The organism is Nonomuraea sp. NPDC049709 (assembly GCF_040674815.1).
GTDB lineage: Bacteria > Actinomycetota > Actinomycetes > Streptosporangiales > Streptosporangiaceae > Nonomuraea.
Genome location: NZ_JBFANM010000027.1, coordinates 1 through 96,534 on the forward strand (window position 1 = coordinate 1; position 96,534 = coordinate 96,534).

The 96,534-nt window shown below is 72.5% G+C and carries 82 protein-coding genes and 2 pseudogenes; 52 read left to right on the forward strand and 32 right to left on the reverse strand.

Annotation, left to right across the window (positions count from 1 at the left end; translation table 11 throughout):
* Positions 1–61: 61 nt before the first annotated feature.
* The 3 genes from AB0J69_RS26525 to AB0J69_RS26535 all read right to left on the reverse strand — a co-directional run bounded on the left by AB0J69_RS26525 (position 62) and on the right by AB0J69_RS26535 (position 1,839).
* Positions 62–379 carry a DUF3817 domain-containing protein gene (locus AB0J69_RS26525; protein ID WP_364122396.1) on the reverse strand — a complete coding sequence of 106 codons (318 nt, stop codon included), beginning with the start codon at positions 377–379 and terminating at the stop codon, positions 62–64.
* A gap of 38 nt (positions 380–417) precedes the next feature.
* On the reverse strand, positions 418–984 hold the full coding sequence (locus AB0J69_RS26530) for a histidine phosphatase family protein (RefSeq protein WP_364122398.1): 567 nt from the start codon (positions 982–984) through the stop codon (positions 418–420).
* A 117-nt stretch (positions 985–1,101) separates the two neighbouring features.
* On the reverse strand, positions 1,102–1,839 hold the full coding sequence (locus AB0J69_RS26535; RefSeq protein WP_364122400.1) for an enoyl-CoA hydratase/isomerase family protein: 738 nt from the start codon (positions 1,837–1,839) through the stop codon (positions 1,102–1,104).
* 97 nt (positions 1,840–1,936) lie between these two features.
* Between AB0J69_RS26535 and AB0J69_RS26540 the strand changes: the two genes are divergently transcribed.
* The 3 genes from AB0J69_RS26540 (at position 1,937) to sigJ (ending at position 5,975) form a co-directional block, all read left to right on the forward strand.
* Positions 1,937–3,517 (forward strand): AMP-binding protein, encoded by a 1,581-nt coding sequence (locus tag AB0J69_RS26540; protein WP_364122401.1) that lies wholly within the window; start codon positions 1,937–1,939, stop codon positions 3,515–3,517.
* 57 nt (positions 3,518–3,574) lie between these two features.
* Positions 3,575–4,963: an amino acid permease gene (locus tag AB0J69_RS26545; RefSeq protein WP_364122402.1), complete on the forward strand. Its 1,389-nt coding sequence runs from the start codon at positions 3,575–3,577 to the stop codon at positions 4,961–4,963.
* A 124-nt stretch (positions 4,964–5,087) separates the two neighbouring features.
* On the forward strand, positions 5,088–5,975 hold the full coding sequence (sigJ, locus tag AB0J69_RS26550; RefSeq protein WP_364122404.1) for an RNA polymerase sigma factor SigJ: 888 nt from the start codon (positions 5,088–5,090) through the stop codon (positions 5,973–5,975).
* 9 nt (positions 5,976–5,984) lie between these two features.
* On the opposite strand, the gene AB0J69_RS26555 is transcribed toward sigJ, so the two are convergent.
* Entirely contained in the window at positions 5,985–6,563 is a 579-nt protein-coding gene (locus tag AB0J69_RS26555; protein WP_364122406.1) for an XRE family transcriptional regulator, read from the reverse strand.
* A 95-nt stretch (positions 6,564–6,658) separates the two neighbouring features.
* Between AB0J69_RS26555 and AB0J69_RS26560 the strand changes: the two genes are divergently transcribed.
* The gene (locus AB0J69_RS26560; RefSeq protein ID WP_364122408.1) at positions 6,659–8,239 is read left to right on the forward strand and encodes a bifunctional NAD(P)/FAD-dependent oxidoreductase/class I SAM-dependent methyltransferase; all 1,581 of its coding nucleotides are present in this window, start codon (positions 6,659–6,661) and stop codon (positions 8,237–8,239) included.
* A 14-nt stretch (positions 8,240–8,253) separates the two neighbouring features.
* Here AB0J69_RS26560 and manA read toward each other — a convergent pair whose 3' ends face one another.
* On the reverse strand, positions 8,254–9,459 hold the full coding sequence (gene manA / locus AB0J69_RS26565; protein WP_364122410.1) for a mannose-6-phosphate isomerase, class I: 1,206 nt from the start codon (positions 9,457–9,459) through the stop codon (positions 8,254–8,256).
* Positions 9,460–9,608: 149 nt separating this feature from the next.
* On the opposite strand from manA, the gene AB0J69_RS26570 reads away from it, so the two are divergent.
* Both AB0J69_RS26570 and AB0J69_RS26575 read left to right on the forward strand, forming a co-directional pair.
* The gene (locus AB0J69_RS26570) at positions 9,609–10,235 is read left to right on the forward strand and encodes a helix-turn-helix domain-containing protein (RefSeq protein WP_364122412.1); all 627 of its coding nucleotides are present in this window, start codon (positions 9,609–9,611) and stop codon (positions 10,233–10,235) included.
* A 17-nt stretch (positions 10,236–10,252) separates the two neighbouring features.
* Positions 10,253–11,152, forward strand: a complete 900-nt coding sequence (locus AB0J69_RS26575) for an ABC transporter ATP-binding protein (protein ID WP_364122414.1) — start codon at positions 10,253–10,255, stop codon at positions 11,150–11,152.
* Between the two features lie 26 nt (positions 11,153–11,178).
* Here AB0J69_RS26575 and AB0J69_RS26580 read toward each other — a convergent pair whose 3' ends face one another.
* From AB0J69_RS26580 to AB0J69_RS26615, 8 genes are all read right to left on the reverse strand, one after another.
* Positions 11,179–12,402 carry a cytochrome P450 gene (locus tag AB0J69_RS26580; RefSeq protein WP_364122416.1) on the reverse strand — a complete coding sequence of 408 codons (1,224 nt, stop codon included), beginning with the start codon at positions 12,400–12,402 and terminating at the stop codon, positions 11,179–11,181.
* 3 nt (positions 12,403–12,405) lie between these two features.
* Positions 12,406–13,530, reverse strand: a complete 1,125-nt coding sequence (locus AB0J69_RS26585; protein ID WP_364122418.1) for an FAD-binding oxidoreductase — start codon at positions 13,528–13,530, stop codon at positions 12,406–12,408.
* Positions 13,531–13,538: 8 nt separating this feature from the next.
* On the reverse strand, positions 13,539–14,465 hold the full coding sequence (locus AB0J69_RS26590; protein ID WP_364122420.1) for a hypothetical protein: 927 nt from the start codon (positions 14,463–14,465) through the stop codon (positions 13,539–13,541).
* Between the two features lie 71 nt (positions 14,466–14,536).
* Positions 14,537–15,520, reverse strand: coding sequence for a hypothetical protein (locus AB0J69_RS26595; RefSeq protein ID WP_364122422.1), 984 nt, complete (start codon positions 15,518–15,520; stop codon positions 14,537–14,539).
* Between the two features lie 69 nt (positions 15,521–15,589).
* On the reverse strand, positions 15,590–17,014 hold the full coding sequence (locus AB0J69_RS26600) for an RICIN domain-containing protein (protein WP_364122424.1): 1,425 nt from the start codon (positions 17,012–17,014) through the stop codon (positions 15,590–15,592).
* A 26-nt stretch (positions 17,015–17,040) separates the two neighbouring features.
* Positions 17,041–17,862 carry a carbohydrate ABC transporter permease gene (locus AB0J69_RS26605; protein WP_364122426.1) on the reverse strand — a complete coding sequence of 274 codons (822 nt, stop codon included), beginning with the start codon at positions 17,860–17,862 and terminating at the stop codon, positions 17,041–17,043.
* On the reverse strand, positions 17,859–18,857 hold the full coding sequence (locus AB0J69_RS26610; RefSeq protein WP_364122428.1) for a sugar ABC transporter permease: 999 nt from the start codon (positions 18,855–18,857) through the stop codon (positions 17,859–17,861). Before AB0J69_RS26610 ends, AB0J69_RS26605 begins: the two co-directional genes overlap by 4 nt.
* A complete protein-coding gene (locus tag AB0J69_RS26615) occupies positions 18,854–20,143 on the reverse strand; it encodes an extracellular solute-binding protein (RefSeq protein WP_364122430.1) in 1,290 nt (429 codons plus the stop codon). Before AB0J69_RS26615 ends, AB0J69_RS26610 begins: the two co-directional genes overlap by 4 nt.
* A 234-nt stretch (positions 20,144–20,377) precedes the next feature.
* Between AB0J69_RS26615 and AB0J69_RS26620 the strand changes: the two genes are divergently transcribed.
* Together AB0J69_RS26620 and AB0J69_RS26625 are read left to right on the forward strand one after the other, a co-directional pair.
* Positions 20,378–21,412 (forward strand): LacI family DNA-binding transcriptional regulator, encoded by a 1,035-nt coding sequence (locus AB0J69_RS26620; RefSeq protein ID WP_364122432.1) that lies wholly within the window; start codon positions 20,378–20,380, stop codon positions 21,410–21,412.
* A complete protein-coding gene (locus AB0J69_RS26625) occupies positions 21,409–22,404 on the forward strand; it encodes a hydroxyacid dehydrogenase (protein ID WP_364122434.1) in 996 nt (331 codons plus the stop codon). Before AB0J69_RS26620 ends, AB0J69_RS26625 begins: the two co-directional genes overlap by 4 nt.
* A gap of 27 nt (positions 22,405–22,431) precedes the next feature.
* On the opposite strand, the gene AB0J69_RS26630 is transcribed toward AB0J69_RS26625, so the two are convergent.
* A complete protein-coding gene (locus AB0J69_RS26630; protein WP_364122436.1) occupies positions 22,432–23,868 on the reverse strand; it encodes an MFS transporter in 1,437 nt (478 codons plus the stop codon).
* 135 nt (positions 23,869–24,003) lie between these two features.
* Between AB0J69_RS26630 and AB0J69_RS26635 the strand changes: the two genes are divergently transcribed.
* A complete protein-coding gene (locus AB0J69_RS26635; RefSeq protein ID WP_364122438.1) occupies positions 24,004–24,462 on the forward strand; it encodes a MarR family transcriptional regulator in 459 nt (152 codons plus the stop codon).
* Here AB0J69_RS26635 and AB0J69_RS26640 read toward each other — a convergent pair.
* Positions 24,457–24,699: a hypothetical protein gene (locus tag AB0J69_RS26640; RefSeq protein ID WP_364122440.1), complete on the reverse strand. Its 243-nt coding sequence runs from the start codon at positions 24,697–24,699 to the stop codon at positions 24,457–24,459. The two genes, AB0J69_RS26635 and AB0J69_RS26640, sit on opposite strands and share 6 nt — an antisense overlap.
* 43 nt (positions 24,700–24,742) lie before the next feature.
* Positions 24,743–25,864, reverse strand: a complete 1,122-nt coding sequence (locus AB0J69_RS26645) for a hypothetical protein (RefSeq protein WP_364122442.1) — start codon at positions 25,862–25,864, stop codon at positions 24,743–24,745.
* 332 nt (positions 25,865–26,196) lie between these two features.
* On the opposite strand from AB0J69_RS26645, the gene AB0J69_RS26650 reads away from it, so the two are divergent.
* The 5 genes from AB0J69_RS26650 (at position 26,197) to AB0J69_RS26670 (ending at position 32,214) form a co-directional block, all read left to right on the forward strand.
* A complete protein-coding gene (locus tag AB0J69_RS26650; protein WP_364122444.1) occupies positions 26,197–27,468 on the forward strand; it encodes a cytochrome P450 in 1,272 nt (423 codons plus the stop codon).
* Between the two features lie 89 nt (positions 27,469–27,557).
* On the forward strand, positions 27,558–28,979 hold the full coding sequence (locus tag AB0J69_RS26655) for an aldehyde dehydrogenase family protein (protein WP_364122446.1): 1,422 nt from the start codon (positions 27,558–27,560) through the stop codon (positions 28,977–28,979).
* Positions 28,980–28,995: 16 nt separating this feature from the next.
* Positions 28,996–30,069, forward strand: a complete 1,074-nt coding sequence (locus AB0J69_RS26660) for a Zn-dependent alcohol dehydrogenase (protein WP_364122448.1) — start codon at positions 28,996–28,998, stop codon at positions 30,067–30,069.
* Position 30,070: 1 nt separating this feature from the next.
* Complete coding sequence (locus AB0J69_RS26665) at positions 30,071–31,549, forward strand: MFS transporter (protein WP_364122450.1); 1,479 nt, start codon at positions 30,071–30,073, stop codon at positions 31,547–31,549.
* The gene (locus tag AB0J69_RS26670) at positions 31,546–32,214 is read left to right on the forward strand and encodes a PHP domain-containing protein (RefSeq protein WP_364122452.1); all 669 of its coding nucleotides are present in this window, start codon (positions 31,546–31,548) and stop codon (positions 32,212–32,214) included. The genes AB0J69_RS26665 and AB0J69_RS26670 overlap by 4 nt, the downstream gene beginning before the upstream one ends.
* A gap of 224 nt (positions 32,215–32,438) precedes the next feature.
* On the opposite strand, the gene AB0J69_RS26675 is transcribed toward AB0J69_RS26670, so the two are convergent.
* Together AB0J69_RS26675 and AB0J69_RS26680 are read right to left on the reverse strand one after the other, a co-directional pair.
* A complete protein-coding gene (locus tag AB0J69_RS26675; protein WP_364122454.1) occupies positions 32,439–35,780 on the reverse strand; it encodes a SpoIIE family protein phosphatase in 3,342 nt (1,113 codons plus the stop codon).
* A gap of 74 nt (positions 35,781–35,854) precedes the next feature.
* On the reverse strand, positions 35,855–36,268 hold the full coding sequence (locus AB0J69_RS26680; protein WP_364122456.1) for an STAS domain-containing protein: 414 nt from the start codon (positions 36,266–36,268) through the stop codon (positions 35,855–35,857).
* An 82-nt stretch (positions 36,269–36,350) separates the two neighbouring features.
* On the opposite strand from AB0J69_RS26680, the gene AB0J69_RS26685 reads away from it, so the two are divergent.
* The 8 genes from AB0J69_RS26685 to AB0J69_RS26720 all read left to right on the forward strand — a co-directional run bounded on the left by AB0J69_RS26685 (position 36,351) and on the right by AB0J69_RS26720 (position 50,896).
* Positions 36,351–37,238, forward strand: coding sequence for an SseB family protein (locus AB0J69_RS26685; RefSeq protein WP_364122458.1), 888 nt, complete (start codon positions 36,351–36,353; stop codon positions 37,236–37,238).
* A complete protein-coding gene (locus AB0J69_RS26690; protein ID WP_364122460.1) occupies positions 37,235–37,642 on the forward strand; it encodes a hypothetical protein in 408 nt (135 codons plus the stop codon). Before AB0J69_RS26685 ends, AB0J69_RS26690 begins: the two co-directional genes overlap by 4 nt.
* A gap of 89 nt (positions 37,643–37,731) precedes the next feature.
* Positions 37,732–38,136 (forward strand): YbaB/EbfC family nucleoid-associated protein, encoded by a 405-nt coding sequence (locus AB0J69_RS26695; protein ID WP_364122462.1) that lies wholly within the window; start codon positions 37,732–37,734, stop codon positions 38,134–38,136.
* Complete coding sequence (locus AB0J69_RS26700; protein WP_364122464.1) at positions 38,133–38,474, forward strand: hypothetical protein; 342 nt, start codon at positions 38,133–38,135, stop codon at positions 38,472–38,474. Before AB0J69_RS26695 ends, AB0J69_RS26700 begins: the two co-directional genes overlap by 4 nt.
* Before the next feature lie 11 nt (positions 38,475–38,485).
* Positions 38,486–49,408: a helix-turn-helix transcriptional regulator gene (locus AB0J69_RS26705; RefSeq protein WP_364122642.1), complete on the forward strand. Its 10,923-nt coding sequence runs from the start codon at positions 38,486–38,488 to the stop codon at positions 49,406–49,408.
* A 130-nt stretch (positions 49,409–49,538) separates the two neighbouring features.
* The gene (locus tag AB0J69_RS26710; protein ID WP_364122466.1) at positions 49,539–50,063 is read left to right on the forward strand and encodes a hypothetical protein; all 525 of its coding nucleotides are present in this window, start codon (positions 49,539–49,541) and stop codon (positions 50,061–50,063) included.
* The gene (locus AB0J69_RS26715; RefSeq protein ID WP_364122468.1) at positions 50,056–50,592 is read left to right on the forward strand and encodes a hypothetical protein; all 537 of its coding nucleotides are present in this window, start codon (positions 50,056–50,058) and stop codon (positions 50,590–50,592) included. Before AB0J69_RS26710 ends, AB0J69_RS26715 begins: the two co-directional genes overlap by 8 nt.
* Before the next feature lie 94 nt (positions 50,593–50,686).
* Positions 50,687–50,896, forward strand: a complete 210-nt coding sequence (locus AB0J69_RS26720) for a hypothetical protein (protein WP_364122470.1) — start codon at positions 50,687–50,689, stop codon at positions 50,894–50,896.
* A 186-nt stretch (positions 50,897–51,082) separates the two neighbouring features.
* On the opposite strand, the gene AB0J69_RS26725 is transcribed toward AB0J69_RS26720, so the two are convergent.
* Positions 51,083–52,126, reverse strand: coding sequence for a hypothetical protein (locus AB0J69_RS26725; protein ID WP_364122472.1), 1,044 nt, complete (start codon positions 52,124–52,126; stop codon positions 51,083–51,085).
* Positions 52,127–52,248: 122 nt separating this feature from the next.
* On the opposite strand from AB0J69_RS26725, the gene AB0J69_RS26730 reads away from it, so the two are divergent.
* The 4 genes from AB0J69_RS26730 (at position 52,249) to AB0J69_RS26745 (ending at position 56,397) form a co-directional block, all read left to right on the forward strand.
* Positions 52,249–53,310 (forward strand): ABC transporter substrate-binding protein, encoded by a 1,062-nt coding sequence (locus AB0J69_RS26730; RefSeq protein ID WP_364122474.1) that lies wholly within the window; start codon positions 52,249–52,251, stop codon positions 53,308–53,310.
* Positions 53,311–53,350: 40 nt separating this feature from the next.
* A complete protein-coding gene (locus tag AB0J69_RS26735) occupies positions 53,351–54,175 on the forward strand; it encodes an ABC transporter permease (protein ID WP_364122476.1) in 825 nt (274 codons plus the stop codon).
* The gene (locus AB0J69_RS26740; RefSeq protein ID WP_364122478.1) at positions 54,151–54,861 is read left to right on the forward strand and encodes an ABC transporter ATP-binding protein; all 711 of its coding nucleotides are present in this window, start codon (positions 54,151–54,153) and stop codon (positions 54,859–54,861) included. Before AB0J69_RS26735 ends, AB0J69_RS26740 begins: the two co-directional genes overlap by 25 nt.
* Positions 54,862–55,068: 207 nt before the next feature.
* Positions 55,069–56,397 carry a lanthionine synthetase LanC family protein gene (locus AB0J69_RS26745; protein WP_364122480.1) on the forward strand — a complete coding sequence of 443 codons (1,329 nt, stop codon included), beginning with the start codon at positions 55,069–55,071 and terminating at the stop codon, positions 56,395–56,397.
* A gap of 22 nt (positions 56,398–56,419) precedes the next feature.
* On the opposite strand, the gene AB0J69_RS26750 is transcribed toward AB0J69_RS26745, so the two are convergent.
* Entirely contained in the window at positions 56,420–58,333 is a 1,914-nt protein-coding gene (locus AB0J69_RS26750; RefSeq protein ID WP_364122482.1) for an Ig domain-containing protein, read from the reverse strand.
* A 316-nt stretch (positions 58,334–58,649) separates the two neighbouring features.
* Between AB0J69_RS26750 and AB0J69_RS26755 the strand changes: the two genes are divergently transcribed.
* The 5 genes from AB0J69_RS26755 (at position 58,650) to AB0J69_RS26775 (ending at position 64,736) form a co-directional block, all read left to right on the forward strand.
* Positions 58,650–60,542 (forward strand): beta-L-arabinofuranosidase domain-containing protein, encoded by a 1,893-nt coding sequence (locus AB0J69_RS26755; RefSeq protein WP_364122484.1) that lies wholly within the window; start codon positions 58,650–58,652, stop codon positions 60,540–60,542.
* Between the two features lie 12 nt (positions 60,543–60,554).
* Positions 60,555–61,925, forward strand: a complete 1,371-nt coding sequence (locus AB0J69_RS26760) for a sugar ABC transporter substrate-binding protein (protein WP_364122486.1) — start codon at positions 60,555–60,557, stop codon at positions 61,923–61,925.
* Between the two features lies 1 nt (position 61,926).
* Positions 61,927–62,826, forward strand: coding sequence for a sugar ABC transporter permease (locus AB0J69_RS26765; protein WP_364122488.1), 900 nt, complete (start codon positions 61,927–61,929; stop codon positions 62,824–62,826).
* Positions 62,823–63,728: a carbohydrate ABC transporter permease gene (locus AB0J69_RS26770; protein WP_364122490.1), complete on the forward strand. Its 906-nt coding sequence runs from the start codon at positions 62,823–62,825 to the stop codon at positions 63,726–63,728. Before AB0J69_RS26765 ends, AB0J69_RS26770 begins: the two co-directional genes overlap by 4 nt.
* 192 nt (positions 63,729–63,920) lie before the next feature.
* A complete protein-coding gene (locus AB0J69_RS26775; protein WP_364122492.1) occupies positions 63,921–64,736 on the forward strand; it encodes a hypothetical protein in 816 nt (271 codons plus the stop codon).
* A gap of 87 nt (positions 64,737–64,823) precedes the next feature.
* Here the strand turns inward: AB0J69_RS26775 and AB0J69_RS26780 are convergent, their stop codons facing one another.
* The 3 genes from AB0J69_RS26780 to AB0J69_RS26790 form a co-directional block, all read right to left on the reverse strand.
* Positions 64,824–65,282, reverse strand: a complete 459-nt coding sequence (locus AB0J69_RS26780; RefSeq protein ID WP_364122494.1) for an ATP-binding protein — start codon at positions 65,280–65,282, stop codon at positions 64,824–64,826.
* A 103-nt stretch (positions 65,283–65,385) separates the two neighbouring features.
* Positions 65,386–65,790 (reverse strand): hypothetical protein, encoded by a 405-nt coding sequence (locus AB0J69_RS26785; RefSeq protein WP_364122496.1) that lies wholly within the window; start codon positions 65,788–65,790, stop codon positions 65,386–65,388.
* A gap of 203 nt (positions 65,791–65,993) precedes the next feature.
* A complete protein-coding gene (locus AB0J69_RS26790; RefSeq protein WP_364122498.1) occupies positions 65,994–66,536 on the reverse strand; it encodes an XRE family transcriptional regulator in 543 nt (180 codons plus the stop codon).
* Positions 66,537–66,644: 108 nt separating this feature from the next.
* On the opposite strand from AB0J69_RS26790, the gene AB0J69_RS26795 reads away from it, so the two are divergent.
* Positions 66,645–67,883 carry a benzoate/H(+) symporter BenE family transporter gene (locus AB0J69_RS26795; RefSeq protein ID WP_364122500.1) on the forward strand — a complete coding sequence of 413 codons (1,239 nt, stop codon included), beginning with the start codon at positions 66,645–66,647 and terminating at the stop codon, positions 67,881–67,883.
* A 222-nt stretch (positions 67,884–68,105) separates the two neighbouring features.
* On the opposite strand, the gene AB0J69_RS26800 is transcribed toward AB0J69_RS26795, so the two are convergent.
* Positions 68,106–69,158 carry a LacI family DNA-binding transcriptional regulator gene (locus tag AB0J69_RS26800; RefSeq protein WP_364122502.1) on the reverse strand — a complete coding sequence of 351 codons (1,053 nt, stop codon included), beginning with the start codon at positions 69,156–69,158 and terminating at the stop codon, positions 68,106–68,108.
* A 415-nt stretch (positions 69,159–69,573) separates the two neighbouring features.
* On the opposite strand from AB0J69_RS26800, the gene AB0J69_RS26805 reads away from it, so the two are divergent.
* The 6 genes and pseudogenes from AB0J69_RS26805 to AB0J69_RS26830 all read left to right on the forward strand — a co-directional run bounded on the left by AB0J69_RS26805 (position 69,574) and on the right by AB0J69_RS26830 (position 73,529).
* Positions 69,574–70,086, forward strand: coding sequence for a flavin reductase family protein (locus AB0J69_RS26805; protein ID WP_364122504.1), 513 nt, complete (start codon positions 69,574–69,576; stop codon positions 70,084–70,086).
* A gap of 17 nt (positions 70,087–70,103) precedes the next feature.
* A pseudogene (locus AB0J69_RS26810) lies at positions 70,104–71,104 on the forward strand (glutathione S-transferase C-terminal domain-containing protein).
* 52 nt (positions 71,105–71,156) lie between these two features.
* Positions 71,157–71,324 (forward strand): annotated as a pseudogene (locus AB0J69_RS26815) (hypothetical protein); the annotation flags it as partial.
* Positions 71,325–71,348: 24 nt separating this feature from the next.
* Positions 71,349–71,612 carry an ABC transporter ATP-binding protein gene (locus tag AB0J69_RS26820; RefSeq protein ID WP_364122634.1) on the forward strand — a complete coding sequence of 88 codons (264 nt, stop codon included), beginning with the start codon at positions 71,349–71,351 and terminating at the stop codon, positions 71,610–71,612.
* Positions 71,613–71,748: 136 nt separating this feature from the next.
* Positions 71,749–72,456 (forward strand): ThuA domain-containing protein, encoded by a 708-nt coding sequence (locus AB0J69_RS26825; RefSeq protein WP_364122506.1) that lies wholly within the window; start codon positions 71,749–71,751, stop codon positions 72,454–72,456.
* Positions 72,441–73,529 (forward strand): Gfo/Idh/MocA family oxidoreductase, encoded by a 1,089-nt coding sequence (locus AB0J69_RS26830; protein WP_364122508.1) that lies wholly within the window; start codon positions 72,441–72,443, stop codon positions 73,527–73,529. The genes AB0J69_RS26825 and AB0J69_RS26830 overlap by 16 nt, the downstream gene beginning before the upstream one ends.
* Positions 73,530–73,575: 46 nt before the next feature.
* On the opposite strand, the gene AB0J69_RS26835 is transcribed toward AB0J69_RS26830, so the two are convergent.
* Positions 73,576–74,178 carry a TetR/AcrR family transcriptional regulator gene (locus tag AB0J69_RS26835; RefSeq protein WP_364122510.1) on the reverse strand — a complete coding sequence of 201 codons (603 nt, stop codon included), beginning with the start codon at positions 74,176–74,178 and terminating at the stop codon, positions 73,576–73,578.
* Positions 74,179–74,267: 89 nt separating this feature from the next.
* On the opposite strand from AB0J69_RS26835, the gene AB0J69_RS26840 reads away from it, so the two are divergent.
* The 3 genes from AB0J69_RS26840 to AB0J69_RS26850 all read left to right on the forward strand — a co-directional run bounded on the left by AB0J69_RS26840 (position 74,268) and on the right by AB0J69_RS26850 (position 77,546).
* Complete coding sequence (locus tag AB0J69_RS26840; protein WP_364122512.1) at positions 74,268–75,023, forward strand: glucose 1-dehydrogenase; 756 nt, start codon at positions 74,268–74,270, stop codon at positions 75,021–75,023.
* A 53-nt stretch (positions 75,024–75,076) separates the two neighbouring features.
* Positions 75,077–76,270: a winged helix DNA-binding domain-containing protein gene (locus tag AB0J69_RS26845; RefSeq protein WP_364122514.1), complete on the forward strand. Its 1,194-nt coding sequence runs from the start codon at positions 75,077–75,079 to the stop codon at positions 76,268–76,270.
* A gap of 82 nt (positions 76,271–76,352) precedes the next feature.
* Positions 76,353–77,546: a cytochrome P450 gene (locus tag AB0J69_RS26850; protein ID WP_364122516.1), complete on the forward strand. Its 1,194-nt coding sequence runs from the start codon at positions 76,353–76,355 to the stop codon at positions 77,544–77,546.
* Between the two features lie 8 nt (positions 77,547–77,554).
* Here AB0J69_RS26850 and AB0J69_RS26855 read toward each other — a convergent pair whose 3' ends face one another.
* The 3 genes from AB0J69_RS26855 to AB0J69_RS26865 are packed head-to-tail and all read right to left on the reverse strand — an operon-like array spanning position 77,555 to position 80,612.
* Positions 77,555–78,373: a carbohydrate ABC transporter permease gene (locus AB0J69_RS26855; protein ID WP_364122518.1), complete on the reverse strand. Its 819-nt coding sequence runs from the start codon at positions 78,371–78,373 to the stop codon at positions 77,555–77,557.
* Positions 78,373–79,311, reverse strand: a complete 939-nt coding sequence (locus AB0J69_RS26860; protein ID WP_364122520.1) for a sugar ABC transporter permease — start codon at positions 79,309–79,311, stop codon at positions 78,373–78,375. The genes AB0J69_RS26855 and AB0J69_RS26860 overlap by 1 nt, the downstream gene beginning before the upstream one ends.
* A 2-nt stretch (positions 79,312–79,313) precedes the next feature.
* Positions 79,314–80,612, reverse strand: a complete 1,299-nt coding sequence (locus AB0J69_RS26865; protein WP_364122522.1) for an ABC transporter substrate-binding protein — start codon at positions 80,610–80,612, stop codon at positions 79,314–79,316.
* 117 nt (positions 80,613–80,729) lie between these two features.
* On the opposite strand from AB0J69_RS26865, the gene AB0J69_RS26870 reads away from it, so the two are divergent.
* Together AB0J69_RS26870 and AB0J69_RS26875 are read left to right on the forward strand one after the other, a co-directional pair.
* On the forward strand, positions 80,730–81,668 hold the full coding sequence (locus AB0J69_RS26870; protein ID WP_364122524.1) for a carbohydrate kinase family protein: 939 nt from the start codon (positions 80,730–80,732) through the stop codon (positions 81,666–81,668).
* Positions 81,665–82,933, forward strand: coding sequence for an alpha-glucosidase/alpha-galactosidase (locus AB0J69_RS26875; RefSeq protein ID WP_364122526.1), 1,269 nt, complete (start codon positions 81,665–81,667; stop codon positions 82,931–82,933). The genes AB0J69_RS26870 and AB0J69_RS26875 overlap by 4 nt, the downstream gene beginning before the upstream one ends.
* A gap of 54 nt (positions 82,934–82,987) precedes the next feature.
* On the opposite strand, the gene AB0J69_RS26880 is transcribed toward AB0J69_RS26875, so the two are convergent.
* Both AB0J69_RS26880 and AB0J69_RS26885 read right to left on the reverse strand, forming a co-directional pair.
* Positions 82,988–83,767: a DeoR/GlpR family DNA-binding transcription regulator gene (locus tag AB0J69_RS26880; RefSeq protein WP_364122528.1), complete on the reverse strand. Its 780-nt coding sequence runs from the start codon at positions 83,765–83,767 to the stop codon at positions 82,988–82,990.
* A gap of 8 nt (positions 83,768–83,775) precedes the next feature.
* Complete coding sequence (locus AB0J69_RS26885; RefSeq protein ID WP_364122530.1) at positions 83,776–85,074, reverse strand: alpha-glucosidase/alpha-galactosidase; 1,299 nt, start codon at positions 85,072–85,074, stop codon at positions 83,776–83,778.
* A 497-nt stretch (positions 85,075–85,571) separates the two neighbouring features.
* Between AB0J69_RS26885 and AB0J69_RS26890 the strand changes: the two genes are divergently transcribed.
* The 6 genes from AB0J69_RS26890 (at position 85,572) to AB0J69_RS26915 (ending at position 91,835) form a co-directional block, all read left to right on the forward strand.
* Complete coding sequence (locus AB0J69_RS26890) at positions 85,572–85,892, forward strand: RNHCP domain-containing protein (RefSeq protein ID WP_364122636.1); 321 nt, start codon at positions 85,572–85,574, stop codon at positions 85,890–85,892.
* Positions 85,893–85,982: 90 nt separating this feature from the next.
* Entirely contained in the window at positions 85,983–86,597 is a 615-nt protein-coding gene (locus AB0J69_RS26895) for a hypothetical protein (protein ID WP_364122532.1), read from the forward strand.
* Between the two features lie 398 nt (positions 86,598–86,995).
* The gene (locus tag AB0J69_RS26900; protein ID WP_364122534.1) at positions 86,996–87,457 is read left to right on the forward strand and encodes a helix-turn-helix domain-containing protein; all 462 of its coding nucleotides are present in this window, start codon (positions 86,996–86,998) and stop codon (positions 87,455–87,457) included.
* A gap of 196 nt (positions 87,458–87,653) precedes the next feature.
* On the forward strand, positions 87,654–89,900 hold the full coding sequence (locus tag AB0J69_RS26905) for a LuxR C-terminal-related transcriptional regulator (RefSeq protein ID WP_364122536.1): 2,247 nt from the start codon (positions 87,654–87,656) through the stop codon (positions 89,898–89,900).
* 113 nt (positions 89,901–90,013) lie between these two features.
* Positions 90,014–90,280, forward strand: coding sequence for a hypothetical protein (locus AB0J69_RS26910; protein ID WP_364122538.1), 267 nt, complete (start codon positions 90,014–90,016; stop codon positions 90,278–90,280).
* 31 nt (positions 90,281–90,311) lie between these two features.
* Positions 90,312–91,835: a nitrilase-related carbon-nitrogen hydrolase gene (locus AB0J69_RS26915; RefSeq protein ID WP_364122540.1), complete on the forward strand. Its 1,524-nt coding sequence runs from the start codon at positions 90,312–90,314 to the stop codon at positions 91,833–91,835.
* A gap of 104 nt (positions 91,836–91,939) precedes the next feature.
* Here the strand turns inward: AB0J69_RS26915 and AB0J69_RS26920 are convergent, their stop codons facing one another.
* Complete coding sequence (locus AB0J69_RS26920) at positions 91,940–92,365, reverse strand: hypothetical protein (RefSeq protein ID WP_364122542.1); 426 nt, start codon at positions 92,363–92,365, stop codon at positions 91,940–91,942.
* A 262-nt stretch (positions 92,366–92,627) separates the two neighbouring features.
* On the opposite strand from AB0J69_RS26920, the gene AB0J69_RS26925 reads away from it, so the two are divergent.
* Positions 92,628–93,500 (forward strand): aldo/keto reductase, encoded by an 873-nt coding sequence (locus AB0J69_RS26925; protein ID WP_364122544.1) that lies wholly within the window; start codon positions 92,628–92,630, stop codon positions 93,498–93,500.
* Between the two features lie 78 nt (positions 93,501–93,578).
* Here AB0J69_RS26925 and AB0J69_RS26930 read toward each other — a convergent pair whose 3' ends face one another.
* Positions 93,579–94,892, reverse strand: coding sequence for a serine/threonine-protein kinase (locus tag AB0J69_RS26930; RefSeq protein WP_364122545.1), 1,314 nt, complete (start codon positions 94,890–94,892; stop codon positions 93,579–93,581).
* Positions 94,893–95,048: 156 nt separating this feature from the next.
* Here AB0J69_RS26930 and AB0J69_RS26935 point away from each other — a divergent pair, with 156 nt between their 5' ends.
* Both AB0J69_RS26935 and AB0J69_RS26940 read left to right on the forward strand, forming a co-directional pair.
* Entirely contained in the window at positions 95,049–95,471 is a 423-nt protein-coding gene (locus tag AB0J69_RS26935) for a helix-turn-helix domain-containing protein (protein ID WP_364122547.1), read from the forward strand.
* A gap of 402 nt (positions 95,472–95,873) precedes the next feature.
* The gene (locus AB0J69_RS26940) at positions 95,874–96,437 is read left to right on the forward strand and encodes an NAD(P)H-dependent oxidoreductase (protein ID WP_364122549.1); all 564 of its coding nucleotides are present in this window, start codon (positions 95,874–95,876) and stop codon (positions 96,435–96,437) included.
* Positions 96,438–96,534: the final 97 nt, after the last annotated feature.

The window sequence follows — 96,534 nt, forward strand, 5'->3', positions numbered from 1 at the left end:
CAGGGCCCGGCGAGCAGGGCCCGGCGAGCAGGGCCAGGCGAGCAGGGCCAGGCGAGCAGGGTCAGGCGAGCTGCCCGGCCGCCGTGCGCGCCGCCATCCGGCGTTCGAACCACAGCGAGGTGAACGGCGGCACCGCGCACGCCAGGCCGAGCACCACCGCGCCCCGGCTCCAGCCCGCCTCCCGCGCGGAGAGCAACACCCCGGCCACGTAGAGCACGAACAGCGCCCCGTGGATCGGGCCGAACACCTTCACCCCGAGCTCGCCGGTGGCGACCACGTACTTGAAGAACATCCCGACCAGCAGACCCGCCCACGAGCAAGCCTCGGCCACCGCCACGACCCGGAACCAGCGCAGCACGCTCCACCCTTTCCTCGACACCGCGCGTTACTCTACAGCCTGTAGAGGACAGGGGTGTGTCACGCTTGCCGGCCGGGGCCCGTCCAGCCGTCCGGCAGGTGGTAGGTCCAGCCCGGCCGCCAGTCGAACGGCGCGTCGACCAGGTCGCCGAGCGGCACGCCGTGCAGGAGGTGCTGGAGGGCCCAGCGGTTGGCCGAATGCGCGATCAGCAGCACCTTCCCGCCGTCCCACGTGACCGCGAGCTCGGTGAGGAAGTCGCTCGTCTGGTTCACCACGTCCTGGTAGCTCTGACCGCCGGGCCAGGGCTCGCCGATGTGCCGGCCACGGCGCTTCTCCAGGAGGCTCACGGGCATGCCGTCGAGCTCGCCGTAGTGACACTCGCGCAGCCGCCGGTCCCGCAGGAGAGGGATCCCCGAGCCGCCGAAGGCGATCTCCGCGGTCTGTACGGCGCGGCGCAGGTCGGAGCTGAAGACGGCGGCCAGCCCGTCGTGGCGACGGCGCTCGCCGAGCTCCGCGGCCAGCGCGCGGCCCCGCTCCGACAACTCGCCGGGCAGCCAGCCGCTCGCGATGCCCGACTCGTTGTGGTCGCTGATCGAGTGCGTCTCGTAAACGATCTCCACTGCCATCGGCTCTCCTGGGTCGTCGGATCCCCCGGCCCGGTCGCGTCTCCCGGTCGGCGGGGAACGCGGGCGGGACGTCCGCCGGATCCGGCCCGGGTGGGGGCGAAGCGGGGTAAGACGGGTTCAGGGGCGGCGCAGGGAGGCGAGGTAGCCGCGCAGGGTCGCGAACGTGCGCTCGGAGCTCCAGATCTCCTGCACCAGCGGATCGTCCGAGGCCCGCGCGGCGTCGATGCGCTCGCGGGCGGGCCGGTGGAGCTGGTGCTTGGCGAGGGCGTACACGTCGGGCGGCGCGGCGCGGAGTCCTTCCGCGTGCCGCAGCGCCGCGGCGAGCAGCAGGCCGGGCTCGGCGACCTCGTGCACCAGGCCGATCGAGCGGGCCTGGTCGGGAGCCAGCCGCCCGGCCCCGAGCACCAGCGCGTCCAGCGCCGGGCCGACGGCGTGGCGCATGATCTCCAGCGGCACCGTGGGGAAGGGCACGCCCGCGGCCAGTTCGGTGAGGCCGATGGTGCCGCCCGACATCAGCCGCAGGTCGCAGGCCGCCGCCAGCACGCACCCGCCCGCCAGGGCGTGCCCGTTCACGGCGGCGACGACCGGCTTCGGATGCTCGAACACGGCCAGCGCCGCGACGCTCAGCGCCGGCAGGAACTCCTCGACATAGCGCGGCCCGCCCTCGAAGATCCGCTTCAGGTCCACGCCGGCCGAGAACGACCGCCCGCTGCCGGTCAGCACGACGGCGCGGGCGTCGGCGACGGCGGCCAGGGTCTCGGGGACGGCGGTGAGGAGCTCCAGGTCCAGCGCGTTCACCGGCCCGTGGTTCAGGGTCAGGACGGCGATGCCGTCGTGGTCGGCCGTCTCGATCATCCGGCAAGCCTTCCGTACGCGCCTCTGGCTCGAACGCCCTGTCACGCACCAATATGGCCTGAAGGTGATCCACCACGATAGGGGTGATGAACCGCACATGAGTGCGAACCACGTACACCAGCTGCCCGGCCTGTCGTACGAGCCCCTGACGCCCACGAGCTTCCTCGCCCGGTCGGCGGCCGTGTTCGGGCCCCGGCTCGCGGTCGTGGACGGCGGGCTGTCGCTCACGTACGCCGAGCTGTGGGAGCGGGCGCGGCGGCTGGCCGGCGCGCTGGCCGCGGCCGGGGTGCGGCCGGGGGACCGGGTCGCGGTGCTGGCCGCCAACGGGCACCTGCTGCTGGAGGCCACCTTCGGCGTGCCGGCGGCCGGCGCGGTGCTGGTGCCGATGAACATCCGCCTGTCCGCCCGCGAGCTGGCCTACATCCTCGGCCACGCCGAGGTGTCGGTGCTGCTGCACGACGACGACCTGGCGGAGCTCGCCCAGGAGGCGGCGCGCGGGAGCGGGGCCGCGCCGCGGCTGGTGCCCGCCACCGGGTACGAGGCGCTGGTGGCCGCCGCCGAGCCGCTGCTGGTGCCGGTGGCGGACGAGCTGTCGCCGCTGTCGATCAACTACACGAGCGGCACGACGGGACGCCCCAAGGGCGTCGTCTACCACCACCGGGGCGCCTACCTCCAGGCGCTGGCCATGGCGCTGCACACCAGGCTGGAGACCGCGAGCAGCTACCTGTGGACGCTGCCGATGTTCCACTGCCACGGGTGGTGCTTCCCCTGGGCGGTGACGCTGGCCGGCGCCCGGCACGTCTGCCTGCCCAGGGTGGAGCCCGGCGAGGCGTGGCGGCTGATCCGCGCCCACCGCGTCACCCACCTGTGCGGCGCGCCGACCGTGCTGACGTCGTTGCTGGCCCATCGCGACGCCCCCACCGCCGCCCTCGACCCGCGGCTGCTCGCCTGCGTGGGCGGCGCGCCGCCGAGCCCCGCGCTGCTGGGCCGGGCACTGCAGGCCGGGATCGACGTGATCCACCTGTACGGGCTCACCGAGACCTACGGCCCCGCCGTGATCTGCCAGCCCCAGCCCGAGTGGCGCGGCCTGGACGTCGAGGAGTCGGCCGCCCTGACCGCCCGCCAGGGTGTGGGCAACGTGATCGCCCAGCGGATCCGGGTCGTCGCCGAGGACGGCGGCGACGTGCCGGCCGACGCCGCCACGGTCGGCGAGATCGCGGTACGCGGCAACGACGTGATGGTGGGTTACCACCGCGACCCGGCCGCCACGGAGAAGGCCGCCCCCGACGGCTGGTTCCGCACCGGCGACCTGGGGGTGGTCCACCCGGACGGCTACGTGCAGGTCGTCGACCGCGCCAAGGACGTGATCATCTCCGGCGGCGAGAACATCGCCTCGGTCGAGGTGGAGAACGCGCTGGTCAGCCATCCGGCCGTGGCGGAGGCCGCGGTCGTCGCCCGGCCGCACCCGCACTGGGGCGAGGAGCCCGTCGCGTACGTCAGCCTGGCCGCCGGCTCGGCCGCCACCGAGGCCGAGCTCATCGAGCACGTACGCGCCCGCCTGGCGCACTTCAAGGCACCCAAGGCGGTGTTCTTCGGGGAGCTGCCGAAGACCTCGACCGGGAAGATCCAGAAGAACGTGCTCCGGGAAAGGGCCGCCTCACCTGGGCATCCGGGTTAGGAGGCGGCCAGGAGGGAAGGTCGCACCCACGGAGTAGACATCGGCAGTGGGGGCGTCATGGTCACTTCGCGAGGCGTGTTCAGGCGCAAGCCGGTGGAGCAGATCGCCACCGAGCACGAGGGCGAGCTGTCCAGGTCGCTCGGGCTGTGGCAGCTCACCGCCATCGGGGTGGGCGGCATCATCGGGGCGGGCATCTTCGCCCTGGCGGGCGCGGTCGCCAACGAGACCGCCGGGCCGGCGGTGCTCGTGTCGTTCCTCATCGCCGGGGTGGCCAGCGCCGCCGCGGCGCTGTCGTACGCCGAGTTCGCCGGCCTGATCCCGAAGGCCGGATCCGCCTACACCTACGGCTACGCGGTCCTGGGCGAGATCGTCGGCTGGTTCATCGGCTGGGACCTGCTGCTGGAGTACACCGCGATCGTCGCGGTGGTGGCCATCGGCATCTCCGGCTATTTCGGCTTCCTCGTCCAGCAACTCGGCCTGACGCTGCCCGAGTGGATGCTCGGCGCGCCCGGCACGGGTGAGGGGCGCGTGGTCGACCTGTTCGCGGTGGTGCTCTGCCTGCTCATCGCCTACCTGCTGAACCTCGGCATCCGGGCCGCCGCCAGGTTCGAGACGTTCGTGGTGGCCATCAAGGTCGCGGTCGTGCTGCTGGTGATCGTGGTCGGCTTCTTCCACATCAACACCGCCAACTACACGCCGTTCTTCCCGTTCGGGCTCGGCGGGGCGATCACGGGCGCGGCCACGGTGTTCTTCGCGGTGTTCGGCTACGACGCGATGAGCACCGCGGCGGAGGAGTCGCGGGACGCGCAGCGGCACATGCCCAGGGCGATCATCTACTCGCTGGTCATCTCCATGATCCTGTACGTGCTGGCCACGCTCGTCCTCACCGGCATGCAGAACTACCGGGAGATCGACCCGGAGAGCGGTTTCTCCTCGGCCTTCGCCTCGGTGGGGCTGTCGGGGCTGGCGACGGTCATCGCGGTGGGGGCCATCGTGGGGATCCTCACCGTCATGTTCACGTTCATGCTGGGCGTCACCCGGGTCTGGTTCTCCATGAGCCGTGACGGGCTGCTGCCGGCGTGGTTCGCCAAGCTGCACCCGGTGCGGCGGGTGCCCTCGCGGGTCACCTGGATCGTGGGCGCCGCGTCGGCGCTGATCGCCGGGTTCCTGCCCATCCGGGAGGCGGCCGAGCTGACGAACATCGGGATCCTGCTGGCGTTCGTGGTCGTGTGCGTGGCGGTGATCGTGCTGCGGTACCAGCAGCCCGACCTGCCCCGCTCGTTCCGCACGCCCTGGATGCCGGTCGTCCCGGCCGTCGGGGTGGTCTTCTCGATCTGGCTGATCACCTTCCTCGACCCGGTGACGTGGCTGCGCTTCGCCGTCTGGTTCCTGATCGGGCTGGTCGTCTACTTCGCCTACTCCAAGCGGCACTCCGTGCTGGAGTGAACGGCCCCTCGTTCCGGCCCGTCACATCGGCCCGTCACATCGGCCCGTCACATCGGCCCGTCACATCGGCCCGCCCGGATACGTCAGTGCAGTGAAGGACTGCGACAATCAGGGTTGGGACACGATGAACGAACACGATTTCCTGGCCGGCCGCTTCGAGGAGCACCGGGGCCACCTGAAGGCGGTGGCCTACCGGATGCTGGGCTCGCTCAGCGAGGCCGAGGACGCGGTACAGGAGGCGTGGCTGCGGCTCAGCCGGGCCGACGCCGACGGCGTGGACAACCTGGGCGGCTGGCTCACCACGGTCGTCGGCCGGGTGTGCCTCGACATGCTGCGCACCCGCACCTCCCGCCGCGAGGAGCCGCTGGCCACACACCTGCCCGACCCGGTGGTCACCCGTGAAGGCGCCGCCGACCCGGAGCAGGCGGCGCTGGTGGCCGACTCGGTGGGGCTGGCGCTGCTGGTGGTGCTGGAGTCGCTCACGCCGACCGAGCGGCTGGCGTTCGTGCTGCACGACATGTTCGCGGTGCCGTTCGAGGAGATCGCGCCGCTCGTGGGCCGCTCACCGGCCGCTGCCAGGCAGCTCGCCAGCCGGGCCCGGCGGCGGGTACGCGGTGCGGCGCCGGTGCCCGACCCCGACCTGTCCCGGCAGCGGAAGGTCGTCGAGGCGTTCATCGCGGCCGCGCACCAGGGCGACTTCGGCGCTCTGGTGGCCGTGCTCGACCCCGACGTGGTGCTGCGCGCCGACCAGGGCGCGGTGCTCGCGGGCGGCTGGACCGAGATCCGCGGCGCGGCGAACGTGGCCGGCCAGGCGCTGGCCTTCCGCAGCCAGTCGCCGTCCACCGGTCATCACGCGCTGGTCAACGGTATGGCCGGGGTGATCAACACGGTGAACGGCAAGCCGTCGGCGGTCATGAGCTTCACGATCTCCAACGGGCTCATCGTGGCCATCGACATCCTGGCCGATCCGGAGCGCCTGGCCCGGCTCGACCTGACCGACCTCACCGGCTGAGGCGCCGGGTCACTTGGCGGCGGGGCGGGCGCGTACGTGCATGCGCTCGCCCTGCGGCCCGAACAGCGCCAGCACCTCGCTGGGCTCGTCGTCCGGGTTGATGAACGCGTGCGGCGTCCGCGTGTCGAACTCGGCCACCTCGCTCGCCTCCAGGATCACCTCGTGCTTGCCGAGCAGCAGGCGCAGCCGGCCCGACAGTACGTACAGCCATTCGTAGCCCTCGTGGACCTGCTGCTCCGGCTCGTAGCCCGGCCAGTGCGGCGGGTAGATCTGCTTGAACGCCTGCATGCCGCCGGGCCGGCGGCTCAGCGGGACGTAGGTCATGCCGAAGCGCTTGGTCGGCCGCATGTGCACGCGCGGGTCGCCGGTCACGGGGGCGTCGATCAGCTCGTCGAGCTGGACCTGGTGGGCCCTGGCCAGCAGGAGCAGCAGCTCCAGGGTGGGCTTGCGCCCGCCCGACTCCAGCCGCGACAGGGTGCTGACCGAGATGCCGGTGCTCTTGGAGAGCTGCGCCAGCGTCGTGCCCCGCTCCTGCCGCAGCGCCCGCAGCCGCGGGCCCACCGATTGCAGCACGTCATCGAGTTCCATGCGTCCTAGATTGCCATTTCGGCAAGGAAATTTGTCAAATTGTCGGGCTGTCGCCGACAGTGACGCGGTACCTGACGAAGGATGGGAGCCGCGACATGGACGCGACATACGACGTGGTGGTGATCGGTGGCGGGGCCGCCGGGCTGAGCGGGGCGCTCACGCTGGGCCGGGCACGGCGCAAGGTGCTGGTGGTGGACTCGGGGCAGCCGCGCAACGCCCCGGCGGAGGGTGTCCACGTCTACCTGGGGCGCGAGGGCGTGCCGCCGCAGGAGCTGCTGGCCACCGGCCGCGCGGAGGTGGCCGCGTACGGCGGGCAGATCGTGACGGGCACCGTCACGGAGGTGGAGCGGCTCGCCGACGGGCGCTTCCGCGTCGTCCTGGCGGACGGCTCCGCGACCGAGGCGGACCGGCTGCTGGTGACCACCGGCCTGGTCGACGAGCTGCCGCCGGTGCGGGGGCTGGCCGAGCGGTGGGGCCGGGAGGTGCTGCACTGCCCGTACTGCCACGGCTGGGAGGTACGCGACCAGGCCATCGGCATCCTGGCCACCGGCGCGATCGCCGCGCACCAGGCCCTGATGTGGCGCCAGTGGAGCGACGACGTGACGCTCTTCCTGCACACCGCGCCCGAACCCGCGGAGGAGACGCGCAGGCAGCTCGCCGCCAGAGGTGTGAAACTGGTCACGGGCGAGGTGACCGAGCTCGTGCTGGACGGCGACCGGCTCACCGGCGTGCGGCTGGCCGACGGCCGGGAGGTCCCCTGCCAGGCCGTCGCCGTGGCCGCCCGCCTGACCGCCCGGACCGAGATGCTCAAGGGCATCGGCCTGGAGCCGGCCGATCAGGAGATGGGCGGCGAGGTCATCGGCACCCACATCCCCGTCGACCCCATGGGGAAGACCGGAGTGCCGGGCGTGTGGGCGGCGGGCAACGTGACCAACCCGTTCGACCAGGTCATCGGCTCGGCGGCGGCGGGCGTGCGGGCCGGCGCCGCCATCAACCTCGACCTGATCATGCAGGAGGCCGCGGCGGCCGCGGGGGCCGCCGCTGCGGCCGACGGGCCGGTCTCCGAGGAGGACTTCTGGGACGCCCGCTACGGGCAGCGCGAGCGCATGTTCAGCGGCGACCCCAACGCCGTGCTCGTCCGCGAGGTCTCCGACCTGCCGCCGGGGCGGGCGCTGGACCTGGGCTGCGGTGAGGGCGGCGACGCGGTGTGGCTGGCCGCCCGGGGCTGGCGGGTGACCGGCGCCGACATCTCCGGCGTCGCCCTCGGCCGGGCCGCCCGGCTCGCCGAGGAGGCGGGCGTGGCGGACCGGATCGACTGGCAGCGGCACGACCTCGGCGTGTCCTTCCCCGAGGGCTCCTACGACCTCGTCTCCGCCTGCTTCCTGCACTCTCCGGGGGCCATGCCGCGCGAGAAGATCCTGCGCACCGCCGCGTCGGCCGTCGCGCCGGGCGGGGTGCTGCTGGTCGCGGGGCACGCGGGCTGGCCGTCGTGGGAGCACGACCCCATGCCCGGCGTGCACTTCCCGACGCCGCAGGAGGTGTTCGACTCGCTGGAGCCGGCGGAGGGGGAGTGGGAGGTGCTGCGCAGCGAGGAGCACGAGCGCGCCCAGAACGCCCCCGACGGGCGGCCGGGCACCCGCACGGACAACGTGCTCATGATCCGGCGCCTGCGGTAGAGCCTCGAAGAGATCTACATTGTAAAGGCGCCCGGCCGGGCACAATAAGTGGTGCCCTTCCCGAAGAACGGCGTCGAGGCGACGGCCGCGGGGATGAACGCGGACTGCCCCGGTCGCAGCGTCAGGTCGTCCCCGAGGTGCGCCTCGCCGTCGACGCAGAGCACGATCTGCGGCACGCCGCCGGGCAGCGAGCGCGGGCCCTCCCCGGTCAGCTCGTGGCGGGTGAGGGCGAACTCGGGGGCGGGCGGCCGGTAGTCGTACGTGCCGGAGCCGTCCGCGACCGGCTCGACCAGGAACGGGTCGGACGGCGCGAAGTCCACGACGCGCATGAGCTCGGGCACGTCCACGTGCTTGGAGGTGAGCCCGCAGCGCAGCACGTTGTCGGAGTTGGCCATGATCTCGACGCCGATGCCGCCGAGGTAGGCGTGCGGGACGCCGGCGCCGAGGTAGAGAGCCTGGCCGGGGCGCAGGTTGACGTGGTGCAGCAGGAGGGCGGCCACCAGGCCGGGGTCGCCCGGGTAGGCGCGGGCGATGGCGCCGTAGACGGCGAGGTCGTCGTCGGAGGTGGTGAGCAGGGCCCGCTCCACCTCCTCGCGCAGGGGCCGCGCGGCGTCGTCGAGCATCGCGGCGAACACCGTGCGGACGGCGTGCGCGGGCTCCTCCGTCCTGAGCGTGCCGATCCAGGGCCGCAGGCCGGCCAGCGCGAGCCGGTCGAGCAGGTCCGCGGTGGCGGCGGGCGCGCGGAAGCCGCAGAGCCCGTGGAAGGGGGTGATAGCGCAGACCATCTCGGGCTTGTGGGAGGCGTCCTTGTACGTGCGGGCGAAGTCGTCCAGCGGGATCCCACGGGCCGTCTCGTCGGCGTATCCCGCCTCCGCCTGCTCGGTCGTGGGATGCACCTGGAGGGAGAGCGGGCGCTCGATGGCCAGGACCTTGAACAGGTAGGGGAGCTGGGGGCCGAACCGGGCGGCGACGGGCTCGCCGAGGGTGGAGGCGGGGTCACGGGCGATGAGCTCGTTCAGCGGGATGCCGCCGGCGGTCGAGGGGGCGCCGGGGTGGGCGCCCATCCAGAGTTCGGCCTGCGGCTCCCCGGTCGGCTCCGTGCCGAACAGCCGGGGCAGTGCGGTGACCGAGCCCCAGTCGTAGGGGCGGATGGTGGTGGCCAGGCGCATGGGCGCGGCGGCCGCCGGCCGGGTGGCCGGTGACAGGTCGGGCTGTGGCACGGCGTTGGCTCCAATCGTCGTCCCTGGAGCGTAGAACGCGGCGGGCGCGTGCGCGCAGCCGGGGCGTCAGGTTGGACATGGCGCTATACGCAGGTATAGTCTGCTTTTCGCACGGATAGTTAGCTATACGGTTGAACAGGAGGGGTGAAGTGACGACGACCGTACCGGATCCCGAGGACCTGACGGCTCGTGCCCGGATCCGGGACGCGGCGCTGCGGCACTTCGGCGAGCACGGTTTCGAGCGGGCCACGATCCGCGGGATCGCGGAGACCGCGGGCGTGTCGCTGGGCCTGGTGCGCCATCATTTCGGCTCCAAGCAGGCGTTGCGCGAGGCGTGCGACGAACACCTGATGAAGACGATGCACGGGTTGCACGAGGCGGCCGCGACCCGGTCGATGGGCGGCGGCCTCAACCCGGTCACCGCCATGGGGCCCTACCGGCGTTACCTGGCGCGGGCGCTGGCGGAGGGGTGGGCGGCGCCGTTCTTCGACGAGATGGTGCGGATCGGCGAGCAGTGGCTGACCGAGACGGACAAGAGCCGGCCGGATCCCCCCGACGTCGACGCGCGGTCGCGCGCCGCGGTGTTCGCCGCGATGGCGCTGTCGCCGTCGGTCCTGGCGCAGCACATCGAGCGGAGTCTGGGCACGGGGCTGGACACCCCGGAGGGCCAGGACAAGCTGCTGCGGGTGCTGCTGGACGTCTACTCCCACCCCGTGCTGAGCCTGGAGGAGGCCGCCGAGGCCCGGGCCGCCCTCGACCGGGGGCGACGCTCATGAACTGGAGGAGCACCACCATGATCGACGCCATCACCGTCTCCGGGCTGACGAAGTCGTTCGGGCGGACCAGGGCGCTGGACGGGCTCGACCTCACCGTGCGCGCGGGCGAGGTGCACGGCTTCCTCGGCCCGAACGGCGCCGGCAAGAGCACCACCGTCCGGGTCCTGCTGGGCCTGGTGCGGGCCGACGCGGGCAGCGCGCGGCTGCTGGGCGGCGACCCGTGGGCGCAGGCGAGCGAGCTGCACGGCCGCCTGGCCTACGTTCCCGGCGACGTGACGCTGTGGCCCGACCTGTCCGGCGGCGAGGCCATCGACCTGCTCGGACGGCTGCGCGGCGGCCTGGACCGGCGGCGCAGGGCCGAGCTGCTGGAGCGGTTCGACCTGGACCCGCGCAAGAAGGGGCGGGCCTACTCCAAGGGCAACCGGCAGAAGGTGGCGCTGGTCGCGGCGCTGGCCTCCGACGTGGAGCTGCTGATCCTGGACGAGCCGACCTCCGGCCTCGACCCGCTGATGGAGGAGGTGTTCAGGGACTGCGTCAGGGAGGAGCGGCGCCGCGGCGACCGTACGGTGCTGCTGTCGAGCCACATCCTGGCCGAGGTCGAGGCCCTGTGCGACCGGGTGACGATCATCCGTGACGGCCGGACGGTGGAGACGGGCACGCTGGCCGAGCTGCGGCACCTGACGCGCACCTCGATCGAGGCCGAGCTCGCCGCACCCGTGCCCGCCGCCCGGCTGGCGGACCTGCCGGGCGTGCACGACCTGAGCGCGGACGGCGGGCGGGTGCGGTTCACGGTGGACACGACGGCCCTGGACCCGGTGCTGCGCCGGCTCGCGGACGCGGGCGTGCGCGGCCTGGTCAGCCGGCCGCCGACGCTGGAGGAGCTGTTCCTGCGCCACTACGAGCGCGGCGCCGGCTGACGGCGGCTGACGGCGGCTGGCAGCGGCTAACGGGGCGACGAGCGCGGGCCGAGCAGGACGGGCATCGTGCGGGTGCTGTTGCCCAGCAGGGTGTCCAGCGGCGGCAGCTCCTCCAGCGGTCTGGCCAGCCTCATGTCCCGGAACGCCTCGAACAGCGCCCGCAGCGCGATCTCGCCCTCCAGCCGGGCCAGCGGCGCGCCGAGGCAGAAGTGCGGCCCGTGGCCGAACGCCAGGTGCGTGTTCTGCTCGCGGGTGAGGTCGAAGCGGTCGGCGTCGTCGCCGTACTGGCCGGGGTCGCGCCCGGCGGAGGCGAAGCAGGCCAGCACGGGCTCGCCGCTGGAAAGGTGCACGCCGTCGATCTCGACGTCGCGTACCGCGTAGCGCATCGGGAAGTACGCGATCGGCGAGTCCCAGCGCAGCGTCTCCTCCACCGCCGCGCTGTAGGGGCACTGCCCCGAACGCAGCAGGTCGAGCTGGCCCGGCTGGCTGAGCAGCGCGCCGATGCCGTTGGTGATCAGGTTGACGGTCGTCACGTGGCCGGCGATGAACAGCAGCTCGATGGTGGCGAACAGCTCGTCCTCCGACAGCCGCCCGCCGTCCCGCTCGTGCAGCTCGAACAGGTCGGTGATGAGGTCCTCGCCGGGGCTCCCGCGGCGCTCGTCGATGATCTGGTCGAGCAGCTCGCGCAGCTCCTTGCGCAGGTCGGGCGAGTCCTCCAGGCCGCCGACCTGGGCCACGGCGTCGGTGAGGCGGTGCAGCTCGTCCTGGTGGGCGGGCGGGATGCCGATCAGCTCGGAGATGACCTCGCGCGGCAGCGGGTAGGCGAACTCCAGGCGCAGGTCCACCGGCTCGCCGGGCGGCATCGCGGCCAGCCGGTCGATCAGCCGGGCGGTGAGCTCCTCGATGCGCGGGCGCAGGCCGTTCAGCCGGCGTTGCGAGAACGCGGCGGTCAGCGGCATGCGGAGCCGGCGGTGGCGCTCACCCTCGGCGTTGAGCATGGACGTGTCGGTGACGATGCGGTCGATGGCCGTGCCCGGGGGCATGGTGTGGCGCGCGTTCCAGTGGTGCAGCTCCCTGGACATGTCCGGATGGGTCAGGACGGTCAGCAGGGTCGCGTACTGGGTGGCGGCCCAGGCGGACACGCCCTCCGCGGTCACGGGCACGAGCGCGCCGGCCTTGCGCAGCAGCTCGTTGTCGGCGTGCAGGTCGCTGGTGGCCGGGTTGAGGACGAAGCGGTTGTCGTCGGTCATGGTTCATCCCGTCCGTCGTGGGCTGAGTGCCAGCGCGGTCACGTCCATGCCGGGGTCCTGGTCGAGGTAGAGGTCGCGGACCAGCTCGCCGGCGGCGGGCGCGTTGCACAGGCCGTGGCCGGAGAAGCCGGTCGCGTACAGGAAGGCTGGCGGTCCGGGCTGGTGGCCGATGAAGGCGGTCTTGTCGGGGCTGGCGTCGCGCAGGCCGGTCACGGCGGTGTGCAGCGCGACGCCTGCCAGGCTCGGGTACGTCTCGGCGAGCCGTAGCGCCACGTCGCGGCGCCAGGACTCGCGGTCGGGACCCGGGTAACCCATGCCGATGAGCAGCCGGTCGCCGCGCAGCCGGATCAGCAGGCCGCTGGCGGCGTGCAGGGTGACCGGGATGTCGGGCGTGGCCGGCGGCAGCGGGTCGGTGGTGAGCAGCTCCTGCTCGATCGGCTCGGTCAGCGGCAGGTCCACGCCGGCGCAGCGGACGAGCGAGGCCGACCAGGCGCCGGCGGCGCACACGATGGCGTCGGCGGAGATCTCCCCGTCGGCGGTCTGGACGCGACCGGCCTCCGGGTCGATGGCGGTGACGGGGCAGCCGGTGCGCAGCGCCGCCCCCGCCTGCTCGGCCGCCCGGGCGTAGGCGGTGACGATGGCCGAGGTGTCGGAGATGTAGGCGTCGGGCGAGTACGCGGCCGCCAGCAGCGGGAGGTCGCCGATGAGCGGGTTGCGCTCCCTGGCCTCCTCGGCGCTGATGAGGCCGACGTCCACCCCGGCGGCGTGCTGGGCGGACAGGTCGGCCTCGAACGCGGCCACCTGCTCCGGCTCGGTGAACAGCACCAGGTAGCCGACCTGCCGCAGCGGCAGCTCGGTGCCCGGCCTGCTGGGAAAGGCCCGGTAGGCGTCGAGGCTGCGTACGGCCAGGGCCGAGCTGACCGGGTTGCCGGCGAAGTACGAGCGCACCACGTCGGCGGTGGCGCGGGAGGCGCCGGAGCCGAGCGTGCCGCGCTCCAGCAGTGTCACGTCGACCCCGGCCTCGGCCAGGTGGAAGGCGATCGACAGCCCGATGACGCCGCCGCCGATCACCACCACCCTGGAGCCGGTCGCGGCACCGCTCATACCGCCGCTCGTGCCGCGACTCATACCGCTGCTCATACTGGGACCTGCAGTCGGCGCAGGTGCTCGCCCGCCTGCCACGGGAACAGGTGCAGGTTCCAGCCGCCGAGGCAGTTGCAGTAGAGCGCCATGTGGGCCATGATCGCGATGAAGTCCTGGTGGCTGTTGAGCCGCTCCAGCCCCGACAGCAGCCGCTGCGTGAAGTCCCACAGCCGGTCCAGCCCGCAGTAGCCGAGGAACTCGGCGGGAGTGTGGGCGAGCTGCCGGGTCATCTGGCGCAGCCACGGCATGGGCATGCCGTCGAGGGCGGCGCGGACGAGGCCGCCGTAGCAGCTGTAGCCGAGCGGGCGGGTCTCGCCGTTGACGAACAGCAGCGTGGTCAGCACCGTCTCGTAGCTGCCGGCGCCCGAGGGGATGCGGCCCTCGTGCAGGTTGAGCAGCTCCTGCGGCGGGTCGAGCCAGATGCGCTTGGTCTCGGCGTGCACCTCGGCGACGAGCTGGTTGAGCTCGGGGTCGCCGATGGGCAGGCGGGGCAGCTCGTGGCCGCCGGTCTCGCCGGCGCGGCGTACCTCGGCGATGACGGGCTGCTTGGTGGTGTAGACGGAGTTCCACACCTCGCGGCCGGCCTGGGTGAGCGCGTCGAGGTCCTCCTCGAGGACCTGGCCGATCGGGGTGGCGGTCATGGGTTCGGTCAGCTCGCCGTACTTGATGCCGAGGTGCTGCAGCCGGGAGCAGAACAGGGTGCCGTCGGGCACCGTGCGCCGGTCCACCTTGAACTGGGCGTCGGTGTGCAGCAACGAGTGCACCGGGGCGACGTGGTACAGGTGATAACCGGCGACCAGGGCGTGTCCTTGCAGGCTGCGGTAGGGCAGCGCGTCCCACAGGCACTGGGCCAGGGCGGGGTTGCGCTGGTCGAGTTCGGCGGCCACGGTGATGTCGAGTTCGGGCCAGGCTATTTCCACACGCTTAGTATCGTTCACGGTACGTCACTCTATAAGCACGCACAGTGATGATCGTCATGGGGGCGCGCTGTTTACCGGGACATGACCTCACCGGGGCCGGAGGCTGCCGGGGCGCGATCTTCGCCCCAGATGGAGGATTCGTCCACGTACGGCCGGATCAGCGCGCTGAGCTCGGGGTCGGCCCGCCCGTTCAGCTCGTCCGAGGCGATCTTCCTGGCCACCCCCGCCATCACGTCGGCGACCTGCACCCGCTCGTCCAGGAACGAGTCGACCAGCCGCAGCCCGGCCATCCGGCCGCCGAGGATCTCCCGCATCTGCGCCACGCGCTCGTCGGTCAGCGTGGTCTGCCTGTCGTGCACGACCGAGACGGGCTCGCCGCCCGCGCCCCAGGAGGTGACGGCCTGGACGATGGCGGGGATGAGCGGGTCGAGCGCGGGGAAGACGTACGGGTCGGACAGCAGCCGCGCCCGGAAGGTCGCCACCCGCGGCCGGGCCCGCCACAGCGAGTCCATGATCTCGCCCGCCGGCCCACCGACCTCGCGCAGCTCGTCGACCAGGCCGAAGGTCTCCTCGACCGACGTGGTGACCCCCTGGCCGTTCTTGGCCCGCAGCAGGTAGTTGAAGGAGTCGAGGAAGGCCGCCCACCGCTCGGCGCCGAACGCCCGCGGGCCCTCCCGGTAGAGCGTGACGGCGGTGGCCCTGGCGTGCGGGTCGAGCCCGATGCGCGGCGCGTGGTCCTCCTCCAGCAGGCCGGCGATCTTGCCCGCGGCGTAGAAGGTCTTGTCGGTCAGGAACACCCGCACGTTGCCGAGCACGGGGCCGTGCGGCCCGAGCAGCCAGAGCAGCGCCGCCCGGTGCTTGCCGCGCAGGACGTGGCCCGCGCAGTATTCGTTGGCCGGGGTGGGCGCCCGCTCGCGCAGCTCGCCGATGCAGTCGGCCGCGGCCGCGGCGGTCATCAGCACGCTGGCGTGGGCGAAGACGTCGGTGTTGCCGCCGACGAGCTTCTCGCCCTCCGCGCCGGACTCGTCGCAGGCGATCTCACGGAGCTCCGACACGCTAGCGAATCTAGCCGGGGCCCGGCCCGCCCGCGAGGCAATTTCCCCCGGTACGGGCGGGCCGGCGCGCTACAGCGGGGTCCGGGTGAACTGCTGGTTCTGCCCGGAGTTGCACGGATACTGCGTGAACTGCACGTCGTTGGCGGTGGACGAGCTGGGCAGGTCCGCGCACTTGCCCGAGTGCCTGGCCACCAGCCGCAGGTAGCCGCCGCCGGCGTCCTGCAGGGTCCACTGCTGGTTGGCGCCCGTGCCGCAGCCGTACTGCTGCAGCCCGGCGCCGTCGGCGGTGCTGACGCCGTCGACGTCCAGGCACCTGCCGGAGTGGCGGGCGACGATCTGCACGTGGCCGCCGCTGATCGACTGGATCCGCCACTGCTGGTTGGTGCCGCTTCCGCAGGTGTACTGGATGACGGCGGTCAGGTTGGCGGTGGAGCCGTTGCGCACGTCGGCGCACTTGCCCGAGTGCCGCACGGTCAGCCGGTCGTAGCCGGAGCCGGTCGCGGTGATCGTGCCGGCGGCGGCGTCGACGGTGAGCTGCCGCGCGTACGACAGGCTCATGGCCGTGTTGCCGGTGAACTGGATCGGCAGCCACACGTAGCGCGAGTCGTTGACCGGCCCGCCCCACGCGCCCGCCCACCGGTCGCCCAGGTACAGGTACGACGTGCCGGAGGTGCCCTGCACCGGCAGCACGTACGCCGGCTGGGAGCCGAACGTCAGCGAGTCGCCGGCGTTCTGCCACGCGCTCCAGGGGCCGGTGATGCTGGTGGCGGTGGCGTACTTGGCCTGGTTGGGCTGCCAGCCGGTGGCGCCGGAGGTGAGCAGGAAGTACACGCCGTTGCGCTTGAACATCGCCGGCGCCTCGCGATGGTCGCCGTCCCACATGCGCGCCAGCGTGGCCACGTCGGTGTAGTCGGCGCTGAGCCGGTAGACGTGCAGGTCGTAGTTCTCGTCGGCGGCCGAGATCATGTAGCCGGTGCCGTCGGTGTCGACGAACGCGGTGATGTCGCGCGACATGTGGCCGAGCGGCCGGAAGCTGCGCAGGTAGGTGTAGGCGCCGTCCACGGTGTTCGACACGGCCACGGCCGCCCGCGCCTCGCCGTAGTCGCGGCCGTTCTCCTTGTGCATCCACATGACGAACTGGCCGGTGGCGGCGTTGTGGATGACCTTGGGCCGCTCGATGTTGGCGACCTGCAGCTCGGCGGCGCTGGACTGGGTCAGCACGTGGTTGCGGAACTCCCAGGTGCGCAGGTCGGAGGAGCGGTAGGCGGAGACGTAGCGGAAGGTGCCGTCGGCGTTGCGGTTCTCCCCGAACCAGTAGTAGTACGAGCCGACCTTGAGCACGCCGCCGCCGTGGGCGTGCAGCTGGTTGCCCGAGGTGTCGGTGAACTGGGCGCCGACCGGCACCGTGACGGGGGCCGCCGCCCGCGCGGGCAGGGCGGGCAGGAGCGCGAGGAAGAGCGCGGCCAGGAGGCATAAGACGCGCGTGCGGGACATGGGGGTGCTCCTCTCTGCTGAGGTGATCAGCCCTTGATGCCGGAGAGCAGGACGCCCCTGACGATCCACCGCTGCGCGATGAGGAAGAGGGCGACCAGGGGCAGGATGGCCACCAGCGCGCCGGCGAACAGCGCCGGCAGGTTGACCGCCTGCTGGTTGAGGTTGGTCGACAGCGCCACCTGCACCGTCCAGAACTCCGGGTCCTGGCCGATGACCAGCGGCCACAGGAAGGCGTTCCAGTGCTCGATGAAGGACAGGATGCCGAGCGAGGCGAACAGCGCGCCGGAGTTCGGCAGCGCCAGGCGCCCGTACAGGCCGAGGTGGCCCAGGCCGTCCACCCGGCCCGCGTCCTCCAGCTCGCGAGGGAAGCGCAGGTAGAAGGCGCGGAACAGGAGCACGGCGAACGCGCTGAACAGCCCCGGGACGATCAGCCCCCACATCGTGTTGACCCCGCCCATGGAGCCGACCACGACGAACGTCGGGATGAACGTGGCCGCGCCCGGCACCATCATCGTGGCGATGATGAAGAAGAACACCGGGCGGGCGGCCGCCACGGGGATGCGGGCCAGCGCGTACCCGGCCATCGAGGCCAGCAGCGTGGACAGCGGCGCGGAGATGGCCGCGATCAGCGTCGAGTTCCACAGGGCGTGCGCCAGCGGCACCGCCTCGTTGCCGAACGCGTCGGCGAACCCCTGGAAGCTGACCGTCTCGGGCCACCAGTGCCAGTCGAGCGAGCCGAGCTCCCGCCTGCTCATCAGCGCGTTGCGCAGGAGCAGGTAGAACGGCAGCAGGAACGGCACCGCGAAGACGATCACGGCCGCGTACGACCCCAGACGCCGCCCCCTCATCGCCCCTCCTCCTCGGCCGTCCGGCCGAACCCGGCGAAGCGGCCCTGCAGCAGCGTGAACACCACGATCAGCACGGTGATGACGAACGCCCCGGCCGACCCGGCGCCGTAGTTCTGCTCGCCGAGCGCCGTCTGGAACAGGTAGATCAGCGGCGTGCGGCCGTCCGCGCCGCCCAGCCCCGACAGGTTGGAGGCCAGAATGTTGTAGAACTCGTCGAACGCCTGGAACGCGTTGATGATCAGCAGCAGCGTCACCGCCACCGACGTGTTGCGCAACATCGGCCAGGTGATGTGCCGGAACAGCCGGGCCTCCGACTCGGCGCCGTCCACCCTGGCCGCCTCGTAGAGCTGGGCGGGGATCTGCTGGATCCCGGCCAGGAACAGGATCATGTAGAAGCCGGTCTGCAGCCACAGCCGCACGGTGACCAGCACGATCCAGTACAGCGGCGGGTCCACGGTCGCGACCCAGCCGATCGACTCCTCGTAGCCCAGCAGGTACGCCAGGCTGTTGGCGACGCCCGACGGGGTGCCGCTGAACAGGCTCATCTTCCACACCAGCGCGCCCACCACGTACGAGACCGCCGCCGGGATGAAGAACGTGGTCCTGAACAGCGCCCGGCCGCCGCGCAGCCGGTTCACCAGCACCGCCAGGCCCAGCGCCAGCGCGAACGTCACCGGCACGATGAACAGCGTGAACAGCAGGATCGTCACCAGCGACCGGGTGAAGGCGGGATCGCCCAGCAGCCGCCGGTAGTTGTCCAGGCCGTTCCAGTTGCCCAGCGCGATCGTGCCGCGGGCGTCGTTGAAGCTGAGCAGGAGGCCCCAGCCGATGGCCACGTACTTGAACAGGAACAGCCCGGCCACCATCGGCAGCGTGAGCAGCAGGAACGCGCGCCAGGCCGGCCACCGGGCGGCCCGCCGCCCCGCGGCGCGGCGGGGTGGCCCGCCGGTGCCGGGGCGGGCGGGCGCGGCCCCTGCCGTCAAGGGCGTCGTCATAGCACCGGCACCTCGTCCAGGATGTCCTGCGAGCGCTTGGCCGCCTCCGCGAGCGTCTTCTTCGCGTCGGCGCCCTTCTTGACGATCGCCGTGACGGCGTCGGTGTACGGCTGGCGCACCTCGGCCGTCCACAGCGCCGGCTGCTTGATGCCGTGGGCGGCCACGGCGTCCATGACGGTCTTGGCCGGGCCGGTGCTCAGCTTGTCGGCCTGGGCGGCGGCGCTGTTGCGGGGCGGGATGTGGAAGCCGTAGGCCAGGCTCCAGTCGGTCTGCGCGGCGGTGTTCTCCACCCACAGCCAGCGCACGTACTTCTTGGCCGCCTCCAGGTTGCGGCTCTTGCCGTTGACCACCTGCACCCAGCCACCCATGTTGACCACGGCCTGGCCGCCCGGCCCGAACGGCGGCAGCGCGAAGGCGTCGAAGTCGTCGCCCAGCGCCTCGGTCATGCCCGGCACGGCCCACATGCCGACCCACTGCATGGCCGCCGCGCCGTTGATCAGCGCGCCCGGGTCCCACCAGTCGGTGGAGTAGCCCTGCAGCGTGGCCTTGGCGTCGTACAGGTCCTTGACCGCGGTCAGCGCCTCGACCACCTTCGGGTCGTCGTAGGTGATCCTGCGGTCGTCGATCAGCAGGTTGCCGTTCGACCACGGCACCATCTGGCCCAGCGGGCCGACGCCGTCGTTGCCCACGAACAGGCCCTTCTGCTTGCCCTGCGTGAGCTTCCTGGCCGCCGCCGAGAACTCCGCGAAGCTGGTCGGCACGCTCACGCCGGCCTTGGCGAACAGGGACTTGCGGTAGAACACCAGCATCGGGTCCACGATCATGGGGACCGCGTACACCCGGCCGCCCCACGTGTACGGCGCCAGCACCTTGGCGTTGTAGTCGGCCTTCTCCGCGCCCAGCACCTCGTCCAGCGGGGTGACCTGGCCGGCCTTGACCATGTTCGGGCTGACGTCGTTGACCTCGTAGACGTCCGGGCCGTCAGGGGTCAGCACGGCGGCGGTCCACTTGGTGGCGTAGTCGCCGGGGATCCAGGAGACCTTGACCGCGATGTCGGGGTTGGCCTTGGTGAAGTCGGCGGCGTACTTCATGGCCGCCTGCTGCGTGCCCTCCTCGCCGTACTCGTGGTACCAGTGCGTCAGCGTGATCTTCGCCGCTCCGGAGGCGGGGGCGGGGGCGCCGCCCTTGGCCAGCGGGTCTCCGGTGGAGCACGCGGAGACGGCGGCTCCGGCGACGAAGAGCACGGATCCCTTCAGCAGTCCGCGCCGGGTGAGTGGTCTGTTCATCGGGGCCACCTCTCGTGGGGGGAGTGAGTCGGTGCCGATGCCAGGTAACCGGTTACTTCAGACGTCGTGAGGCGGACGCTAGACGCGACTGTCCCATGGCGTCAATGTACTGTTAACTTTTCGTTACAATCGTGCTGGGGTCGGGGTTGACGGGAGGAGAGGGATCTCCTAGCGTCCAGGTCATTGCTCGGGTAACCGGTTACCTCCTGAGCAGGATCTGGTGAGGGAGGCCGCATGACGAGACCCACCCGCGTCACCATCAGGGACGTGGCCCGGCAGGCCGGCGTCTCGGTCGCCACCGTCTCCCGGGTGCTGGCCGGCGACTACCCGGTCCTGCCCGCCACCCGCAACAAGGTCGTGCGGGCCGTGCGCGAGCTCGACTACGTGCCCAACGCCCACGCCCGGGCCCTGTCCGCGGCCCGGCCCGGCGCCATCGCGATCGTCGTCAACACCGTCGCGGTGCCGTACTACGCCTACATCGCCCAGGGGGTGGAGGAGCAGGCCGCGCAGGAGGGCAGGCTGTCGCTGATCTGCACCACCGGCGGCGACCCCGGCCGCGAGCTGTCGATCGTGCAACTCCTGCGCGAGCAGCGGGCCGAGGCCGTCATCCTGGTCGGCAGCGTGATCGTGGACGAGGAATACCGCAAGCGGATGACCGAATACGCGCACGCCCTGGCCGCCGCCGGCTCCCGCCTGGTCCTGTGCGGCCGCCCGCCGCTGGGGGAGGGGGTGCCGGCCCTGGTCGTCGGCTTCGACAACACCGGCGGCGCGCACGCCGTGACCGCCCACCTGCTGTCGGCGGGCCATCGCCGGATCCTGTACCTGGGCCTGCGGCCCGGCCACACCACCTCCGACTTCCGGGTGGCCGGTTACCGCAGCGCGCTGGCCGAGCACGGCGTGCCCGCGGACCCGTCGCTGGAGGTCCAGGCGGAGTTCTCCAGGGACGCCGGCCACGCCGCGATGAACCGCCGCCTGGCCGCCGGCCCGCCCGACTTCACCGCCATCTTCGCCGGCAACGACCTGCTCGCCGCGGGAGCGATCCAATCCCTGCGCGAGCATGGCCTGCGCGTGCCCCAGGACATGTCGATCGTCGGCTACGACGACGTGCCGCCGGCCGAGGACCTGCGCCTGACCACCGTGCACCTGCCGCACGACGAGCTCGGCCGGGCCGCGGTCCGCCTCGCGCTCGGCCGGCTCACCACCAGCCCCATGACGCTGGGCACCCACATCGTGGTGCGCGACTCGGTCCGGCCCCTCGGACCCCGATGACTCCACTCGTGGCCTTCGCCATGCGGCCGCCGCTGCTGCCCGAGCTGTTCCCCCTGGACCTGCGCCGCAGGCTGTCGCTGGTGACGCGGATGCACGAGCGGGTGATCGACGCCTTCGACGGGCCGCTCGACGCGGAGATCCTGATCACCGGCTGGGGCTGCCCGCGCATCGACGCCGACGTCCTGGCCGCGGCGCCCCGGCTGCGGGCGGTCGTGCACGCGGCGGGCAGCGTCAAGGGGCATCTGACGGCGGCGGTGTTCGACCGGGGCATCGCGGTGTCCTCGGCGGCGCAGGCCAACGCGGTGCCGGTGGCCGAGTTCACGCTGGCCATGCTGGTGCTGGCGGCCAAGCAGGCCATCCCCCGGGCCCGCGCGTACGCGGCGGGCGCGTGGTCGGGCGACGCGCTGCCCGGCGTGGCGACCCCGGGCGACCGGGGCGGCCTGTCCGGGGCGACGGTAGGGGTCATCGGGGCCTCCCGGGTGGGCCGGCTGGTGATGCGGGCCCTGCGCGGGCACGGGGCGCGGATCCTGCTCAGCGACCCGTACACGACGGCGGAGGAGGCGGCCGGGCTGGGCGCGCGGGCGGTGCCGCTGGACGAGCTGTGCCGGGCCGCCGAGCTGGTCACGGTGCACGCGCCGGAGCTGCCGGAGACCCGCGGCCTGCTCGGCGAGCGCCACCTGTCGCTGCTGCGCGACGGGGCCGTCGTCGTCAACACCGCGCGCGGGTCCCTGATCGACACCGGTGCCCTGGTACGGCACTGCTCCGGCGGCCGGATCGGCGCCGTCCTCGACGTGACCGACCCCGAGCCGCTCCCGCCCGATCACCCGCTGCTCGCCCTGCCCAACGTCCTGGTGACCCCGCACATCAGCGGGGCGCGGGGCAGGGAGCTGCGGCGGCTGGGGGAGTTCGCGGTGGGGGAGGTGGAACGGCTGGCCCGCGGGCGCCCGCTCAGGGGCGCGGTACGCGTGGCGGACCTGAACCGGATCGCCTGACGCGCCGCGCCGCGCCCATGGTGGTGCTCAGGGTTTGACGGCGTGCGCGGGTGCCCCGGCGGGCGCGGGCTCGGCCGCGCGGCGGGACGGGAGGGCCAGGGTGATCGCCGCGGCCAGCAGCGCGGCGCCGCAGCCGATCAGCATGCCGGTACGGAAGCCCGCCTCGGACGGCAGCGGGTGGCCGCCGAAGTCGATGGTCAGCTGCGACAGGACCAGCCCCACCACCGCGGCCGACACGGTGGTGCCGATGGAGCGCATCAGCGTGTTGAAGCTGTTGGCGGCGCCGGTCTCCGAGCGGGGCACCGCGCCCATGATGAGGGCGGGCATCGATCCGTAGGCGAAGGCGACGCCGATGCTGCAGACGCAGCCCACGACGAGCAGCCCCCAGGTGGAGCCGAGTAGGACCATCGAGGAGCCGTACCCGAGGGCCATGACGAGGCTGCCGACGATCAGCGTGACCTTGGCGCCGCGGGCGGCCGACAGCCGCGCGCCGATCGGGGAGATGAGCATCATCATCAGGCCCGCGGGGGCCATCCACAGCCCGGCGGCCAGCATCGACTGGCCCAGGCCGTAGCCGGTGGCCGCGGGGAGCTGCAGGATCTGCATGACGATCAGCGCCTGGGCGTACATCGAGAAGCCGACCACGATCGAGGCCACGTTCGTCAGCAGCACCTGCGGCCGGGCGGTGACGCGCAGGTCGACCAGCGGATCACGGACCCGCAGCTCCCACCAACCCCACAGCAGGAGGACGACCACGGCGGCGGCCAGCAGCCCGAGCGTGATGCCGCTCGACCAGCCCCAGTCGGCGCCCTTGGACACGCCCAGCAGCAGGCACACCAGGCCCGCGCCGAGGCCGAGCGCGCCGAGGAGGTCGACGCGTCCCCTGGCGGCGGCGGGCGTGACCGGCACCAGCAGCCAGATGAGCACGGCCACCGCCAGGCTCAGCGCGGCCGTGCCCCAGAACAGCGCCCGCCAGCTCGCGTACTCGGCGACGGCGGCCGAGAGCGGCAGGCCGAGCGCGCCGCCGATGCCCATGGACGAGCTCATGAGCGCGATCGAGGGGCCGAGCCGGTCGGGCGGGAGCACGTCGCGCAGGGCGCTGATGCCCAGCGGGATCATGCCCATGCCCATGCCCTGCAGGCCCCGTCCGACGAGCATGGGGGCCAGGGACCCGGCCAGCGCGCAGACGACGCAGCCCACGATGAGGGGGATCGCGCAGACGAGCATCATGCGGCGCTTGCCGTACAGGTCGCCCAACCGGCCCATGACCGGGGTCGTGACGGCTCCGGCCAGCAGTGTGGCCGTGATCACCCAGGAGGCGTTGGAGGCGGTAGTGCGCAGCAGCGTCGGCAGCTCGCCGATCAGGGGCACGACCAGGGTCTGGGTGAGCGCGGCCGTGATGCCGGCCGCCGCCATCACGGTGACGATCCCGTTGGGGCGGGTGCCGGATATGGGCTCCTCCACGCGGATCCCCCTTCTTTCTCGACGCCGGAAGCGGTGTGCGCTCTACACATAGAGTGTTACATGCACGCTTTGTGAGGATTGCACATCGCGACGGAGGATAGGCTGACGCCCACCCGAAGGGGGAGAAGGATCGGCATGGACAAGCCCACGCACCTGATCGAGTACGAGACCATGCTGCTCGGGCAGCATCGCCATCTCGACCGCAGCGCGTACATCCTGCTGAGCCGCATCCGGATGGAGGGCATGATGTCCATCGGGCAGCTCAGCGAGGCGTTCGGCCTCGACGTCTCGACCCTCAACCGGCACACCTCCGCCCTGCTCCGCGCGGGGCTGGCCGAGCGCATCCCCGACCCGGAGGGCGGGATCGCGCGCAAGTTCCGGCTCACGGAGGCGGGCGAGCAGCACCTCGACGACGAGCGGGCGCGGAACATCAACGGCCTGGAGAAGGTGCTGGCCGGCTGGACGGCCGAGGACGTCGCGGCCTTCGCCGCCTACCTCAAGCGCTTCAACACCGACATCGAACGCCTCCGCGGCCACGCCTGGCCCCGCCCCGAGCGCAAACCCCAGCAGGGGAGCGGCGCGGGGCGGCTATGACCGGCCGGAGCCCGACTTGCCCGGACGCGTGAGCAATCGGATGACCAGGGCCCCGGCGAACCAGATCGCGATGTATGCCAAGGGACGCATCATCAGATAGACCGCGTTGACCTTCTCCGTTCCCTCGGTGAAGTAGTCAACGGCCAGCCTGAGCAGGGAGAAGAACGCGACGCAGCCGGACCAGGCCAAGAGGGCCACGCGTCCTTCACGGCTCCACTGCCGCGGACGAAACACCATGGGGCGCACCTTTCGGCCAGCTGATGAAGATCCACGGTAACAGTCAGTCCTCGTCGGCCGGTCCGACGATGGTTTCGGTGCCGTCGTCCCAGCGCCAGCGCACGTGCCGTCCCCGCAGGTGGACGCCGCCGATCCACCGGTCGAGGCCGTTGAGCGTGACGTGGTCCGCCTGGCCCGCGAGCACCCGGGCCCCGGTACCGGTCAGGCGCAGGCGGGTGGCGCGGTCGACCGGCCCGCCCGCCGGGTCGGTGTCCAGCAGCGGGACGGGCGCGCGGGCCATCCGGTCCATCATCGCGAAGCACCAGTCGTCCCCGAGGTACGGGCGTGTCTCCCGGGCCGCCGCGCGGACGAACGCGGTGCCGGCGTCGGGCGCGCCGTCGGCGACGGCGGCGAGCACGCGCCGTTCGGTCAGCGACAGCCCGTCGCGGGTGGCCGGGTACTCCCGGCTGAGCCGGTCGAACGCCTCGCCGAGGAAGCGCAGCTCGGGCGAGCGGACCGCGGCGATGGCACCGAGACCGGCGGGCGTCGGCGCCCGGAAGGCGGCCCAGGCGCGGGTGGCGAGCTCCAGCGCGGCGGGGGTCAGGCGGGCGCACGCCTTCGTCGCGGGCAGCTCGCGCAGCTGCTCGGCGGTCAGCTGACCGAGGCCGCCGAACCGGGCGATGCCGGGATGCTCGCCGATGCAGATCAGGGTGATCCGCTCGGCGGGCACGCGCAGCTCGGCGAGGCGGGCGAGGATCTGGATGATCTGCAGCTGGTCGTACAGGTCCGCCTCGAACCACAGCACGTACTCGCCGTCCCGGTTCTCCTCCAGGGTGCGGTCACGCTCGGAGAACATCGCCGTGGCCTCGCCCCTGTCGTCCGCGTCGGCCTCGATGATGAAGGCGGCCCGGATCCGGCGCAGCTCCTCGGGCCCCACCGCCGGCACCGGCCCCTCGTGCAGGACGTCGCGCCAGAACACCACCCGCCGGGCGATCCCGGTGCCGGGCAGGTCGGTGGCGTCGCCATTGCTGACGTGCAGCGCCCCGGCCATCCAGTCGCCGGCGGGCCCGGTGGGGGCCGGTTGCCGCCGCCCGGCGAGGAGGTGGCTGCGGGCGGTCGCGTACGACTCGCCGGTCCTGGCCATGCGCTCGCGCACGCGCCGTTTGAAGTCGGCCTGCTTGGTCATGGTCATCTCCCGCGGCCCACCCGCGGATCCCCCAGCGACCGGTGCGGCGGACGCGCGAAACGACGACGAGACCCCGGCCGAGAGGTGGGCCTCCCTTTGCCTCCGTGGGTGACCCGGCTGGGGCGGGCCGCCGGAGGTTGGGCGCGGACGGACGCCGTCGCCAGAATAACCCACGCGACCCGGCGAGGTGCGGTTCGGGCGCCTGGCCTCGAAAGCCCTTGACGCGGTAAATGAACGAATTTTTAATTCGGTCATATGCGGCCCCCAGCACAGATGGGAACGAGGGCGATGAGAGCACAGATCGCGATCAAGGTCCGGGGCGGAGCAGTGCGATGACGGTGGACGACCGCTTCGGCGAGCGCCTCGAGGAGGCGCGCAGGAACCGCCCGGCCGGGACGCTCAGCGAGATCGTCACCGATCCGGTCTCCGACTGGGCGACCGACTTCTCCCATGTCGACCCCGCGTGGGCGGCCGATCCCTATCCGATCCAGGACGAGCTGCGGCAGCGGTGCCCGGTCGCGCGCACCGAGCGGTTCGGCGGTGCGTGGCTGCCGACCCGCTACGAGGACGTGGCGGCGATCGCGTACGACACCGAGCGCTTCTCCTCGCGCTCGATCATCGTGAGCAACGTCCGCTCGCCGAAGGAGCTGGCCCCGGTGGGCGTGGTGCCGCCGATCTCGTCCGACCCGCCGTTCCACCACGACGCGCGCAGGCTGCTGCTGCCGGCCTTCACCAAGACGGCGGTCGCCAGGCAGGAGGCGGCCACCAGGGCGTTCTGTCACGAGCTGATCGACGCGCTGGAGGGGCGGGAGCTCGTGGACGCCGCCCGGGAGTACGCCCAGCACATCCCCACGCGGGTGATCGCCGACATGCTCGGCTTCCCGCCGGAGGACGGGGAGCAGTTCCGGGATTTCGTCGAGAGCTCCCTGGAGAGCGTCAACGAGCAGCCGCAGGAGCGGATCGAACGGTTCACCAGGCTCTCGAACTACCTGCTGGCGCAGATCCACGACCACGTCGCCAACCCGCGCGACGACCTGACCACCTACCTCATCAACGCCGAGCTGGGCGGCCGCAAGCTCGAGCCGACCCACGTGGTGGGGACGATCTCGCTGCTGCTCATCGCCGGCATCGACACGACCTGGAGCGCGATCGGCGCCTCGCTCTGGCACCTGGCCAGGACGCCGGCCGACCGGGAGCGGCTGGTGGCCGAGCCGGAGCTGCTGCCGACGGCGATGGAGGAGTTCCTGCGGGCGTACGCGCCGGTCACGATGGCGCGGCTGGTGAAGCGGGACATGCGCTGGAACGGCGTGGACATGAAGGCCGAGGACTGGGTGCTGCTGTCGTTCCCGGCGGCGAACCGGGACCCGGAGCAGTTCGAGCGGGCCGGTGAGGTGGTGATCGATCGCGAGGTGAACCGGCACGTGGCATTCGGGATGGGCATCCATCGCTGCGTGGGCTCCCACCTGGCGCGGATGGAGCTGCGGGTGGCGCTGGAGGTGTGGCTGGAGCGGGTCCCGGTGTTCGGCCTGGCCGACCCGGCGGCGGTGACGTGGGCGGCCAGCCAGGTACGCGGTCCCCGCACGCTGCCCCTCCGCATCGCCTGACCCCGAGGGGCATGGCCCGCCCTGGACGGCCGGGGGAGAGGCTTCTAGAATCCAAATCTAGAATTCAACTCCCCTACTTGAGGTGGGCCATGCCGCATCGGATCTATGTCGATGGTGAGTGGGCGCCGGCCGGCGGCGGTACGGCGATACCGGTGGTGAATCCCGCCACCGAGGAGGCCTTCGACGAGGTGCCCCGTAGCGGCGCCAAGGACGTGGCCCGGGCCGTGGAGGCGGCCGCCGCCGCGCTGCCCGCCTGGTCGGCCCGGCACGCCGCCGAGCGCGCCGCGATGTGCGCGACCGTGGCGGACGGGCTGCGGGAACGTGCCGAGGAGCTGACCGGCATGATCGTCGACGAGCTCGGCATGCCGCTGCCCCTCACCGAGCTCATCCAGGTGGGGGCGCCGATCCGGACGTTCGCCTCGATGCCGGAGGTCGCGGCGGGGATCGGGTTCGAGGAACGCCTCGGCGGCTCGGTGATCCACCGGGACCCGATCGGGGTGGTCGGCGCGATCACGCCGTGGAACTACCCGCTGCACCAGATCGCCGCCAAGGTCGCCCCCGCGCTCACCGCGGGGTGCACGGTGGTGCTCAAGCCGAGCGAGGTGACGCCGCTGAACGCGTTCGTGCTGGCCGACGTGATGCACGAGGCCGGGTTCCCGCCGGGCGTGTTCAACCTGGTCTCGGGCACCGGGCCGGAGGCGGGGGAGGCGCTGGCCGGGCACCCGCTGGTGGACATGGTCTCCTTCACCGGATCCACCCGGGCCGGGCGGCGGGTGGCCGAGCTGGCCGCCGCCGGGGTCAAGCGCACCGCGCTGGAGCTGGGCGGCAAGTCGGCGAACGTGCTGCTCGACGACCTGGCCGACGCCGCCTTCGAGGACGCCGTACGCAGGGGGGTGGGCGCCTGCTTCCTGAACTCCGGCCAGACGTGTTCGGCGCTGACCAGGATGCTGGTCCCGCGCGAGCGGCTGCCGGAGGCCGAGCGGATCGCGGCGGAGGAGGCGGGCACGTACACCCCGGGCGATCCGCGCGCGGCGGATACCCGGCTCGGCCCGCTGGTCTCGGCCGTGCAGCGGGAGCGGGTGCGCGAGCACCTGCGCGCGGCGGCCGAGGACGGCGCCACCGTCCTCACCGGCGGCCCGGACGCGCCCGAGGGCCTGGAGCGCGGCTTCTACGTGCGGCCCACCGTGCTGACCGGCCTCACGCCGGAGTCGCGGATCGCGCAGGAGGAGATCTTCGGCCCCGTCCTGGTCATCCTGCCCTACGACGGGGAGGACGAGGCGGTCCGGATCGCCAACGGCACCCCGTACGGGCTGGCCGCCGGCGTCCGCGCCGCCGACCCCGAACGCGCCCTCCGCGTCGCCCGGCGCCTGCGCGCCGGGCAGATCAGGATCAACGACGGCGCGCACAACGGCCTGGCCCCCTTCGGCGGCTACAAACAGTCCGGGTACGGCCGCGAGTACGGCCGATTCGGCCTGGAGGAGTTCCTCACCACCACGTCCGTGCAGCTCTGACCCGGGGAAGAAACACATGCGAGGCGTCATCCTGCGCGAGATCGGGAAGCCCGTCGAGGTCAGCGAGGAGCTGGCGCTGCGGCGGCCGGGCCCCGGAGAGGTACGCGTGCGCCTGCGCGCGGCCGGCGTCTGCCACTCCGACCTGTCCATGTGCGAGGGCAGGCTGCCCGCCCGCCTGCCCCTGGTGCCGGGGCACGAGGGCGCGGGCGAGGTGGTCGAGCTGGGCCCCGGCGTGACCGGCCCGCCGGTGGGCACGCACGTCATCCTGTCCTGGATCCCGCCCTGCGGCGACTGCTACTTCTGCCTGGGCGGCCGGCCCAACCTGTGCGTCAGCGCCCGGGCCACGTCCGGCGCGCCCACGCTGGGCCTCGGCGCCGAGCCCGCCCACGCCGCGCTCGGCGTGGGCTGCTTCGCCGAGGAGACGGTGGTCGACGCGCGGGCGGCGATCCCGATCCCGGACGACGTGCCGTTCGACGTGGCCGCGGTGGTCGGCTGCGCGGTGCTGACCGGCGTCGGGGCCGTGGTCAACACCGCCCGCGTCCGCCCGGGCGAGTCGGCCCTGGTGATCGGCTGCGGCGGCGTCGGGATCAACGTGATCCAGGGCGCCAGGCTGGCCGCGGCCGCCCCCGTGCTGGCCGTGGACCCCTTCCCCGGCAAGCTGGAGACGGCCCGGCGCTTCGGCGCCACCCACACGACCACCCCGGACGGGCTGGCCGACGCCGTCAAGGAGCTGACCGAGGGGCGCGGGTTCGACCACGCCTTCGAGGTCGTGGGCCGCTCGGCGACCATCCGGCAGGCCTGGCAGGCCACCCGCCGCGGCGGCACCACCGTCGTGGTGGGCGCCGGCAGCGCCGACGACCTGGTCTCCTTCAGCGCCGCCGAGCTGTTCGCCACCGAGCGGCGGCTGCTCGGCTGCCTGTACGGCTCCGGCGACGTACGCACCGACTTCACCCGCCTGCTGCGCCTGTGGCGGGCCGGCCGGCTGGACCTGGACGGCCTCATCACCAGGCGGATCACCCTCGACGACGTCGGCGACGCGTTCACCGCGATGGGATCGGGCGACGTGATCCGGTCCCTGGTCACCTTCTGAGATGGGCGACCCCGGGCTGCGCTACGCGTGGCGGGTGCTGTCGGTCGTCAGCCTGGCCAGCATCCTCATCGCCCTCGGCAGCAGTTCGCTCAACGTGGCGCTGCCCGAGGTCGTCCGGCACTTCCGCTCCGGAGTCGCCGCCGCGAGCTGGATGCTGCTGTCGTTCATGCTGGCCAACACCGTGCTGATGGTGGTGTTCGGCCGGCTGGCCGACATGTACGGCCGGCGCGCCATGTACCTGTGGGGCCTGGCCACCTACACCGGCGCCAGCCTGCTGCTGGGCTTCGCCCCGGGCGACTGGTACGTCGTCGGCCTGCGCGTGGTCCAGGCGGCCGGCGGTGCGATGCTGCTGACCAACAGTGCCGCGCTGCTCACCGACGCCTTCCCGCGCCGGCACCTCGGCCGCGGCCTGGGCATCTACATGGCCTCCTTCTCGGTCGCCCAGCTCTTCGGCCCCACCCTGGGCGGCTTCCTCACCCACCGCTTCGGCTGGCAGTGGGTCTTCTGGTACAACGTGCCGCTCGGCGTGGTCTGCCTGGTCTGGGGCGCGATCACGCTGCGCCGCACCGCCGCGTCGGCGGGGGAGCGGGGCATCGACCTGCCCGGCAACCTCCTGGTGCTGGTGTCGCTGGGCGGGCTGCTGTTCGGGCTGTCGCAGGCCGCCGACCTCGGCTGGACGGACCCGGTGGTGCTGGGCGGGGTGGCGGTGTTCGCCGCCCTCGTCCCGGTGTTCGTCGTCGTCGAGCGGCGCAGCCGGCATCCGGTGGTGGACGTGCGGCTGTTCGCCGACCGGGTGTTCGGGCTGGACCTGCTGGCCTCGTTCCTCAGCACGGTCGGCAGGATGGCGGTGGTGCTGCTGGTCGCGCTCTACTACCAGGCGGTGCGCGGCGAGGATCCGGTGTCGGCCGGGCTGAAGGTGCTGCCGCTGTCGGTCGCCATGATGGTCGCCTCGATGTCGGCGGGGGCGCTGCACTCCTGGCTCGGCGCCCGCGTCGTGGCCCTGCTCGGCAACGTCGCCGGCACCGCTGGGCTGGTCGTGCTGCTGGTGACGATCTCGGCCGACGTCACCTACGCGCCGGTCTGCGTGGGCATGGTGCTGGTCGGCGCGGGCGCCGGGATGTTCATGCCCGCCACCGCCACGTCCCTGCTGGACGACCTGCCCGCGCACCGGGTGGGCATCGTCAACGCCATGCGGCTCATGGTGCAGAACACCGGCGTCGTGGTGAGCAACGCGCTGGCCCTGTCGCTGATCACGGGGCCGCTGCCGGCGGCGCTGCGGCCCGAGGTGTTCGCCGGGACCTTGTCGCGCGTCGCCCCCGGGAACGTCGGCGAGCTGATCGCCGGCTACCGGCTCACGCTGGGGGTGCTGACGGCCGTCTCCGTGCTCTCGGTGCTCGCCTCGTTCGGCGGCCGCCGCGGGGCCGCCCGCCGCCCGGCACCGGCCCTGGACGGGCACCCGGTCGAGGAGCGCACCCGATGACGGCCGCCCCGGATCCACGCCGGGCCGTGCCGGCCGGGTGGGTACGGGTGGACTGCCACGTGCACACCGTCGCCTCGGGTGATGCCGTCACCACCCTCGACCAGCTGGCCGAGCGGGTCGCGGCGCACCGGATCGACGTCGTCTGCCTCACCGACCACCACCACCTGGCCGGTACGGCGGAGCGGCTGTCACGCGCGGTCGGCGCCCGGGTGGTGCCCGGCGAGGAGATCCGTACCGGCTCGGGCGAGCTGATCGGCCTGTTCCTCACCGAACGGGTCCCGTACGTGCTGCCCGCCCGCGAGGTCGTCCGCCGGATCCGCGCGCAGGGCGGCCTCGTGTGCGCGCCACACCCGTACGACCCGCTCCGCTCCGGCGTCGGAGCCGCGCTCGACGCGATGTGCGCAGCCGGGCTGATCGACGCGGTCGAGGTGTTCAACGCCAAGACCGCCGATCCGGAGCACAACCGGGCGGCGCTGCGCACGGCACGGGCACACGGCCTGCCCGGCACGGTCGGCTCGGACGCGCACGACCCGGCCGGGATCGGGGCCGCCTACCTGGAGATGCCCGACTTCGACGGCCCCGGCTCCTTCCTGGACGCGCTGCGCCGGGCGGACCACTACGGCGAGTACCGCCCGCACGCCCGCCGCTACGGCCCCGGCTTGTGAGTCACGCGTCGGCGTGCCACCGGTGGCCGGGCAGGAACCGCACGTCGTAGCGCTGCGGGACCGTGGCGAGAGCTGCTCTCCGTCCGGATCCGCCACGAACACCCGCACCGCGCCCTGGGCGACGTAGAAGACCTCGTAGGTGTCCGGCTGCAGGTGCGCGGGGATGATCCGGCCCTTCTCGACGAAGTACGGGCGGCCCGGCTCGGGCGGGAGGTGGGAGGGGGCTACCGCGGCCGCCGGGCGGGCACATGTACCGCGAGCACGGCGATGTCGTCGTCACTCCCGGCCGGCGCCATGGCGCGCATGACGCGGGCGCACACGCTCTCCGCGCCGTTGTCCTTGCCGGTGACGGCCAGGCGCAGCTCCAGCAGCCGCTCCCCGAGCAGCTGCTCCTGGTTCTCGACGAGCCCGTCGGTGTAGAAGAGCAGCGTGCCGCCCGGCGGGACGCTGAAGGACTGGCTGCGGTAGGTGTAGCGGGGATCGACGCCGAGCGCGAGCCCGTGGAAGACCTCCAGCAGGCGGGCGCGGCCGGAGGCGGGCACCACCAGCGGGGGCAGGTGCCCGGCGTTGGCGATCTCCAGGTGCCGCCTGGCGGGGTCGAGCAGGGCGTAGCAGAGCGTGGTGAACTGGCGGGTCCCGTCGCGGTCCAGGAAGACGTTGAGCCGCTCCAGCAGCGGCGCGGGCAGCAGGCCCTCGAGGGTGTAGGCGTGGATGGCGGTACGTAACCGGCCCATCAGGGCGGCGGCCTCCACCCCCTTGCCCATGACGTCGCCGATCACGAGGGCGAGCCGGCCCTCAGGCAGGGCGATCGCGTCGTACCAGTCCCCGCCGACGAGCTGCCCGGCCGCGCCGGCCACGTAGCGGGCGGCCAGCTCGACGCCGTCGACGTCGGGCAGCTTCTGGGGGAGCAGCGACCGCTGCAGGTGCAGGGCGATCCGGCGCTCGTTGCGGTAGGCGGCGGCGTTCTCCAGGGCCAGCGCGGCGCGGTCGGCCAGCGCGGTGAGGAAGCCCTGCTCGAAAGCGTCGTCGGCCACGGGCGTGGGCGAGTCGAGGACGATCACGCCGGCCGTGTCGCCGGGGCCGCGCAGGGGCACGGCGATCCGGTCGGGAGAGCGGCGCTCGCCGAGGCCGGCCGGTGGCCCGTCCAGGGCGGAGCCGGACACGCTGCCGCGCCGGGCCAGGGGTACCGGAACGCCGCGGCCGGAGGAGGGCCCGGCGCCGCTCTCGCCGCCCTCGTCGAGGAGCCAGATCGCGCAGCCGGCCGCGTATTCGGGCACGAGCCACTCGCACACCGTGCCGGCGATCTCGGCGGGATCGAGGCTGGCGTGCAGCCGTTCGGTGATCTCGGTGAGCTCCCGGAGGCGCCGCGCCACCTGGTTGCGCTGCCGGGACAGCCGCAGGTGCGCGCCGACCCGGGCGACGAGCTCGACGGTGGTGAACGGCTTGATCAGGTAGTCGTCCGCCCTTGCCGACAGCCCCTCGATCGTGGCCTCCTGCCCGGCCCGCGCCGAGACCATGATGACGGGGACGGTGTGCGTACGCTCGTCCGCGCGCAGGGCGCGCAGCAGCTCGAACCCGTCGAGCCCCGGCATCATCACGTCGGTGAGCACCAGCTCGGGCGGCGCGAGCTCGACGGCCCGCAGCGCGGCCCGCCCGTCGGCGACGGCCGAGACCCGCCAGTGCGGCGACAGCAGCCGGACGAGGTGGGCGCGCATGTCGGCGTTGTCGTCGACGATCAGCACCTCGGGGGCGGGGTCGCCGGGCGAGGGCGGGTACGGCGTCCAGCCGAGCGCCTCCTGCACGTAGGCCGCCGCCTGGACCCCGTGATCGAGACCGGCCGCCGCCGCCTCCCGCACCGGGTCGGGCGCGAACGGGAGCAGCACCGTGAAGGTGGTGCCCTTCCCCTGCGTGCTCTCCACCTCGATGGTCCCGCCGTGGCGGTGGATGAGCTCGCGGGTCAGCGCCAGCCCGATGCCGCTGCCCTCCCCACTCCGGGCCCGCGTGCCGGAGACGCGGTGAAAGCGGTCGAACAGCCGCGGCAGCTCCTCGGCCGCGATCCCGACCCCGGTGTCGGTGACCGTGACCCGCGCCCGGTCGCCCGCCTCCTCCACCCGCACCCTGATCTCGCCCTCCAGGGTGAACTTGAACGCGTTGGACAGCAGGTTGAGGATGACCTTCTCCCACATGTCGCGGTCGAGGAGCACCGGCCGCGACAGTGCCGCGCACTCGACGACCAGCGCCAGCCCGCCGCGCTCGACCGCCACCTGGAAGAGGCTGACCAGCTCGCCGGTGAGCCCGGCCAGGTCGGCGGGCCGCAGGTCGGCCGGCATGGCCCCGGCCTCGCTGCGGGAGAACGCCAGCAAGGTGTTGACCAGCTTGAGCAACCGCAGGGCGTTGTTGTGAATGGTCCGCACCCGCTCGCGGTCGGCGTCCGGCAGCGGTGCCGCGAGCAGGTCCTCGGCGGGGCCGAGCATCAGCGTGAGCGGCGTGCGGAACTCGTGGCTCACGTTGGAGAAGAACATCGTCTTGGCCCGGTCGAGCTCGGCCAGTTGCTCGGCGCGGCGCCGCTCGGCCTCGAACGCGGTGGCGTTGGCCAGGGCCGCCGAGATGTGGCTGGCGGCCAGCCCGAGGAACGTGCGGCAGTCGTCGTCCAGCGGCCGCGCGCTGCTGACCCCCGCCACCAGGAAGCCCGCCGGGCGCTCGGCCCCCGCCTGCAGCAGCGGTGAGATCATCGCCGTGTGGGGCGGGTCGAACCCCGCCCTGGTCAGCCGGGTCGGCTCGAAACCGGCCGGGCACGGCACCTCCTGCGGGCCGCCGAGCGCCGCCGCCAGCGGCCAGCAGGCGGGTCCGTCGAGATCCACCGTGATCGGGCTCAGCGGGTGGCCCGGCGGCAGGCCCGCGGCCCCGGCCAGGGTGGCCGTACGGCCGTCGGCGTCCAGCAGGTACAGCAGCGCGAAGGGCACCTCGGCGAGGCTGCGCGCGAAGACGGCGGCGGCGTCCGCACACGCCTCGGCGGCGGAGGTGGCCGCGAGCGTCTGCTGGCCGAGCTCGCGCAGGATGGCCAGCCGCCGCTCGCCGACCACCCGCTCCGTCGTCTCGGTGACCGCGCAGAAGACGCCGCCGACGCCGCCCGACTCGTCCCGTACGGGGCTGTAGGAGAAGGTGAAGTAGCACTCCTCGCGGAAGCCGAACCGCTGGGTGATGAGCAGCAGGTCGTCGGAGTACGTGGCCTGCCCCCGGTCGAGCACCTGGCGCAACATCGGCCCGATCACGTCCCAGATCTCGCGCCAGCACTCCTCCGCCGGCTGTCCGAGCGCGGCAGGGTGCTTGCTGCCGAGGATCGGGACGTAGGCGTCGTTGTAGAGCTGGGCCAGCTCCGGCCCCCAGAAAATGATCATGGGAAACCGCGAGCTCAGGCAGATGCCGACCGAGCTCCGCAGGCTCTGCGGCCAGCCGGCCATCGGCCCCAGTGGCGTGCCCTGCCAGCACCGGTGGCGCATGAGCGCCCCCATCGATCCGCCTTCGCCCAGGAGGGCGTCCATGCCAGGAGGCGGGGCAGCGGTCATCACACCTCCCGATGACGAGGGATCGAACGACCATTGTGACCGGCGCACGCTCCGGTCGAAAGATCCGGTAGCACTCAGGCTCGCGGGGCGTCGCCCTCTCCCGCCGCGTCCGTCGCGGCCGCGGCGGCCGCCTGGATGGCCGCCTCGACCGAGGGCTCGATCAGGAAGAACTCGCGCAGGCCGGTGACGGACAGGATCCGGTCCAGCCGCCCCGGCACGCTCGACAGGACCAGCGGGGACCCCTGCTCGCGGCTCTGGTTCAGCAGCAGCACCAGCACGCCCACCCCCATGGAGTCGCAGAAGGTCAGGCCGCTCAGGTCCAGGACGAGTCCGGCGTAGGGGGCCACCTGCCAGGCCTCCTTCACCTGCCGGTGCAGCAGGTTCGCGCACTGGTGGTCGAGCTCGCCAGTCGCGTGGGCCACGATGACGCTCTCGTGCAGGCCGATCGAGACGGTGAAGCGCTCTGAGGAATCGCCTTCTCCGGTCATCAACCTCCATCGTTGGCCGGAAGGGGGTGGGGTGCAACCCCTCGCTGGACCGTACCGGCAGGAAGGGGGACAGAATGGGCGGATGACTGCCGATGATCACCCACCGGCCGGTCCCTTCGAGGAGCGGCTGTGGGCCGCGTACCGGGACGGGCAGCGGGCGCTGTGCCTGAGCCTGCTGCGCGAGGCCGACCTGGCGCTGCCGATCACCGCCGCCGCGGCCGAGGGGCGCGAGGCGCCCGCCTGGGCGACCGCCGCCGACGCCGGGCGTACCTGGGTGCTGGCCTACACCTCGGTCGAGGCGATGCGGCTGTCCACCGGCGGCGCCGCCACGCACTGCCGGGTCGGGTCGATGGCCGAGCTGGCCGCCGGGTGGCCGGACCCTCGGTGGGGGCTGGCGGTCAATCCCGGGCTACCGGTGGCGTTCATGCTGGAGCCGGGGACGCTGGCCCGGCTGGCGGTGCCCACGATGGCCCAGGACCTGCTGCTCGAACCCGGGTCGGGCGTGCCGGTGGTGCAGAAGCTGCTGGCGCCCGGCGACATCCCGGGGTTGCTGGCCGCGGCCGAGCCGAGGGTGTCGGGCTACTGCCACCACGCGCTGGACGTCTCGCACATCGCCACCCCGGCCGTCCTCGCCGCCGCGCTGGGCCGGCCGGACCTGCTGACCGGCAGTGGCTCGCTGAACATCCTGCGCTGGCGTCCCGTGGGCCTCGGCCTCTACCGCACCCCGTACGGCGGGACGGACGAGGAGGGCCGGGCGGCGGTGGCGGGCTGGGTGGTGGAGGAGCCGCCGTTCGTGGGCATGGGTCTGGTGCCCAGCGTCGACAACGTCATCCGCGAGTACAAGGTGTACGGCGTGGGCCTGCCCCACGGCTCCGAGATCTGGGAGCTCACCGTCGAGGGGACCGAGCACCGCAAGGCCATCTACCACGGCGACCTGCGGCGCTGGCTGCTGATCGGGACGCGGTCATGACGGCCTGGCACGGCTACCGGGCCCGCTGGCGCGGCGCCGACTACCCGGCCAGCCCCGAGCCGCACGCCCTGGAGCTGTGGGTACGCCTGCGCAGTGCCGAGCCGGTGGAGGGCTTCGAGGAGGTCGAGCCCGGCTGCCACGTGCGTACCGTCCCCGCGCCGGAGTGCGAGTCGCTGCACTTCGTGACCGTCGTGTGCCGCTGGCGCGGGGAGCCGTTCCAGGTGCACGACGAGCGGGACGGGCAGCTGCTGCTGGAATACCTCGGGGGGTCCGCGGTCACCGCTCGCGAGCTGGGGCTGGAGCGGGTCGAACGGGGCGTCTACCGCCGCTGGGTGCCCCGGTCGGAGGCCGGGGCACTACGCGAGGAAACCGTGCTTCTCACCTCCCACGAAAAACACTTTTAGGCTAAGACCTTGTTTCGTGGTGTTCATGTGACAGAAACTAACTCTTTAGGCAGATGCGTCGTAACAGGTGCGAACGTCACGAGGGGGTTATGGAATCATCGGAGCGGCCCGACGTAGCGGGGATGCGGGCGTACGCCGACGAGCTGCGCGACATGTTCACCCGGCTGCAGGACGAGGGCCTCGAACTGCACGCCAGGGCGAAGGCTGTCCAGGCGACCGAGACCTCGCGCGACGGCCTGGTCTCGGTGACCGTGGGCGCGCGCGGCGAGCTCGTCCGGATCGACCTCGACCCGCGCATCTACCGGCGCCCCGACGCCCGCGGGCTGGCCGACACGATCGCGGAGACCGCGCGGCGCGCGGCCGCCACGGCGCAGGAGCGCGTCATGAAGATCTTCGAGCCGGTGATCCCTCCCGACCAGTTCAAGGCGCACCTCGACGGTGATGTCGAGACGGTCCTGGCCCGGCTGGCGGACCAGATGGGAGGCGGCAGATGAACGGGTGGGACGGCACGTACATCGCCCGGCCCGTGGTCGACAGGGGGATCTCCCAGTGGTCCACGATGGCCGAGGAGCTTGAGAAGGCGCTGCCGCAGCTCACCGCCGAGGTCGAGGCGTGCCTGGCGACCGCTCCGTGGGGCCCGGGAGCGGAGGGCGACGCCTTCTGCCAGGCGCACTTCCGCGACAACGGCCCCATGGAGATGCTCACCCAATGCACCCGGCTCGCCCGGGGCATCACGGACGCCGGTGACCGGCTGCGCCAGGCCATCGACAACACGCTCCAGACGGACGCCGACATCCGGCACGACCTCACCGCCATGACGCGCGAGGTCTGAGGCCGGAGCACATGTCTCACTCGGGGGGAACCGACGTCCAGGGCTCCGGCGGGCTGCCCACCCGCCAGGACTTCGCCAGCATCGACAGCGACATCCGGCCGGTCTGGGAGACCGAGGCGCTGCCCGACTGGGTGGTCTACTGGCTGATCCCGATGCTGTCCGCCGGCCAGAAATGGCCCCTGGCCAGCGAGAGCGGGCTGTCGGCGCTGGCCCGGGCATACGCCGCGCTGGCCGAGGGGAGCAGCGGCTCCGCCGAGCCCGCGGGCACGGCCGCGCGCACCATCGTGACCGGCTGGTCCGCGCCCGCCACCGCGGCCTTCGTCGCCAGGGCCCGCGAGCTGTACGGCAACGCGGGCGGCATGGCCGGGGTGAGCGGCAACGCGCTGGCGTACGCGCAGCAGGCCGACAACTTCGCCGTCGAGACGCAGTACTCCAAGCTGTCCGTCAACGTGGCGTTCTGGGTGACGGTCGTCGCCATCGCCATCGCCATCGTCGTCTCCTTCTTCAGCGCGGGCGCCTCCACCGCGCTCATCGGCCCGTACGCGGCCGGGGCCCGCGCGGCGTTGAGCCGCATCCTGGTCAGGCTCGCGACGCTGGCCGGCCGGGAGGTCGGCGCGACCAGGCTGGCCAGGGTCGCCGTGCTCAGCGGGGCCACCGGGCGCGGCGCCCTCACCCGGCTGCTGGCCTCCCCGATCGGCAGGGAGCTGATCGAGGAGATCGGCGAGGAGTTCTTCATCGACGCGGCGGCCCAGTACCAGCAGATGAAGCTGGGCACCCGGGCGGAGTGGGACTGGCAGAAGTCCCAGGCCGCCATCATCGGCGCCGGGACCGGCGCGATCGTCGGCACCCGGCTGGCCGGGCCCGTCTCCCGCGTCACCCGCGAGGTGCCCGGCTTCACCGGGCGGGCGCTGACGACCGGCCTGACCAACACGATCGCCTCGCCGGTCGGCAGCTTCATCGCCAACGGCGCGGTGTACGGGCAGTGGCAGAACCCGTTCACGATGGACTCGATGACGGGCGGCTTCCTGGGCGGCGTAGGGCGTACGGGGAGCATCAGCCCGTTCAACCCGGACGTCGTCGCGGCCCTGGCCAACCCGACGAGCACGCTCGCCGCCGCGTACGACGCCGCCGCCCGCACCGACGCCTCCCGCGCGGGAACCGGCCCCGCGGGGCCGTCCGGCCCGTCCTCCCCGGCCACGGCCCCCACCCCGGACGGCGGGCCCAGCGCCCCCGGCGCCGTCCGCGTCCCGGAACCGGCCACCGTTCCCGCCCAGCGCCCGGCCGGTATGGCGGCCCCGAGCCCCGGGAGCCAGCCGGACAGAACCAACCCTGCGTCCCCCGACCTCGACCCGTCCTCCCAGAGGCGCTCCTCCAGCTCCCCGGACCGCGCTGCCGAGGACCCCGCCCAGCCCGACGACCCCACCACCCCTGCCCCCGACCCGGCCACGGCGACTGCGGACGGGAAGCCGAATGCGGCGACCAGCAGCCCGGCGACGGATGGCGCGGTGGCCGAGGAACCCCCGACGGCGCCCGACGCCGGCTCGGAGGCGCACGGCGCCGGGGCGACGACGCCCGGCGACGGCGAGACCGCTCCCCACGCGAGCGCGCCGGCGGACGGCAGCGACTCGGAGGTCGCGGCCGGTCCCGCCCAGCCGGAGGGCGCCGCGACCGAGGAGGGGAACGCCGCTTCGCCGGCGGCCGACCAGCCCGCGCCCCCCGCATCCGCGGACCCGCAGGCTTCGGCGCCCGCGGACCCGCAGGCTTCGGCACCCCCGGACCCGCAGGCTTCGGCGCCCGCAGAACCGCAGGCTTCGGCGGCCGACCAGCAGACCGGCCCCGCACCCCAAGCACAGACGGAGACGCGGGCCGAGGCCACCTCGCCCGCTTCCGCGCTGACGGCCATGCCGGCGGGGGTCAGGGCCAGAGCGGCGCTGCTGGACGCGCTCAGCGCGAACTTCCCCGGCGCGGTGGTCGGTCCCACCGGCGACCTGATCGTCCCGAACGGCGACGGTCACCGCATCATCCCGGCCGCCACCATGGCCCGCGTCCGCACGGCGCTCGACATGCGCGCCGCCGAGGTCAGGAACCAGACGGACCTGCAGGTGGAGGCGGCCGCCCTGCTGCTGGTCGCCCAAGCCGACGACACGCTGTCGGCCCCGGCGCCGAGCACGGCTCCGGCGCCGAGCACGGCCCCGGCACCGAGCACGGCCCCGGACGCCGCCCCGGACACGCCCGGCCCCTCACGGAAGCCGGCGCTCACTTCCAGGCCCGGCACGGTCACCTCCAGGCCCGTCCCCGGCACCAGGTACGTGCCCGATGCCCGCCAGGGCCCCGACCTGACCGTCGACGAGGCGCGTGACGGCACCGCCGACCTGACCCCGGACCACTTCCTCAACGACAACGAGGACGTGACCGGCCTGACCTGGTCGCCGGGCGGCGAGACCCTGGTGGTCAGCACGGAGACGGGCGGCACCCAGCACTTCCGCCCCGTCGTCGGCGGCCTGGACGCCGCCCTCATGGGCCAGACCGAGCTGAGGTCGGGCACGGCCGAGGACCCGCACATCGTGCACCTCGCCCCCCGCATGGCCTCCGACCAGCTCCCGAGGGTCTGGCTGCACGAGATCACCGACACGCTGCAATGGCTGGCGGCGGACAGGGGGAGGCCGCAGCAGGGCATCCTGCGCAGGGCGCTCAAGCCGGCCCGCCCCACGCGGGACGACTGCGTGCCCGCCAGGCGCAACGAGCTGGCGTACCTCACCGAGCAATGGCACCGGGCGAGCACGATGCCCGAGAAGCGCCGGCTCGCGGTGGACATCGACGGCGTGCACCGCGAGCTGCGCGAGCACGGCGACACCCCGCCACCACCGCCCTGGGCACCGGCCCAGGACGGGCGCCCGGCTCACGCGCCGCCGGTGCCGGCCCCGGCGCAGGGAGAGCTTCCGGCAGCCGACGACCTGCGCGCCCTCATCGCGGCCCTGCAGGCGGCGGAGCAGGCACTCCAGCAGCAGGTCACCACGAAGAAGGAGAGCGCGAAGAGCGCGGGGGAGCAGGCGAAGGCGTCCGGCCGCGCGGGCCGCAGGACGCTGAACCACCACGACAGCGGCCGGCACGAGCGTGCCCGCAAGGCCAGGCGGGAGACCCGCGGCCACCGGGCCACGCAGGCGCGGCACACCAGGATCGCCCAGGCGTACGCCGCCGCCCTGGAGGAGGCCACCCGGACGCGGGAGGCGTACGAGCGCCTGCTCGCGGCCGTCAACCAGGTCGCGGCGGCCAGCCGGCCGGCGCCGCCGAACCAGGCCGCGGCGCCCGTCTGGCCTGGTGGGGTGGGCATGGCCGACATCGCCCCCTCCCTGGCGGCGGAGGCCGAGCGGCGGCATCGGCGGTATCTGGACGCGCTGGCCGCCGCGCTGCCGCAGGAGATCGCCCTGTCCGCGGCGATGCCCACCGGCAGGATGGCCCATCTCGGCGCGCTCACCGGCACCGTCAACGAACTCCTGGAACGCGACGGCATCGCCAAGCGGTTCACCCCCGACGAGCTGGAACGGGCCTTACGCGCCGACTTCCACAAGGTCGTCTCCGCCGACGGCGTGGTGCTGCGCGTCGGCCAGGGCGGGGCGGCGGCCGAGCTGCGGATCAAGCTGACCCTCGCCGACCTGGTCGAGGTGATCGACCCGGCCGTGAAGGCGTCCGAGATGATGGTGGGCATCTTCTTCCAGGCCGGCCGCACGGTCAGCGCCACCGAGTCGGGCAGCGGCAGCGTGCCCCTCGGCTTCAACACCTCGGTGCTGGCGCAGCTGCTGCCCGAGGGCGAGTGGCCGCGGGCGGCGGTCGAGCTGCTGGGTGTCGGCGTCGGGGTGAGCGCCGGGCGCAACTGGTCGACGTCGGGCGGGGCGGGCACGTTCGCGCAGGGTGGTTCGGTCTCCGACAACCGGAGCGAGTCGCTGCTGTTCGACGCGGCGGCCACGTGGACGGTCTCGCTCCGTACGGGGCGGGACGGCGAGTGGCGGAACACCACCACGGTCAGCTCAGGCGTCCCCGGCGACACGGCCGCCCAGCGGTTGTGGGTCTCGCACTCCTACACCGACCAGGCGCCCCGCAAGCGGACCTGGATCGACGACGCCAGGCGGAACCCCGTCATGCCCAACCACGTCGTCACCGGCATGACCGGCCTGGAGGACGCCCTCGACACCCTCATGGGCCGGCTCGGCGGCGACTTCGCCCAGATCGGCTCGAACGCCAACGGCCACCTGCGCAAGTTCGTCACCGAGGAGCTGCCCAGCCGGTTGCGGGAGGCGGTCAACGGATTCGACCGCGTCCTCGCCGTGGACGGCGAGCCGCTCGCCCGGATTCACGTCAAGACCGACGTCGTGCTGGTGGCCTCCCAGCTGGTGGGCGCGCCGAGCGACGCCGAGTGGGAGGAGGAGGTGCTCGTCGACTTCGCCGCGGCGCCGGGCGGGTCGTCGTTCGGGGGTTCGCTGGAGGGCAACCTCTCCGCCGGGTTCAACCATCCTGGGCTGGCCGAGGTGGATGTCCTCGGTGACATGGCCGAATACCTCCCGAAGCTGGGGCCCAGGCTCAAGGGCAGCAGGGCGGCGTCGCAGTCGTACTCGGCCACGGCCAACGGGCAGGCGATCCACCCGAGCGTGCACCGCAAGACCCGGAACACGCAGGGCTACCGGCTGGAGCTGCGGCACACGTTCACCGTGGAGAAGGTCGGCGACCGCCCCGTCAAGCTGCCGCCGATGCGCAGCACCGCGCTCGTGCGCATGCAGGAGTCGGCCGCCTACCGCTTCGGCCTGCCGGTCGACGCCGCGGCGCTGATCCGCCAGGACGGCAGGACGCTGACCGGCCCCGACGGCAACGAGGTGCTGCGCGGCGATCCCCGGCCGGTGCCGATCAAGGGGCGCAGGAGCGAGCTGCCCGAGTGGCTCGGCGACGGCCCGGGCCAGATGCGCGGCTCCGGACCGGCCCTCGTACAGGAGATCAAGGGGCTGGACGGGCTCACCCGGTCGGTGCTGGACCAGCTCGCCAAGAACGGCGTCGTGCCCAAGGTCGTCGGCGGCGTGCCCCAGTACGACGGCAACGCCCTCGTGCGGGCCAGCCAGATCCTCAACCAGCAGGAGATCGTCACGCAGCTGTCCGAGCACCGGCTGCGGACCGCCTACGACCAGATCGCGCAGGACGGCATTCTCGTCGACCTGGTGCTGCACGGCCGCAACAGCGCCCCGGAGCACTACACGGTGCGCGTGTCGCTCCAGCAGGACTTCAGCAACCGGGGGACGTATGTGGGGGTGACCGACACGGAGTCGGTGGTCAACCTCGACATCGGCACGGACACCTCGGCGCGCGCCATCAGCCGGTCCAGGACGTACGGGGGCAATCCATCCCTGAGCGAGAGCGACGGCCCCGACGAGGGCCAGGACGGCCTGTCGCACGAGGTGGGCGTGAACGGCGGCGGCAACCGCACCCGTACGGCGGGTTCCAGCACCGGCAGCACCGTCAACATCGTGACGCTCTCGGAGAGCACCGGCCCTGTCGCGATCTTCGACGTCGACCACCAGCTCTCCGTGGACCTGCTGCACGACGGCACGACCACGTCGCTGGACTCGCGCCCGGGCAGCGCCCGGCTGGCCCTCGCCGCCGACCTCCTGCCCCCGGACAACCCGTCGGCGACGGACCCGGCGGCGGCCTCGGTGGGCAGGCCGACCCCGAAGCTGCTCAGCCAGGCGACGCTCCTGCACCTGGACGTGCGCGGCTTGATGGCCGCCGCGCGGCAGGTGGTGCCGAGGGCGATGCGGGACGTCTCGCCCCTCAAGGCCAAGCGGGGCGACGTACGCGCCGCGATCCTGGCCCTGCTCGCCGAGGAGCCGCGCAACGGCTACCAGGTCATCCAGGAGATCGCCGAGCGCAGCGAGGGCGGCTGGACGCCCAGCCCGGGCGCCGTCTACCCGGCGCTGCAGCAGCTCATCGACGAGGGCCTGGTGGTCGCGGAGGAGAACGAGGGGCGCAAGACCTTCCATCTCACCGAGGAAGGCCGCAACTCCATCAAGGCCCCCGCGTTCCACCACTTCGCGGCGTTCCTCAGCGTGCGGAACCTGATCTCCCACCCCGAGCTGTTCGAGACGCCGATCAGCACCGACGTCGGCATCCGCCCGCAGGGCCTCGGGCCCACGCGCTCGTCGCTGTCGGTGGCGGGCGAGATGGGCGACGCGCAGTACGTGGGCGTCATCGACCACGTGATGGGGCGCATCATGTTCGGGCTGGGCAGCGCCGGCGTGTCGTGGGGCGGGTCGTCCGGCCTCTCGATCGGCGCCTCGGTCGGCGGCAGCGACCTGGACGGCGGCGGCACGTCCAGCGACGGCGGCACGCTCTCGCTGCCCTCGCGGTCCGGCGGCACCTCGACCTCGACCTCCGTCCTGGACATCTGGGGCACCGAGGAGCTGACGATCGAGTTCGGCCGGCAGTACCTTTTGCGCGCCGACGTGAACCTCACCCTCACCGGCTCCGAGAGCACCGCGAACGCCATTCCGACGGAGGGGGACCGGATCCCGCTCACCTCCCGCGGGTCGGCCCCGGCGGCGGGTGGCGCGCTGTTCTCCATCCCCGAGTACGACGCGCTGTGCATGTACGCCGACGGCGAGCTCCGGCTCCCGCTCGCCGTGGTCGCCGAAGCGGTCGAGCGGTTCCGCAACGGCAGCCTGACCCTGGACAGGACCCTCGCCGTGCCGCTGGTCCAGGCGTACGTCAAGGCCCTGACCGAGGCGCGGGCCCGCGGCGAGGACGTGGGGGTCGGCGCGCGGCACGACGCCAAGAGCCTGCTCAAGGCGCTCAAGGACGTCGCGGGGCTCGGCCCGGCCGCCACCAGAGTCCGGCAGGGGGAGGCCGAGCAGCGGCTCGACCAGGCACTCGGCTCGGCGCTGGACCAGATCGCGCGCGCCGAGGACGTCGTGCTGGCCCCCCAGTACGAGAACGCCATGGGCCTGAGCGTGGTGGAGTCGTTCGACCTGACCGACGGCCAGGGCGAGCAGGTCCACCTGCTGAACGCGGTGCTGGACGCCGTGAACGCCGCCGTGCCGGGCGCCGAGGAGGGCACGCCGACGCTGCGAAAGGAGCTGAGCGTCGACTTCGCCGGTGACCGGGGGCAGATCCACATCCCCGACATGTGGTCGCCGGGCGGCTTCGAGAAGAGCTACCACGTGCACACCGGCGCGCAGGCCGACCAGGCCGAGGTGGTCACCGTACGGGTGCGCCTGGAGCCCGCCGAAGGCGCCGACCCCCGCCGCGCGACGCTGGTCGGCCACACGTCCGACTCCGGCATCATCATCCAGCGCTACCGCTACACCGACCGGTCGCACACGGAGGCGTACAACGGCTCCTACTCGGCCGGCGTCGACGGGTCCGCCGTGGACGACGGTGACGGAGGCGGCGGCGGCCTGTCCACGGACCGGGGCCGCTCCTACTCCAGCTCCACCAACGAGCAGGGAACGAGGCTGCAGCGGATCGGCCTGTTCAACGGGCTCAACCGGGTGCGGCAGGACATGACGCTCGTCATCGAGGTCGAGCGCCGGTCGGCCCGCACGCGTACGCTGCCGGGCGCGTCCCGCATGCCCCGCACCGTGGCCGCGCTCCGGGCCGCCGCCGAGCGCGTCCTCCGCCGGCCCCGCCCGGCTCCGCGGAGGTACGACGCCGCCCTCGTACGCCGCCTGCCGACCGGCATGAGCAGGCCCGCCGGTCAGGACCCCGGGCCGGTCACCACCGCGACCGACCCCCGTCGGGTCGAGCTCCACCCCGGCCACTTCCCCGAGACCCTGCGGGAGGACCCGGGCCGGCCCACGCTGCTGGAGATCGTCACCGCCCGGCTGGCGAAGATGCTCGGCGCGGACACCGTCACCGAGCGCCGGGCCGAACTGGTCGCCCGGCTGTCGCCGTCCGCCCTGATCACCGGCTTCGAGCGGATGACCGGGCCCGACGGGGACCTCGTCGTGTCGGTGGCCAGGCAGAAGTTCCGGAACCAGGGCGCCGACGTCACGATCGGCGCCCGCCTGTCGGACTTCACGATCGTGGCCGGGCCGTTCGACGCGGAGAAGGGCGAGGTGGACAGGAAGGCCGACGCCCAGAACGTCTCCGTCTCCCGCAGCCGCGTCCTGCCCGTCGGGCTGAGCGGCGGCACGAAGATCGGCGACCTGGGCCTCGACATCGGCGCGCGGGCCGGCGAGCAGGCGTCGGAGAGCGTGAACGACCATCACGGCGGGCGCCGCGAGCGCAGCAAGTTCGAGAAGGGCAAGGCGTACACCGTCCGGCTCCGCGTGGACTACGACCTCACCTTCCGGTACGTGACCCGCACGCGCGACGGCAACGTCCGGCCCGTCGGCGACCCGATCCACCTGCCGGGCGCCGCCGCCGGCGAGGCGGACGTCACCCTCTTCGGGGACGAGATCGAGGAGCTGCGCTCCCGGATGGAGTCGGGTGTCCGGCTCGGGACCGAGCCCGCGGGGCTGGGGACGTTCCGGTTCGTTCCCGAGAGCGGCCGGAAGGGACTGATCCAGGTCCTCGGGGACGCGCGGATCGCGGCCCGGGAGCGCGGGGCGGTGGCGCTGGTGGCCGTGCACGAGCCGGGCGGCCTGCGCCGCTACCGGGCCGCCCCCGACGGTACGGTGCGCAGCGAATCCCCGGACGGCGGCTTCGCCGAGGCGTTCGCCACCCTGCCCCCCGACCTCCTCGACGCCGCCGACCGGCAGAATCTGGACCTGCGGCACGTCTTCCTGAACTCCCAGGAGCAGGGCACCTTCGTCCGGCAGGTCGCGGTCGAGCTGGAGGCCCAGGACGCGCGCCCGGCCGCACCCGATGCCCCGGCCTGGCCGGCCGCCTCCGCGCCGTCGCACGCGCCGGCCGGCGGCAGCGTCGCCCAGGGGCTGACACCCCCGTCGGTGACCTCCCCGGCCCTGCCCGGCACCCCCTTCGACGCCGCGGCCCGCCCGGAGGGCGCTCCCGCGCTGACCCTCGCCGAGGTACGCGGCCAGGACGTGTCCCCGGCCGACTTCGGCGGCGCCGTGGCGAACCTGCGCTGGTCCGGGGCCGACCGGCTCCTCATCCAGCTCCCGGCCACGGCCGACCAGCACGTCCGCGTCCTGGTGGAGGACCCGGGCGAGGGGCTCACCGGCCGTACCGAGCTGCGGTCGGGCACCGCGCAGGACCCGCACGTGCTGCGGATCGGGCCGCGCGTGGACCCGCACGTGGTGTCGTCCGTGCTCGTGCACGAGATCTCGCACGTCGCCCAGGAACGCGCCGCGGCGGCGGCCGGGGCCCGGCAGGGGGTGGTCAGGGCGTCGCTGTCGGAGCACCACGCCGTCGAGGGCACCGACCACTGCCTGACGCCACGGATGGACGAGCACGCGCACCTGTCGCGGAAGTGGCGCGCGGCGGCGGACCCGGCGACCCGGGAACGGCTCGCCGAGGCCATCACCGCCATCGCCGCCGACCTCGAACGCCGCGGCCACACCCCGCCCCCACCCCCATGGGGCTCCCGCACACCGGCCGCTGCCGTCCTTCCGGGACCCGACGACGGACCCGCGCCCTTCGGGCCGGGCGGGGTGGACCCGGCTCGTTCCGGGATCGCCGGGCTGGCCGGCGTCGCGGGGGTCTCCTCGATCGCGCCCCGGGGCCGATCGGGCGAGTTCACGGTGACAACGGGCAGCGGCGGCTTCACGCTGGAGGTCGTGCCCCCACCGGGAGCGGCCGAGGTCACCGTACGGTCCCGTGCTCGCGACCGGCTCGTGCTGGAGATGCCGCCCGACGGCGGACCTCAGGCGATGATCGCCGTTGCCGCCGAGGTGGCCGGGCACGCCGCGAGGCCGGGTACGGATGGCGCGCCCAGGCTCGCGGCCCAGGACGCGGCGACGCTCGCCAGGGTTCGCGGCCTGATCACCGCCATCGCGCAGACCCACTCCGCCCCGAACCACCGCCGATCCCTCGCCTCCGCCCTGAACGGCGAGCCACCCCAGGCCGGGTCGCTCGCCTCGGCGCTGAGCGGCGAGACGGCGCCCCCTCAGCCGCTCGCCTCCGCTCCGAATGGCGAGACGATGCCGCCGAGGTCGCAGGCGTCAGCGCTGAACGGTGAAACGACGCCATCGCGCCCGCCCGCCTCCGTCCCGAACGGCGGGGGCAGCGCCACGCCCGCACTCGCCTCGATGCTGCGGGCCGAGGTCGAGCGGGCAGGGCTGGCGGACGGGCAGCCCGGGGCGGCGGCCAGGCTGGTGGCGCTGGCCCGGGCGGGCGAGCTCGCCCCCGAGCACGTCGCCGCGCTGCGCGGCCCGGCGGCGCTGCCGGAGATCGCCGCCGCCAAGGCCGTCGAGCGGGGCGCGGCGCTCATGGGCGCGCGCGTCCGCACCTACGGCCCGGGCCTGCTGGACATCGAGGTCCCCGGCCACCCGCCCATCCCCGTAGACATCCGCCCCACCCACACCGCCACCACCCACACCGCCACCGGGCCCGCCTCCGAGCAGGGCGTGCTGACGTACCAGGTGGATGCCCGGTGCACGATCGGTGCGAATGAGCGTGCGGCCGCCGCGGAGGCCGCGGCCGCCATCGCCCGGGTGCGGGGTGTGGCGGTCGAGGAACATCGGAGGCTGGCCGAGCTGCACGAGGCCGTGCGTCAGGTTCGGTCGGCCACCGCCGCTCAGCGGCCGGGACGGCTGGGCGTCCTGTACGATCTGGCCACCGCAGCCCCCGCCGGGCTGGTCCCCGCACCCCTTGCCGCCGACCTGGCCAGGCTGCTCGACGGCCCGCGCCCCGGGACCCGGCAGGCGTACTGGGACCGCATGCGCACCCTCAGCGGCGGCACCGGGCTGCTGCCGCCGGAGGAGGAGTGCCGGTGCCCCGAGGACGGTCCGTGCGGGTGCGGCCTACGGGCGCGGTCCCGCACCGTGCGGGCATGATGGGCGGGCAGGGCGAGCGGGCAGGGCGAGCGGGCAAGGCAGGCGGGTAAGGCAAGCGGGCAGGACGGGCGGGCAAGGCGAGCGGGCAGGACGGGCGGGCATGATAGGAAGCCCCGAGGAGAGGACGGTTATGACCTTCGCGGTAGCACGGACGAGGGATGAGGCGCATCTCTACCTCGACCTGCACCCGTGCGCGTGCGGCTCGGTCGACACGACCTGGGACAGCGGCCTGGTCAGCGTCGAGGGTGCGCTGGCCAACCGCTACGCCGGCACCTGCGGGGAGTGCGGCAGCCCGCGCGAATACCTGTTCGGGTTGCCGGAGCGCCCGGTGATGCCCGCGGGCTACCCGACGTTCGGGGGCGGTGAGCCGTCGCAGCTCCTCGACGCGGGGGAGTGGCTGTGGGTGGCCGATCTCACGGCGGGCAACGTGCCGGTGGACGACGAGGCCGAGGCCCGCCGCACGCTGGCGGTGGCGAGCGCGGCCGTCGAGGAGGTCGTCAAGTTCATCCCGCCGGGCGCGGACGAGGTGCCCGACGACGGGTTCTGGTCGCAGCGGGGGCAGGAGGTGCGGGCGGCCGAGCCGGGCAGGTTCCAGCTCGACCGGCTGCTGATCGTCCGCGACACCTACCGGGACCTGGCGGCGCGGCATGCCTGAGCGCGGCCTGGCCCGCTCCCTCGTGGAGGCGTACGTCCACCTCGACCTGACCGCCTCCGGCGGCTCGGAGCGGGCGGAGGTGACGGATGAGCGGGACGGCTGGCTGGTGCGCGCCGGCGGCGTCGAGGTGCTCGTCCCGTACGAGGCCGAGGACGCGGCCAAGCACGAGGGCGCCACGTTCGGCACTGGCCTGTCGGAGCTGCTCGACCCCGGCCAGTGGGTCCTGGTCGGCGCCACGTACGCGAGCAGGGCCCTGGAGGGAGGGCTGTTCTACGCGGCCGACCCGTCGGACCCCGAGCGGTTCGACGCCGTCGCCACGGACTGGGGCTTCGCCGCCGACGCCACGGCCGAGGCGCTGAAGTTCCTCCCGGAGGGCGCCGCCGAGCTGCCCCCGGAGGCGTTCTGGACGGAGATGGGCAGGTCGGCCCGCGACGCCGACCCGGGCCGCTTCACCAGGGCGAAGCTGGAGAGCGACCTGGCCTTCTACCGCCAGAGCCTGGCCGACTTCCATCGCCTCCACGCCGGCTGATCCGGGGCCTCACCACCGCCCCCAAGACCATTACACGGCTTTTCGGCCGGGCTTGCTCTAATGGCGCCACCTGATCAACAGAGAGGACATCCTGATGAGCGAGCCTTCGTCTCCGGGGTCGCGGCGGGCCCTGTTCGGCGTCGCCGCCGCGGGCGGCCTGGCGGGCCCGGCCCTGCTGGCCGTCCCGGCGCGTGCCTCGTCGGACGCGGTCTCCTGGGGCGTGCGCCGGGTGGCCGACCGGGCCATGGACGGTTCGACCACGGGTGGCGCACCGGCGAGTGGGAGCCGTTCCTGGCCGTCCTGACCACGCGCTTCTCCTTCTGGTTCCCCGAAGGCCAGTGGCGCGGCCGGCACGAGGGCGCGGCGGGGCGGCGGGCGATCGCGGAATGGGCGAGCTTCCACGGGGACGACGGCCATCGTGCGGGTGCGCGGGGAACGGATCAGCGCGCTGCACGAGTACTGGGGGAACGTCCCACCGGCGGCCGAGTGACTAGCGGCGGCGCGGCGCGTACGGGGGCAGCGCGGTGAAGTCGAGGTCCGCGTCGGGCCAGCGCCGGCGCAGGGCCGCGGCCAGCCGGCGGCACAGGTCGGCCAGCCGGGGCAGGGACCGGTGGTCGTCGGCGGTGCCGGCGGCGGCCTCCAGGGTCGCGACCAGCTGCGCCCGGCTGTCGTCTCCCGCCGGGCGGGCGTCCAGCGCCGGCAGGCGCGTCAGACGGGCCAGCGCCCACGACACGCACGCCGCCGCCAGCCCCAGGCCGTAGCGCCGCTCGTCCTCCGCCGCCGGAACCCCGGCCGCCAGCGCCCGCCGGTAGACCTCACCCGGCGGCTGGACCGACAGCCAGGCCGGGCCCGGCACGTGCAGGCAGACCGCGTCGTGCAGGGCGTGGGTGAAGCCGGCGAACTCGAAGTCGATCAGCCGCGCGTCGGCCGGCCCGCTCCCGTGCACCAGCACGTTGTTCGCCTCCGGATCGCCGTTGCTGAGCACGAGGAACGGCCCCGGATCCGCCAGCTCCGCCCGCGCCAGCCCCAGCTCCCGCGCCACCCCGCCGCTGATCGGAACCCCCAGCTCCTCGGCGTGCGGCACCCGCTCCAGCCTGTGGACACGGCCGAGCCGGTCGGCGGCCGGGTCGACCGGCCCGACCAGGCTCCGGCGCCGGTAGTACGTCTCCGCGTGACCGGCGGTGAGCGCGCCCAGCTCACCGCGGATCCGGGCGAACGCGGCCAGCCGCTCCGCGTGCGCCCCCGCCCCGTCGCGGCGCAGCAGCCCGTCCAGCGCCGTACGGGGAGCGAGGTCCTCCAAGACCATCCGCCCGCCCGGCAGATCCTCGGCCAGCACGCGCGGGGCCAGGCACACCCCGAGATCCTCCGCCAGGAACCTGAGCGCCGCCACCTCCGTACGCAGCCGCCACCCCTCGCTGTGCGTCGCGGCGGCGTGGGGCCCCATCCACTTGACGATCACCGGCTCGTCGCGGTCGGTGCGGGCACGGGCGACCCTCCACGGCTCCAGCCGGGTCCACTCCACCACGTTGAGCATCGCCACAGCCTATCCAGCAGTAAATCATGTATATCTGGTAGGAAATGTTGACTTAGTCGCGCGGGGCTCGTAACTTCGAGGTCATGAGCCCGGGTCCCCGCGACGACCAGAGGACGAGCCACATGCCTCCTCCCTCCAAGACCCCGAAGAGAGCGGCACTCGCCGTGCTCGCCCTGCTGGCCGTGACCGCCTGCGCCGCCCGGCCCGGCGAGAGCGCGACCGAGGGTGGTCTGGCGGCCGACGCGCCGCTGCCCACCGCCGTGCCCAAGGGCACCAAGCTGATCGTCGGAGATCCCCAGACCAAGGTCGCGCTCCAGCTCTCCGGCGAGATCGACACGTTCTCGTTCACCGTCGAGTGGGCCAACCTCAGCGGCGGCCCGCAGACCAGCGAGGCGTTCCGGGCCGATGCGCTGGACGTCGGCGCGGTCGCCGAGATCCCGGCCATCCACGCCACCTGGACCGGCCTGCCCGTGAAGATCGTCGCGTCCAAGTTCCGCAAGGACCCGATCGAGCACCCCACGTACGAGCTCGGCATCGCCCCGGGCGTGAGCGTGCGGACCCTGGCCGACCTGCGCGGCAAGAAGATCGCCTACAGCCCGGGCCAGGCCCAGGGCGCGCTGGTGCTCAAGGTGCTCGAGAAGGCCGGGCTCACCAAGGACGACGTCACCTTCGTCGAGCTGCCGAGCACCGGCGACGTCTACCCCAACGCGCTGGCCTCCAAGCAGGTGGACGTGGCGCCGATCGGCGGCGTCAACATCAAGCGCTACACCGCCAAGTTCGGCCGGGACGGCGCCACGACCATCCGCCACGGGCTGCGCGACGACCCCGGTCACCTCTACGTCCGCACCGCCACGCTCCGCGACCCGGCCAAGGCCGCCGCCATCCGCGAGTACGCCGCGGCCTGGGCCCGCGCCGCACGCTGGGTCCACGAGCACCCCAAGGAGTGGATCGAGGGCTACTACGTCAAGGACCAGGGCCTCACCGCCGCCGACGGGCAGTACCTCGTCGACCTGGCCGGCGAGCCCGACATCCCGGCCGACTGGTCGCAGGCCATCGCCCGGCACCAGGAGACCATCGACATCCTGGCCGCCGAGACCGGGAACCCGCCGCTGCAGGCCGAGGACCTGTACGACCTGCGCTACCAGGCCGTGGGCGCGGAGGCGATCAAGGACGGCGCCCAGTGACGCCGCCGCTGCACCACCGGCCCGCGAAGGGTGATGCCCGATGACGCTGCTCGACGCCCGTCCCGCGACCCCCGCCCGCGTACGCACCCGCCGCCGCCTCAGACCGGGCCGCCCGATCAAGCTCGGCTTCCTCCTCGGCCCGCTCCTGCTGCTCGCCCTCTGGACGGCCGCCTCGGCCACCGGCCTGCTCGACCCCCGCTTCCTGTCCGCCCCCTGGACCGTGGTCACCACCGCCGCCGAGCTGACCGGCACCGGCCGCCTGCCGGACAACCTGCTGACCTCGGTGGGCAGGGTCGCGCTCGGCCTGGCCATCGGCGTGCCGCTCGGCCTGGCGCTCGCCCTCGTCTCCGGCCTCAGTCGCTGGGGCGAGGCGGTCATCGACGGACCCGTCCAGATCAAGCGGGCCGTCCCGTCGCTGGCCCTGATGCCGCTGCTGATCCTCTGGCTGGGCATCGGCGAGGTCATGAAGGTCACCGTCATCGCCGTGGGCGTGCTCGTGCCGATCTACATCCACACGCACAACGGCCTGCGCAGCATCGACAGCCGCTACGTGGAGCTGGCCGAGACGGTCGATCTCGGGCGCGCCGCGTTCATCGGGAAGGTGGTGCTGCCGGGGGCGCTGCCGGGCTTCCTGCTCGGGCTGAGGTTCGCGGTCACGACGGCCTGGCTGTTCCTGGTCGTGGCCGAGCTCATCAACTCCACCAGCGGCATCGGCTACATGATGGACCTGGCGCGCACGTACGGGCAGACCGACGTGATCCTCGTCGGCATCGTGCTGTACGGCCTGCTCGGGCTGTTCTCCGACGCCGCCGTCCGGCTCGTGGAGAGGAGGGCGCTGTCGTGGCGACGGACGTTGGCGAGCTGACCCGCGTCCAGGGCCTGACCCGCGTTTACGGAGACCGTACCGTGCTCGACGGTCTGGACCTGGAGCTGGCGCCCGGCGAGTTCGTGGCGCTGCTCGGGCGCAGCGGCTCGGGCAAGAGCACCCTGCTGCGGGCGCTGGCCGGGCTGGACGGCGACGTGGCGGGCGCCGGGACGGTCGAGGTTCCCGGCGGGGTGTCGGTGGTCTTCCAGGACGCCAGGCTGCTGCCCTGGCAGCGGGTGCTGCCCAACGTGATCCTCGGCCTGCCCGGGGCGGAGCGGCGCGGCCGGGAGAGCCTGGCGGAGGTGGGGCTCGCGGGGCGGGAGCGGGCCTGGCCGAACGAGCTGTCCGGGGGCGAGCAGCAGCGGGTGGCGCTGGCGCGCTCCCTCGTACGCGAGCCCCGCCTGCTCCTGGCCGACGAGCCCTTCGGCGCCCTTGACGCCCTGACCAGGCTCAGGATGCACGGCCTGCTGCGCCGCCTGTTCGAGCAACACCGCCCGGCCGTGCTCCTGGTGACCCACGACGTGGACGAGGCGATCGCGCTGGCCGACCGCGTGCTCGTGCTCGACGACGGCAGGATCGCGGCCGAGCAGCGGCTCGACGCGGGCGCGAGCCCCGCCGAGACCCGGGCCGAACTCCTGCGGGCGCTCGGCGTGACCCAGGACGGACGGCGGGAGAAATCCTCGTGACGCGACTTGAGCGGCGGCCGGGCGGGGAGGAGCATCGTGACTACGGGCGCCCCGCACCCGGGGGTGCGCGGGTTCGCCGAGGCGGTGAGCGCTGTGGGACAGTTGTGAGGGCGACGCGCCGGTCATCGACCGCCGGGACCGGCTCGCCGATGCGCGGCATCCTGGTTTTTCCGAGTATTCCTACTGAAGTTATGGGAAAATAGGGCCATGAGCCTGGAAGAGACGCGCGCGTCCAGCGCCCGTGCCGACTCCCCGCTGACCGCCGCCATCCTGGCCGGCAGGTGGATCCGATCGGCCGCGATCGACGACGAGCGCGGACGGCGGTGGCTGGCCAATCCCGACTCGCGCGGCGCGTCGGCGGTCACCCCCGAACCTTGGTCCCTCTACTCCGGGGCGGCCGGCATCGTGCTGTTCTTCCTGGAGCTGGCCGCCGCCACGGGACATGACGCGTACCTCGACGACGCCCGGGCCGGCGCCCGCCGGCTCGCCGCCACCTGGCGCGAGCAGGACGACCTGTCCCTCTACCACGGGCTGACCGGCGTGATGATCGCTCTCATGGAGGCGGGCTGGACGCTCGGCGAGGCGGAGTTCGAGGGCGAGGCGGCGGCGATCGCCGACCTGATCGTGAGCCGGGGCCGCGCCCAGGGCGACGGGGTGCAGTGGTCGCGGGATCCGGCGCAGCGCGGCGAGGGCGGCATCATCCTCGGGCTGCTGCGGGCCGCCACGCACCTCGGCGTGCCCGCGTACGAGGCGGCGGCGGTCGAGGCGGGCCTGCGCATCGCCCGGCTGCCGGTGCCGGGGCACCGCTTCGGCGACTGCGCGGACCTGCCGGTCGACGCCGTCACGCCCGGCTTCCTGGCCGGCACGTCCGGCACCGCGTTCCTCCTCGCCCGCCTGTACGGCGTGACGGGCGAGGAGCGCTTCCTGCACGCCGCACGCAGCGGCGCCGCCTTCGTCCGCGAGGTCAGCGTCGTGACCGGGGCGTGCGCGGTGGTGCCGCACCACGTGCCGCACGCCCGCGGCCTGCACTACCTCGGGTTCTGCTCCGGATCGGCGGGTGTGGCCCGGATGTTCTACGAGCTGCACCGGGTCGGCGGCGACCCGGGCGACCTGGAGTGGGCGGAGCGGCTGGCCCACGGCATCGTGCGCAGCGGGGTGCCGCGGCGCCGTACCGAGGGTTACTGGAACGTCGCCTGTCAGTGCTGCGGCACGGCCGGTGTGATCGAGCTGTTCGTCGGCCTCTGGGCCGCGACCGGCGACGAGTCCCACCTCCAGTACGCCCGCACGCTCGCCGCCGACCTGATCGGCCGCGCCACCGACCACAACGGCCGGGGCTACCGCTGGTACCAGGCCTACCGGCGGCTGCGTCCGGGCGAGGTGACGGCCGACACCGGCTACATGGTGGGCGCGGCCGGCATCGGCGCCGCCCTGCTCCACCTGGACGCCGCCGGGCAGTCCGCCGACCCGCGCCGGGTCGTGCTCCTGCCCGACAACCCGTTCCCCGCCATCCCGCTGCCCGCCTCGGCCTTCGGCTGAGGGCCCAGGAGGCTCAGGAGGCTCATGAGTACGCCTTCACCTCCAGCAGCCCGACCGACCCCGAGCCGCTCTGCAGGACCGCCCTGAGCCGGGTCGTGCTGACCGCGCCGAACGTCACCCGGTTGTAGGCGTTGACCGCGGTCGGGTAGGTGCCGGGGATGTCCGCGTACGCGGTGCCGTTCCAGTACTGCAGCTTCCACGAGGCCGGCAGCCGCACGCCGCCGTTGTCGTCGAAGAAGTACACCTCGGCCGAGCGCAGCGTCTGCGCAGACGGCCAGGTCAGCTCGGCCCACTGCGTGCCCGTCTGCGGCCACGTGCCCCAGCGGCGGTTGACCGTGTCGTTGGACGACGGCGGGTCGATGCCGTCGTTGAGCGCCGCGGCGCTCTCCCAGGGCGAGGTGTAGGAGGCCGACGGCGTGGCGCCGGTGGCCAGGTTGGCGGCCGGGCCGCCGCCGACATTGAGGGTGAAGGTCCTGGTCACCGGGGCGCTGAGCCGGTCGTAGTCGCGGAGCTGGACGGTGAAGGTGGCGGAGCCGGCCGCGGTCGGGGTGCCGGTGATGGCGCCGGTGAAGCGGTCGAGGCTCAGCCCGGCGGGCAGCGCGCCGCCGGTGACCTGCCAGTCGTAGAACGGCACGCCGCCCCTGGCGGCCAGCGTGTGCTGGTAGGCGGTGCCCGGCGTGGCCTGGGGCAGCGAGGTGGTGGTGATGGACGGCTTGAGGAACGGGGTGAGGTTGCGGTTGAGCTTCCAGCCCGCGTTCTCGGCCACCAGCAGGGCCAGCTTGGTCAGCATCCACCTGCGGGTGGGGAACAGGTGGGTCCAGCCGCCGCTCTGGCCGCTGAGACGGTCCCAGTTGGGCTGGTCGCCCGGGATGTGGTAGCTGCTGTCCAGCGGCACCGCGCGGCCCTGGTACTCCACGACGTCGGGGTCGTTGCCGCCGCCCTGGACGTAGGAGCGCATCCCGGCCCAGTCGCTGTGGAAGGCGACGGAGTGGCCGTACTCGTGCATGACCAGGCCGTGCACGTCGAGCACCGAGCCCTGGATCTCCGTCCGGTACCAGTCCTCGTCGGCCAGTGAGGTGAACAGCTGCTTGTTCGCCTCGTCGTACTCGAGGATCATCGCCGTGGAGCGGTGCAGCGGGCCCGGGAGCTGCTGGCCGCCCCGGGTGCTGTAGCGGCCGTTGGCGGCGGGGTAGCCGGTCGAGTACGGGGTCTGGATGCCGCGGAAGAAGACGTACATGCCGTTGTAGGCGGTGTTGTTCGTGACGTTGATGGTGTTCTGCCAGTCGTTGCCCGGCAGGTGGTTGGGCTCGGCGCCGGCTGCCACGGTGTCGAAGGGCTGCATGTCGAAGAACCGGAACCAGTCCTTGACCGCCTCCTCGGCGGCGGTGCGCACGCCGGTGTCGTTGAAGTAGCCGGTGATGGTGTCGTAGCGGTAGTCGAAGGCGATCGGGAGCGACGGCTGCAGCGCCGTCTTCTCGTCCTGCTGCACGAAGATGGGCATGGACTGCTGGTACGTCGCCCCGCCCGCGTCCCTGATCGACAGCCGCAGCGTGTGCTGCTCGTCGGCCCCGGGGCCGCGCTTGGAGTGGATGGCGAGCCGGAAGACCTTCTGCTCCGACGCGTTCGCGAACGTCAGCGTCTTGGTCGCGCCCGTGGCCGTGAGCTGGCTGGGCAGGTCCATCATCAGCCGGGACGTGCCCTCGGCCTTGAGGTCGATGGTGACGGGGAAGCGCACGTCGGCCGGCGGCCGGACGGTGAGCTCGACGTAGGGGTTGGCGAGGTAGCCCTGCCAGTCCACCAGCTTGACGCCGTAGGCGTTGACGGTCCTGCCGAACAGGTCCACGACCGTGGCGGTCGGGGCGGCGTGCGCGGGCGGTGGCGGCCCGGCGACGAGGAAGGACACGAGTAAGGCGGCCACGACGGCCAGTCGTCCCATGGCGGAAACCTTTCTCCCGGGGGTGCGCGGCGGCCCTCCTGGGCCACCGGAGCGAAAAAAATGAAAGGTTTTCGGAGCAAAGCTCACCGGCTGGAGGTCTGTCAAGGGCCTTTCATGGCTTGCAGCAACTGGCAACGTTCTGATAACGATGAAAGGTTTTCGGCCAATCCGGTTGCACCCGTCCCGGTCCTGCGGGAGCAAGGAGGGGCAACCGTTTTCCCGCGAGTGCACCGCATACGCGGATCTATTGACTAGTGCTGTATCACATCTTACATTGCGGGCCAGGAAAACCTATTCCCAGTTTTCAGGGAGCACGATGTCTGACCTCAGGGACCGCGTCCGCGGCCCGCTGGCACCCTCCACCGGCGTTCAACGGCCACTGGGCATCGACGACGTCGAGATCGAGGGAGGTCCGTTCGGTCGCTGGCAGGCGATCAACCGGGAGGCGAGCATCCCGCTCGGCCTCGAACAGATGGAGAAGTCGGGCGCGGTGCCCAACCTGAGGCTGGCGGCGGGGGAGGGCGGCGGGTCCTTCCAGGGGTACCGGTTCCAGGACTCCGACCTGTACAAGCAGCTGGAGGCGGTCGCCTGGGAGCACAGCCGGCTCCCCGACGACGCCTATCCCGCCTTCGTCGCCGAGTCGGCCGCGCTGCTGGCCCGCGCGCAGCGCCCCGACGGCTACCTGAACTCGCACTACCAGATGGTCAAGCCGGACAAGGTCTTCGCCGAGCTGGAGTACAGCCACGAGATGTACTGCGCCGGCCACCTCTTCCAGGCGGCCGTGGCCGCGGCTCGCGCCGGGTGCGGCGAGGAGCTGCTGACCGTCGCGCGGCGGTTCGCCGACCTGCTGGTCGAGCGGTTCCTCATCGGGGGCGACGACGGCATCGACGGGCACGCCGAGGTGGAGACGGCGCTGGTCGAGCTGTACCGGCTCACCGGGGAGCGGCCCTACCTGGAGCTGGCGAGCAAGCTGATCGACAACCGGGGCAGGGGCCTGATCGCCGACAGCGGCATGGGGCCGCTCTACGCCCAGGACCACCTGCCCGTACGCGAGGCCGACACCGCGGTCGGGCACGCCGTGCGCCAGCTCTACCTGGAGGCCGGCGTCGTGGACGTCGCCGTCGAGACCGGGGACGAGGAGCTGCTGGCCTGCTCGATCCGCCGGTGGGAGGATCTGGTCGCCACCAAGACCTCCATCACCGGCGGGCACGGCTCGCGCCACGACGGGGAGGCGTTCGGCGAGCGCTACGAGCTGCCGCCCGACCGCTCCTACAACGAGAGCTGCGCCGCCATCGCCGCCGTCCACTGGAACTGGCGGTTGCTGCTGGCCACCGGCCACGGCCGCTACGCCGACCTGATCGAGCGCACCCTCTACAACGCCTTCGCCGCCTCCACCTCCGCCGGGGGCACCCGCTTCTTCTACGTCAACCCGCTGCAGCGCCGCGCCGACCTGTTCGAGGATGCCTACCTGGGCCGGCGCCGGGAGTGGTTCGCCTGCGCCTGCTGCCCGCCGAACATCATGCGCCTGGTCTCCTCGCTCGGCCACTACGTCGCCACCACCGACGACGAGGGCCTGTCGGTGCACCAGTACGTGCCGGGCACGATCCGGGCCGGCGGCATCACCCTCGCCGTCGAGACGGACTACCCGTGGGACGGCCGCGTACGGTTCACGGTCCGCGACACCCCGGGCGGCGAGTGGACGCTCAAGCTGCGCGTACCCGCCTGGAGCGCGCCCGGCGAGCTCACCCCGAACGCCGACGGGTACGCCGAGCTGCGCCGCGCCTGGAAGCCGGGCGACACCTTCACCCTCGACCTGGACCTGACGCCCCGCCTCGTCCTGCCGCACCGCAGGATCGACGCGCTCCGGGGGTGCGCCGCGATCGAGCGCGGCCCGCTCGTCTACTGCTTCGAGCAGATCGACCAGACCGCCGACCTGGAGGACCTGGCGCTGGTCCCGGACACCCGGCTGCGCGCCGTGCGGCGCGACCTGCCCGGCCTCGGCAGGACCGTGCTGATCGAGGCGGACGCCGTCCAGTTGCCGCCCGCGCCCCCCGAGGGCCTGCCGTACACCCCGCAGAACACCCCGCAGAACACCACTGCCCCCACCGACCTCCAGGCCCGCACCCCCGTCACCGTCACGGCCGTTCCCTACTACCAGTGGGACAACCGCGACGGCGGCGTGATGCGGGTCTGGACACCCCTCGCGTAAGGAACACGCACCATGAAGAGAAGAGACCTGTTGAGGATGGGCGGCCTGGCCGCCCTGGGCGCGGCCGCGGCGGCCTGCGGCTCGGGGGGCGGCACGGGCGCGGCGGGCGCCACCGAGCTGCAGTTCATGTACTGGGGCTCGACGTTCGAGAAGGCCGCCATCGAGAAGATGCTCAAGGCCTTCGAGCAGAAGAAGCAGGGCGTCAAGGTGAAGCCGGTCTTCACCCCCGACGAGTACGACGTCAAGCTCAACAGCCTGGTGGCCGGCGGCAAGACGCCGGATCTCGGCTACGTGCCGATGTCGATGTCCTTCCGCCTGGCCGAGCAGGGCAACCTGGTCAACCTGTTCCCGTACCTGCAGAAATATCCGCAGCTGGCCGGCTACCTGCCGGACGCCTACCTCTGGTACGGGCCGGACAAGCTGCACGGCGTGGCCACCGCCAACGAGATCGAGCTGCTGTGGTACAGCAAGTCGGCCGTCGCGCAGGCGGGTGTCGCCCCGCCGCCCGCCGTGGCCTCCTCGGCCTGGTCGTGGGACCAGCTGGTGGAGAACGCCTACAAGCTGACCGTCGACCAGAACGGCAAGCACCCGGACGAGTCCGGCTTCGACCCCAAGCAGGTCCGCCAGTTCGGCATCTCGATCAGCGTCACCTACGCCGCCGCCTGGTACGGCTTCCTGCGCAGCAACGGCGCCGACTTCGCCGACGAGGCCGGCAAGAAGTGCCTGCTGGACAGCCCCGAGGCGATCCAGGTGTTCCAGAACCTGCAGGACCTGATCTACAAGCACCGCGTCGCCCCCGGCCCCGGCCAGCTCGCCGCGACCGGCGACGACGTGCCGGGGACGAACATCCTGCTCAAGACCAAGCGGGTGGCGATGGTCGTGGACGGCCACTGGGCGCTGCTCGACATGAACGAGAGCAAGGTCGACTACGGCATCGGCGTGCTGCCCAAGTACGCCGAGCCGTTCACCACCTCGCAGGTGGCGGGCGCGTCCTCGGTGTTCAGCGGCACCAAGCACGTGGAGGAGGCGGTCGAGCTGTTCGCCTTCCACATCGACCCGCAATACGTGGACCTGTACAAGCAGGGCCTGTGGATGCCCCAGGAGCGCAAGTACTACGAGGACCAGGCCGCCATCGACTCCTGGACGAAGAACGACGGCCACCCGCCGGAGTTCCGGACGGCGGTCGTCGACTACGCCCGCGACCACGGCGTGCCCGACCTGCGCAACCGGGTCAAGAACCTGTCCGCGATCTCCAGCGACGTGCTGACCCCGGCGCTGCAGGAGATCGAGTCCGGCAAGAAGCCCGCCGCCGAGACCCTCAAGGCGATCGCCCCCAAGATCACCGGCATGCTGCAGGGCTGGCAGCACACCCAGGAGCCGTGACATGGCCGGCATGTCGGGCCAGCGCCGCATGGAGCGGCGCTGGGGCCTGCTCATGGCGCTGCCGGCCCTCCTCGGATTCGTGATCTTCACGGCGGGGCCCATGGTCGCCTCGCTCGCGTTCAGCCTGACGGACTGGCAGGTGGGCGGCACGCCGGCGTTCGTCGGGCTCGGCAACTACACCGAGCTGGCCGGGGACGAGCTGTTCTGGAAGTCGCTCAGCGCCACCACGTACTACACGCTCGGCGCGGTGCCGCTGGTGCTGATCGTGTCGTTCGCGGTCGCCATGCTGCTCAACCAGAAGGTACGCGGCCTGCCGATCTGGCGGACCATCTTCTACCTGCCCACGCTCGTGCCCGCGATCGCGAACGTGGTCCTGTGGATCTGGATCTTCAACCCGGACTTCGGGCTGCTCAACTCGCTGCTGCGCCAGGCCGGCCTGCCGACCGGGCAGTGGATCTACGACGAGGCGATGGCCATCCCCTCGCTGATCGTCATGAGCACCTGGGGCTTCGGCAACACCATGGTGATCTTCCTGGCGGGTCTGCAGGGGGTGCCGCGGCACCTGTACGAGGCGGTCTCGATCGACGGGGGCGGCCCGTGGCGGCGCTTCTGGCACGTGACGCTGCCGATGATGACGCCGACCATCTTCTACAACCTGGTCGTCGGCGTGGTCGGCACCTTCCAGGTGTTCAACCAGGCGTACGTGATGACCGAGGGCGGCCCCAACAACGCCACGCTCTTCTACGTCTACTACCTGTTCCGGATCGCGTTCAAGGAGAGCGAAATGGGTTACGCCAGCGCGCTCGCCTGGGTGCTCTTCATGATCATTGTGGTGATCACGTTCCTGCTGTTCAGGAATGCCCGCCGCTGGGTCTACTACGAGATGGCAGGTGCCCGATGACCGCCGTCGAGGCGCCGCCCCGGAGCCCGCGTGCCGGTCGCGTCGCCCCCACCGCCGGACTGCGCGGAGGGCGCAGGTACGGCAAGGTGCTGCTCTACGTGGCGCTGGTCGCCGGGGCGGTGCCGACGCTGCTGCCGTTCGTGTGGCTGGTGCGCAGCGCGCTCATGCAGGACGCCCAGATGTTCGTCGCGCCGCCCGAGTGGATCCCCTCGCCGTTCCAGTGGTCGAACTTCACCGAGGCGCTCACCGCCCAGCCGTTCTGGCTGTACTTCGTCAACACGGTGATCATCGCGGTGATCAGCGTGCTGGGGACGGTGCTGACCTGCTCGGTGGCCGCCTTCAGCTTCTCCCGCCTGCGCTGGCGCGGCCGCAACGTGGCGTTCGCGGTGCTGCTGAGCGGGGTGATGCTGCCGTACGCGGTGACGCTGATCCCGACCTTCGTCATGTGGCAGGAGCTGGGCGCGCTGGACACCTACCTGCCGCTCACCGTGCCGAGCTGGTTCGCCGGGGCGGGCGGCGGGGTGTTCAACGTCTTCCTGCTGCGGCAGTTCTTCCTGACGATCCCGTTCGAGCTGGACGAGGCCGCCTACATCGACGGCGCCTCGCCCTGGCGGGTCTTCTGGACGATCGTCATGCCGCTGTCGAAGCCCGCGATCGTGGTGGTGACGATCTTCACGTTCATCGGGACCTGGAACGACTTCCTCGGGCCGCTGCTCTACCTCAACGACGAGGAGAAGTACACCCTCTCCCTGGGCCTGGCCTCGTTCCAGAGCATCTACCTCACCCAGTGGGGTTACCTGATGGCCGCCTCCGCCGCCGTCATCGCCCCGATCATCGCCCTGTTCTTCTTCCTGCAGCGCTACTTCATCGAGGGCGTCACGCTCACCGGCATCAAGAACTGACAGGAGCCTCCCGTTTGAGAAGGAAATACCCTCACCGGGCCCGCGAACCGGGAGATCGTCCGGCCGGCCGTCCGCTCCAGCGACGCCGAGCCGTCCAACGCAGAGGCGCGGATGGGCAGGATGGACACCGGCCGGGGCATCTGACATGATCACCGTCCGGCTCTGACCCCGTGGCGGGGGGTGGTGGAACCCGTGCTCCGACCGGTCGCCATCGTGACGGCGCTCGCACTCGGCTTGGCGATCGTGCTCACGTCCGCCAACAAGGCGGCTCCGCGGTGGGAGGTGTGGGCGTCTCTCGCCTTGGCGCTCACCGTCGCCTCCGGCTCCGTCTTCGCCTATGGCGTCCAGCGCTGGAAAGATCTGACGGCCCTGCGCTCCATGCGTGTCCGCGAGTTGCTCCGCCCGCTGGGCGCCCTGCTCCTGCTGGCCGTGCTGCTGCTCGTGCCGGCTCTGGTCCTGTCCCCGAGCGCCCGTGCAGGCTGGCGGGGCTGGGGGCTCTCGACGATCGCGTGTGTGGGCGCCCTTCCGGCCACGGTGACGATGTTGGGCATCCTCCGGTCGGCCGAGGCACCGGAGGGCGGACCAGGCACGCGGGTGGCCACGCTGGTCGCCTCCCGGCGGCTGCTCCGGCGGCTGCTGGGCGCCGTCGGCTCGCTGGTAGCGCTGGCGACGCTCGCGCTCGGCGCCTCTCCCGCCCCGTTGTCGTCACCAGGGGTCGTGCTGATCTTCGGCGGCACCGGATCGCTGCTGGTAGCCCTGGCGTACGTGCCGGCCCGCGCCGCGCTGCGGGAGGCCGCCACCCGTCTGTGCGACGACCTGCTGCCCCTCGGGGACGCCGACGACGCCGCGACAGTGCTCAGCCGGACCGAGGAACGCGCGAAACTGGAGCAGGTCCTGGAGGTCGACCACAACGTCATGACCGACTTGCAAACGGGCCTGGTGATCGTCGGGCCGCTCCTGTCCAGCGCCGCCGCCGCGTTCCTCCCCGGATCCACCGGGGCAGGATGAAAAGGCGGCCCGGAACTCCAGAGCTCCGGCAAACCGCGGTGGCCACCGCGAGATCCTGGCCGCAACGGCTCGGCGGCGCAGCCCGCCTCAGTAAGCCGGCGGCGGGTTGCGCCGGCCGGCCGTCACGCGATGGTCGCCGTTGTGCCGGGCTCGGTGGTGGAAGCGCAGGTGCAACCGCGTGGTGCCGTCGCTGTCGTCGAGACTGATCTCGTCACACAGCTGCCGCAGCAGCCAGAAGCCGACTTCCCGGCCGGCGAGCAGGGCCGGGTCGGCGTCGACGGTCCAATACGCCATCGTCAACGCGCCGGTAACGTCCACGAACTCCAGGCTGACCCCGCCCGGGTCGCTCCAGGCGATCAAAGTGCCGCCTTCGCCGTGGTCCAGCACCTTGCCGGCGGCCTCGCTCGCCGCGATCACCAGATCCGTCAGCCGCTTGCCGGCCAGGCCGGCACCGGTGCCGAAAGCGCGGACGCCCACCCGCAGAGCGGCGAGATCGTCCGTGATCGGCCATTCCAACCGGAAGCCCGGCAGCACGTCGACCGCCACCTTTCGCCAGCGGGTCCATCCGTCACGCGAATCCTTGCCCGCCCGGCGACCCGATACACGCGCACGGCACGTGATCTGCGGCAATACCGGCATCCGGGGCATCTCATCCGCGAAGGCGCTCCCGCCGCGCCGGGCGAAGCCGGCCCGGGGCCAGCCCGCCGGTTCTGCGGCCAGGCGATCCTGGAGCAGCCCGCCGGACACGCGCGACCGCGCTCGCAGAGGCCCCTCCGGCAGACCCCCGGCCGACCCGCCGAAGGACCCACCGGCCCGACCGGCTGCGCAGGACGCGTCGGCCGGCAATCTGTGACGAGGCCTTGGCGAGCCCGGGCAGCAGGGGCCAGATCCGCCGCGCTCCCGTCGCCAGCTCGCGCACGCCACCGGCCGCGCCGCCCGGATGCCGGCGCAGGAAGACGCTGACCTCCACGACGGCCCAGACGAGCAGCGCCAGGCCCAGCACGGCCTCCACGGCGCAGACGGCCGCGAGTGCGAAGATGACAAAAGTGATCATTGTGACGGCTCCGTGTGGCGCCTGCCAGGTGTTGTCGATGGGTTCACCGGCCCGAGTCTAGATTCGCCCCTCGCGCCGATCCGGCCGCTCGCCACCGAGCCAAGGGGATCTTTGCCTCGCCCGTCAAGATCCTTTGCCTGGTCCGGGTTTGCCCCCTGCGCCGGACCGTCAAGCGACGTCGGGTGCGGGGTGGAGCCGGTGGCTCAGGTCTGCCGGGGGGAGCGGATCAGCAGGATGGCCAGCACTTCGTCTGGGCCGACCGTGCTGTAGGTGTGGGGGACGTCGGCCTGCCAGGAGATGTGCTCGCCCGGCGCGGCGAGCATGGGGGCGTCGGCCGGGCCGGCACGCAGCACGCCCGCGTGGACCGTCACGTGTTCGGTCACGCCGGGGGCGTGGGGTGGCGAGTGTTGCACGACGCCGGGGCGGACGCGCACGCGCAGCAACTCGAACGTCGCGGTCGGCTCCTCGAAGACCTCCAGCAGTGTGGCCGTCACGGCGGCGCCCGGCACGTGGACGGCCTCCGCGGGCGGCGCGCCGGGCTCCAGCACCAGGGCCGTCAACGGTACGCCCAAGGCTCCCGCCACCGCGTAGAGCGTCTCCAGCGTCGGATTGCGGGTGCCCAGCTCCAGACCGGACAGGGTGGCCTTACCGATGCCGGCGCTGCGGGCCAGCGCCGACAGGGAGATGCCGCGGGCCTCCCGCAATCGCCGCAGCCGGCTCCCGATGTTCATGTCACCGCCGTCCACGCGGCAATCATCGCATTCCGCCGACGGGCTTGTTCCCTGGCGGCGGCGTGGCTATGGTACGTTCCGTAAACGGAACGATCGGTGATCTGGCGAAGCTGAGGAGCGGGCGTGCGCGTGCAGGCCGTCATGGCGGGGCTGATCAGCGCGGTGGTCGGCTACGCCAGTTCGTTCACCGTCGTGCTCGCCGGGTTGCGTGCCGTCGGGGCGACGCCGGGGCAGGCTGCGTCCGGGCTGCTCGCCCTCTGCTGCGGCGTCGGGGTGGCGGCGGTCTTCCTCGGGCTGCGATACCGCATGCCGATCAGCATCGCCTGGTCCACCCCCGGCGCGGCACTGCTGGTGGCGACCGGTCCCGTGCCCGGCGGCTTCCCCGCCGCGGTCGGCGCGTTCGTCGTCTGCGCCGGGCTCATCGTCCTCGCCGGCCTGTCGCCCTGGCCGGCCCGGGCGATCGCCGCCATCCCGCGCCCGATCGCCGGTGCCATGCTGGCGGGCGTCATCCTCAGCCTGTGCACCGCCCCGATCCGCGCCGTCGTCGACATCCCGCTGCTGGCCGTGCCCGTCGTCCTGACCTGGGCGGTGCTGCAGCGGTACCTGCGGCAGTGGGCCGTACCCGGCGCGCTCGTCGTAGCCATCATCGCCATCGCGGTGCACGAGCCCGGCAACGGCCTGTCCGGCGCGGCGCTGAGGCCCGCGGTCGAGTTGACCACCCCGACGCTGAACCTGTCCGTCGTGGTGAGCATCGCCATCCCGCTGTTCCTCGTCACGATGGCCGCGCAGAACGTCCCCGGTATGGCGGTCATGGCGACATACGGGTACATGCCGCCCCTGCGCCCGGTCCTCGTCGCGACCGGCCTGGCGAGCGCGGCGGCGGCGCCGTTCGGCGGTCACGCCGTCAACCTGGCGGCGATCACCGCCGCGCTGACCGCGGGCCCGGACACCCACCCTGACCCCGGCCGCCGGTGGATCGCGACGGTGGCCCTCGGCGCGGGGCAGCTGGCGCTCGGCCTCGGCGCCGGCCTGGCCATGGCTCTGGTGCTGCTGTCCCCACCCGTGCTGGTCATCGCGGTGGCCGGCCTCGCGTTGCTGCCGGCGCTCGGCTCGTCGCTGGCCGGCGCCGTGACCGAGCCGGAGGGGCGGGAGGCGGCGGTGGTCACTTTCGTGGTCACCGCGTCGGGGATGACGATCCTGAGCATCGGCGCGGCGTTCTGGGGCCTGGTCGCGGGCGGCCTGACCGCTCTCCTGCTGCACAGGCGACCACCGTCGAAACAGCAGCCGTCGTCCACCTCGGAAGCCGGGGCGGAGCCTCCCGTGGACCGGATGGCCGGCATGTCGGCCGATCGGCCGTCATAAGGGAATGACCGCTGTTTCGTCGGCCCGGCCCACGCGCACCTGGACTCGCGACCGGTGGGAGGGCACGGCGAGGTGCAAGGGGAGACCGGCGCGGCACCCCGCCGGCGAAGGACTGCAGCATCACGGTGGGGTGAGATCCGGCGCACACCGTAGGGACGCCCAGGTGCCGCGCGCCCCGGCTCGATGCGCGCGGCACTGAGGGGCTGCGTCGAGGTGGGGCGGTCAGGTGCTGCGGCGGGTGGAGGCTCGGGGTACGAGGGTGGCGGGGACGGTCAGCACCCCTCCGGGGGCCGGCCGGCCGGCGATGGCGTCGAGGAGGTGGCGGGCGGCGAGGCGGCCGATCTCGCCGAGGTTCATGTCCACGGTGGTCAGGGGCGGGCGGCAGCCGAGGGCCATCGGCTCCCAGTTGTCGAACCCGACGAGCGCCACGTCGTCGGGCACCCGCCGGCCCGCCTCCCGCAGCGTCTCGGCGACGCCGCGGGCGATCTGGTCGCTGCCGCAGAAGACCGCGTCCACGTCGGGGGCCGCGTGCAGGAGGATGTCGGCGGCCTGGCGGCCCCACTCCTCGCTCCACTGGCCGAACAGCAGCTCGCCGGCCGGTTCCAGACCGGCCTGCGCCAGGGCCGTGCTCAGCCCGCGCGCCCGGTCGCGGGCGGCCTGGAACCGCTCGGGGCCGGTGACGTGCCCGATGCGGGTGCGGCCGGTCGCCAGGAGGTGCCGGGTGGCCAGGGCGCCGCCGCCCTCGTCGTCGGGGATGATCGAGATGTCCGACTCGTCGGCGGACCTGGTCATCGCGTAGACGACCGGGACGGGCAGGTCGCGGCCGATGCTGGGGCGCGGCTCGGTGCGCCGGCCGGTGACGATGACGCCCTCGACGCGCCGGGCCAGCAGGCGGTCCACGTAGTGGCGCTCCCTGATGGGGTCGTCCCGGGTGTCGCAGAGGAACACCGAGATCTGCCCGGAGCCCAGGGCGTCCTCGGCGCCCAGCATCACCGGGATGCTGAAGCGCCCGTAGCTGTCGCCGGTGACGAGGCCGACGGTGTAGGTGCGGCCCGCGAGCAGCCCCTGGGCCAGAGGGTTGGGGCGGAAGCCGAGGCGTTCGGCGGCGGCGAGCACCCGGTCGCGGGTCTCGTCCCGCAGCCGGCCGCGGCCGTTCAGCGCCTTGGAGGCGGTGCCGATGGAGACGGCCGCGGCCGCCGCGACGTCCCGGATCGTGGCCGGCTTCGCCGCCCGCTCTGAAGGGGTGGCCAATGAGCTGGTGCCTTTCGTCCGCACGCAATGGTATATGACACTCTACAGCCAGCTGTTGGGAAACCCTTTTCTCGCATCGCTATTTCCTTCAAAACCAGTAGGAAATATTGACTTATCCGGTATTCCGGCTTAGCGTCGATGACATGAGCCAGGGCTTCCTCCTGACCGGGCGCCCGCACGTGGACTACGGCCACGTCACCACCGCCCAGTGTCGTTGATCACGGACCAGTAGCCGCGGCGTGGCCCCGCCCGCCGCCTCCACCCTCGTGCTCCGGCGTGGCCGACGCAGCCCACGCCTCCGCTGACGAACTCCCCGACCGCGCTCGTGCCACCTCAGGGCGCCGCGCGAGCATGCCTTCCTTCGTGAGGAACCTCCCGTGATCTCAACCAGGTCCGTCCCGCCGTCCTCCCGCCGCGACTCCGACAGGAGGGGCCGGGCATGACGGACACCATGCCCGGCCGCGCCGTCGCCGCCGAGCCGTTCCGGCGGGCGCTCGCCGTGCACGCCAGCGGCGTCGTGGTGATCACCGCGCAGAACGACGGCATCCCCGTCGGCCTGACGGCCACGTCGTTCTCCTCGGTCAGCCTCGAACCGCCCCTCGTCTCCTTCTACGTCGACCAGTCCTCGACGACCTGGCCCTGGCTGCGCACCGCCGACCACTTCGCGGTCAACATCCTGGCCAGCGACCAGGCCGAGGTGGCCGCCAGGTTCGCCGCCAAGGGGGTCGACCGGTTCGCCCCGCCCACCTGCTGGCGGCCGGGGCCGCTCGGCGCGCCGCTGCTGCAGGACGTCTCCGCCCACCTGGTCTGCCTGCCGTACGAGACGGCCGAGGTCGGCGACCACGTGCTGGTCGTCGGGCTGGTTGCCGAGGTGGACCTGCACAGCACCGGCCGCCCCCTCCTCTACCACCAGGGCCGCTTCGGCCGGTTCCTGCCCCACCCCGAAGACTGATCATTCCGGAGTTGAGCGTGACCGTGACCACCGGCACTCCGATCTACGCGAGTCCCGTCGACCATGTCTCCTACGGCCAGTACGGCCCCGGCCGCCTGCACCTGTCGGCGGGCTGGACCCGCCCGGTCCACCTCTTCCAGGACCGGATCACCGCCGACGGATCCAGCGGCTACCGCGCCGAGCCCGGCCGCTACCACCTCTACGCCGCTTGGGTCTGCCCGTACGCCCAGCGCGTCGCGATCATCCGCAAGCTCAAGGGGCTGGAGGAGGTGATCTCGCTCTCGTACGTGGACGACGGCGCGACGGCCGCGGCTGGGCCTTCCGGCAGCGCCGGGGAGCCGACCCGGTCAACGGGTTCACGCTGCTGGAGCAGGCGTACGACGCCACCGAGAACCGCTACCCGGGCCACATCTCGGTGCCCGTGCTCTGGGACCGGCGCCAGGGCCGGATCGTCAGCAACAACTTCCCCGACATCACCATCGACCTGGCCACCCAGTTCGAGGAATGGGCGACCACCGCCGCCGACCTCTACCCGGAGCCGCTGCGCCCGGAGATCAACAAGCTGAACGCCTGGCTCTACCACGACGTCAACACCGGCGTCTCCCGCGTGGCCCGCGCCGCCACCGGCAAGGAGCGCGCGGACGAGCGCCGGCGGGTCCTGTCCGCGCTGGAGTGGCTGGACGAGCGGCTGGCGGGGCAGCGGTTCCTGACCGGGGACACGGTGACCGAGGCGGACGTGCGGCTGTGGGTGACGCTGGCCAGGTTCGACTCGGAGTACAACCGCGACCACCTCATCAGCGAGTGGGACCTGTCCGGGTTCGAGTACTTGTGGGGCTACGCCCGCGACCTCTACCAGCGGCCGGCCTTCGTCGGCACGCCGGAGCAGGTCACCGAGCGGCTGCGGGTGCTGCGCCGGGTGACCGGGGCCGACGAGCTGCTGGTCACCACCATCACCCACGACCACGACGACCGCGTGCGCTCGTACGAGCTGCTCGCAGAAGCCTGGAACCGCCCGTGAACCGCCTCACCCACGCCTCCGCCGCGCTCCTCGTCGCCCTCGCGGTGACCGGATGCGGCGCCGAGGCCGCCGAGCCGTTGCGGTGGCGGTTGCCGCGGGACGAGCGGCGTGCCCGGGTGCTGGAGTTGCTGGCCCGTGTCGGCCTGCCGCCGGAGGTGGCCGCCCGCCATCCCGCGAGCTGTCCGGTGGCCAGCTGCAGCGGATCGCCATCGCCCGCGCCCTCGGCCCCCGGCCCGGCGTGCTGGTGTGCGACGAGCCCGTCTCCGCGCTGGACGTCTCGATCCAGGCCCAGGTGCTGGACCTGCTGGCCGAGCTCCGGCACGAGTACGGCACCGCGATGGTGTTCATCTCCCATGATCTCGGCGTCGTCCACCACCTGGCCGACCGCGTGCTGGTCATGAAGGACGGCCGGGTCTTGGAGGACGGAAACGTGGACGAGGTGTTCAGCCGTCCCCGGCATCCGTACACGCGTGACCTGGTCGCCGCCGTGCCTCGCCTGCCGGACTGACCGGCCGGTCGGCCGACGGATCAGAATGGTCAAAAATTCGACGGGAGTTTTCCGCCGGACTCAGACACAATTGGCGAAGTGTGCCGCTTTCGCGGCGCACGGCCGATTTATGGTCCATCGAGCGATTGGCAAATGCATGGCGGGCGAGCACAGGCGTACGGTTCTCGTGGTGCGGGGCGGCTGGGAAGGGCATGTCCCGGTGGCGGCCACCGACCTCTTCGTACCCTTCCTCGAAAAGAACGGGTTCGAGGTGCGGCTGGCGGACAGCCCGGCGCCCTACGCGGACCCCGCGTACATGTCCGGAGTCGATCTCATCGTGCAGTGCTACACGATGGGCACGATCGAGCAGGACGAGCTCAAGGGCCTGCGGGCGGCGATCGAGGCCGGCACGGGCATGGCGGGCTGGCACGGCGGCATCGCCGACTCCTACCGCAACTCCTCCGACTACCTGCACCTCATCGGCGGGCAGTTCGCCTGCCACCCCGGCAAGCACCCGGACGACGAGGACGCGGGCACCGAGCGGCACAACTTCGTCCCGTACACCGTCAACATGTCGCCCGAGGCGGTTGCGCACCCCATCACCGAGGGGATCGGCGACTTCGACCTCGTCACCGAGCAGTACTGGGTGCTGGCCGACGACTACAACGACGTGCTGGCGACCACGACCCAGAAGGTGCGCCCGTGGGATCCCTGGCACCGGGAGGTGACCTCGCCGGCGATCTGGACCAGGCGGTGGGGCAAGGGGCGGATCTTCGTCGCGACCCCGGGGCACAGCCTGGACGTCCTGGAGAACGACAGTGTGCGCACGATCATCGAGAGGGGAATGTTGTGGGCCAGCCGCTGAACCTCGGCATCGTCGGTTGCGGGGCCATCTCGGCCCAGTACTTGCAGACCATCGACCGGCTGCCGCAGGTGAGGCTGGTGGCGGTGGCCGACCTGGACCTCGACCGGGCACGGGAGGCGGTGCGGCCGTACCCGGGGGTGGACGTGCTGGGCGTGGCGGAGCTGATGGCGGACGCGCGGGTTGACGCCGTGCTCAACCTCACCGTCCCGGCCGCGCACGCCGAGGTCGCCCTGATGGCGATCGCGGCGGGCAAGGACGTCTACTGCGAGAAGCCCCTCGCCGCGACCGGCGCCGACGCGCGGCGGGTGCTGGAGGCGGCCGAGGCCGCCGGCGTGCGGGTGGGTTGCGCGCCCGACACCGTGCTGGGCACCGGCACGCAGACCGCCCGCATGGCGATCGACGACGGCCTGATCGGCCGGCCGGTGGCGGCCACGGCGACGATGATGACGCCCGGCCACGAGCGCTGGCATCCCCATCCCGACTTCTACTACGTCCCGGGCGGCGGACCGCTCCTGGACATGGGCCCGTACTACGTCACCAGCCTGGTGACGCTGCTCGGGCCGGTGGCGTCGGTGATCGGGGCGGCCAGCCGCACGCGGGCCAAGCGCACGATCGGCTCCGGCCCCCGCCGGGGCGAGGACATCCCGGTCACCGTCGACACCCACGTGACCGGCGTGCTCGTGCACGACTCCGGCGCTCTGTCCACGCTGGTGATGAGTTTCGACGCGGTGGCCACCAAGGCGGCCAACATCGAGGTGCACGGTGAGCAGGGCTCGCTCATCGTGCCCGACCCCAACCACTTCGACGGGCCCGTCCTGCTGTCGCGCCTGGGCGATCAGGACTGGCGCACGCTGCCGGTGTCGGCCGGGTACGCCGAGGCGGGCCGCGGCGTGGGCCTGATCGACTTCGTCTCGGAGCGGGAGCCCCGGGCGGGCGGGTCGCTGGCCTTCCACGTGCTCGACGTCATGGAGTCGCTGCTCGCCTCCGCGCACTCCGGCAAGGCGCTGGACGTCCCCAGCACCTGCGACCGGCCCAGGCCGGTGGCGCTGAGGAGCGCTGCCGCGGAACGGTGAGCCGAACCCCCGCGCCCGGCCGCCCCTGACGCCGCTCGCCGGGCGGCTAGGCGCGGGGCCGGCTGTCGCGCAGCTGCTGCAGGCCGGTGTCCAGGGCGGCTTCGAGGTAGGTGATGCGGCCGGTGGACAGCAGGATCAGCACGCCGCCCTGGACCCCGGCGAGCAGGGCCGCCGCGGCGTGGTCCGGGTCCAGGGCCGGGTCGATCTCGCCGGCGGCCTGCATGTGCCGCACGCCCGCGGCCAGCTCGGCCTGCCACTGGTGGATCAGCTCGGCCACCACCGCCTGCGCGCCCGGCGTGGTCCTGCTGATCTGGGACATCACGACGTTCAGCGGGCAGTGCCGGCCCTGGTTGCGGTAGCGTTCGACGACCCGGTCACGCCAGGCCTGCCAGGCCGCCCAGGACGTGAGATCGCCGAGTTGCGGCTGCTGGTCGGCCAGCACGCGGGCGGCCTCAAGGCGGGCCACGGCCAGCAGCAGCTCGTCCTTGCCGCCGGGGAAGTAGTGGAAGAGCTGGCTGCGGCTGGTGCGCGTGCGGGCACGGACGTCGTCGAGGGTGAGGTCGAGCAGCCCGTTCTCACGGATCTCGGCGGCCGTTCCCTCGATGATCCGTTGCCGCGTCGCGGCGCCCTTCGCGGTCAAAGTGCTCATACATTCCTCTTTTTCTGGACTTGCCAGTCCATTTTGCCACAGGCAGCATGAGCCGCGCACGTACCGGGACACCTGAAAGAAGCACCACCGTGAGCGCACGCCTGCACAACCGCACCGCCCTCGTCACCGGCTCGACCGACGGGATCGGCGTCGCCATAGCCCGCGCCCTGGCCGCCGAGGGCGCCTACGTCGTGGTCAGCGGCCGCGACACCGCCCGCGGCGAGAAGGTCGTGGCCGCCATCACCGAGTCCGGCGGCCGCGCCGGGTTCGCCCGGGCCGACCTGTCCCTCGGGGCGGCGGCCGTACGCGAGCTGGCCGCGACCGCCACCGAGCTCGCCGGCGGCCATCTCGACATCCTGGTCAACAACGCGGCCATGCTGCTCGTACCGGCCCCGACGGCCGAGGTCGGCGAGGACGTCATCGACCGGGCGCTGGCGGTCAACGTCAAGGCCGCCTTCCTGCTCACCGGCCTCCTCGCCCCCGCCATGGCGGCCCGGGGCGCGGGTGCCGTCGTCAACCTGGGCTCGATCGCCGGCCTGTCCGGCACCGGCGGCTCGGCCCTCTACAGCACCACCAAGGCGGCGATGCACTCGCTGACCAAGTCCTGGGCCGACGAGTACGGGCCCTCCGGCGTCCGGGTCAACACCGTGGCCCCCGGCCCCACGTTCACCGAGAAGGTGGCGGCGATGGAGGAGCACCTCGCACCCATGCTCGCCCGGATCCCGTCACGGCGGCCCAGCACGCCGGAGGAGGTGGCCAAGGCCGTGGTCTTCCTCGTGAGCGACGACGCCTCGAACATCCACGGCGCCACGCTCTCGGTGGACGGCGGCCGCGCGGCGATCTGAGGCCACCCTTCACGGGATCCGGTTCCCGCGCACCAGCGGGGTAGGGGGGAGCCATGGCGAAGGTCGAACGGGAGCAGATTCTGGCCTACCGGCTGCACGGTCATCAGCTGGCCGAGCCGGCCCCGGCCACCGGCCTGGCCGAGGTTGCCGGGCGGTGCTACCCCCAGAACACCCCACCGGGATCGGCCGGGCTCGCGCTGTCGGCGCGGGTGCGGGACGTGACGGAGGAGACGCTCGCCGGGCAGCTCGAGGGGGAGAAGGCGCTGCTGCAGGCGTTCGGGGCGCGCGGGGCGCCGCACGTCTTCCCCGTACGGGACGCGGCCGTCTTCACGCGCGGCCTGCTGCCCGGGGACGAGGAGGCGCTGCGGGAGTTCCTCGGGGGCGCGGTGCCGTCGCTGGACGAGCTCGGCATGACCGCGGCCGACCTCGTCCGGTACACCTGCGAGGCGGTCGCCGACGTGCTCGACGGGACCGCTCTGATCAAGGACGACCTGGGGAGAGCGGCAGGGGAGTGGATCATCGGGCGGCTGCCCGCCGGGCTGCGGGACGGCTGGAACGGGCACTCGCCCTACTCCCCGAAGCAGTTCATGGGGGAGTCGCTCGTCCGCTTCGCCCTGCCCGTGGTGTCCCTGCGCGGCATCCTCTGCCATGGGGGCAGGGAAGGGCGCTCGCCGCTGCTGCGGCGTACCGACCAGTGGGTGGGGCGGGTCCCCGGCGGTGACCGGGACGCGTCCGCCGAGCTCGTCCGGCGCTACCTGCGTTGCCACGGCCCCTCCACCGCGCGGCACTACGCCGAATGGGGCGGGATCGGGACCGGGCAGGCGGAGGCGGCGTGGGAGGCCGTGCGGGACGAGCTGGTCGAGGTGGACCTCGGCTGCGGCGTGGCGTGGGTGGCGGCGGGGGAGCTGGCGCGGCTGGAGTCGCCGCCCCAGGCGGGCTCCGAGGTGGGCAGGGTGCGGATGTTGCCGCCGCACGACCCGTACCTGCAGGCCAGGGACCGGGAACGGCTGCTGCCGGACCGGACGTCGCACCGGCGCGTCTGGCGTACCTCGGGCAATCCGGGGGTGATCCTGGTGGACGGCGAGATCCGGGCCGGGTGGCGGCCGCTGACCAGATCGCGCCGGCTGGCCATCACCGTCGAGCCGCTGGGCAAGATCGCTCGCGCGCACCGCGGCCCGATCGAGGAGGAGGCCACCCGGATCGCCCGCCACCGCGGCCTGGAGCTGGCGGACATCACCGGCTGGTGACCTCCCCGCCCCGACCGTGCGCCGCGGACGGGCGATCGCGGACGAATAATGGGGTTCCAGGAGCGTTCTAGGAGGAGACGACATGAGCGATTCCGCGGCACTACCCCTGTTCATGAGCCGCTCGGTGTTCGACCCGGACCCCGAGCTGGCGACCGTGCGGGAGGCAGAGGGGGTGCGGCGGGTGAGCACCATGTTCGGGCAGGATGCCTGGATGGTCACCCGGTTCGCCGACGTCAGGGAGGTGCTCGGCGACCCGGCCCGGTTCAGCAACGCGCAGCGGACCGCCCCACGGCTCCCGGGCGTGGAGCTGACCGACGAGCAGATCACCCGGATGCGGGCGGGCAACCTGCTGGCCTTCGACCCGCCCGAGCACACCCGGCTGCGCCGGATGCTGACGCCGGAGTTCACGATGCGCCGGATGCGCCGCCTGGAGCCGCGCGTCAAGGACATCGTCACCGAGCACCTCGACGCGATGGAGGCCGCGGGCCCGCCGGTGGACCTGGTCAGCGCGTTCGCGCTGCCGATCCCGTCCCTGGTGATCTGCGAGCTGCTCGGGGTGCCGTACGCCGACCGCGGCGACTTCCAGCGGCGTACGGCGAAGGCGCTCGACCTGTCGCAGCCCGTCGAGGAGCGCGTCGCGGTCCAGCTGGAGTCGCGCGCCTACATGACCGAGCTGGTCGCCCGCGCCCAGAAGGACCCGGGCGACGACCTGCTCGGCATGCTCGTACGCGAGCACGGCGACGACCTGACCACCGACGAGCTGATCGGCATCGGCGGCCTGCTGCTCCTGGCCGGCCACGAGACCACCTCCAACATGCTCGGCCTCGGCACCCTGGCCCTGCTGCGCCACCCCGACCAGCTCGACCTGCTCAGGAACGAGCCCGCGCGGATCAACGCGGCGGTGGAGGAGCTGCTGCGCTGGCTCAGCATCGTGCACTCGGGCACGTTCAAGTTCACCACCACCGAGGTCGAGCTGTCAGGCGTGCGCATCCCCGAGGGCGAGCTGGTGGTGTGCGCGCTGCCCGCCGCCAACCGCGACCCGGCGCTCGTTCCCGACCCCGACCGGCTCGACGTCGCCCGCGGCGACCTCGGCCACGTGGCCTTCGGCCACGGCGTGCACCACTGCCTGGGGGCGCCGCTGGCCAGGATGGAGATGCACCTCGCCTTCCCGGCGCTCTTCGAGCGCTTCCCCGGCCTGCGCGAGGCCGGGCCGCCCGCCGAGTTCCGCGCCTTCAACGTCGTGTACGGGCTCACCTCCCTCCAGGTGGCCTGGTAGCCGCGGCCTCAGCCCTTGAGCCCGCTGAACGTCATGGTCGCCACGAACTGCCGCTGAGCCACCACGAACGCGATGATGAGCGGCATCGTGGCTACGACGTTGCCGGCCATGAGCAGCGACCACTGCGTGTGCCGGGTGCCCTGGAAGTTGGCCAGGCCGAGCTGGATCGTGTAGAGACTCTCGTCGCTGATCGCGATCAGCGGCCAGATCAGGTCGTTCCACGAGCCCAGCAGGGTGAACACGGTGAGCGTCGCCAGGGCCGGCCTGGCCAGCGGCAGCACCACCCGCCAGAACACCCCGAACGTCGAGCACCCGTCGATGCGGGCCGCGTCCTCCAGCTCGGCGGGCAGCGACAGGAAGAACTGCCGCATCAGGAAGATGCCGAACGCCGACGCCAGCCACGGCACGAACGCCGCGGCCAGCGTGTCGACCAGGCCGAGCCGGCTGAACATGACGTACGTCGGGATCATCAGCAGCTGGGTCGGGATCATGATGGTCGCCAGGATCACCAGGAACCCGGCACCCTTGCCGAAGAACTTCAGCCGCGCGAAGCCGTACCCGGCCATCGAGCACAGGATCAGGTGCGAGACCACCGCGACCGCGGCCACGATGATCGTGTTCAGCAGCCAGTGCAGGGCCGAGGACTCGGTGAACAGGCCGATGAAGCCGTCGAGCTGCAACCGGCTCGGGATGAACCGGGGCGGGAAGCGGTTGATGTCGCTGTCCGGCATGAACGCGGTCAGCACCATCTGCACCAGCGGCAGGGCGAACAGCAGCGCCGCCGGCATCAGCAGCAGGTGCCAGGGGCTGAACGGCAGGCGTCTCATCAGAAGGCCTCGATCTTGCTGCGCCGGGAGTAGAGGATCATCCCGACGGTGATGAGAATGGTCACGGCGAACAGCCCGTAGGCCACGGCCGAGCCGTAGCCGAACTTGGTGAGCTTGAACGCCTGGGTGTAGACGTAGTAGACGATCGTCTGGGTCGCGCCGAGCGGGCCGCCCCTGGTCGTGGTGAAGACCAGGTCGAACAACTGCAGCGCGGTGATCGTCTGCCAGATGGAGGTGAAGACCGTCACCGGGCCCAGCGCGGGCAGCGTGACGTTCCTGAACACCTGCCAGCGGTTGGCGCCGTCCATCCTGGCCGCCTCGACGACGTCCTTGGGGATGTCCTGCAGCGCGGCGAGGTAGACGACCACGGTGAACCCGACCTGCCCCCACAGCGCGATCAGGCAGATCACCGCGAGCGCCTGCGACTGGCTCTCCAGGAACTGCTGCTGCGGCAGGCCCAGGGTGCGCAGCACGCTGTTGGCGGCGCCGTACTGGGGGTTGAAGACGAAGTTGGCCAGGATGCCGGTGGCCGCCGCCGACGCCACGAACGGGACGAAGATGCACGTACGGTAGAAGCCGACCAGCTTGATCGGCCGGTTCAGCGCGACGGCGATGAGCATCCCGAGGAAGATCGACGACGGCACGAACAGCAGCGTGAACACCACCGTGTGCTGGACCGCCGACAGCAGGTCGGGGTCCTGGGCCATGAGCTGGTAGTTCAGCCAGCCGATCGGCTTGGCCGGGGAGATGCCGTTCCACTTCTGCTGGGAGATGAGGAACGCCCACACCGCCGGGAAGATCGACAGGCCCACCACGATCGCGGTGGCGGGGCCCGCGAACCCCCACCCGACCAGGGTGCGGTTCAGCCACCGCACCCTGGTCGCAGCGGCTGCCGTCCGGTGCGCGGCCGGGCGGCGCCCGGCGAACAGCAGCGACATCGTCAGCCCCCGGCCAGGGCCTGGGCCGACTTGGTCGCCGCCTCGTCCAGCGCGGCCTTGGGCGTGGCCGCGCCCTGCATCGCCTTGGCGATGGCCTCACCGACGTATCTGGACATTTCCACGTATCCGCTGACCGTGGGCCGGGCCTGCTTGGCGTTCGCCAGGTTGTCGACCAGCTTCTCGACGCCCGGGAACTCCTTGACGTAGGTCTTGTACTCGGGCATCGACGTCTCGGAGGTGCGCAGCGGCAGGTTGCCCTGGGCCAGGTTCCACTGGGCGTCGCCCTCGGCCGAGGTGAGCCACTTGATCAGCTCGTACGACCAGTAGGCCCGGTTGGCGTCGCCGTTGTCGAACAACGTCCACAGGTCGGGGCCCGACACCGTCTGGTGGTCGCCGTTCGTGCCCGGCAGGTGGGCCACGCCGTAGTCGGTCTTCTTCTCCTTCAGGTCGAACAGCGTCCACGGGCCCGAGATGATCATCCCGATCCGGCCGTCCGCGAACAGCGGCGCGTACCGCTCGTCGGTCTGGTCGAGGTAGACGCTCTTGTCGTCCACCGCCATCGCCCGCAGGAACTCCAGCGCGTCCACGCCGGCCTGGGAGTTGAACGCGGCCTTCTTCTGGTCGGGCGTCAGGACGCTGCCGCCGCGCTGCCAGAGCAGCGGCCAGAAGTGCCAGGTGGTGTCCTCGGAGGCGCTCACCGAGTACGCCGTCCCGTACACCTTGGCCGCCGGGTCCGTCAGCTTCTTCGCCGCCGCCCTGAAGTCGTCCCAGGTCCAGTCGTCGGTCGGGTACGGCACCTTCTTGGCGTCGAAGACCGTCTTGTTGTAGAGCAGCGCGAGGTTGTCCACGATCGCCGGGAAGCCGATGACCTGGCCGTTCGGCGTCGCGGTGGTGCGGGCCGCCTCGGGGAACTCCTCCCACTTGACGGCCGGGTCCTTCACCTTGGCCGTGAGGTCGAGGGCCTTGCCGGACTCCTGGAGCTGCGAGGCCCAGCTCCCGAAAGCGTACGAAATATCGGGATACACGCCGCTGGCGAAGCCCGCGGAGAGCTTCTGCAGCAACTCGTCGGTGGTGGACGCGCCCGAGGAGACCTCGATGGTGACGTTGGGGTGCTGCTGGGTGAACTTGGCCGCCAGTCCCTCAAGGATCTTCTCGGCGTCGGCGGTCTGGCCCGTCCACCAGGTGAGCTTCACCTTCGCCTGCGGGTCCACCGTCTTGGGGCCTTCCTGGGACGACCCCCCGCAGCCTGAGGCCGCCAGGATGATCGCCGCGACCAGGGCCACCGCGGTTCTTCTTCGCACTGTGGATGCTCCTCCCGGAATGTTGGAGCCAATCATGGTTACTTTCGAAGTCTTGTCAATACCTTCGAAAATCCGCAAGGGTTGACAAGCTTTCACAACTCCTGGGACTGTGCCGTGGTGTCCAGAACGACCTTCGACCTTCTTGTCGTAGGCGACGCCAACCCGGACGTGATCGTGTCGGGTTCGCCTCGCCATCCCGAGTTCGGCCAGCGCGAGCAGCTCGTCCCCGCCGCCGGCCTGGTGCTCGGCGGCTCCGGCGCGATCACCGCGTACGGCGCCGCCCGCCTCGGCCTGCGCACCGCGTTCGTCGGGCGGGTGGGGGACGACCCCGCGGGGGCCTTCGTGCTGGACGCCCTGCGCGGCGGTGGCGTGGACGTGTCCGCGTGCGCCGTCGATCCCGCCGTGCCCACCGCGATGACCGTGGTGCTGGTGGACGGCGACGACCGGGCCATCCTCACCGCCCCCGGCTGCCTCGACCGGCTCTCCGCGACCGACGTGCCGCCCGGGCTGATCGAGCGCGCCGCGCACGTCCACGTCTCGTCGTACTTCCTGCAGCCCCTGCTGGCCGCCGGGCTCGCCGGGCTGTTCGGCCTGGCCAGGGCCGCGGGCGCGTCCACCTCGCTCGACACCAACGACGACCCGGCGGGCCGCTGGGCGGGCCTCGACGAGGTGCTCCCGCTCACCGACGTCCTGCTCCCCAACGAGTCCGAGGCCCTGGCCATCGCCGCCGCCGTCTCGGGCGTCACGGAGCGCCTCGACCTGGAGCGGGCCGTGCGCGAGCTGGCCGCCCGCGGCACGCTGCCCGTCGTCAAGCGCGGGGAACGTGGCGCGCTCGCCTTCGCCGACGGCGCGCTGGTCGAGGCGCCCGCGCGGCCCGCGACCGTGGTCGACGCCGTCGGCGCCGGAGACAGCTTCAACGCCGGCCTGCTCGCCGCGCTCCTGCGCGGACTGCCGCTGAGCCGGAGCATGGGCGTGGCCGTGGCCTGCGGCACCCTTTCCACCCGCGCCGCCGGGGGCACCGCGGCGCAGCCCACCTGGGAGGAAGCAACCTCATGAAGAAGATCGTGTTCGTCGGGGCGGGGAGCGTCGTCTTCACCCACGGACTGCTCGCCGACCTGGTCAAGTTTCCCGAGCTGCGCGGCATGCGCATCGCGCTGCACGACATCGACCCCGAACGCCTCCAGGTGGCCGAGGCCGTGTCCCGCCGCATCACCGAGGGCGCCGCCACCGTCACCGCCCACCTCGACCGCCGCGAGGCGCTCGAAGGCGCCGACTTCGTGATCAACATGGTGCAGGTGGGCGGCTACGACGCCACCGTCACCGACTTCGAGATCCCCGCCAGGTACGGTCTGCGGCAGACCATCGCCGACACGATCGGCGTCGGCGGCGTGTTCCGCGCGCTGCGCACGTTCCCGCTGCTCGACGCGCTGGCCGCGGACATCGCCGCCGTGTGCCCCGACACGCTCCTGCTCAACTACACCAACCCGATGGCGATGAACGTCTGGTACCTGTCGGGCAAGGTCAAGAACGTGGTCGGCCTGTGCCACTCGGTCTACTGGACGATGCGGGGGCTGGCCGAGCTGGTGCAGGTCCCGTACGAGGAGATCTCGTACGTCGCGGCCGGGGTCAACCACCAGGCGTGGGTGCTGCGCTTCGAGCGCGACGGCGAGGACCTGTACCCGCGCCTCGACGTGGACGACCCGGAGCTGCGGCGGCGGGTCCGGGTGGACATGTACCGGCGGCTGGGCTACTACCCGACGGAGACCAGCGAGCACTCGGCCGAGTACGTCCCGTGGCTCATGCACCACGACTCCGAGCTCGACCGGCTGCGCATCCCGGTGGGCGAGTACCTGCGGGTCAGCGAGGAGAACCTGGCCGAGTACAAGCGCACCCGCGACCTCGTACGGCACGGCGGCGAGCTCGACATCGCCGGGACCGACGAGTACGCCCCGCAGATCATCCACAGCATCGTCACCGGCACGCCCCGCGTCGTCTACGGCAACGTGGTCAACGACGGGCTCATCTCGAACCTGCCGCACGGCTGCGTGGTGGAGGTGCCCTGCGCGGTGGACGCCACGGGGGTCCGCCCCACGGCGATCGGCGCCCTGCCCCCGCAGTGTGCCGCTCTGAACAGGAGTTATGTCAGCGTCAATGAGCTCACTGTACGTGCCGCGCTGGAGGGCGACCCCCGCCATGTCAGGCACGCCCTGATGACGGACCCGAACACCGCCGCCTCACTCACGCTCGACGACATCTGGCGGATGGCCGACGACCTGACCCGTGCCCACGGCGACCTCCTCCCGGAGGCACTGCGCGCGTAACCGGATCGCCCCCGGAGCGCTCGGCGGGAGATCCCGGCGCCCTGCCCGCCGCGCTCAGCGGGCGATCTCGACCTCCAGCCCCTTGTCCCGCAACGCCGCGACACATTCGGGATCGGCCGAATCGCCCGTGATCAGCAGATCGATCTCCCCGATCGCGCAGATCGGCGCCATCTCCACCACACCCAGCTTGGACGCGTCCGCCACCAGGATCTTCCTGGCCGCGGCGCGCAACATGCGCTGCTTCATCTCCGCGTCCGGCAGGCTCACGTTCGTCACCCCGCCCGCCGCGTCCACCCCGCCGCAGCCCAGGATGACGGTGTGGGCGCGGATGCCCTCCAGCAGCTTGCCGCCCAGCGGATCGACCAGCGAGTGCTGCTGGCGCCGCAGGCTGCCGCCGGTCACCACCACCGAGATCCTCGGCAGCGCCGGCTCCAGCTCCAGCGCCGTGCGCAGCCCGTTGGTGAACACCGTCACCTCGGTCAGGTCGGAGCGCGCGACCAGCTCCCTGGCCACGTAGGAGGTCGTGGTCCCCGCCCCCATCAGCACGCTCTCGCCCGAGCCGACGAGCCCGGCGGCCACCTTCGCGATGAGCGACTTCTCCACCGCCGCCGTGCCCAGCGACAGCTCGAACGACGGCTCGACGTGCGGCGCGGGCCCGGCCGACACGGCGCCGCCGCGCACCCGCCGCACCTTGCCTTGCTCCTCCAGCGCGTCCAGGTCCGCGCGGACGGTCACGCTGGACACCCCGAACGCCTCGGCCAGCTCCGCGACCCGCACGAACTCCTGCTCGGTCAGCATGGCCAGCATGCGCTCGCGCCGGACCTCGGTCGGCATCGACTCCATCATGCACGGACCGCCGGCGGCAGCAGGTCGCCGTGCGCCTCGATCAGCTCGTCGCAGAGCCGCTCGATCTCGGGCAGCGGCAGCGTGGCCGCCGTGTTCGGGTCGAGCATCGCCGCGTGGTAGATGTGCGTACGGTCGCCGTCGAGCACGGCGCGCACGGTCAGCTCGACCACGTTGAGGAACGTGCGGTTGAGCGCGACGAGCTGGACGGGCAGGTCGCCGACGGCCCGCGGGCGCACCCCGGCGGCGCCGACCGCGGCCGGCACCTCCACACAGCACCCGTCGGGCAGGTTGCCGATCAGGCCCCGGTTGGCCAAGTTGACGTAGATCTCCTTCTCCTCGCCGGTCAGCATCGCCAGGATCATCGCGGCGGCCGGCTCCTGGTGCTGCCATCGGATGAGCAGCGGGTGGCCGGCGGACAGGGCGCGCCGCGTCTCCTCGTAGAGGTGCAGGCTCTTGCCCACGCGGCGCAGGTATTCCTCGACCGGCACGCCGAGCCGGCTCGTCTCCTCGGGGTGCCGCATGATCCACGGCACGTATTCGGCCGCGTGCTCGCTCGACTGCGTGGGGAAGTAGCCGAACTTGCGGTAGAGCTCCGCGCGTACGTGCCGCCTGAGCTGCGGGTCGGCCTCCAGCACGGCGTCGAGCTCGGGATAGAGCGACCGGCCTGCGGCCTCGAAGCGCAGCACGAACGACTGGTGGTTGAGCCCGGCGCTGAGGAAGCTCACCTCGTCCTCGTCGCGCCCGACCAGGTCGGCAAGGTACGCGTGCGTGTCGCACACCGAGTGGCACAGCCCGGCGAACCGCTCGAACCCGGTGGCCTCGTGGACCGCCCACCCGGTCATCGCCATCGGATCGCTGCAGCTCAGCAGCCAGGCGTCGGGGCACTCCTCGGCCATCTGGGCGGCCAGCTCGACCAGCACCGGGATCGTGCGCAGGCCGCGGAAGACGCCGCCGATGCCGATGGTGTCGCCGATGGTCTGGCGCAGGCCGTACCGATGAGGGATTTCGAAGTCGCGCAGCGTCGCCTCGAACCCGCCGACGTCGAGGTGGCTGACCACGAAGTCGGCGCCCTTCAGCGCCCGCCGCCGGTCGAAGACGCTGCGGATCTTCGCGCCCGCGCCCGCCTCGCCGTCCAGCGCCCGCACGAGCGTCTCGGTCGTCGCGAGCCTGCCCGGGTCGTCGTCGTGCAGCACGATCTCCAGCTCGCCGTGGAGCGAGGGGGCGAGCATCAGGGCGGAGACCACGCGGCGCGTCAGTTCCACGTCACCGACCCCGATGAAGACGATCCGCGCCATCCACGAAGTATCGCACGCCTGCCACCCCGGCCAGCCCCCCGACGAACCGGGGCGAGGCCGGCGGAAAGCCGCTTGCCCGTCCGCCGCCGGCCATGTTGTGATCTGCGATGCCTAGTCGCGTCCGAGATGAGGAGGGGTGGTGCGCCGAGAACATGCGGCCGGCCCTGCCGGGCTCTGAGGTCAGGGGACGACGCCGACGCCAGTGAGGTCGGGACGACACCTACCGCCGGCGGCTGAGGAGGCTCGGCCGACATTGACCGGGACAATCAGGCAAACCCGGTCGTGGTACGGATCCGTGGGATGAGAACGCCGCGGTGAAGCAGGAGGCGGAACTAATCGCCGACCCCTGACGAGGGGGAACCGGCGGTGAACCGGTCCCTCGCCCGCATCGAGCCTGGGAGCCGTCGAGCCGGGCCCGTCCCGGCCGAGACGGAGAGAACGAAACGGAACCCTGCGCTCCGGTTGAAGATCACTTCTTCGATCCGGAGGCGGAGACCATCGGCAGGGCTGCCCAGAACCAGGGCTTCACGTGTGACAACTGCGGCGCCGTGGTGGTGCCGTTGAGCAACGGGAGTTACCGCAATCACTGTCCCACGTGCTTGTGGTCCAAGCACGTGGACCTCGAACCGGGCGATCGCGCGGCGGCCTGCCGCGGGCTGATGCGCCCGCAACGGATCGAGCACCGTGGCCGCAAGGGGCCGGTGATCGTTCATCGTTGCGTGGCGTGCGGTTTCGTCCGGCCCAATCGAGTCGCCGACGATCCCGGGCAAGGCGACGACATCGACGCGATCATCGCGCTGATGCTCGGCGGCGGGTGAGGGACCGATGCGGCGTCCACGCGAGTGACCGGCCTCGGAACCACTCGCGTGGACACCGGTCCGCGCCGGGCGGCCGGGATAATCGTGGACGTGATCGTCATCGACCCCGTCCTGGAGCTCTCCGCAACGGCGGACTTCACCTCCTGGCCGGTCACCGAGCCGCCCGGCGACGCCTTCCTGACGCTCTCGGGCCGGATGACCCCGGCCGAGGTCGGCGCCGCGATGGCCGTCATCTTCCGCTACCACGACATCCCGACCGAGCCGGTAGCCGATCTGCACCACCTGCTGGACCGGCACCTGACCGAGGCCGAAGCCCTGACCGTCCCGGGCGGGTTACGCGTCAGGGACACGACCACCGGTGCCGAGATCCAGCCGGGCTGCTGTTGCGGCCTGGAAGACTGGCGGGAGTGGCGCAACGTCCTCCGCGAGGAGGACGTCTGGCTCGGGCACTCTCCCGGCACCGACCTCGAGCACGTCGCCGGCGCCGTCCGGCTCCGCCAGGAGAACGGACCGTCGTCCCCGGTGCTCGTGGAGATCCGCCTCGACGACCTGCCCGCCCTCCTCGCCACGGTGCATCTGCAGCTGCGAGGCTTCCTCGGTCTCGTCCACGACTGGGCCGCCGAGACCACCTCACGCGCCGCCGCCCGCCTCGTCACCGTTCTCGACGAGAACCTCGAAATCAGCGGGCCGCTCGAACTCGCGTGAGTATGCGGGAGGATAGCCGGACTCCAACGGGGAGGTGCTGCAGCACGTGCTGTTCGGAGACCTCACCCGATTCGTGCTCCAGGCTCATCGGCAGGACCAGGAGGAACTGGTCGAGCGGTGTCGTTCGTGCAGAACGTCGGTCCGTGGGATCCAGAGGTCGCCGATTTCATCGCCCCCTGGCCGGACGATCTGCGCGCGGAAGCAGAGCGGCAGGGATGGCGACCGCCGGGCTGAGCGGCGGCACCTGCCCTTGCTGCGACGCGGTGGGGTGCTGGCGGTGGCGCAGGGCGTGGTGCTCGCCGCGACCTTGCAGTCGTCAGCGTCGTCGTGGAGGCGGCCGTGTGCTTCCGCTGAATCTCTGAGTACATTAACAATATTCATCTGGTGAAGGGGGCAAGGTGACCGCCCATCAGAAGGGCTCTTACCCGGCGGACGAGCCGGCCTGCTCGATCGAACGGAGCCTGCAGATCCTGGGAGAGCGGTGGACGTTCCTGATCCTGCGCGAGATCTTCCGGGGTAGGCACAAGTTCGCGGAGATCAGGGACGCCCTGGGCATCGCTCCCAATCTCTTGAGCGCTCGGCTGAAGACACTCATCGGTGCCGGGGTGCTGCGCACCGTCTCCTACAGGGAGCCGGGCAGCAGGCAACGGGAGAGTTACCACCTCACCGAGGCCGGCGCGGATTTGCAGGTGGTCCTGGCCGCCTTGCAGCAGTGGGGCGACGTCCACCGCGCCCGATCGGCCGGGCCCTCGGCCTTGCGGAGGGCGCGCTCCACCGGCGAGCCGGTGCGAGTCGCGTTCGTCGACACCGCCGGCAAGGAGGTGGCCGGCGCGGACGTGCTTCTCGACGTCCGCCCCTGAGGCCGGTCCTCGCGCCGATGCCGGTGCGAATGTGGTGCAAGCCGTTACTCGGGGCATTCAGACATCGCGGTTGGCGGCTGATAAACCGTTCCCAACAGCTCGTCCTACGATGGTGGCGATCGGCGACGGCCGTACGGTGCGGTTGTGTGAGACAGGCGGCTGACTCAGGGTGACAGATCCAGCGCATGACCGGCCCGTGCTGGCAGGCAAGCTGAACCCGCCCTGGACGCGTCCCACAGCGGTGTCACGGCGGCGGTTGCTGGGCATGCTCGACGACGCTCTCACGCCTGTGACCGTGGTCATCGGGCCGGCCGGCTGGGGCAAGACGACCCTGCTGGCCCAGTGGGCCGGCCGTGACGCAGGGCGGCCGCTGGTCGCGTGGGTGACGCTGGACGAGACCGACAACGACCCGGTGCGATTCTGGACCTACGTCATCACGGCGCTTCAGCGTGCCCGCCCGGGCGTCGGGGCGGAGGCGATGGCTGCCCTGCGCGTCCCCGGTCTCGAGCCGCTCGATGTCGCGGTGCCGAGCCTCATCAACGACCTGACGGCCCACAACGCCCAGCGCGTAGTCGTGCTCGTGCTCGACGACTACCACCTGATCACCGACCGCAGGATCCACGAGGCGGCCGAGTTCCTGCTCTCCTACCTGTCGGCGGCGATCCGCGTCCTGATCGCCGCGCGCTTCGACCCGCCGTTGCCGCTGGCGCGCCTGCGCGCACGTGGACAGCTCACCGAGATCCGTGCGGCCGATCTCGCGTTCGCTCCGGAGGAGGCGATCGGCCTGGTGGCCGATGTGGGCCGGGTCGCGCTCGGCGCCGACCAGGTCGCGGGGCTCGTCGACCGTACCGAGGGCTGGGCCGCCGGGTTGCACCTCGCGGCCCTGGCCCTGCGCGGCGCGGCCGATCCCGTACGCCGTGCGGAGGCCATCCGGGGCGACGACCGCCACGTCGTCGACTACCTCGGCGCCGAGGTGCTCGCGCGCCTGCCCCCCGACCAGCGGCACTTCCTGATCCGTAGCTCGGTGCTCGACCGCATGACCGGTCCGCTGTGCGACGCCGCGCTCGACTGCGACGGATCGGCAGAGCGACTGGACGCGCTGGAGCGGGCCGGCTTGTTCGTCGTGCCGCTCGACGAGCAGCGGGAGTGGTACCGCTACCACCGGCTCTTCCGCGCCGCGCTGCGCCAGGAACTGGTCCGCGTGGCGCCTGACGGCACGCCCGGGATTCTGCGGCGGGCGGCGGCGTGGTGGCATGCGCACGGCGATGTGGAGACCGCCGTCCGCTACCTGATCGCCGCCGGTGACCAGCGCGAGGCGGCCGACCTGCTGATCGCAGCGGACGACGAGTTCCTCGACGGGGGCGCCGCCGCGACCTATCTCCGGCTGGCCGAGGCCCTCGACGAGGCGCTGGTTCGGGCCGATCCGTGCCTGGCGATCGCGATGGCCGCCGCAGCCGGCTTCAGCGGCAGAGCGGATCGGGCCGACCGGCTCCTGGACGCCGCGGAGGCTGGGCTGACCGGCGACGACCGGCCACCGCGCGGGTGGACCAGCGCCCGCGCGGCCATTGGCACGCTGCGGGCGACGTTCGGACCGGCCGCGAAACTGGCCGCCGCCGTCGAGGAAGCCCGGCGCGCCGTCGAGTTGGAGCACGATCCCACTCGCGACGGCTACGTGATCTCGAGGCTGACGCTGGGTGTCGTCCTGGCCGGGCTCGATCGGCAGGCCGACGCGCTGGCGTTGCTCGGCGCGGCTCGGCGGGGCGCGGATGCGCTTGGCGCGCCGGTGTTCACCCGGCTGATCGCCGCCGGAGCGCTCGCCATGTGCCTGCTCGACGAGGGCCATGTCGATGACGCCAGGTCGGTCGTCGCCGAGTCGGCGCCCGCCGCCGCCGGGCTCGAGGCGGCGCTGAGCGACGCGGCCGGCGGCGCGCTCGCGCTGTTGCGGGCGGCCGAGGGCAGGCTCGCCTACGAGGCGGGACGGCCGGACCTCGCGCGTACGACGCTGGAGCGGGCGGCGCGGCTGGCACGGGCGGCGGCGCATCCCTCGCAGACCGCGCGCGTCCTGGTCACCCTGGCCGACGCGCTGCTGGCGACCGGTGACCGGGCGGCCGCACGCGCCGTGCTGGCCGAGGCGGCCGAGATCGCCGGCACCGACACCGTCTTCCCGGGAACGCTGCGGCGGATCTCCGCGGCGGAACAGCGCATGGGCCGCGGCGCGGCGCGTGCCGCCCGGGGCGACGGGCGGCTGTTCGAGGAGCTGACCGACCGCGAACTGTCGATGCTCCGCGCGCTGCAAGGCCCGCTGTCACAGCGCGAGATCGGACAGGAACTGTACCTGTCGCTGAACACGGTCAAGGGCTACACCAGGAGCCTGTACCGCAAGCTGGATGTGGCGTCGCGGCTCGACGCCGTGCGGCGGGGCCGGGAGCTCGGGCTGATCTGACGCGCCGGCCATCGCCGCGCCCGCGAACGAGGTGGACGGCGTGGAGCCCCACCCCGGGTGGAATCCGGGGGCGGGTGGAGACGGCACGCACTGGTGCGACGGATGCTGTCGCCATGAATCACCACTGCCGCATTGAGGTCGAGGGACCGCTGCCCGCGGGCCTGCGCGAGGAGATGTCACGGCGGTTCGGGCCGGTCCAGGTGCGCCATGACCGGCGCCGGACCGTGCTCAGCGATCTGACCTTGGACCAGGCCGGCCTGCGTGCCCTGCTCGATCTGCTGTGGGACGCGGGCGTACGGGTGCGCGCCGTGTCGACCGCCGATCCCGGCACCGACTCCGGCGTGGTTCAGGAGGATCCGCCGTCGGCCGACCAGGGGTGATCCCGAACCACAACCGTCAGGAGGACCATTCATGGCCGCAACCGAGGTCGCCCGTCAACCGCAGGCCGGCTCCTGCCCTTCGGCCCGCCACGGCCGTACGTCCTGGCTGTGGCTGGCGCTGGGCGCCGGCCTGCTCCCTTTCACCACCTTCCAAGCAGTGATCCCGGCCGCCGCGTGGCTGGCGCCGATCTTGCTGCTGCGCTTTGCCCGGACCCAGCGCGCCCTCGTCGCGCTGCCGGTGCTGGCGCTGGTGGGCTACGGCGCGACGCTCGTCGCGATGCGCGGTTTATGGACACCGCCCGCGGTGTACCTGTTGGCGCTTCCCGGCCTGGGGATCTTCCTGCCCTACGCCGCCGACCTGCTGGCCGCCCGGCGGCTGCGTGGTCTCGTGCACTCGCTGGTGTTCCCGGCGGTGGAGACGGCGACCGCGTTTCTGCTCAGCCTCGATCAGGGCAGCGCGTTCGGCAGCTGGGGGACACCGGGCTACACGCAGGTCACTAACCTGCCCCTGTCCCAGGTGGCCTCGATCACCGGCGTCTGGGGTCTGAGCTTCCTGATCCTGTGGACCGCGCCGGTCGTCAACGACCTGTGGGAGCGGCGCCCCACCCGTCCGCTCGTGCTGCCGTACTGCGTCGTGCTGCTGGCGGTTCTGTTGTACGGCGGGGCGCGGCTGGCGTTGTTCCCGGCATCCTCCCCGACCGTGCAGATGGCGGCCCTCGCCCCCGACCGCGAGCTCGACGAGGCACGCGAGGCGGCGGCCGTCCGCTCCGGCCCGCGCACCGAGCCGGAGCGGAACCGGGTCACCCGCCTGCACCTGACGCCGGTGCTCGACGACCTGTTCACCCGGACCCGCCAGGCGGCACGCGCGGGCGCGAAGGTGGTCGCGTGGTCCGAGGCCGCGGGCTACCTCTTCAAGGAAGAGGAGGCCGCCTTCCTGCGACGCGCCGCGGGGGTCGCGCGCGAGGAGGGCATCTACCTCGCGGTCGGCGTGATCGTCATCCTGCCGGGTACGGGCGACCCGACGAACGAGAATCGGTCGATCCTCATCGACCCGTCCGGCCACGTCCGCTGGGACTATGCCAAGGCGACCCTGGTCCCCGGCGACGGCAACGCCCTCGGTCCCGGCATCCCACCGATTGTGGACACGCCGTACGGCCGCCTGTCCACGGTCATCTGCTTTGACGCGGACTTCCCCTGGCTCGTCCGGCAGGCGGGCCGCGCGGATGTCGATGTGCTGCTGGTGCCGTCGAGCGACTGGGGGCCGGTCGGTCCCGTGCACGCCGACATGGCCGTCGTACGCGCGATCGAGAACGGTGTGTCGATCCTGCGTCCGACCAGGAAGGGCACTTCGATCGCCATCGATCCGCAGGGACGCACGCTCGCCATGGCCGACTACTTCGTAGGCGACGACCAGACGATGACGGCGTCGATTCCCACTGGGGGCACACCGACTCCGTACGTCGCCGCCGGTGACGCCGCCGGATGGGCCTCGATCGCCGGCCTCGTCATCCTCGGCGCCGTTGCCCTGATCACCCGCCGCCGGAGGAGGCGCTGAACGGCATGTACGTACCGAGCGTGTCCGTCTCGGGCATCACCCCCCGCACCCCGGGGCCCTTCCACGGGCTTCCCCGGCATGTGCTCGCCCGATGCCCCGGACGTTCACGCCGTCGGCCGACGCTTTTCTTGGGGGCCGGTCACGCCCAAGGAGTCGGAGCTGCTCTTGAAGGGCGTGGTCAAGGCGGAACCGGCGAAGCCACCGCCCACGGCGCTGAGCCGGACGCGGACCGACGCCTTCGGCCGAACGCTGATCCGGAGCCGGGCGATCGACATCTCCTCGACCAGCTGACCGGTCCACACCCCAAGTGGAAGGGCAACGCCCTGCTCAGTCCGGCCCGGATCGCGATGGCGGGCCAGTCCCTCGGAGGAGCCGCCGCCCCGGAGACCATGCTGAAAGACTCCCGCGTGCGCGCCGGGATCAACATGGACGGCAGGTTCTTCCTCCCGATACCCAAGAGCGGACTGGCCCGACCGTTCATGCTCATGGGCGAGCCGGAACTGCACACCCCCGAAGGCAAGGTTCTCCACGGAGGCAGCGGGCAGCCGTGCCCCGCGAGCAAGGCGGAAGCCGCGGGATGTCTCGCTGCCCGCCGGCCAGCACCTCGGCCTGCCGGCCGGTCGCTGAACGCCCGAGGGCCACGGGGCTTTGCCGGATGTTGAGGTAGGGCGCGGGGCCACCGGGCAGGCACGGGATGGATATGCGGCAGGGGGTGCCCGGCCAGTGGGCGTCCGGTCCTCCATCGCCGGGCACGCCCAGCCTTGGCGGGCAAGCAGAGAAAGGAACCCCGTGATGACTTCTGTGAGGGCCGACGCGTCCGGCCAATACATGATCGACGATGCTCTCCCCGTCAACCGCCTCGGCTACGGGACCATGCAGCTGACCGGCCCCGGCGTGTGGGGGCCGCCGGCCGATGAGGACGAGGCCGTGCGGGTTCTGCGCCGGGCGGCGGAGCTCGGCGTGACGCTCTTCGACACCGCCGACTCCTACGGCCCGCTGGTCGCCGAGCCGCTGCTACGGCGCGCTCTCGCCCCGTACGACGAGAACATCGTCATCGCCACCAAGGCAGGGCTCACCCGGCAGGGCCCCGACACGTGGACACCCGTCGGCAGGCCGGCCTACCTTCGCCAGCAGTGCGAGATGAGCCTGCGCATCCTCGGAGTCGAACGGATCGCGCTGTTCCAGTTGCACCGCGTCGATCCGGACGTGCCCCTCGAAGACCAGGTCGGCGAGCTGAAGACGCTGAAGGACGAAGGGAAGATCGCGCACATCGGCCTGTCGGAGGTGAGCGTCGACCAGATCGAACAGGCCCGCGCCATCGCGCCGATCGCCTCCGTGCAGAACCTGTACAACCTGGCCAACCGCACCGCCGAGAACGTGCTCGACCACTGCGAACGCCACCACATCGCCTTCATCCCGTGGTTTCCGCTGGCCACCGGCGGCCTGGCGAAGTCCGGTGGACCGCTTGAAGCCATCGCCTCCCGGCTGTCGGCCACGCCGTCACAGCTGGCGCTCGCGTGGCTGCTCCACCGCTCACCGGTCATGCTGCCCATTCCCGGCACCTCGTCGGTCGATCATCTGGAGCAGAACGTGGCCGCCGCGGGCCTGCAGGTGACCGATGACGACGTCACCGAGCTGACCGCGGCCGTCACGTCGCCAGGCTGACCTCGGCGATACACACCCGGTGAGGGCACCTGCTCCCGTTCCGGACGGCCGAAGCGGCGGGCTCGGCGAGCGACGGCCTCATGGGGCCCACGGCACCGGGTCACCTGGGCCGCCGGTCTCCTTGGCACAGCCGGCCGAGGCAGGGTCGGGGGCCGCCGGGATCTGACGAAGCGGATGAGCGGCAGGGCCGCCGGTCACGCAGGCCGGCGGCGTGGCGGAACCGCGCGTCCAGCGATCCTGCGCGTCCGCCGGACTGCCGGACACGGATGAGAACAGCAGCGTGCCGGCCGTGGCGACCACAGCCGCGCCGGCGGCCACGATCGCGACGCCGCGACGCCGGCGATCGGCCCTCGAGGACGCGGGAGCGGTCGGCGCCGTCGTCGCCGAAGCCGGCGATGCCGCATGCCTGCCCTCCGCCCGGCCCCGCCCAGAACCGCCGGCGGCGCGATGCTCATGACGGCGCTCATCAAGGCGCTCAGGACGGCGCTCATTACGGTGCTGATGACGCTGCTGACGGTGCCGATGACGGCTGGCAGGCCGGACGTCGAGCGCGGGACCGGTACCGCTGACGGCGGATGCCGGCTCCCGGTCCCCGCCGACGAGATCGCACAGCACGTCCACGGCCGCCGGACGAGCCGCCGGATTCTTGGCCAGGCACGCCGCCACCAGCCGGCGCAGCTCGTCGGGCAGGCCGGAAAGGTCGGGCTCGGCGTGCAGGACGGCGTGGAGCGTCGCCGGCACGGTACCGCCGGCGAAGGCCGGTCGGCCGGTGGCCGCGAAGACGATCGTGCCCGCCCACGAGAACATGTCGGAGGCGGGAGTGAGCGGCTGGTCGTCCAACTGCTCCGGCGCCATGTACGCCGGCGTGCCCGCCGGCTCGGTGGAGCCGGTGGTGGCGTCCAGCGCGAACGCGATCCCGAAGTCGATCACCACGGGACCTTCCGGGCCCATGATCACGTTGCTCGGCTTGAAGTCGCGGTGCACGATCCCGGCCGCGTGGATCGAGGTCAGAGCGGTCAGCGTGGTGACCGCCAGCCGCTCCAGCCCGCTGCCGCTCCGCGGCCCGCCCTCCTTGACCAGCGTCTCCAGCGACGGCCCCGGAACGTATTCGCTGATGATGTACGGACGCTCCTGGGCGAACCCGGTCTCCAGAACGCGGGCCGTGGAGAAGGTGGCCAACCGCTGGGCGATCTCCGCTTCCCGGCGGAACCGTTCCCTGACGTGGGAGTCGGCGGCGAAGCAGGAGTGCAGCATCTTGATCGCCACCTGCCGCCCACCGGTCGACTCGCCGAGGAAGACCGCGCCCTGGCCGCCTTCGCCCAGCCGTCTCACCAGGTGGTAGCCGCTGACGTGTGCCGGGCCTCCGGGGTCCGGCACAGGAAGATCCTGCATGGTAGGTCACCTCTCCTGATCGTGCCGTGCTGCTCAGTCCCGGGCGGTCATGGCAGGCTCCTCCGGGAGTTACTTTTGGTCACTGATGTACTCTTCGATAACCGGTAACAGCAACGTGACCTGGTCACTTTCAGGTGACGGAGGAGGCGGGAGCCCATGTCGCACCAGGCTGAGGCGGACAGGGTGCTGCGTTCGTTGGACAGGACGTGCCTCGAGCACGACCCCGATGTGCTCCGGTCCGTGCTGGACCGAGTGGGTGACAAGTGGAGCCTGATCCTCATCGGGTTGCTCGAGAAGGAGCCGATGCGCTTCACCGAGCTGCTGCGGACGGCGCCCGGCATCTCCCGCCGCATGCTGTCGCTGACGTTGCGCAGCCTGGAGCGTGACGGGCTCGTCAAGCGCGTGGTCTATCCGGAGATCCCACCCCGGGTCGAATACGAGGTCACCCCGTTCGGGCGCACCCTGTCCGAGCCCGTCCTGGTGCTCGCCCGCTGGGCGGCCGACAACCAGGACACGATTCGCGCCAACCGCCACGCCTTCGACAAGGCGGCCGGCCACGACACCGACGATCTCGACTGAGCCCTGGCCGGTTCACCCGATGTGACCACGGTGCAGTTGAAGTTACCGATCACCGGCGTGTAGTCAGTACGTGGAAGTCACTGAGGCCGGCGGCGAGCGCCTGCTCCAGCCGTCGGCGCACGTACGGGAGATGATCGGTATGTTTTCGCCCACCCGCTGAGCCGATCGACGGTTCAGCTATGACCTGCCGACCGGGCAGGTGATTCAGAGTTCCGGCCGGCCCCGCGAGGTCCCGCCCTGTGCGGCGCTCACCGCGGACCCGCCGCTTCGATCGCGCGCACCCCGCCGCGTCATGCTCCCGCTCCAGCCCTGCTCCGGGGCTTCCTTGGCGACCCCGCATCACGGGTCACCTGCCATCTCCACATGTCTACCGCAACACACCCCTGGTGAAAGGACCATGCGATGACCCGCATCGGCATCATCCTCGGCAGCACCCGCCCCGGCCGCAACGGCGAACAGGTGGCGCACTGGGTGCTGGAGCACGCCTCCCGGCGCACCGACGCCGCCTTCGAGCTCGTGGACCTGCTGGACTACCCGCTCCCGCACCTGGACGAGCCCATGCCGCCGGCCTACGGCCAGTACCAGAACGAGCACACCAAGGCGTGGGCCGCCAAGATCGGCTCCTATGACGGCTTCGTCATGGTGACGCCGGAGTACAACCACTCCACCTCGGGCGTGCTGAAGAACGCCATCGACTACCTGTTCGCCGAGTGGAACCACAAGGCCTTCGGCATCGTGTCCTACGGGAGCGTCGGCGGCGCCCGGGCAGCGGAGCAGCTGCGGTTGATCGGCGGCGAGCTCAAGCTCGCCGACGTACGCACCAACGTGGCCCTGTCGCTGTTCACCGACTTCCGCGACTTCAGCAAGCTCGCGGCCGGTGAGCACCAGGTGGCGGCCCTCACGACCATGCTCGACGAGGTCGTCGCCTGGAGCCGCGCCCTGGCCCCGCTCCGCCAGGCCGCCTGAGCCCCGGGGGGGGCCGGGGCGGTGCCCCCCCACCACCCCCCCCGGCCCGCCCCACCCCCCCCCGGGGTCCGGGGGCCCCCGCCTAGGTTGGAGAGGA

Bases quoted from the DNA above. Each gene is read 5' to 3' on its own strand.
- AB0J69_RS26530 (WP_364122398.1), bottom strand. From the start codon at position 984: ATGGCAGTGGAGATCGTTTACGAGACGCACTCGATCAGCGACCACAAC.
- AB0J69_RS26535 (WP_364122400.1), bottom strand. From the start codon at position 1,839: ATGATCGAGACGGCCGACCACGACGGCATCGCCGTCCTGACCCTGAAC.
- AB0J69_RS26540 (WP_364122401.1), top strand. From the start codon at position 1,937: ATGAGTGCGAACCACGTACACCAGCTGCCCGGCCTGTCGTACGAGCCC.
- AB0J69_RS26545 (WP_364122402.1), top strand. From the start codon at position 3,575: ATGGTCACTTCGCGAGGCGTGTTCAGGCGCAAGCCGGTGGAGCAGATC.
- sigJ (WP_364122404.1), top strand. From the start codon at position 5,088: ATGAACGAACACGATTTCCTGGCCGGCCGCTTCGAGGAGCACCGGGGC.
- AB0J69_RS26555 (WP_364122406.1), bottom strand. From the start codon at position 6,563: ATGGAACTCGATGACGTGCTGCAATCGGTGGGCCCGCGGCTGCGGGCG.
- AB0J69_RS26560 (WP_364122408.1), top strand. From the start codon at position 6,659: ATGGACGCGACATACGACGTGGTGGTGATCGGTGGCGGGGCCGCCGGG.
- AB0J69_RS26575 (WP_364122414.1), top strand. From the start codon at position 10,253: ATGATCGACGCCATCACCGTCTCCGGGCTGACGAAGTCGTTCGGGCGG.
- AB0J69_RS26580 (WP_364122416.1), bottom strand. From the start codon at position 12,402: ATGACCGACGACAACCGCTTCGTCCTCAACCCGGCCACCAGCGACCTG.
- AB0J69_RS26585 (WP_364122418.1), bottom strand. From the start codon at position 13,530: ATGAGTCGCGGCACGAGCGGCGGTATGAGCGGTGCCGCGACCGGCTCC.
- AB0J69_RS26600 (WP_364122424.1), bottom strand. From the start codon at position 17,014: ATGTCCCGCACGCGCGTCTTATGCCTCCTGGCCGCGCTCTTCCTCGCG.
- AB0J69_RS26605 (WP_364122426.1), bottom strand. From the start codon at position 17,862: ATGAGGGGGCGGCGTCTGGGGTCGTACGCGGCCGTGATCGTCTTCGCG.
- AB0J69_RS26610 (WP_364122428.1), bottom strand. From the start codon at position 18,857: ATGACGACGCCCTTGACGGCAGGGGCCGCGCCCGCCCGCCCCGGCACC.
- AB0J69_RS26615 (WP_364122430.1), bottom strand. From the start codon at position 20,143: ATGAACAGACCACTCACCCGGCGCGGACTGCTGAAGGGATCCGTGCTC.
- AB0J69_RS26620 (WP_364122432.1), top strand. From the start codon at position 20,378: ATGACGAGACCCACCCGCGTCACCATCAGGGACGTGGCCCGGCAGGCC.
- AB0J69_RS26625 (WP_364122434.1), top strand. From the start codon at position 21,409: ATGACTCCACTCGTGGCCTTCGCCATGCGGCCGCCGCTGCTGCCCGAG.
- AB0J69_RS26635 (WP_364122438.1), top strand. From the start codon at position 24,004: ATGGACAAGCCCACGCACCTGATCGAGTACGAGACCATGCTGCTCGGG.
- AB0J69_RS26640 (WP_364122440.1), bottom strand. From the start codon at position 24,699: ATGGTGTTTCGTCCGCGGCAGTGGAGCCGTGAAGGACGCGTGGCCCTC.
- AB0J69_RS26645 (WP_364122442.1), bottom strand. From the start codon at position 25,864: ATGACCAAGCAGGCCGACTTCAAACGGCGCGTGCGCGAGCGCATGGCC.
- AB0J69_RS26650 (WP_364122444.1), top strand. From the start codon at position 26,197: ATGACGGTGGACGACCGCTTCGGCGAGCGCCTCGAGGAGGCGCGCAGG.
- AB0J69_RS26655 (WP_364122446.1), top strand. From the start codon at position 27,558: ATGCCGCATCGGATCTATGTCGATGGTGAGTGGGCGCCGGCCGGCGGC.
- AB0J69_RS26660 (WP_364122448.1), top strand. From the start codon at position 28,996: ATGCGAGGCGTCATCCTGCGCGAGATCGGGAAGCCCGTCGAGGTCAGC.
- AB0J69_RS26665 (WP_364122450.1), top strand. From the start codon at position 30,071: ATGGGCGACCCCGGGCTGCGCTACGCGTGGCGGGTGCTGTCGGTCGTC.
- AB0J69_RS26670 (WP_364122452.1), top strand. From the start codon at position 31,546: ATGACGGCCGCCCCGGATCCACGCCGGGCCGTGCCGGCCGGGTGGGTA.
- AB0J69_RS26675 (WP_364122454.1), bottom strand. From the start codon at position 35,780: ATGACCGCTGCCCCGCCTCCTGGCATGGACGCCCTCCTGGGCGAAGGC.
- AB0J69_RS26680 (WP_364122456.1), bottom strand. From the start codon at position 36,268: ATGACCGGAGAAGGCGATTCCTCAGAGCGCTTCACCGTCTCGATCGGC.
- AB0J69_RS26685 (WP_364122458.1), top strand. From the start codon at position 36,351: ATGACTGCCGATGATCACCCACCGGCCGGTCCCTTCGAGGAGCGGCTG.
- AB0J69_RS26690 (WP_364122460.1), top strand. From the start codon at position 37,235: ATGACGGCCTGGCACGGCTACCGGGCCCGCTGGCGCGGCGCCGACTAC.
- AB0J69_RS26695 (WP_364122462.1), top strand. From the start codon at position 37,732: ATGGAATCATCGGAGCGGCCCGACGTAGCGGGGATGCGGGCGTACGCC.
- AB0J69_RS26700 (WP_364122464.1), top strand. From the start codon at position 38,133: ATGAACGGGTGGGACGGCACGTACATCGCCCGGCCCGTGGTCGACAGG.
- AB0J69_RS26705 (WP_364122642.1), top strand. From the start codon at position 38,486: ATGTCTCACTCGGGGGGAACCGACGTCCAGGGCTCCGGCGGGCTGCCC.
- AB0J69_RS26710 (WP_364122466.1), top strand. From the start codon at position 49,539: ATGACCTTCGCGGTAGCACGGACGAGGGATGAGGCGCATCTCTACCTC.
- AB0J69_RS26715 (WP_364122468.1), top strand. From the start codon at position 50,056: ATGCCTGAGCGCGGCCTGGCCCGCTCCCTCGTGGAGGCGTACGTCCAC.
- AB0J69_RS26720 (WP_364122470.1), top strand. From the start codon at position 50,687: ATGAGCGAGCCTTCGTCTCCGGGGTCGCGGCGGGCCCTGTTCGGCGTC.
- AB0J69_RS26725 (WP_364122472.1), bottom strand. From the start codon at position 52,126: ATGCTCAACGTGGTGGAGTGGACCCGGCTGGAGCCGTGGAGGGTCGCC.
- AB0J69_RS26730 (WP_364122474.1), top strand. From the start codon at position 52,249: ATGCCTCCTCCCTCCAAGACCCCGAAGAGAGCGGCACTCGCCGTGCTC.
- AB0J69_RS26735 (WP_364122476.1), top strand. From the start codon at position 53,351: ATGACGCTGCTCGACGCCCGTCCCGCGACCCCCGCCCGCGTACGCACC.
- AB0J69_RS26745 (WP_364122480.1), top strand. From the start codon at position 55,069: ATGAGCCTGGAAGAGACGCGCGCGTCCAGCGCCCGTGCCGACTCCCCG.
- AB0J69_RS26750 (WP_364122482.1), bottom strand. From the start codon at position 58,333: ATGGGACGACTGGCCGTCGTGGCCGCCTTACTCGTGTCCTTCCTCGTC.
- AB0J69_RS26755 (WP_364122484.1), top strand. From the start codon at position 58,650: ATGTCTGACCTCAGGGACCGCGTCCGCGGCCCGCTGGCACCCTCCACC.
- AB0J69_RS26760 (WP_364122486.1), top strand. From the start codon at position 60,555: ATGAAGAGAAGAGACCTGTTGAGGATGGGCGGCCTGGCCGCCCTGGGC.
- AB0J69_RS26765 (WP_364122488.1), top strand. From the start codon at position 61,927: ATGGCCGGCATGTCGGGCCAGCGCCGCATGGAGCGGCGCTGGGGCCTG.
- AB0J69_RS26770 (WP_364122490.1), top strand. From the start codon at position 62,823: ATGACCGCCGTCGAGGCGCCGCCCCGGAGCCCGCGTGCCGGTCGCGTC.
- AB0J69_RS26785 (WP_364122496.1), bottom strand. From the start codon at position 65,790: ATGATCACTTTTGTCATCTTCGCACTCGCGGCCGTCTGCGCCGTGGAG.
- AB0J69_RS26805 (WP_364122504.1), top strand. From the start codon at position 69,574: ATGACGGACACCATGCCCGGCCGCGCCGTCGCCGCCGAGCCGTTCCGG.
- AB0J69_RS26825 (WP_364122506.1), top strand. From the start codon at position 71,749: ATGGCGGGCGAGCACAGGCGTACGGTTCTCGTGGTGCGGGGCGGCTGG.
- AB0J69_RS26835 (WP_364122510.1), bottom strand. From the start codon at position 74,178: ATGAGCACTTTGACCGCGAAGGGCGCCGCGACGCGGCAACGGATCATC.
- AB0J69_RS26845 (WP_364122514.1), top strand. From the start codon at position 75,077: ATGGCGAAGGTCGAACGGGAGCAGATTCTGGCCTACCGGCTGCACGGT.
- AB0J69_RS26850 (WP_364122516.1), top strand. From the start codon at position 76,353: ATGAGCGATTCCGCGGCACTACCCCTGTTCATGAGCCGCTCGGTGTTC.
- AB0J69_RS26855 (WP_364122518.1), bottom strand. From the start codon at position 78,373: ATGAGACGCCTGCCGTTCAGCCCCTGGCACCTGCTGCTGATGCCGGCG.
- AB0J69_RS26860 (WP_364122520.1), bottom strand. From the start codon at position 79,311: ATGTCGCTGCTGTTCGCCGGGCGCCGCCCGGCCGCGCACCGGACGGCA.
- AB0J69_RS26875 (WP_364122526.1), top strand. From the start codon at position 81,665: ATGAAGAAGATCGTGTTCGTCGGGGCGGGGAGCGTCGTCTTCACCCAC.
- AB0J69_RS26880 (WP_364122528.1), bottom strand. From the start codon at position 83,767: ATGCCGACCGAGGTCCGGCGCGAGCGCATGCTGGCCATGCTGACCGAG.
- AB0J69_RS26885 (WP_364122530.1), bottom strand. From the start codon at position 85,074: ATGGCGCGGATCGTCTTCATCGGGGTCGGTGACGTGGAACTGACGCGC.
- AB0J69_RS26910 (WP_364122538.1), top strand. From the start codon at position 90,014: ATGAATCACCACTGCCGCATTGAGGTCGAGGGACCGCTGCCCGCGGGC.
- AB0J69_RS26915 (WP_364122540.1), top strand. From the start codon at position 90,312: ATGGCCGCAACCGAGGTCGCCCGTCAACCGCAGGCCGGCTCCTGCCCT.
- AB0J69_RS26925 (WP_364122544.1), top strand. From the start codon at position 92,628: ATGACTTCTGTGAGGGCCGACGCGTCCGGCCAATACATGATCGACGAT.
- AB0J69_RS26930 (WP_364122545.1), bottom strand. From the start codon at position 94,892: ATGCAGGATCTTCCTGTGCCGGACCCCGGAGGCCCGGCACACGTCAGC.
- AB0J69_RS26935 (WP_364122547.1), top strand. From the start codon at position 95,049: ATGTCGCACCAGGCTGAGGCGGACAGGGTGCTGCGTTCGTTGGACAGG.
- AB0J69_RS26940 (WP_364122549.1), top strand. From the start codon at position 95,874: ATGACCCGCATCGGCATCATCCTCGGCAGCACCCGCCCCGGCCGCAAC.